The organism is Lujinxingia vulgaris (assembly GCF_007997015.1).
GTDB lineage: Bacteria > Myxococcota_A > Bradymonadia > Bradymonadales > Bradymonadaceae > Lujinxingia > Lujinxingia vulgaris.
The window spans coordinates 1-114,805 of sequence record NZ_VOSM01000001.1; the positions used below are offsets into that span (position 1 = coordinate 1).

The window sequence follows — 114,805 nt, forward strand, 5'->3', positions numbered from 1 at the left end:
CGTGTGAGGGCCGAGCTCTGTTTGGTGTCCGGCGCTCGGGCGTTGAAACCGGTCGCATATGCGCCGGTGAGGGGGGGGCGGCATACCTCGAGTGGTGAACTTGGGGCGTCGAATGTGCCTGTTTGGAGTTGAGGGTGGTGCCGGGCGAGTTTCCCCTTCCTTTTCCGACGAAAATCAATCGCAGATTGGCACGTTTGTGATGAACGTGTTCACGGGTGAACGTCTTGATCACCGCGTAGTTTGTGGCTTTTGAGCGACCGTCGGCCGTTGTGTAGGTGACCCACGGTCATCGTGCGGGTGACCGTGGGTCGGTCGATGTTTCGCGATGTTTCGGATGTTTCGGGTCGTTGTTTCGTTGGTTTACAAGCCTCACCGTTGCGCCATACTGATTCGAGAACGTTTCTACGTCGGGGGCGTTCAGGAAGAAGCGCTAACGTCCGCGTGCGTGCAGCTAGTCCATGGTCTCGGCCGCTGGCGCGTTCATATTTCAGTACGTAGGGTGCGACATTGCTACATGATCCTTCGTTGCGTGTCGTACGGCTTCAGGCTTCGACGGGAGGACCGTCACTACCGGGGGGATGTGATGCGACAGGTGCAATGGTTGGCCAGGGGCGGACTTATGTGCGCGACGTTGCTGGCGTCGATGGGGTGTGGAGATGAGCATGAGGAGATGGCCCGCCGCGTCTTTGAAAGCCGCGTCTCGCAGGTAGCGGTGCATGTGGAGCGCAACGAGGTTCATGTTTTTGGCTCCGATCAGACCCGGGGGGCGGTTATTGACCGATGGACGCAATCAGGCGACGCCTACCGCGAACTTGGAGAGGCGCAGGACGGCGAGCGCATCGATATCGTCGCGAGTTGTCAGCGCGCGGGTGAGTGTCGAGCTCGCTATGACCTGGCGCTTGCGAAGTCTACGCGGGTGGATGTGGCGATGCAGCAGGGCGATCTGGGACTATACCACCTGGGCTCAGAGGTGCGCGCTTCGGTGGAAGAGGGCTCGATTATCGGAAAGCACCTTACCGCCCGTCATGTGGAGTTAGAGCTTGGACGAGGCCGCGTTGACGTGATCATGGCGGATAGGCCCCAGCTGCTGGTCGTGAGAATCGACGAGGGTAACGTCAACCTTGTGATGCCACCGGGGCGCTACCGATGTGAGTTCGATCGTTTTGATGAAGCGATACGACTCAATGGGCTGGACTGTCACGGGCGTATGGCTCAGGGTATTCGCCTTGAGTTGGGCAAAGGCGCCCAGGTGACTTTTAAGCGCAATAATGATTACGTCGGACCGACGCCCTGATGGTCCGCTCGTTGAAGTCCTGTCGCCGAGCTATAGGCAGGCCCCAAGCGCGATATCTATGATTCGGGTTGGGTACGATCTAGCCAAAACCGGGCGGAGCAATCAACTCGAGGGGCGTTGAAGTCTGCCCCCTCGAAGTTTGACCCAGGGTCACTTTGCGAGCACGAAGACTGACCCAGGGTCGTTTCGCGCTCGACCGACGGTCGGTCGACGTTCTGAGATATTGCGGCGCGTCAATGCTCACCGAGTCGCAGAGCAGACGTGACAACGTGCGCAATCTGGCAATCCTTGCGGTGTGGGGCGATGGAATCTACCCTCGTGACTACCCCCTTTATGACCACGCTATCCGATGCTCTGCGCGCCGGGCTTGGAAGGGCTCGGCCGGCTGTGCTACCACCCACATGGTGATCATTGGATGATGGTGGCGGAGCTCCGCTGTGGTCGCGCTTTCTGCGCGCAGGAGATAGACGTGGCAAAGATCAAGCTCAGTGAGACGCTTCGTTTTCTGGGAACCCGACTCAACAAGATCACCGGCAGTGATCTGGAGTTCTTGCTTGAGGTGGAGGAGGCCCAGGTCCGTCCCGGAGAGGCCATTCACGCCGAGGCCCGTGTTCGCTCTCCGGAGTCAGGGGAGCGTGAACTCACGCATATCACCATCAGCTTACGCGGCCAGGTTCAGCGCGAAGGCAAGTGGCTCGACTATGACCAGCGTGCCGAGGTCGCCCACAATACCCACCTTCCTGGCGGCCATGAGTTTGTGGTGCCTATCGAGGTGCTCATCCCCGAAGACGCTGTGTTGAGCGAAGACGGGGCAACCTGGAGCCTCCGTGCGCAGGCGGTGGTCGACCGCAGCGTCGATCCACGAGCCGAAGCCAGCTTCGAGGTTGTCGGCGGCTGACTGCGGCGAATGCGCTGAGCTTTTGAAGGGGGAGGGGCGCTGCGCCCCGGCATGGTGCACGTCGTGAAAAGGCGGTGCCTAGCTAGAGAGTGGCGCGCGCGTGTTGCTCAACCCTCGTGGTGACTCCTGCGTCAACTTGCTATCGCCCATGCGCATGCCACTGGATGGCGAATCATCGCATGGTTACACGGTTTCGTGCGACCGTGGGTAGCTTTGAGACCGACTCACGGTCATTGTGAGACCGACCCACGGTCATTGTGAGACCGACCCACGGTCATTGTGAGACCGACCCACGGTCATTGTGAGACCGACCCACGGTCGACTTTGTGTACCGTGAAAACGACCGACGAACGACGTGAAAACCATCGCGTTCGACGCTGCTGAGACGACCCGAGCTCGAGCCCTTTTCGCTCTTACTTCTGTGAACTTCGCTGAAAGAGAGCGATCATCATCGCTGGCCGGGGAGTCTCCAGAGGCCAACTGCCGATTCACGGTGAAAAACGCACGTACTCGTATGAAAACGTGTCATTGAGAAATCGACCGTGGGTCAGCGAAAACGCGACCGTAGGTCACCGCAAACCCCACCCGCGGCCGTCCCTCCTCTCAACGATGGTTAACCCCGATCGTCTCCGTCTGCATCAACTCCAGACGCGGGCGGCTGGCATGCGCCAGCTCAAAAAATGTCAGCTCCGGCGCTGCCCCGATGCGCCAGGGCCAGGAGGCCGAGCCTAACCCGCGGTTGATATAGAGGTAGGCTCCGTCGAGATAATACGCCCCCACATGGTAGCGCGCCCCCAACTTCTGAGCGATGCGGTGGGTGACCCCGGGAATGTTGAACTGGTAGCCGTGGGTGTGCCCGCTCAAGATCAGGTGAGCGCCTCGCGCGGCCAGCGCCGGGGCCAGCGAGGGCACGTGGTTCAGCGTCAGACAGAAAGGCGACCCGTCGATGGCCGAGAAGGCCTGGTCGACGTCGGATCGTTGGGTGACGTGATCGTCGACGCCGACAAGTTCAATCGGCCCCATCGCGCTCTCGATGATGCGGTTCTCGTTGACGAGCAGCGGGATGTTGAAGCGCGAGAACGCCTCGTGGGCGGTGTCGGTGCAGGTCCAGTGGTCGTGGTTTCCCAGCACCGCGTAGGTGGGCGCGTCGAGTCCGGCCAGAGTCTCCACCGCCGGCATCAGATCGTGGCGGCTGTAGCCCACGTAGTCGCCGGTGAGCGCGACGAGGTGCGGCGCCTGGCGGTTCACATAGTCCACCACCTGCGCCATATGCCTTGGCTTGACCCAGCGCCCCAGGTGCACGTCGCTGATCTGCGCGATGCGATAGCCCTGCTGGGCGGGGGAAACCTTCGGGTGCCAGAGGCGGTAGCGGTTGATCTCGATCGACTTCAGCGGGTTGATCATCGCGTGAGGCTCATCAGGGGGGAGGTCATGTGCAAGCTCCGGGGGAATGCCGCCCGAGGTGGTTCCGTTCGTTTGGCGGTTGTGCTAAGGGCGCGGCGTGCCTAAGTTGCCCGCTGCACTCCGAGGGCGTTGCCATCTTTTACGGCCCTCAATAAGGCAACAACCCGGTGCTCCACCCGAAGATTTCGCTGCCCGCTCATCCGCTCTTTGCCCCGACGGTCTATGTCGTACGATCCGAATAATCCGCTCATCGTTCAATCCGACCGCACAGTCCTGCTGGAGACGGCGAACGATAAGTTCGAAGAGGCCCGCGACGCGCTCTCCATCTTCGCCGAGCTCGTCAAATCGCCGGAGCATATCCACACTTACCGCGTCTCGCCGCTCTCCCTGTGGAACGCCGCCGCGCTCGGCTATGAGCCCGAGGGTATCAAGGGCAAGCTCGCCGAGTACAGCAAGTACCCGCTGCCCTCGAACCTCCTGGCGGACATCGACGACTTTATGAGCCGCTACGGGCGTCTCAAGCTCGTCGGCGAAGATGATGAGCTCTTCCTGGAGAGCGAGGACGACGCGCTGCTCGAAGAGATCAGCCGCCAGCGCACCGTCAAACCCTACCTGCTCGGGCGCGTCAGCCCCACGCGTTTTCGGGTCGTCAAGGATCAGCGCGGCGTCATCAAGCACGCCCTCATCCGCGTGGGCTACCCGGTCGAAGACCTCGCCGGATACGTTGAGGGCGAGCCCCTGGATGTGGCGCTTCGCGATGTCACCGTCGGGGGTAAAGATTTTGGTCTTCGCGACTATCAGCGCGAGGCGGTTGGAGCCTTCTGGGCGGGCGGCACCGTCAAGGGCGGCAGCGGCGCCATCGTGCTCCCCTGCGGCGCCGGCAAGACCATCGTCGCCCTCGGCGCGATGGAGGCCGTCGGTGCGCAGACCTTGATCCTCACCACCAACATCACCGCGCTGCGCCAGTGGCGTGACGAGATCATCGACAAGACCGACATCGATCCCGAGCTTGTCGGCGAGTACTCCGGTGAGATCAAAGAGATCAAGCCGATCACGATCACGACCTATCAGATCCTGACCTACCGTAAGAATAAGAACAGCGATTTCGTGCACTTCGACGTCTTCAATCAGGCCAACTGGGGCCTGATCGTCTACGATGAGGTCCACCTTCTGCCGGCGCCGGTCTTCCGCGCGGTGGCCAACCTGCAGAGCCGCCGCCGCCTGGGTCTCACTGCGACGCTGGTGCGCGAGGACGGCAAAGAAGAAGAGGTCTTCAGCCTCATCGGCCCCAAGAAGTACGACGTGCCCTGGCGCGTGCTCGAGAAGAAGGGCTTCATCGCCACCGCCGAGTGCGCTGAAATCCGCGTAGAGTTCGAAGACGACGAGCTCCGCATGGCCTACGCGCTCGCTGAGCAGCGCCAGAAGTACAAGATCGCCGCCACCAACCCGGCCAAGCTCAAGGTCCTCGACACGCTCCTGGAGAAGCATAAGGGCGAGCAGACCCTGATTATCGGTCAGTACCTCGACCAGCTCGATCAGATCAGCGAGCGCCTCGACGCGCCCATCATTACCGGTCGCACGCCGCAGCCGCAGCGCGAGGAGCTTTACGATAAGTTCCGCACCGGCGAGGTGCCCGTGCTGGTGGTGAGCAAGGTGGCCAACTTCGCCGTCGATCTTCCTGATGCTTCGGTGGCCATCCAGGTCTCGGGCACTTTTGGAAGTCGCCAGGAAGAAGCCCAGCGCCTGGGCCGCGTGCTTCGGCCGAAAGAGGGCGTCAACGAGGCGCATTTCTACTCGGTGGTCACCCGCGATACCACGGAGCAGGAGTACGCCAACAAGCGTCAGCTCTTTTTGACCGAGCAGGGCTACCGCTACACCATCGAGACGGTGGGTGCCGGGAGCTGAGCCAGGGTCACCCGAAAATTGACCCAGGGTCAGCCAAAAGCCGACCAAAAATCACCCGAAAGCCGACCCAGGGTCACCCAAAAGCCGCGAGACGATGGGCGCCGGGAGCTGACCCAGGGTCACCCAAAAGTCGCGGAACAATGGGTGCCAAAAGCCGACCCAGGGTCACTCAAAAGTCGACCCAGGGTCACCTGGATAGCCGACCCAGGGTCACCCAAAAGTCGCGAGACGATGGGTGCCAAAAGCCGACCCAGGGTCACCCAAAAGCCGCGAGACGATGGGTGCCGAGAGCTAACCCAGGGTCACCCAAAAGCCGCGAGACGATGGGTGCCGAGAGCTAACCCAGGGTCACCCGAAAGCTGACCCAGGGTCACCCAAAAGTCGACCCAGGGTCACCCAAAAGTCGCGAGACGATGGGGGCCAAAAGGCCGACCCAGGGTCACTCAAAAGTCGACCCAGGGTCACTCAAAAGTCGACCCAGGGTCACTCAAAAGTCGACCGTAGGTCACCTCTCGGCGGTGACGAAGCGTTACAGGGGGGCATCTTGAATCTGCCTGAATAGTGGTGATGTTTGCATCACTTGAGCACGTCCGGCGGGGGGCCTGAAGAGGCGCGCGCTCGGGTTCACTTTAACGACGTAGAAGGAGGTCAAGATGGGTATTCTGCTCTCGTGGCTGGTGTTGACGATCGCGGTCTGGTTGACGGCCCTGATCCTGCCCGGCGTGCATATCAAGGGCTTCGGCAGCGCGATTCTCGTCGCGGCGCTCTTCGGTGTGCTTAACTTTTTGCTGGGCTGGCTCTTCTTTACGGTCTTCGCCATCGCCACACTGGGGCTGGCGGTACTTTTGGCCTTCATCACCCGGTGGATCATCAACGCCATTATTCTAAAACTCGTCGACGCGATGAGCGACTCCATCAAGATCGACGGATTCGGTTGGGCGCTGGTTGCCGCGCTGGTTATGTCGGCGGCGGGCTCCCTGGCCGAATGGGGCATTCGCGCGGTGGGGATCGGCTAACGCGCGATAACGAGTGACAGGCCGCAAAAAGACCGCCGGTTTACCAGCCGGCGGTCTTTTTGTGTGGGGTGATATTCGCAAAGGACGCGTGACCCAGGGTCATTTTTCGAGTGACCCAGGGTCATTTTTTGGGTGACCCAGGGTCATTTTTCGAGTGACCCAGGGTCATTTTTCGGCGCCCACTGTTTCGACAATATACCGGGGGCGGTTCACGACGCGCTCGCATGCGCCGGGAGTCGGCACCTGGTGACGCTTATTCGAAAAGATCGGGCTGGTAGCCAATCGTCAGGTGGGTGGGCCCCTGGCCGCCATCATCCCAGTTCGCAAAAAGTCGGTAGCGATCGGATGCCATCATCAGTGTGCCTCGCCGCGGAAGATCCTCTTCCAGGGGGCCTGCAACCTGCGCGAAGCGCGCTCGCACCAGGCCAGGGGAGAGGTTGCGCGACTTCAATTCCAGGGTGGATAGGCGGTTGTCATTAAAGGGCCAGAAGCCGCCCCGAATCACCGTCTGGCTGCCGTCTTCGTTTTCGAGTACGCAGCCGTGGAAGCTGGCGTCTTTATGGCGCCAGCCCCCCTCGTAGACCTCAAGTTTGCCGCAGATGCGCTCCAGTTCGGCCATGGCCTCGTCCTGCGCCATGCCCAGGTGCAGGGCCTCGAACTGGTCGAACCCCAGCGCGCCGCCGCGGGGCACGAAGACCTTGGGTTGACCCTCGGTGTACTCGGCGATCTCCTCGTCGGTCAGCGGCGGGGCCAGGCGTGCGTTTTTGCAGCCGACCGCGAGAAGAAGGACGGAGACGATCAGCAGCAGCGAGATGGCGTGGCTGCGAAGGTGGAGCGGGGTGCGAAGAGACATCGTAAACTCGATGGAAGGGTGGGGCGTAAGGCTTAGCTGGAGGTCAGCGCGGTGGTCGCGCGGATGATCTGGCGGGCGATGTCTTTGCCGGTCGCGCCCTCAATGCCTTCAAGGCCGGGCGATGCGTTGACCTCGAGAATCAGGGGGCCGTCGGCGCTCATCAGAAGATCGACGCCGGCGATGCCCAGGCCCAGCGTGTTGGTTGCGCCCAGGGCGATCTCGCGCAGCTCAGCGCTTAAGTCAACGGCGCGTGCCGAGCCGCCGCGATGCAGGTTCGCCCGAAACTCCCCCGGCGCCGCGTGGCGTTCCATCGCCCCCACCACCTCGCCGGCCACCACGAAGACGCGCAGATCTTTGCCTGCGCTCTCCCCGATGTAGCGCTGCAGGAGCACCTCCTCGTTGAGCGACCACAGCGTCTCCACCGTCGAGCGCAACGCTTCAATGGTGTCGCAGCGGATCACGCCCACCCCGTGGGAGCCCTTGATGAGCTTGATGATGATGGGAAGCCCGCCGAGCTGGTCGACGGTCTCTTCGAGTCGCTCGGCGTGGTAGAGGCTCACCGTCGGTGGCACGGGCAGGCCAGCGATCGCCAGATGTTGAATCGAGCGCAGCTTATCGCGGCAGCGCTCGATCGCCGCGCTCGTATTGAGTGTGACCACACCGCGGGCCTGAAGAAGATCGAGGAGCACAAGCCCGGCGCGGGTCTGCGAGGCCCCGAAACGCGGAATCGCCGCGTCAAATCCCTCCATGCGCAACCCTTCGGTGCTGATCAGCGTCCCTTTGAGGTCGACCCCGGTGGTGCATCGACGCGGGTGCAGAAAACGCACGTCGTGACCGGCCTTTCGGGCGGCTTCCCACAGGCGGCGAGTGGAGTAGAGGTTGCGATTGGTGGAGATCAACGCCAGCTTCACAGCGGGCCTCCCGAGCTCAGGGCGAAGAAGATCGCCAGGACAATCAGAAAGGTCAGCAGCGCCACCGAGATAAAGGTCATCGCGCCAAAACCCTGCGCGCGTGGGGTGTTGCTCGGCGGCGGTGTCAGCGCCGATGGCGGCTGATGCGCCCGGGGCGTCTCGGCACGCTGGCGACGCTCGGCCAGGGCGGCGTAGTCAATGTCCAGCGACTCCCACTGGTTGGTCTCGGCGATCTCCTCCGGGTCGAGCTCCGGCGGAAGGGGCGTGGCTTTGGGCAGGGGAGAGTCTCCCGGCTCGGCGCTCGTTGCCCGCGGAAAGGTCGCGCTGAGCGCGTCGTCCGAGAAGAGCGAGCGTGCCGGTGCCTCCAGAGAACGCGTGAGGGCATCGTCATTGGCCAGCTCCAGCGCGGGCTCCAGGGTGATCGATGCCTCATCAGGCAGGATCGTCTCAAGCGAACCAAAACTCTCGGCCAGCGCCTCCAACGCCTCCTCACAGCTCTGAAAACGTCGCGAGGGCGACTTCTCCAGCGCCTTCTCCAACCAGGGCCGCCAGATATCGGGCGCGGCCGAGAGGTCGAAAGGTCGCGGGAACACCAGCTCGTGCATCAACTCATTGCGCGTTGTGCCTTTGACCAGCCCCTTACCCGTGAGCGCCTCAAAAAGCACAAGCCCCACGCAGAAGATATCCGCGCTGGGCTCCAGCGGGTCGCCGACCACCATCTCCGGCGCGGCGTAGCGGGAGGTGCCCACGAAGCTGTTGACGCGCGTCTTCACCAGCGTGACCCCCTCGTCGGGCTCCGCGTTGAGGATGCTGGAGCCCTTGGCGATGCCGAAGTCCACCAGTTTCAGCTGATCTTCGCCGGCGGCGTCCTGACCAATGAGAATATTTTCGGGTTTGAGATCGCGATGCAGAATCCCCACGGTGTGGGAGGCATCGAGCGCACTCAAGAGCTGCGTGCCGATGCGCAACACCCGCTCCGAGGGCAGCGTCCCGTGCTCGGCGATGAGCTCGTGGAGCCCCTTGCCTTTCACGCGCTCCATGACCAGAAACTCCCCGTACTCCGGGTCGTGGCCAACCTCAAAGACCCGCACGATATGGGGATGGTCGATCGCGCGCAGAAACTCGGCCTCCTGACGCATGCGCACCACCGCGCGCGGGTCGTTGGCGGTGGCTTCGTGGTGCAGGATCTTCAGCGCAACCTGACGCGGGCCATGACTGTCGCGCGCGGCGTATACCTCGCCATAGCCGCCCGCGCCCAGGCGATCTTCAATGGCGAAGCGATCGGCAAGGACCGCGCCGGGACTCAGGGATTGAGGGGGTGTCATCGCGAACCGGGCGATAGAGCAGAAGAGAGGAAGGCGACGGCACCACAGGGGTCAGGACGCCCCCGGGCTCGCCAGCACTCTATGATGGCGCTCGCCGGCGGGCCTTTCAAGCTCGATTATGCGCTGCGTCAACCGACCGCGCCCCTTCAGCATGGCACCTGCCGGGCTGGCGAGGCCGGCCTGCTGGCCGCCTTGACCCCTCGCGCCGGCGCGTGTTAGCGATCGTGGCGGTAGATCCGCCCCCTGTACCGCAGGTCGTCAGCCTCGCGCAGGCCCCGATGTCGGGATGCCGGCGTCAAAAGAGATGTGGTCCACAGCTCTTTACTGGCGTCACCCTTATGACCGTAGTAAGAAAGAAGCTGGTCCGGGCGAAAGTCCGCGAGTTTTCAGCGTCCTGGAAGGAGATTGCATGAGCCAGACGGTCCTCGTCGCCGATGACAGCCGCACGATCCGTAAAGTGGTCCAGATGGCGCTTAAAGCTTCGACCTACGACGTCGTCGGTGTCGGGAGCGCGCGCGAAGCCGTGGAGGCGGCGCAGCAGCGTCCCTCGGTGATCTTGCTCGATTACTACATGCCCGACGGCAGCGGTTACGATGTCTGTCGCGCGCTTAAGAATAACGCGGCTACCAGCGCCATCCCGGTCATCATGCTCGGCGGTGGTTATAAGAGCTTCGACGCCCAGATGGCCCGCGACTGCGGTGCCTCCCAGGTGGTGATGAAGCCCTTTAAGACCGATGACCTGATCAAGGCCATCGATCAGGCGATCAGCCAGCCGGCCCCGGCCCCGCCGCAGGCACCCGTGCAACAGGCCGCGGTGCCTCAGGCGCCGGCGCGCACTTTTGCTCAGCCCGACGCCACGCCGATGCCTCCGGCCGCCCCGCAGCGTCAGCCGATGAGCGCCGGCAGCCAGCCGCGCATTCCCTCGGCCACCCCGCCGCGCACTCCCTCCGGCAGTCAGCCGCGCATTCCCTCCGGGAGCCAGCCGCGCATCGCCACCCCCGATGTCAACGCCTCCTCCCGCCAGCCCTCGCCGGCCTCCACGCCGATGCCCGGTGCAGCGTCCGGCTCGGGCGTGAGCGCGCTGCCGATGGGCCGCGCCGAGATCGAGAACTTCATCCGCGAAGAGGTCAAGAACGCGGTGCGCGATGAGCTCCCCGGACTTCTGCGTAACGTCATGGGCGAGGTTTTTCAGCAGAAGGTGCTCCCGAAGCTCCTTCAGCACAGCGACGACAAGATCCAGGAGACCCTCGACGCCCAGCTCTCCGAGCGGATCACCCGCCAGGTACGCATGGAGCTCGAGCGACTGCTCAGCGAGGAGTAAGGCAGGCGACTGCCGCTTCTGGCGACGCATTCGGCCCGAGGCTTGAGAGAGCCTCGGGCCTTTTTTTTGCGCCGCGCGCCGCCGAGCCCGATCGGCTCAGCGGCGCATCCCCGGCCAACTTCTCAGGCCTCGGCGCTTGCCGGGCGAAAGTCTCAGCGCTCTCCCTTGCTGGACGCCCGGGCTGCGACTAAGAAGAGAACGCCAAGAATTGACCACCGTTAATGTGAACGAATTTCCACAGCCAGTGAGTGCGCTTCATGAAAGTCGATGAGACCTACGACCCGACCCGGGTGGAATCCGACTGGTACGAGTTCTGGACCGAGAAGGGCTTCTTTAAGGCCGACGCTACGAGCGAAAAGCCGCCCTACACGATCATGATCCCGCCGCCCAACGTCACCGGCAGCCTGCACATGGGCCACGCCCTCTTTGTGACGCTGCAGGACCTGCTCATCCGCTGGAAGCGCATGCAGGGCTACGAGGCGCTCTGGCTTCCGGGAACCGACCACGCCGGCATCGCCACCCAGGTCATGGTCGAGCGCCAGCTGGCGAAAGAGGGCACCGATCGCCACGAGCTGGGTCGTGAGGCCTTTATCGAGCGGGTCTGGGATTGGAAGCGTGAGCACGGCGGCCGCATCATCGATCAGCTCAAGCATATGGGCGCCTCCTGCGACTGGGATCGCGAGCGTTTTACCCTCGATGAGGGCCTGAGCAAGGCGGTGCGTGAGGCCTTTGTGACCCTCTTTGAGCAGGGCCTTATCTACCGCGCCGAGCGCATGGTCGACTGGGATCCGGTGGGTCAGACGGTGCTCTCGGATCTGGAGGTCGATCGCGAAGAGGAGCCCGGCAAGTTCTGGTACATGCGCTACCCGCTGGCCGACGGCTCCGGTCATATCGTGGTCGGAACCACGCGCCCCGAGACGATGCTCGGCGACACCGCCGTGGCCGTGCACCCTGACGATGAGCGCTACGCCTCGATGATCGGCAAGATGATCGATCTTCCCATCGTCGGCCGTCAGATCCCCATCATCGCCGACACCGTGCTCCCCGACCCGGAGAAGGGCACCGGCGCCGTCAAAGTTACCCCGGCCCACGACCCCAACGACTTTGAGTGCGGCAAGCGCCACGATCTGGAGCTGATTCAGGTCATCGGCTTCGACGCGAAGATGATCTCGCCGGCTCCCGAAGACTTCGTGGGGCTGGACCGCTATGAGGTGCGCAAGCTCGTCATCCAGCGTTTTGAGGAGCTGGGACTGCTTGAGAAGATCGAAGATCGTCCCTTTGCGCCGGGCCGAAGCTCGCGCACCGGCGTGATTGTCGAGCCGCTCCCGATGTTGCAGTGGTTCGTCAAGGGCAAGCCCCTGGCCGACCCGGCGATCGAGGCCGTGGAGAGCGGTCAGACCGAGATCATCCCCGAGGTCTGGAAGAAGACCTATGACCACTTCATGTACAACATCCGCGACTGGTGCATCAGCCGCCAGCTGTGGTGGGGCCACCAGATCCCGGCCTGGTACTGCCAGGAGTGCGACGAGGTCATCGTCACTCGCCATGACCCGACCACCTGCACCGCCTGCGGCAGCTCGAACATCAAGCGCGACGAAGACGTGCTCGACACCTGGTTCTCCAGCGCGCTCTGGCCCTTCTCCACGCTGGGCTGGCCGGAGAAGACCCCGGAGCTCGAAAAATTCTATACGACTCAGGTGCTCGAAACCGGCTTCGATATTCTGTTTTTCTGGGTCGCCCGCATGATGATGATGGGCATTCACTTCATGGGTGAAGTTCCCTTCGAGAAGGTCTTTTTGCACGCGATGGTGCGCGATGCCGAAGGCCGCAAGATGTCGAAGACCAGCGGCAATGTCATCGACCCGCTGCATATGATCTACGGAGCGAAGGCCGAGGAGCTCGACCCGACGATTCACGCCGAGCTCCTGCGTCAGTACCCCGAGGGCGTCGATCCGCAGGGGGCCGACGCGCTGCGCTTCACCCTGGCGATCTATGCGGCTCAGGGCCGCGACGTGAAGCTCGACATCAAGCGCATCGAGGGCTACCGCGCCTTCCTCAACAAGTTGTGGAACGGGGCGCGTTTTGCGCTGATGAACCTCAAAGACTTCGAGCCCGCCGCCTACACCACCTTCGATGGGGACTGGCAAGATGGCGAGGCGCCTTTCGACCTCTCGGCCATCTCCACCGCTGATAAGTGGATCCTCGCGCGCCTCAACGACACGATTGAGACCGTGGAGAACGCGCTCGAGGGCTTCCGCTTCAACGAGGCTGCCCAGGAGCTTTACCACTTTGTGTGGGGCGCCTTCTGCGACTGGTACATCGAGCTCATCAAGCCCACCCTATATGAGGATGGCGAGGAGTTCGCCGCTCGCGGCAACGCCACCCGTGGGGTGCTGCTGTACACGCTGGATGTGATCCTGCGACTGATGCACCCGATCGCCCCCTACATCACCGAAGATATCTGGCAGTCGCTTCCGCGCGGTGAAGGTGGGCCCGAGAGCGTGATGGTGAGCACCTGGCCGAAGGTGCGGCCGGAGCTGGCCTTTGCTGATGAGCGCGCCTCGATGGAGACGCTCATCGAGCTTATCACCGCCATTCGCGCGATTCGTGGCGAGACCAATGTTAAGCCGGGTCAGACCATCGAAGACGTTTATTTCGTGACCGAAGACGCCGAGCAGGCCCGCCTCATCGAGGCCGGTGCGGCGTATATTCAGCGCCAGGCCCGCGTCGACGCGGTGCGTGTGGTGGGTCGCGAAGAAGGCAACGCGCTCAGCGCTGCGGCCACCGCGGTGGCTGCCGGCGTCGACATCCGCATTCCGCTGGCCGGCCTTATCGACATTGAGGAGGAGCGCGCGCGCATCTCCAAAGAGCTCGACCGGGTGCGCGACGACATCGCCTTTGTCTCCAAAAAACTCGGCAACGAGAAGTTCGTGGCCAAGGCGCCCGAGGCGATCGTCGCCAAAGAACGCGAGAAGTTGGCGGCATACCAGGAGGAGCTCGCGACGTTAGAGAAGAGCCTGGCCGAGATTGAGGCGCTGGCCGCCTCCAACCAGGCCTGAGTTCACTCCGGAGCAAGCGCGTGCGAGTCAGGGATGTCGCAGCAGAATCTATGGAAGGATAAAAATGGTGGTCGCCCCCGGCGCGGGCAGCTCGTCCTTGGCGAGCTGCCCGCCGGGCTGCACCTCTCGGTACCTGAGGCTCAGGCGCTGCATAAGGCGCTCGAAGCGCGCCTGGGCGCGGTGGTGCTCGTGCTCACCGATAACCGCCGCCGCATGGTCAGCGCGCGCCGCATGGGCACGCGCATTGAACTTCGCGCCCACCACATGTTTGTGGGCTGTGAGGCCGAGGTCATCGATGCGCTGGCCCGGTTGGCCCTGCGCGCCGAAGGCCTCAATGAGGCCCGCGCTACCATTCGCGACTACATCTCGCGCAACCGCGACACGATCCGCTTTGAGGTTGATGAAGATCAGCTTCAGGCACGCGGCCGCGTCCACGACCTGCAGGCAATGCTCGATCGCTGGCGCGCGCGCTTCCCGGTCGAAGAACTCGCCGACATCGTGATCACCTGGGGGCGCTACGGACGCGGGAGGAGGTCGATTCGATTCGGCAGTTTCGACTTCGATCGGCGCATGATCCGCATTCATCCGGTGCTCGATCAGGCCTGGGTGCCGGATTATTTTGTGGAGTTTGTGGTGTACCATGAGCTGCTCCACGCGCTCTTTCCGCCCCGGCAAACGGCGACCCGGCGCGTGGTGCACACCCCGCGCTTTCGCGAGATGGAGGCGCGTTTTCCGCGCTACGCCGAGGCCATGGCCTGGGAACAACATAACCTGCCCCGACTTCTGGACCGATGATGGTGACGATGGAACTTCCCGCCCGTTTTGCGCTCTGCGCGCTCCTCTCGACCACCGCGCTTCTGGGGGCCTGTGAGCGCGACACCCCTCCGGAAGATGGCTCGCAGAGCGGCGAGGAGGCCGAGGTCCCCGAGGAGGAGACCATCACCGAGCAGGAAGATCCGGTGGAGCTGATCGAGCCCTCCGCTCTGGGGCCGAAGGCCCCGGCGATTTACTTTACGACCGGGCTCAAAGGTTACACCGAGCCCTGCGGCTGCACCGCCGATGTGCTGCTCGGCGGCATCGATCGCATCACCGCTTTTGTGGAAGACTCCCGCGCCCTGCACCCCGACACCTTGATGATCGACGGCGGCGACTGGCTCTTTGAATACGCGAGCATCGAGCCGCATATGGAGCCCCAGGAGCGCGCCAAGGCCGATGTGCTGGCCGCAGCGCATAAGTCGATGGGCACGCTCTTCTCGGTGCCCGGCCCCCGCGATCTGGCGCTCGGTGTGGACTTTTATCTGGAGAAGATGAACCTGGCCGGCATGGTCCCGCTCTCCGCCAACCTCACATTGCATGAGACGACCCCGAAGGCGACCCACGTGGCCGAGCTCGGTGAGTGGACGGTGGGCTTTGTGGGGCTGACCCAGCCTGCGCTCGTCGAGGAGGTCTACCAGGTTGAAGCGCGCGATGAGGAGGCGGCGCTGCGTCAGGCGCTGAGCCAACTTCCCGAGGTTGACGCCACCGTGCTTGTCTACCAGGGATCGCCCGAGCGCGCCGATGAGCTTGCGGATTTGGCCGGCATCGATTTTGTGATCCAGGGGCACAACCCCGAAAAACGCGTCGACGCGGTGGCGCTCGACGAGGACACCTTCCTGCTCGAAGCCTACGACCAGGGGCGCTACGTGGGCCGGCTCAAACTCTACGGGCCGGATGCCGAGGGCGACTTTGTCGACGCGCGCTCCGCCAGCGCCGAGGAGCGCGAGGCGCTGCGCACCCAGATCGAACATGTGGAGGGAAACATCAGCCTGCTCGATGTGCGCACCGGCGGCGAGGAGACCCCGCTGCGTAAGCGACTCCAGGAGCGGGTCGACGGTCTCAAAGACGAGCTCGCGCGCCTGGAGCGCGAGGGCTTTGAGATCCCCGAGCAGGGGAGGGCGTTCCTCTTTGAGGCCGTCGATATGCAGCCGGGCTACCGCCTGGACGACGCCATTAAGAAAGCCCGTGAAGACTTCAACGCCGACCTCGCCAGGCTTAACGCCCAGGTGGAGCGCGAGGTGATTCCGGTCGAAGATGGCGAGCCCTTCTACATTGGCACCGCGCAGTGCGCGACCTGCCACGTGCAGGCCCACGACTTCTGGGAGGGCACCGACCACGCCTCAGCGGTGGCCACGCTGGGGGAGCGTAACAAGGCCTTCGACCAGAGCTGCATCGGTTGCCACGTGGTGGGCTGGGAGAAGCCCGGGGGCAGTGTGCTCGGAAAGATCACGTATGAGGCCGAGCTCGGCGGCACGACCTTCACCAAAGATCTGAACAACGTCGGCTGTGAGAGCTGCCACGGGCCGGGCTCCCAGCATCGCCTGCAGCCGCTCGACGCCAGCGGCACGCCCCAGCACATCCTGCGCAAGCCCACCGAGGAGGCCTGCGCCACCTGCCACGTCGAGGAGCACTCGCCACGCTTTGATTTTGATGTCTACGTGCGCCAGATCACCGGTGAGGGGCATAGCTACTCGGGCGCGCCCTGAGGGGCGGGAAAGCGCTTGCGACACCCCTGTGATTGTGGGACTTTTCGGGGGTGTGAATGAGGTCTACGTCGACCCCCGGCCGAGCCCGACATCCACCGGCGCTGCCCGCGTCGCCGGTGCGATCTGGGCCTGCCGGTGCACGTGATCTGAGAGCCCGGTACGCATCCCGCGGCTCAACCCCCGCCCGGGATGGGGACGGCTATGCTTAAGCAACTTTTCAAACGATTTCGGCACACCGGCGATCCCTCGCGGGACATCGATCATCCTCATTTACAGAAGATGGCCGAGCAGCCCGCCGGCCGCTCCTACCTGGAACTTCTCCTCGATGAAGTGCGCCCGGCGGTGATCGCTCGCCTGGAGCAGCACCCCGAGAGCGATCCGGTGCTCGAGATTGCGGCCGCAGCGCTGATGGCGATGTTCCCTGCGCGTTTTGAAGCGCTGGAAGGCCCGCTCAGCGACGCGTCGACCCCCCGTCATAACCCGCCCCCTCCGCCGGAGAGCGCGTTGCCGCCGATCCCGGTGGGCGGCCCGCCGGCCCCGCCGATCTCAGGGCCGGCCGAGCGCGACGAAGACTCGGAGGCCTTTGAGACGCTCGATGAGAACTCGGTGGTCGGCGAGGTTTACCTCGAGGATGAGGAAGACTCGGAGGTCTTTGAGACGCTCGACGAGAGCTCTGTGGTCGGCGAGGTCTACCTCGACGATGAGGAAGACTCGGAGGTCTTTGAGACGCTCGATGAGAGCTCTGTGGTTGGCGAGGTCTACCTCGAAGATGAGGAGACCAAAGCGATGGCCCTTGATGAGACCGGGGAAGTCGCCGTGGATGCGCCGGGCGGCGACGCGCCGGCGGGCTTTGTGAGCGCGCTCGACGACACCGCCGAGTTCGATGTGCCGCCGGTGCGGGCCCAGCAGGGCGTGAGCTGGCCGGTGCCTCTCGATGAGCCCGAGATGTTGCACGGGGCCCGGGTGCTCCTGGCGGTGCTCCTCGACAACGATCGCCTCCCATTCTCCAGCCAACTCGATGTGGCCGAGCTGCTGGTCGCCGCCGACCTCTGGACTCAGATCGTGGCTCAGGCCCGCGGGGTGGAGCAGCGCGTCGATCCGCTGGCGCGCCTGGTAGAGCAGAAGTTTGCCGCCGGAAGTTTCGGGCAGGTCAAGTTGCTCTTGCAGCTCTTCCCGGCCAACGCCGAGACGCGCATCTCCAACGACCGTCAGATCTTCTACGAAGATATGATCCTGCGCATGGGCATCCGTCGGCGTCAGCCGCTGAGCCGCGAGGTGGTCGAGGGGCTCAAAGCCGAGCTCGCCGCAGCGAAGCTCAACGACGATGCGCGCACGCCGCAGGTCTTCTCAGCGCTGCAGGAGCGCGCCGGTGTTGCGATGCACCTCTACACCCGCGAGCCCTCCGAGGTGGAGCCCTGGCGCGAGGTGGCGAAGAAGGTGAAGTCGACCCACGGTCGCGGCTATTTGATGGGCATGATCCCGCCCCGGCGCTGGCGAGCGGTGAGCGCGCGCGATGAGCGCCCGCTTTTGCGGCTGCTCAACGAGCACCTGGTCAAGCCGATGGCGCGCGACCACATCATCCAGCACCTCAAGGCCACCTACTTTGTGCTGCGCGCCGTCGGTGATACGGGCCTGGAGTCTTATCTGGATGATTTTTTCACCTTCTCCAGCGAGGTCTGCGGGGTCGACGCCGAGCGTTTTATGCCGGAGATTTACCGGCGTACGCTGGGCAGCGCGGAGAGCATCGGCGCGATCTTCCTGGATATCTACGCCCGCCATTATCGCGACGCGATCGAGGCGCGCATCGATGCGCTGGATGAGGCCGCGATCATGCGAGCCTACGACCAGGCGATGGGCACGCTGGCCGGCTGCGACTTCGCCGAGCTCGCCCCCGGGGAGTTCAACCTGGGCGGCTTCGTGCTCGACCAACATCTGGGGCTGAAGCTCTCCAACCCGGCGTTCGGGTTTAAGCTCTACCGCCTCGGATGAGTTGATAAAATCAGTAAAATCAACAGCTTACGCGTCAATTGCGTAGTCTTTGAGCTTGTAGAGCAGGGCGCGGTGGCTGATCTCCAGCAGGCGCGCCGCAGCGCTGCGGTTGCCCTCGGTGCGCTCGAGCGCGCGGGTGATCAGGATGCGCTCAAGCTCGGCGGAGAGCTTCTTGATGGAGAGCTCATCGCCGCTGAGCACGGCCTGCAGCGGGCTCTGCGCCTGGCGAAGCTGGGGGGGAAGATCGTCGAGGGTGATGTGCTCGGAGGCGCTCATCACGACCCCGCGCTCGATGGCGTTGTAGAGCTCGCGCACGTTGCCCGGCCAGGCGTAGCGGGTGAGCGCCTCCAGGGCCTGCGGGTCGACGCTGCGCACCGAGGTCCCCTGACGCTGGTTCTGCTCCTCGATGAAGTGACGCACCAGCAGCGGGATATCGACAGGGCGCTCGCGCAACGCCGGCAGCCGCAGCGCGATGACGTTGATGCGGTAGAAAAGATCCTCGCGAAAGAGCCCCTCCTCCACGCGCTTTGCCATATCGTGCAGCGAGGCGGCCACAATCCTCACATCCACCGGCACGCTTTTGGTGTCGCCCACCCGCCGCACCTCCCCCTCCTGGAGCACGCGCAGAAGTTTGACCTGCAGGGAGAGCGGCAGCTCGGCGATCTCATCGAGAAAGAGTGTGCCGCCGCTGGCCGCCTGAAAGAGCCCTTCGTGATCGCTGCTGGCGTCGGTGAACGCGCCGCGCACATGGCCGAAAAGTTCGCTCTCGAGCAGGGCCTCGGGGATGGCGCCGCAGTTGATGGCCACAAAAGGCCCCTTGCTGCGCGGGGAGAGCTCGTGAATAGCGCGCGCAGCGAGCTCTTTGCCCGTGCCCGACTCCCCGGTGAGGAGCACGGTGGACTTGAAGGTGGCCACGCGCTTGAGCGTGGCGAAGACCTGCTGCATCGGCTCCGACTGGCCAATGAGGCGACCCAGCCCCTTCTGATTGCTGACTCGGGCGCGCAGCTCCTCGTTTTCGCGGCCCAGGCGCAGCCGCTCGCTGGCTTTGGCCAGGGTGAGCACGATCTCGTCGCGGGTAAAAGGTTTGTCGATGTAGTCGTAAGCCCCGCGTTTGAGGGCGTCGATGGCGAGCTCGCGGTTTCCAAACGCGCTCATCACGATGACCATCGTCTCGATCTGGCGGTTGCGCAGCTCATCGAGCAGTTCCAGCCCGCCCATCTTCGGCATGCGCACATCGCATAAGACCACGTCGTAGGTGTTGGCGATGAGCTCTTTGAGGCCGTCTTCGCCGTTTTCGACCGCGCGCAGCGTGCAGCCTTCTTTGCGCAGCGTCATCGAGAGCATGTGACGGATGCTCTCTTCATCGTCGATGATTAAAACGCGCAGCTCATTCATGGATGGGGCTCGGCGTGCGAAAGGGGAGGCTGGCGAGGTTGGGGGAACGATAGGGCCGGCAGGGCAAGGTGGTCAATCTTCGGCCGGAAGCAGTCGAAGCTGGAAGTGGGCGCCACAGCTCTGACCGTCGAGCAGTCGCTGGCCCGGCGTGAGCGTGCCGCCGACGCGCTCGGCCAGGCGCAGCGCGATGGCCAGCCCCAGGCCGGTGCCCTCGCCGGGGTCGCGGGTGGAGAAGAAGGGCTCAAAGATGCGCTCGCGCAGCTCCGGCGGAATGCCCGGGCCGTTGTCGAGGATGTCGAGGATGAGCGCATCGCCCGTGTCCTGAAGTTCCACCAGCAGGTGCGGCTCGGCGGTGTCGGCCTGGCGCATCGCGTCGAGGGCGTTGAGCAGCAGGTTGACGATGATCTGGCTGAGCTCACCGGGCACCGCGCGGGCCGGGCGAAGCTCGTCAGGCGCGCGCAACGCCAGGGTGCAGTGGCGGCCGCCGCGGCTTAAGCGCGCAAGCTCCAGCGCTTCTTCGATGATCGGTCGGAGCGCCACGGCTTCGGGTTCGGCGTGTGGGTCGGGGCGGCTGTAGTCGAGGAGCTGGCGGATGATGCCGCGCATGCGCGAGAGCTGCGCCTGGGTGCGGGCCACAACTTCGGCGGCGCTCTCCTCATCGAGGTCGCGATCGCCCAGAAGATCCACATAGCCCATCACCGCGGCCAGCGGGTTTCCTATCTCGTGGGCCACACCCGCAGCCAGTTGGCCGATGCCGGCGAGTTTTTCGGAGCGGATGAGAGAGTCCTGAGCCTGTCGAAGTTCAAGGTGGGCGCGCTCCAGCGCGTCGACACGCTCCTGCAACTCGGCGCGCTGGGCGTCGAGGGTTTGCAGCATCTGATTAAAACTTCGCCCGACCTCCCCGAACTCATTGCGAGGCAGCACTTTGATAGGGCTTGCCAGATCGCCCCCGGCGGCCCGCCGCGTGGCCACGCCGATGGCCCGCAACGGTCGCATCACCACAAACGAGAAGAAGGCGTAGCCAACAAGGGTGGTGAAGAGCAGCGTGAGCCCCAGGTAGAGGAGGAGCGCACGCTGGCTGGCGTCGGCGCGGGCCTGTGCCTCGGTGGTATCGAGCACGACCCACACGCCCGCCACTTCGGCAAAGAGCGCCGGACGCCCGGCGTAACGCCCGAAGGTGGGTGTGGTGGCCGGGGCGTCATCGGGGGCGATTTCGCCAGCAAAGAGCACGTCGGGCTGGTCGCCGAGGGCCACAAGGGCGGGCGTACGCGCCGGTGGCGACATCTGCGAGAGGGTGCGGGCGTGGCGTGTGGCCTCGGCGATAAGCTGCTGGCGCGTCTCGGTGGTGTGCAGCTGGCCCACGCCCAGCGCGACCAGCGCCAGGGTCACAACCAGCACAGCAACGAGCCCGAGCGAGAGGCGCGCTCGAAGCCCCCCCCAAACCGGCGCTCCGCCGCGCCTCGACTGGTGGCGAGAATCGGGCAGCATCGTCTCAGAGCCCGTAGTAGAGGTAGCTCATCGAGAGGTACATCGGGATGAACTCCCCGAAGAAGAAAAACTCCAGCCCGGCAAGCACAATGAAGGGACCGAAGGGCACCGCAAGTCCGCCTCCCTCCTCGTCTTCTGCCTCGTCGGGCTCGGGAGCATCGGTGACGGGGGAGGGCGCCGAGGCCTCATCGGCCTGGCCGGCGTCGGCCGCTTCGCGGGCGCGTCGGGCAACCTCGCGGGGATCATCTTCGGCGAGGATCTCGCGGGAGTCTTTGACAAAACCCGCGCCGAAAAGGGTGCCCAGGCCCGCGGCGATAAGCCCCTGCACGCTGGCCGCAAAGAAGATGAAGATCAGCGCCGGCCACCCCAGCCAGGCGCCCATCAGGGCCATCAGCGTCAGGTCGCCCCCGCCGATGCCCTCCACCCCGCGCGCGGCGAAGTAGAGGTAGAAGATCGCCAGCACCACCACCGCGCCCACCACCGCGCCGATGAGGCTCATGGAGACGGTCACCGGCGGGAAAAAGCCCGTCATCGAGCCCGGGCTCATCACCTTCTCGCTGTTGAGCACAAAGGCCGCGACGATGCCGACGGCGATGGTCGGGAGCGTAAACTCATGCGGGATCAAATAATGATCCAGGTCCACAAACGTGATCACCACCAGCATCGCGATGAAGATGAAGTAGAGCCCGAACGCAACCCCCATCGCGCTCCAGGGGAGCTGCTCCAGGCTCGCCACAGGAGGCGGAAATCCGGCGCGCCAGGGCTCCCCGAGCATCTCAAAATGCCGCCACGACACTTTGAGCCAGAGCCCGGCGGAGAGCACGCCCATCAGGAGCTCCACCAGCGCGTAGCGCGCCGGGATGTGCGCCTTACAGCTGCGGCAGCGCGCCCTTAAGATGAGCCAGGAGAGGATCGGGACGTTGTCGTACCAGGCGATCGGCGTCTCGCAATGCGGGCATCGGCTGCCCGGTCGCACTACCGAGAGTCCCGCCGGGACGCGGTAGATCACCACGTTGAGAAAACTTCCCACCACCGCACCCAGCATAAAGGCGAAGGCGGTGAGCACGTAGAAGAAGGCGTCGACGGACATGCAGACTCAGCTCAGAAGAGGGGCAGGAAGTCAGCGCCGCGCCTGCGTCAGCGCGACGTCTCGACGCTATCACGCTCGCGTTTCTCTCGGTAGCCTCGCCCGAAGTAGAGAAGATGCGCCAGCAGGAGCGCAAGGCTCAGCGCGGTGGCCACAGCGGCCAGCCCCGGGAGCAGGAGCGCGCCTCGCTCCACCAGCACCCCGTCCACAGGCACGCGCATGGGAGCGGCGCGGGTGGCGCTCACCCAGATGAGCACGGCGCCGACCCACGCCGACATCGCCACGGCCAGAACCTTCATCAGGCGACGGCGGTAGCGGTAGGCCACCCCGTAGACCCAGTACCAGCAGAAGAGCACTCCCCAGCCCACAAAGGTCATCAGCGGGTGCCATTCGGCGCGCCGCCAGGCAAAGAGCGAGGCCAACCCCGCACCCACCCACACCAGCAGATAGCCCGGGTAGAGCACCCGCGAGGCCTCCACCCGGCCCGGCAGCAGGCGCACCACCGGGGCGGCCGCACCCCCGCGCTCACCGAGAACCACCGGGGCGGCTTCGGTCGAGCGCGCCGGCGAAGGCGCCTCTTGGGGCGAGGAGTCAGGTGCGCGCGAGCTCATCGAGGGTTCCGGGATGAAGATGTGTCGGCGTCGCGGTGGGCTTCAAGGGCGGCTCACTAGCACGCCGGATCGCTCTGAGGCAACGCCGCAGCTCGCCAGGGGCATTCCCCCGCGGGCGTGATGGGCTATGGCGAGTTTGACGCATAAAATAGCGCTGTGATAGCTCTTTGAAGTTCGCAAGATGGAGTCACAACCCAGGTCAAACACGATGGTGCGCGACGAAGTTCCCTCCGGGGAGATCAGGCCGGTTCGAGTGCTGGTGGTCGACGATGAGTCGACCATCCGCGACGTGCTCGTCGATTTTCTGGGGATGGAGGGCTACGACGTGCTCGCCGTGCCCACCGCCGAGCAGGCGCTGGTGGCGCTCAAAGAGCGCCCGGTCGACGTGGCGCTGATCGACCTGCAGATGCCCGGGATGAACGGCATTGAGCTCATGGAGCATGTCTGCCGCGATCACCCCTGGGCGGTGCCCCTGATGATGACCGGTTACGGCACCGTCGAGACGGCCATCGCCGCGATGAAGGTCGGCGCCTACGACTACCTGCTCAAGCCCTTTAAGGTCGATGAGGTCATCCGCGTGATTGAGCGCGGCCTGGAGAAGAAGCGTCTGGAGCGCGAGAACGTGCGCCTCAAGGAGCTTGTCGATCTTTACGACGTCACCGAGCAGCTCGGCAAAAGCCTGGCCGAGGCCCACGTTCATGATCTTCTGGTGGAGACGATCGGCGTGCAGGCCGAGGCCGACGTGGTGGGGCTGTGGCGGCCGAGCGCGCCGGGGAGCGAGGTGCTCGAAGAGGGCGCGCGCTGGCTCGATGCGTCCAACAGCGCGCCGGGGTTGGCGTTTCTGGCCGGCATCACTCCAAAGGTCATGGCCGGGGTATGCACCACGACGAGTGCGCGGGTGCTTCATAGCGAGGAGATCGCGCAGCTGGGTCTGACGACGCGCCCCTTGCCACGCTCGATCTTCTGCGCGCCGCTGTGCGCCAACGATCAACTTCTGGGTGTGCTGGTCGCCGCGCGTTTTGAGCCGCGGCCGGCCTTTAGGGAGAGCAAACGTAAGTTGCTCGCGATCATGGTCGGGCGCGCGGCCGCCGCGATGGACAATGCGCGCCTCTACGGCGACTTGCAGCAGACCTTTAAGCAGACCATCCAGGCGCTGGCCAACATCCTCGAAGATCGCGATCCCTACACCCGGGGCCACTCCGACCGGGTCAGCCGCTACGCGCGCCAGATCGCCGTGGGCATGGGGCTTAAACCGGAGGAGGTTGAGCGCATCGCCGACAGCGCCCTGATGCACGATATCGGAAAGCTGGGCATCCGCTTTGAAGAGCTCAACAAAGCCGACCCGCTCACCGAGTCGGAGTATGAGATGTTCAAGAGCCACACCACCCGTGGCAAATGGATCTTACAGCCGATTCGTTTTCTGCATCCGCTCATCCCCGGCGTCTACCACCACCATGAGCGCTGGGACGGGCGCGGCTACCCGGTGGGACTGAAGGGCGAGGAGATCCCGCTGATGGCGCGCATCCTGGCGGTGGCCGATACCTACGATGCGATGACCTCGCACCGAGCCTACCGCCGCGCCCTCCCGCACGAGGTCGCCATGCAGGAGATCGAGAGCTGCGCCGGATCGCAGTTCGACCCGGCGATCGTTGAGGTCTTTGTGCGTGAGATGAGCCGGCAGCGCCGCGATCAGAGCTCGAAGGCCGAGCGCTGGCGCGCGCTCCTCGACCCGGATGAGACGCCGGCCTCAGACGACCCCGGTCCCACGGCCGCCGGCTGATGTCGACGTTATCCGAAGCATAAAAAAACCTCCCGGGGGCATCCCGGGAGGTTTTTTTTGCGCGAGCCCGGCGTGGGGACGGGCCCGCTGGCGAGCGATGCGGCGGTCAGGAGGCAGCTTCCACCGCGTCGTCGTCGCGCTCTTCCTTGATGGCGTTGAGCTTCTCGCGCCGCACCGAGCGTCGGGTGCGGTTGGACTCTTCGTGAAGGAAGGGCTCCATGTCGCGGATGATGCCGCGCTCGTACGCCGTCTCCACCAGCAGCTCGCGCATCATCTTGCGTCCGCGGAAGAGCCGGCTCATCACCGTGCCCACCGGGCAGTCCAGGATGTGGGCGATCTCCTTGTAGGAGAAGTCGTTGAGGTCAGCGAGCACCACGACTGTGCGGAACTCATCGCTGAGCTGCTCCAGAGCATCCTGAAGCTCGTGGGTAAAACTCTTCTGCACCGACTCGCGCTCCGGGCTGTTGTAGAACTCGGTGCGCTCGCGATCGAAGAAGTTCTCTTCGATGGGGCGAAGGTCGTCGGCGTTGAGGATCTCACGCTCCTTCTTCTTGCGGCGGTACTTGTTGATGAAGGTGTTGGTGAGAATCGTAAAGAGCCAGGCCCGGCAGTTGGTACCCTGCTCAAAGCGGTGCCAGTTGGTGTAGGCCTTGATGAAGGTCTCCTGGACGAGGTCCTCGGCGTCTTTCTCGTTCTTGGTATAACGCAACGCCGTGGCGTAGAGCTCATCGAGGTGGGTGAGGGCCGTCTCCTCGAACCCCTCGTTTTTGGGGGAGTCGGAGTCGGAGCGATTGAATTCGTTGAGCTTGAGCATGGGGGGACTCCTTTCGTCTTTTATCGCAACTCGCCGCTCCGGCCCTTGCGAGGGGGGAGGGGAGAGAGGGATCACGCGGTGTTCGTAAGTAAGACGCAGCGGGGGGCGCTGAGGTTTCAAAAAAGTTTGCGCCGGATGTGAAAACTTCCGCTCACACTGAACTTCAGCCCGCGCGTCAGGCGTGCCGACACATCCGAGGATGTGCCTTATCCGCTAAGCTAAGCACGCCTTCGCAACAGACCACTGCCCGGTGGCGCCCACCGGCCTGCCTCCCTTGTGAGATCGCCCCCTCCTTGGTAGGGTTCCGCGGCTTTAGGCCCCCGCTGAGCGCTGGCTCAGCCCGGGAGGCACTCCAACGTATGAATCGACCCGCTTTGGTGAAGGGAACGCGATGACGGATTCGGTCAGCATCATTCCGATCAATATCGAAGAAGAGATCCGCCAGTCCTATATGGACTACGCCATGAGCGTGATCATCGGGCGAGCGCTGCCCGATGTTCGCGATGGGCTCAAACCGGTGCACCGGCGCATCCTTTTTGCGCAGCATGAGCTGGGCAACCGCTGGAACGCGGCCTACAAAAAGTCGGCGCGTATCGTCGGTGACGTCATCGGTAAGTACCACCCCCACGGCGACTCCTCGGTCTATGACGCGTTGGTGCGTCTGGCCCAGGACTTCAACATGCGCGTGCCGCTTGTCGATGGCCAGGGCAACTTCGGCTCGGTCGACGGCGACCCGGCCGCTGCCATGCGTTATACCGAAGTGCGTATGGCGCGGGTTGCTCAGGAGCTCTTGAGCGACATCGACAAAGAGACCGTCGAGTGGATCCCCAACTACGATGACACCATAGAAGAGCCGGCGGTCCTGCCCACGCGCATCCCGAACCTCCTGATCAACGGCTCCTCCGGCATCGCCGTCGGCATGAGCACAAACATCCCGCCGCATAACCTCGGCGAGGTGATCCGCGGCACGCTGGCGCTGATTGAGAACCCGGAGATCGATGTCGAAGGGTTGATGCAGCACATCCCCGGCCCCGACTTCCCCACCGCCGGCATCATGTACGGCGCACGAGGTCTGCGCGACGCCTACGCCGAGGGCCGCGGCATCATCAAGATGCGCGCCCGCGCGATCATCGAAGAGGATGAGAAGCGCGGCAAGAGCTCCATCGTCGTCACCGAGCTCCCCTACCAGGTCAACAAGGCGCGTCTCATCGAGAAGATCGCCGAGCTGGCCCGCGACAAACGCCTCGAAGGCATCACCGATCTGCGCGATGAGTCTGACCGCGACGGCATGCGCATCGTCATTGAGCTGCGCCGCGACATGATCCCGGCGGTCGTGCTCAACAACCTCTACAAGATGACGGCGATGCAGTCGTCCTTTGGCATCATCATGCTGGCGATCGTTCACGGTCAGCCCCGCATCATGAGCCTCAAAGAGGTGCTCAACCACTTCATCGACTTCCGCCGTGATGTGGTCACCCGCCGCACGATCTATGAGCTGCGCAAGGCCGAAGAGCGCGCCCATATTTTGGAAGGCCTCAAGATCGCGCTCGATCACCTCGATGAGGTCATCGCGCTGATTCGCGCCTCGGCCTCGCCAAACGAAGCGCGCGAGGGGCTGATGAGCCGCTTCGCGCTGAGCGAGCGACAGTCGCAGGCCATCCTGGATATGCGCCTGCAGAAGCTCACCGGTCTGGAGCGCGACAAGATCCTCGAAGAGTTGGCCGAGGTGCTCGCCGAGATCGACCGCCTGCGCGGCATCCTGGCCGACGAGAAGAAGTTGATGGCCGTGATCGTCGGGGAGCTCAACGAGGTGCTCGAAGCCTACGACGATGAGCGTCGCACCGAGATCCTGCACAACGTCACCGAGCTCTCCGATCTCGACCTGATCGCCGAAGAAGACATGGTGGTCACGCTCAGCCACGCCGGCTACATCAAGCGCACCCCGCTGAGCGAGTACCGCGCCCAGCATCGCGGCGGCCGTGGCAAGCGCGGCATGGACACCAAAGACGAAGACTTCGTTACCGACATGTTTGTGGCCTCGACCCACACCAACCTGCTGATCTTCACCTCGGTGGGTAAGGTCTACAAGCTGATGGTTCACGAGCTCCCGCAGGGCTCGCGCACCACGCGCGGCAAGGCCGTGATCAACCTTCTGCCCATCGAGCAGGACGAGAAGATCAAGGCGATCCTGCCCTTCGAGGAGTTTGAGGAGGGGCGCTACATCGTCACCGCCACCCGTCAGGGCGTGATCAAGAAGACCGATCTGATGGCCTACGCCAACGTGCACGCCGGGGGCATCATCGCGCTGGGCTTTAAAGACGATAACGACGAGCTCATCAGCGTGCGCGCCACCGGTGGCGACGATCGCATCTTCCTAGCCAGCAGCGACGGCCAGGCAATCTGCTTCCACGAAGAGGACGTGCGCCCGATGGGGCGCGTGGCCGCCGGCGTCTACGGGATGCGTTTCCGCGAGGGCGACACGCTCGTGGGCATGGACGTGGTCCCCGCAGGCGATGATCACTCCACGATCCTCACCATCACCGAGCGCGGCTATGGCAAGCGCACCGTGCTCGACGAGTACCCGCTGCAGCGTCGCGGGGGCAAAGGGGTGGTCACCATCAAGACCAACGATCGCAACGGCATGCTGGTGGGCATCCGGGTGGTGGACGACACCAATGAGCTGATGATGATCACCGACAAGGGGCAGGTTCTGCGCACCCGCGTCGAGCAGATCTCGACCTACGGACGCAACACTCAGGGCGTGCGCGTGATGAGCCTGGACGACGATGAGCTGGTCGTCTCCATCGCCGCGCTCGTCGCTGAGGATGAGGACGAGGCGCTCGAGGGTGAGGAGCTGGCCGAGGGGGCAGAAGGTGCCGAGATTCAGGGCGATGAGAGCCCCGAGCAGGCCGCCCCGACCGGCGACGATTCCGTGGACGAAGAGCCCGGTGAAGACAGTTAATCTGAGGCGGTTGACGCCCGTCAATTCCCTGTGTTACAGGGTGCGCGCCGCTGCTCGGGGAGGCGCTTGCAGACACGGTCTGCGGGCATTTTCCAGGGCAGGGCGCGAGGTGATTTAGATGGCCTCTCCACCAGAAGACGAATCGCGTAAGACCACCAAAAGCCCCTGGCTTGTGGCCGGCGCGATCGGAGCCCTGGGTTTTGAGTTTGTCGGTTTTGTACTCGGCGGCGCTTTCATCGGCACTCGCCTCGACGAACACTTCAACACCGCCCCGGTTTTGCTTCTGGTGACGATGGCGCTGGCAATGCTCGGCGCCGGGTGGCACGTCTGGAAGATCTCGCAACGGTTTTTGAAAACACAAGGTGAAGACTGATGGCCACGCTCGACCGTAGCTTCGTCGACGGGGTCTTCTGGCGCATGCTCGCGCTGGGAGCCCTCCTGGCGCTGATAACGGCCTGGGCAATCTCGCCACGCTTCGGCTACTCGATGGCCCTGGGAACGCTCACCAGCGCGCTCAGCCTGAGAGTGACCGCGTTTGTGGTGGCGAAAATGATCAAGGGCGCCATCGACGGCAACCCCGGCGCAGCAGGCTGGGCGGCTGTTCTGGCGTTTAAGCTGGCGATCTTGTTCTTCGCGATCTGGTTTTGCCTTTCGACCCTGAGTGCCCACGCCGTAGGTTTTATCCTCGGCTACAAAGTGTTGTTACCCGCGCTGGCCTGGCAGGCAGTTTTGACACGCCGCGATCGCCGCAGCACAGATGACGACGCCGACGACAACGAGAGCACGTAGTTCATGGCTGACTATACGTTTTTAGACCTCATCCCCGCCTTTGCTGAACAAGAGCACGGCGAGGGCTGGAACCACATCTTCGGCGACCCGCTGCTCAACCCCTCGGGGGTTGTGGGAGCCACCCACGTGGTGTTCACCGGCGTGCTCGTCGTGTTGATCACGGTGCTCGCTTTGATCGCCCGGCGTAAATACGCCAACCGCGATGAGGCTCTGGTGCCGGTGGGCAAGTTCTCGGTGAGCGGCTTCTTTGAGGTGCTCTTCGATGCCGTCATGGGCATGATGAGCGACCTGATGGGTGAGAAGGCGGCCAAGAAGTTCTTCCCGCTGATCGCCTCGCTGGCCGTCTACATCTACCTGGGTAACCTGATGGGGCTTGTGGTGGGCTTTTCGCCGCCGACCTCCAACCTCAACACCGGACTGGCCTGCGCGATTGTGGTCTTTCTGGTGTACAACGTCTCCGGCTTCATGGAGCAGGGGATGGGTTATATCAAACACTTTATGGGGCCGATTCTGCTTCTGGCTCCGCTGATTTTCATCATCGAATTGGTGGGACACGCCTTCCGCCCGGTCTCTCTCTCGGTGCGTCTGACCGGGAACATGACCGGTGACCACATGGTGTTGGGCGTGTTTGGAGATCTGGCCTCCGGGATGTTCAGCATTCCGATTCTTATCCCGGTGCCGTTCCTCTTCCTGGGGCTGCTGGTGTGCACGATTCAGGCGTTGGTCTTCTGCCTGTTGTCCAGCATCTACATCGCCCTTGCCATTGAGCACGAAGACCATTAAACGACTCGCCAGAAAGGTTGTTGGCCTAGACGGCTTTCATCAGGGCGTATCAACACATTGATACCCGTCACAATGGCGCACGCCGCAAAAGAGTTGGCGTTGCGCGAGCTAGGAGGACGCAGTCCATGCTGAAGAAATCCACGATCACGTTTTTGAGCACCTTCGCTATTGTCGCACTCTGGAGCACCTCGGCGTTCGCCCAGGGCACCGCTGCTGCGGCCGATAACGTCTTCACGACCTACGCCTGGTTGGGCGCTGCGGCGGCCTTCGGTGTCGGCCTGGCCGCGCTGGGTGGTTCGCTGGGTCAGGGCCGCGCGGCTGCGGCGGCTCTTGAAGGTATCGCGCGCAACCCGGGCGCGGCCGGCAAGCTCTTCACCCCGCTGATTCTGGGCCTTGCCCTTATCGAGTCGCTCGTGATTTACGCGTTCGTTATCTCGATTCTGATGGTCCTTAACATCGACATCACCGCGGCGCTCTAAGTCGCAGGTTGACGATGTGAAAAAGCCCGGCTTCGGCCGGGCTTTTTTTGTGCTCTGAGGAGCAAAAAAGCGCCAGGCCTCCTTCTTGCGTGGGGTGGGGGCGTGTGGTCTAATGCGGCCCATTGAGGAGGGCGGCTTTGCCTGCCCTCGGCTCTGATTTCAGGGCCTGTTCTCAAAGCCCCAGATGCCAGGGGCGCGCTCTGAAGACCGCGCTCCTCGCTTGATCCATCCCATCCGGAGCAGACCACGGAATGATCGTCCAGTGTCCCAGCTGTTCATCGCGATATCGCGTCAATGACGCCAACATTCCGCCCTCGGGGGGCAAGATCAAGTGTCCTTCCTGTGCGCACGCTTTTGTCGTGTACCCGGAAGCCCCGGCCGAGCCGGAGCATGAGGCGGATAAGACCTCGATCGCCGAGCGCCCCAACCTTCATGAACTCCTCAACGCGATGAATCAGAACAAGGCCGCCGCGCAGAACCCGGCGCCCGCGGTTGAGGATGAAGTCGCCAAGACCGAGGTGATGTCGGGCGCGGAGCTGCCCGACTTCTCCTCGATGTTCGGCGATGGCGGGGGCGACCAGACCATTGAGATGTCCAACCCGATGGCCAGCGGCGCGTTGCCCGGCCTGGGAGCTGCGGCCGAGGAGGATGACCTCCACACCCAGGAGCTCTCGCCGGACATCGTGCATAAGAGCCTGCAGCACCTGGGTGCGCGACCTGCCAGTGCGCCGCCCTCGATGCCCGATGAGGGTGGACCGGCTACTGAGATCGCGCCCCCACCGGTGGTGGAGCAGGCGATGCCGGCCCAGCGCCTCTCGGCGTCGGCGGAGCCCACCCCGCCGCCGGCCGGAGCGCCGGCGTTCGGGGCAAGCCCCGCTGCGCCTTCGGCGTCGGGATCGTCGCCCGGCATGGCTGCGCCTGCGGCCCCGGCAGGAGGCGTCGACGCCGCCCACGACGGCCCCTGGAAGCTGCAGACCAACTTCGGGCTGACCTACGAGTTTGCCGACAACAAGAGCCTGCGCAGCTGGCTTGCCAGCCGTGAGGACCTCAACGGCTATAAGCTCTCCTCGGGCGGAGAGTTTTTCCCGCTGAGCGAGTACCCGCAGTTTTCGCCGGGAGGCGGCGCGGCGACGCAGCGATCGGGGAACTTCTCGGTGGCCTCGTCGGGCGCACAGGCGCCGATGCCGGGCATGGGGCCTGCTCCGACCAGCCCCACCGGCTCGGGCGCCTCACCGGCGATGCCTTCGCAGTCGGGCTCCTCGCCGGCGATGACGCCGCCTGCGGCGGCGCCTTCGGTCCCCGGTGGCGCTCCCACCCCGGCGCCTCAGCCGGCCTCTCCCTTTATGACGGCCGGGATGCCTGCGGTCGGCCAGAACCCGCCTCCCAACCAGGGGCGCGAGAAGATCGATCCCAACGCCGGGTTCCGTCCTCCTTCGCGTGACAGCAACGCGCTCACCATGGTGCTCTGGGGCGTCTTCGGACTTCTGGGACTTGTGGCCATTGCGCTGGGCCTGCACCTGGGCGGCATCATCAACTTCCCCGCCCTCGGCGGTGGCGCAGGGGCTGAGAACGTCGCGCCTTCGCCGGCGCCCGCTCCTTCCGCCGCGCCAGCTGCGGCGCCTTCAGCGGAAGAGGCGGCCGCCCAGGAGGCTCCCGCCGCGCCCGATCCCGACCAGCGCGCGCAGGTGGATCGCATCCTGGAAGACGCCCGCGTCGACATTGAGTCCAATCGCCTCACCTCCGCGCTCGACCGCCTGGAGACCGCCCGCTTGCTCGACCCCGACCGCGTTCAGATCTACGACATGAGCGCCCAGGTGCACGAGAAGCTCGGCCAGCAAGATAAGGTCGAAGAGATGCGTGAGCAGGCCCGTAAGTTGCGCAGCCAGGGCGGCTCGCCACCTCCCACGATGGAGTAAGGAGGGCGGCCTGAGAGGCTCTCCTCCAACCTATGCCGATGGACGTCTCTTGCCCGCAGTGCCAGACGCTCTACGAGTTTGATGAGGCGCAGCTGCGCTCGGTGGGATCGGTCAACCTCAAGTGCAGCCAGTGCGATCACCTCTTTCGTCTTGAGGTGCCCGAGGAGCTGCGCGACGAGAGCCAGCGTCGCTGGATGGTGCGCAAAGCCTCCAGCGGCGATGTTCTTTATTTCTGGGGGTTCGACGAGCTTCATCGCTGGATCATGACTGGCGAGGTGGAGGCGCACGACGCCATCTCGCGCACTGGCGAGCGCTGGAGTGAGCTGGGAAGTCTCGGGGAGTTCGCGCCGGTCTTTCAGGCGGTGGCGTCCATCGCCGGGCTGGGGCGAGCGGAGCGACGTGATCCGATGGAGGATCGCGCCACGCAGAGTTTTGGGGCGGCGTCGACGCCCGCGCGCCCCCGGCAGTCGACCACGCCGCATCACGACGCGGCGCGTCCTCCCGCGAAGCCGGGTGCAGCCGCGCCCCCTCGTGAAGAGCAGCCCACACCGGCGCCGCTGCGCGAGGCGCGCGCCACCCCCCGCCAGCCTGTCGCCGAGGAGTCGGTCGCACCCGCGCCACGCTCGCCAGGGCTCAACCTTGACGCGGAGCGTTTCGGCCCGGCTTCTGCAGCCCCGGAGCCCGACGCCACGCGCCGGCGATCGCCCGGACGAGCACCCCATCTGACGCCGGTGGGGCCCGAGGACGATGATTGGTCGCTCGGCGATCTGAGTGTGACCCAGTCTGGCTCGCAGATGATCGTGGCTCCGGAGCGGCGTGTCCGTCGCTCGCGGGGCCCGGCGTTGGCGGTGCTGCTCGTGTTGCTCCTGGCAGGTGCCGGAGCCGGTGCCTGGTACGCCGGCTACCTCGATGCCTGGCTCAAGGGCGACGCGGGCACGGCTGACGCATCAGAGACGCAGGCACTCGCCGAGGATCAGGCGCCGGATTCAGACGCGCGTAGTACGCCTGTCGTCAGTGCGGCCGATCGGGTGGTTGAGGCGCGCCACGCTGCGCGTCGGGCGGCACATTTGCCGGTCTGGGTGGCGGCAGTTGCCGAGGCGGTGCAGAAGGTTGGCGCAGCGAGCGAGCGAAGCGAGCGCGTCGCGCAGAAGTCGCAACGCCCCGACATCGATGCGGTGCTGGCCTCGGCGCGGCGTGCCCTGCAGCGCGGTGACGCGCAGGCGGCGCGCGCCCGCTACCACCGCGCCACCGAGATCGATGAGAGCAACCCCGAGGCGATCACCGGCCTTGGGTGGGCGCTGCTGGAGCTGGGGTCTCTGGACTCGGCGGTCGCGCAGTTTCGTCGCGCCATCTACCGCGACGCGACCTACGGCGACGCCTACATCGGCCTGGGCCGCGCGGAGCGTGATCGCGGCAACATCGGCGCCGCGATTGAGGCGTACCAGACCTACCTTGCGCGTCTTCCGAATGGGCCGCAGGCCTCGATCGCGCGCTTTCAGAGCGAGCAGCTCCGGCGCTCCAGTGGTCTGGAGTAGCGCGGCGAGCGTTGCGGATTTGTGTCTGAAATCAAGGGTTTAGCTTAAGCGTGCTGCCCCAGCGCGAAGCGCTCCAGCACCTCATAGCGCGGACCGTCGTGGCGCAGGTGCGACTCATAGAGCACCAGATCTTTGATGTAGCTTTTGCCAAAGCTCAGCTCGTCGTAACGCCCGAAGATCTCACCGAGATCGGGGTTTGCGCGCGACTTCAGCCGCCCCAGAGTGATGTGCGGCAAAAACTCGCGGGGGTCGGCCGCCACACCGATCTCCTGGAGGTCGCGCTCCAGCGCTTGCTGCAAAAGTCCCAGCACCTCGGCGCTCTTGGCGTCGAGGCCGGCCCACAGGATGCGGGGCTGGTCGGGGCGGGGGAAGGCTCCAAAGCCGCGGCACTCCACCTCAAAGGGAAAAAGGGGCTCGGCCAGGCGGCTGACCGTGCTCTCAAGCATCGAGACGAGATCGCCGGGGGTATCACCCAGAAACTTCAGGGTGAGGTGGATGTTCTCGGCCTCGGTCCAGCGCACGCTGAGATCGTCGCCGAAGGCGCCTCGAAGACGGCCCTGGAGCTCATCCTGGAAAAGAACAAGGCGCTCAACGACGTTGATCGAGAGGTCTACAGCTATGAAGAGGCGTCGCATCATGGGGAACTTCAGGCGGAGAGAGAGGAGCGTAGCGCGGACGGGAGGTTATCAACCATCCCCGCAGCGCTGACAAGGTCGGGCTCAGGGAGCAGGGGGCACGCCGGCCTCCACACTGCTCGCATCAAAGGGGCCACGCACATCGTGTGCGTCCAGGCGACCTTCGAGGTGCCAGAGCAGCAGGGCCATCGCGGTGTAGACCGAGGCTGTGCGGATCTCATCGCGGGTGCGCCCCGGGTAATGCGCGCGTTTATGAAAGGTGCCCTGCGGGGTGTGCAGGCCGAAGTCGACGGTGCCCACCGGCTTCTCAGCGCTGCCGCCGGTGGGGCCGGCCACGCCGCTGATGGCCAATCCAAAGGTCGCGCCGGCGGCCCGTGCGGAGCCCAGGGCCATCTGGCAGGCCACCGCGGCGCTCACCGCGCCTTCACTGGCCAGGGTCGAGGCGTTGACGCCCACAAGATCGATCTTGGCCTGGTTGGCATAGGTCAGAAAGCCCCCCTCAAACCAGGCCGAGCTCCCCGGCGTCTTTGTGAGCGCCCCGCCCAGCAGCCCGCCGGTGCAGGACTCGGCGACGGCCACCGTCGCCTTATGCTCGATGAGGCGGCGACCCACCCGCGCGAAGAAGTCTTCGCCGCCCTCGGCAACGAGCCAGGCGCCGATGCGAGCCTCAATGAAGTCGACCAGCTGCGCCAGCGCCGCGTCCTCGGGCGCTTTGAGCGAGACCTCAATCACCGGGTAGCTCGCCCGATACCCCACCCGACCTCCGAGTTGATGCGCCAGGGGTTCGATGCCTTCGACCATCGTCTCGAGTTTCGATTCGCCCAGACCGTAGTAGCGTCGGCGAGCGCTGGCCCGGGGGGCGTCGTCATCGGGGCCGAGCTCGTGTAAGAGGTAGCGCTCCACAAACCATTGAAACTCCCGGGGGACGCCGGGGAAAAAAAACGCGGCGCAGCCGCGATGATCCACGCGAAACCCCGGCGCGGTGCCCACCTCGGTGGCCAGGATCGTGGCGCGGGAGGGGAACGTGCACTGGCGGCGGTTGTTGTCGGTCAGCGTGTAGTCGCGCTCCCGGGCGCGCTCCTCAAGCCGCTGCAGGCTGGGGGCGTCTTCGTGGAGCACATCCTGGCTCCAGGCTGCGGCCGCCTCGCGGGTGCGGTCGTCGGCGGTCGGCCCCAGCCCCCCGCTGACCACGATGACGTCGCAGGAGCTCAGCGCATCGAGCGCCTGAACGATGCGATCTTCGTCGTCGCGCACGATGCGAAGTTCGCGCACCTGAAAGAGACGATCTTCGCCCAGGCGCATCACATGCCGCCCGTTCTTGTCGCTGACACGGCCGTCGAGCAGTTCGTCGCCGATGCACAGAATGCCCACGTGCTTGATCATCTTAGACTCCCTTCATCATCGCGATGGTGCCTGCCGGGGGGGCGTGCTTGACGCTCTTCTCGCACCTCTTTTAGAGTTGGCACCGGATTGTCTCAAGTGGATTTGTTGGGTTGCCTGTTTGCGGGCTTCGAGGTCACTGATGCCCGAAGAGTTCGGGACGTACCAACTTCATCGCAAGATCGCTCAGGGGGGCATGGCCGAGGTCTTTGAGGCTCGCGCCTTAGGGGAGATCGGCGGGTTTAGCCGGCCGGTGGCGATCAAGCGCATGTTCCCGCATCTGGTCGATCGCGATGACATCATCACGATGTTCATCGATGAGGCGCGCATCGCCTCGAGGTTGCTGCATCCCAACATCGTGCAGATCTACGATCTGGGGGTGGTCGACGGTGCCTTTTACCTGGCGATGGAGCTTGTCGAAGGGCTCGATCTTCGTCGGGTCTGTGAACTCGGGGTCAAGCAGGACTTCTTTTTACCCCGGGAGCTGGCCGTGCGCATCATCGCCGATGTGGCCAGCGGGCTCCATTATGCGCACACACGCTGCGACGACCAGGGCCGACCGATGCGGGTGGTCCACCGCGATATCTCGCCGCAGAACGTGCTTTTGAGCGTTCAGGGGGGCGTCAAGATCTGCGATTTCGGCATCGCCAAGGCCGAGAGTCGGCTCACGCACACGCGCACCGGGGAGTTTAAGGGGAAGTTCTCCTACATGAGCCCGGAGCAGTTCGACGGCGGAGCGCTCGATCATCGCAGCGACATCTTTACGCTGGGCATCGTGCTCTACGAGATCACGACCGTCTCGCGTCTTTTTCGATCGCGCACCGAGTACGAGACGATGCGCAAGATCACCGAGGGCATTGTGACCCCGCCCACCGAGGTGCGCGCGGACTACCCCGAGGATCTTGAGGCGATTGTGCTGCGCGCTCTGGCCCGCGACCCTCAAGACCGCTATCAGAGCGCCGGGGAGCTGGCCGAGGCCCTGGAGGACTGGCTCTTTGAACGCCGTGTCCGGGTGGGGGCGCGCCAGCTCGCCGAGTACCTGCAGGAGCTGGAGCGTCGCGCCCAGATACCAGCCGACGTTATCGACGATGGCAGCGACGATGCCACGCGCCCGGTCACGATCTCCGAGCAGCATTTTGTGCTCGACGACGATGATCTCGAAGTGTTGGAAGACGTCGACGTGATTGAGGAGCGCACCCGCGCAAGCTCCATCGACGTAACCACCCTGGAGCTCGGCGAGGGCGCGCGTCGCGAAGACGTCGGGGAGCAGGGCGGGGTGCCGGTAGTGGAAGTGCGCCGGGTGGAGGCCCGCGGGCCTGGGGCTCACGTGTATGGCGAGGCGGGCGGCGCGTCGATCGACGAGACGCTGGTGGATGTGCGCGTCGACGAGAACATCAGCGACGTCGATGACGACGCGACCCTGGGTGTGGTGGCGAGGGTGGCGGAGCTTGCCGAGCGCGATGCGCACCGGGTTTCCGGTGATGTTTCGGCCAGCGCTCCCGGGGCTTCCGAGGAAGTTGCCCCGAGCAGTGTGGCGAAGGCACCAACGCCGGCGCCCGCATCGGCGACTTCATCGGCGTCGAGCGACGACTCGTTCTGGCGCAAGATCCCCGATCTGGACGTGGCATCGTCGAGCGGCCCGTCGCCCTGGGCGCCGCCGACGCCCTCGATCGCGGCGACCGCGGCGATGCCCACGATCGAGGCCAAGCGCGCCGGTGCGCCCCGGCGGATGCTGCTCTGGGCTGCGTTCGTCGCGGTCATTGTGGCGGTCGGTCTGGTCGCGCTCTTGTGGCCGGTTGGCGAGTCGAGTGAGGCGGTGGACGAGGCGCCGGCGTTGCAGGCCCAACCTCGCCAGATGGCAACCTTGAGCATCGTAACGGAGCCCCCGGGGGCGCGGGTGATCGCCAACGGTCTTCGGCTAGACGGAGCCACGCCGATGCAGGCGGAGCTCGAAGCGGGTCTCACTCACGACCTGTGGATCGTGGCCGAGGGCTTTCGCCCGGTGCGCCTTGAGGCCCCCGCCGGTTCGCCGCTTGAGCCGGTGGTGCTGGAGCGTTCGGTCGGCGGTGCGCGCGCGCCGCTGAGCTTTGAGAGCACCCCGCCCGGCGCGGCGATCTACCTCAATGGCGAGCGGGTGGGGATCACGCCGCTGCGCCTGGAAAATGTTGTGGCCGACGGCCTCAGCCACGTGCAATTTGAACATGCAGGCCACAGGCCTCATGTCGCCTGGGTGCAGCCCTCGCCAGAGGAGCATCTGCGGGTGGAAGGCATGCTCGCAAGTCAGCAGGCCACCCGGGCGATCGTGCGCGTGAGCACTCGCCCTCGCAGCAGCCGCGTGATGCTTGATGGTGGTTCGGTCGGCACCAGCCCGCTCGAAGAGGTCGTGCCGGCTACGGGCATCAAAACGCTGGAGGTCAGCGCCCATGAGCGGCGACCCCAGGCCTTTGCCCTGGACTTCAACGCGATGGGGAGCGTGCATATCGACACCGCGCTTGAACCTATTGCCACCGGAAAGGGCACGCTCAGCCTGAGCGTCTCGCCAGCCGCGGCCATCTATATTGAGGGGCGTTCCTATGGCGCCGGCCCGATCGAGGCGCTTGAGCTCGACGCCGGCCCTCACACCCTGGTCTTTGAGACTCTGGAGGGGCGCCGGCTGCGCGCCTCGATCGAGGTTGAGGCCGACGTGCATCTGGCGATCGACGCCACCCTGGCGGGCGAAACGGTCGATCTTCGCCCGCGCTGAACTCGCCAGAAGGGCGACTTTTCTGCACATCTTCAAAAAAAATAGGGGGTCAGACGCAAACTCTGTTCACGGGCTTCGATAATAGAACAAGCCCGGTAACCCGACGTGAACAGGAGCGTGCAGATGACCGACCCGATATCAGGCGCGATGGCCTCACAGGCCGCCCAGATGATGCAAGAGAGCGCCGCCACCGAAGGCGCGCAGCCCTCCGGTAAGAGTTTTGCCGAGGTGCTCCACCAGGGGCCTCCCCAGGTGGAGCAGACCCCGGACGTGACGCCGGTGGAGGCCACCGAGCAGGTCGCTGAGCCCGCCGCGCTGGACGCCTACATCGAGGGGATTCTTGGTGATGAGAGCCGCATCAGCGAGCTTCTGGAGTCGAGCATGCGCGGCGATGCGCTCGGGCCCGAGGAGATGCTGCAGATGCAGGCGTTGATCTACAGCTACAGCCAGAAGGTGGAGCTGACGACCAAGGTCGTCGAGAAGGCCACCGGCGGCATCAAACAGGTGATGAACACCCAGGTCTGAGGGAGGGCGTGCATGTTGGAGCGATGGCGGTATCTGCTTGTGGGATGTTTTGCGCTGTGGGCGCTGGCCTGTACCGAGCCTCTCTACCACGGGCTCGATGAGGCGCAGGCCAACGCGATGGTCGTTGAGCTCAGCCGTGCGGGCTTTGGCGCGACCAAGGTGCCCGACCCGGCCGACGCCACCCTGTGGGTGGTCCAGGTGCCCCGGGCCGAGCGTGTGGAGGCCTGGGAGCGTCTGCAGCAGGCCGGGCTTCCGCGGCCGGTGCAGTCCGGGTTTGGCGACTTTTATCCCGGCGCGGGGCTTATCCCCACCTCCCAGGAGGAGCGGGTGATCCTGCAGTACGCCACCGCCCAGGAGGTGCGCACAAGCCTTCTGAAGATCGACGGCGTGGTGGATGCGCACGTCCACCTGGTGCTCCCGCAGAAGGCGCGGGTGCAGCTGAGCAACGCCCCGAAGGCCGAGCCCCGCGCCAGCGTGCTGGTACGCTGGCGGGTGCTTGAGAGCGAGGAGCCGCCGCTGAGCGAGGAGGAGGTGCGCGCGCTGGTCGCCGGGGCGGTCGAGGAGCTCAAGCCGGAGGCGATCGAGGTGGTGATGACGCGCGCGACGATGGCTCCGGTGCAGGAGCGCGAGGCGGTCTTTGCGGCGGTCGGCCCTCTGGTGGTGGCGCCGCAGAGCGCCTCGATGGTCAAGGCGCTCATTGTGGGCATGGCCCTGATGATCATGGCGCTCTCTGCCGGCCTGGTGGTGCTGGTCGTGCGCCGTCGTCAGCAGGAGGGGCTGTGAGTGAGAAGGCCGCATTAACGCAGGCGGAGCAGGGGTTTGCCGCGGCCTGGGTGGCGCTGCGCTCCCGAGGGGGCGGAGGCGCCGACGATGCTGCCCGGGTCGATCCTTCCACCAGCGCCCCGCTCTCAGATCTCTTGCAGCGCTGGCTCACCACCTCTCTGCCAGAGAGCAGCGCGCTCACCGAGGCGTTTGCCGAGGATGGTCCTGCAGCTTCGTCAGAGCCTGTGGACTCCCGCGTGCTCATGGGACTTCGCGATGAGGCATCACTGCTGCAGGCCCTGACGCGAATCGGCGGTTTTCTCATCGCGTCGATGCGCCCGCAGGCGCCGCTTCGTCCTTTAATGGAGCTGACGCTGGGACTCGATCCCACGCTGGCGATGGAGCTCCGCGGGTGGTTGCTCAGCCCCCCGGCGCTCGGTGAAGGGTTGAGCCGCCGCGTGCGCGAGAGCTACGTGCGGTTGATCGGCCGCCAGCGTCGCCCCGATCAGGTCGCCGAGTTTGGTCTCTACTTTGTGATGCAGCCCGCGACCCTTCGTCATCCTTCGCTGGCCGCGCACCTGCGCGCACGATTAGGGGGAAGGCTGCGCGCGCGACTCAATGATTTCGGGGCGGCCGCGCTGCGCTCCAGCCAGGCCGAACTTCTCCCCTCGATTGAAGACGTGATCGCCTCGCTGGCCAGGCGTCCCGCGCCCGACGGGGAGACCGCCGAGATGAAGGAGGTTGATGATGCATGAGCTCGAGGATGTTCGTCCGCTTCTCAAGGCGGGCTCCGAGGTGGCCCGGGCGGTGAAGCCGGTCTTTGCCGGCGCGACGATCGTGCGAAAGCGCGTGATCGCTGATCTGGAGGCGCTGGAGGAGACGATCGCCGGGCTGCGTGCCGACGCCGCCCGCGAGGTGGACGAAGCACACGCTCAAGCCGAGCGCATTCGCGCCCGCGCGCTCGAAGAGGGCCAGCGTCAGGCGACCGAAGAGACGCTCGACGCGCTGGGAAAAGCGCGCGCCGAGTACGACCTGCTGCTCAAGCGCGCCGAGCCCGATATGGTGCGCCTGGCCTTTCAGATCGCCTCTCGTCTTATTGGCGAGTCGCTGGAGATGGCGCCGGAGCGGGTCGAGCAGATGGTGGCGCGCTCGCTGGAGCTTGTGCGCGGAAAACGCCAGGTGCTGCTGCGCGTGCATCCCGACGATCTTGCAACGTTGCGAGCGGCCGAGGCGCGTCTCTCGTATGTGGTCGGCGGCGCGCCGGTACACCTGCAGGCCGACGAGGAAGTTGCCCGCGGCGGCTGCCTCATTGAGACCGAGTCCGGCCAGATCGACGCCAGACTGCAGACCCAGCTCGATGTGCTGCAGGCGGCGCTCCTCGACGGAGGTTCATAATGCCCTTTGATGAGACGTCGATCCTCTCGCGCTATATGGATCGCCTGGACGCGGCCAGCCCGGTGCGTGTCACCGGTCGGGTGCAGGCGGTCACGGGCCTGGTGGTCAAAGCCAGCGTGCCGGACGCGGCGGTGGGTGACCTGGTGGAGATACGTCTGGGTGCCCGCGGCACTATGCCCGCCGAGGTTGTGGGTTTTGAGGGCGATCTGGCCGTGTTGATGCCGCTCGGCAGCGTGGAGGGCATCGGCCCGGGCGCCGAGGTGGAGTCGACGGGGCAACCCCTGAGCATCCACTGCGGTCCGGGGCTCCTGGGCCGGGTGCTCGACGGGCTGGGCCGCCCCATAGACGCCGGTCCGCCGCTGGGAGGCGCGGGCTTTGTGCGTTGGCCGATTTTGCGCGAGGCCCCGGATCCTTTTAAACGTCGGCGCATCACCGCGCCGCTCTCCATGGGGGTGCGCGCCATCGACGGTCTGCTCACCGTAGGCAAAGGCCAGCGCGTCGGGCTCTTTGCGGGCAGCGGCGTGGGTAAGTCGACCTTGATGGGGCAGATCGCCCGGGGGTGTGAGGCCGAGGTCATCGTGATTGCGCTCATTGGCGAGCGTGGCCGCGAGGTGCGCGACTTCCTCGAAGAGGTGCTCGGAGAAGAGGGCATGAAGAAGGCCGTGGTGGTCGTGGCCACCAGTGACGCGCCGAGCATGGTGCGCCTGAAGTCGGCTTTTGTGGCGACTGCCATCGCTGAATATTTTCGTGCCGAAGGCGCCGAGGTGCTCATGATGATGGACTCGGTCACACGATTTGCCCGCGCGCAACGCGAGGTGGGCCTGGCCGCCGGCGAGCCGCCCGCACGTCAGGGTTACCCCCCGAGTGTGTTCAGCATGCTGCCGCGCCTGCTCGAGCGCACCGGCAACGATGAGACCGGCTCCATCACGGCGCTCTACACCGTGCTTGTCGCCGGCGGTGATATGGAAGAGCCCATCGCCGACGAAGTCCGCGGCATCCTCGATGGGCACATCATCTTAAGTCGTAAGCTCGCCAGTCGCAGTCATTGGCCGGCCGTTGACGTATTGCCCTCGCTCTCGCGCGTGATGCGGGCGGTCACAACCCCGCAGCACGTGCAGGTCGCCGAGCGTTTTCGCCAGGTGCTGGCGACCTATGAGAGCCGGCGAGATCTTATCAGCCTGGGGGCGTACGAGTACGGGGCGGATGAGGAGGTCGATTTTGCCATCGACTGCATCGAGGAGATGGAGGCGCTGCTCAAGCAGGGGCTCGATGAGCACACAAGCCTCGATGAGACGATTGAGCGCATCAGTGATCTGTTTGCGTAAGGCCCGAAAAACCATGGGGCGCCGTATCCCCCGAAACTCACAGAGGGAGGATGGTCATGACCAGCGAGGCATATGAACTTCAGGTGCTCCTGGAGCTGCGCCAGGGGGAGAGAGAGCAGGCCGAGGCGTTGTTTGCCGAGGCCGTCGGTGAACTCGAGAAGGTGCGCCGGCGCGTGCGCGAGGCCCAGGGCCGGTGGGAACGCGTTGAGGCCCAACGCCGCCAGGGCACCCAGACCTTCGATGAGCGGGCCCGACAGAAGGGCATGGCGTTGGTCGAACTTCAGAACATCGACCGCTACCTCGAAGGGTTGCGCCAGCTCAGCGACGAGGCGCAGCAGGCGCTCACCCAGGTTCAGGAAGAGGAGCAGCGCGCCCAGCGTCAGGTGCACGCCGCCCAGCGTGCGATGCAGGGCGCCATCAGCGCGCTCAAAGCCGTGGAGGGCCATCACGAAGCCTGGCGGGATGAGCAGAAGACGCTCCACCGCCGCAAGGCCGAGGCCCAGATGGATGAGGTGGCCACGCGTCTGTGGCGGGAGCAGCAGCCATGAGCCGCATCGATCAGGGAAGCAACGCCGGCGCTGCCGCCTGGTCCCCCCGGGCCCATGAAGAGGTCGGCGGCCTGCGCCGGGCCATCACCGAGCATCTTCAGGAGACGCATCTCCCCGCCGAGGTCGCCCCGATGATGGGCGAGTTTCTGCAGAAGCCCGCGCTCTTCGGGGAGGTGCACAACGCCGGGTTGCAGCGGGTGCAACCTCCCCCCCACGCCCCACCTCCCGGGCAAATTCGCGACGCGTTGACCCACGCCCGCCACGCCTTGGCCTCCATCGACGCCGCCAGCCCCCAGGCCGGCGCGCTGCGCGAGGTCGTCGCCATCCTCGACGAGCACCTCTCGCTCAAAGCCGAGCTCATCAGCAGGTGCGCCTCCGACGCTGCGAAGGTAGGCTAGGGCCCCGAAGGCGCACCATCCTGGCGCGCCAGCACGCAGTTGAGGGCCCCGTGGCAGAATCGCAGTCGACGTCCAACCTCTGGCACTTTCGCCAGCTCATCACCGGGCCACAGGCCCGGGCCACCTTTGATCGTTTGCGCGAGCGCGGCCGCGTCGAGCGCTGGGGGCACGCCGCCCGCATTCACCTGGATCGCGAGCACGATGAGCGCGTCGTCGTCCTGGAGGGGCAGGTCATCCTGGGAAGTGAGACCACGCTGGCGCGAGGTGACGCCTTCGCGCCGCCGTCCGACGAGGTTGCCCCGGACTTTGAAGCACTTGCCCACCAGGAGACGACCATTGTGATCATGGAGCAGGAGGCGTTGCGCGAGAGCGTCGAGTTGCTGCTGCCCGAACGCATGGTGCAGGGCGGCTCGATTTTTCAGCGCCGCGAGCTCAGCGTGCCCCTGGCACCGCTTTTGCGCACGTCGACCGGCGCGCGCCAGGCTCAGACCATCCTGGAGCTTGCCGAGCGCTACGGGGAGCCCGGGCCCGGCAACCAGCGCGTGGCGCCGCCTCTCTCCTCAGCCCAGCTCGCTTCGCTCGCCGGCCTCGATCGCGAGCGCGCCCGCCAGGCGCTGGCGCTTTTGGAGCGCGCCGGGCTTATTCGCCGCGACCGCCGCGCGCTGCGCATCCTCGACCTCGACGGGCTGCGGCGATTTGCCCTGGGCTGACCGGCGATCCTTGCCCCGGCGATCCCCCCTCGTTATAACCCCGGCAACCTGAGTGGTGATCGGGGCAGCGCGCCGCGCTGCCGCGTAACGTCTGACGAGATGCGGCCCGCAGGGTCGTCGAGGAGTAAGCTGATGTTCGATGTTCTGGTGGCGATTCATAACGTGCTTCGCTGGGTGGTCCTCATCGCAGCCTTTGCTGCGATCGGTACGGCATGGCAGGGCGTGCTCTCCAAACGCGCCTACACCCGCGGCGACCGCCTGCGCTCGGTGGCGCTCGTCGCCTCGATGCACACCCAGCTCCTGCTGGGGCTTGCGCTCTACGGCTTAAGCCCCCTTGTGCGCACCGGCCTTACCGACATGGCCAACGCGATGAGCACCCGTGGCATCCGCTTCTTTGTGGTCGAACACATCTTCTTAATGCTCCTGGCCGTCTTCGTCATTCAGGCCGGCTCGATCGCGGCCAAAAAAGCCGACGACGACGCTAAGAAGCATAAGCGCGGCGCGATCTTCTACACCATCGGGCTTCTGCTCGTGCTCGGCGGCATCCCCTGGTTCCGCCCCCTCTTCCCCGGGCTTTAAGTCTGCTATACTGCTGCATAAACCCGACACCCAGGAGACGATGCGATGGCGATCGATCGAGATAAACTAAGCGCGCTAAGCCGCTCAAAGATGCCCGGCGTCATCGCCCTGGGGATCTTCTTTATGGTGGTGGTCGGCAGCTCCATGTTTCAGGTCGACGCCAACAGCGTCGGCGTGGTGCTGCGCCTGGGCAAACTCTCGCGCTCGGTGGGGCCGGGCCTGCACTTTAAGGCGCCCCTGGGCATCGAGAAGGTCTACAAGGTGCCGGTCGAAGAGCAGCGCAAAGAGGAGTTCGGCTTTCGCACCGCGGCGGTCGGCGACACCACCCGCTACAGCAGCGAGGGCTATGAGCATGAGTCCTTGATGCTCACCGGCGACCTCAACGTGGTGGAGGTGGAGTGGACGGTGCAGTACCGCATCAGCGATCCCTACCTCTACCTCTTCCGGGTGCGCGATGTGGAACACACCCTGCGCTACATGTCTCAGGCTTTGATGCGGGAGTTTGTGGGCGATCGCACCGTCAACGAGGTGCTCACCGCCGGTCGCACCGAGCTTGCCTCCTCGGTGCAGGCGCGCCTCCAGGAGCTCTGCAACCACTACGAGATGGGCATCACCATCGGCCAGGTCATCCTCCAGGATGTGACGCCTCCCGATCCGGTCAAACCTTCGTTTAACCAGGTCAACCAGGCCCAGCAGGAGATGGAGCGCATGATCAATGAGGCGCGTCGCGACTACAACGCGGTCATCCCCCGCGCCGAGGGCCGCGCTGAACAACAGATCCAGCAGGCCGAGGGCTACCTCATCGATCGTACCAACCGCGCCCGCGGTGAGGTCGCACGCTTTGCCAGCCTCTATGAGGAGTTCGCCAAGGCGCCCGAGATCACCCGCCAGCGCATCTACCTGGAGACGCTTGGCGAGGTTCTGCCGAAGATCAAAAACAAGGTCATTATCGATTCCGAGGCCACCAACATGATGCCGGTGATGCAGCTCGGTGGCGGCAGCACGATTCCTGCTGCGCCCCTGTCGACCCTGGGAGGTGATAAATGAGCTGGAAATCGTCGCTTTTGATCGCCGGCGCCATCATCGCGCTGATCCTGCTCAGCAGCGCCACCGTCGTGGTCGATGAGAATGAGCAGGTCGTCATCACCCAGTTTGGCAAACCCGTTGGCGAGGCGCTCACCGAGCCGGGGCTCTACTATAAGACGCCCTTTATCCAGAGTGAGCATCGCTTCGAGAAGCGTTTTCTGGAGTGGAACGGCAACCGCAATCAGATCCCCACCCGCGATAAGCGCTTTGTGTGGGTGGACACCTACGCGCGCTGGCGCATCGTCGACCCTTTACGTTTTTACCAGCGCGTGCGCGATGAGCGCGGCGCGAAGTCGCGACTCGACGACATCATCGACGGAGCGACCCGCGACGCGGTGGCCAACCACGACCTGATCGAGCTTGTGCGCTCGACCAACCGGGTGCCTCTGGTCGATGAGGATCTTCAGCAAGACGACGGCGAAGATCTGGCCGTGGGCCTTGCTCCCATCGTCCACGGTCGCAGCAAGATCATGAAGGACATCCTGGAGCAGTCCGCCGAGCTCGCCGCAGACCTGGGCGTGGAGGTGCTCGACGTGCGTTTTAAGCGCATCAACTACAACGAAGATGTGCAAAACCGCGTCTACGAACGCATGATCGCCGAGCGTTTTCGCATCGCCGAAAAATACCGCTCCCAGGGGCAGGGTGAGGCCGCCAGCATCAGCGGGGAGCGCGACCGCGAGCTCAAACGCATCGAGTCCGAGGCCTTCCGCAAGGCCGAAGAGATCCGCGGACGAGCGGATGCCGAGGCTGCTGCCATCTACGCGGATGCCTACGCCGTCGACCCGGAGTTCTACCGCTTCCTGCGCACGATGGAGAGCTACGAAGACGTTATCGGCAGTGACTCGGTGCTCATGCTCACCACCGAGAGTGAGTTTCTGGAGTACCTGAAGACGTCGCAGTAATCCTCATGAGGCAGCCCCGATACATGCAGATGCGCGCTGGCCGGCGACGATGAAGCACCTCCCCGTAGACGATGTGATTGGCGAGGTGGTGGGCGCGTTGCAAAAGCACGCCGGCGTGGTGATTGAGGCGCCGCCCGGCGCCGGCAAGAGCACGCGCGTGCCCCCGGCGCTTCTCGACGCCGGGCTGGCCGGCGGTCGCCAGATCGTGATGCTGGAGCCGCGCCGGGTGGCCGCGCGCGCCACCGCGCGCCGCATCGCTCAGGAGCGGGGCGCGACCCTCGGTGGCGAGGTCGGCTACCAGGTGCGTTTCGACCGCCGCGCCGGCCCTGACACCCGACTGCTCGTGATCACCGAGGGGATCCTCACCCGCTGGCTGCAGCGCGACCCGCTGCTCGATGAGGTGGGCGTGGTGATCCTGGATGAGTTTCATGAACGCAGCGTGCACAGCGATCTGGCCATCGCCTTTCTGCGAGAAGTTCAGCAGGTGCGCGAGGATCTGAAGATCGTGGTGATGTCGGCCACCATCGACACCGCTCCCATCGCCGACTTCTTAAGCGTTCCGGTGGTCAAGAGTCGGGGGCGCACCTTCCCGGTGCAGATCGACTACCTGGACCATCCCCCCGAAGATCGCGTGGAGTTTGAGGCCGCGCGCGCCGCGCGCCGTCATGTGGGAAGTGAGGCTGATGATGGCGGCGATATTCTGATCTTTTTGCCCGGCCAGGCCGAGATTCACCGCTGCCTCTCGGCCCTGGAGCGCTGGGCGCCCGATGAGGGCATTCGCTGCTTTCCGCTCTATTCGGCGCTGCCCAACCGCGAGCAGGACCGCGCCCTTGAACCGGGCGGCCCCCGGCGCATCATCTGTTCGACGAACATCGCCGAGACCTCGCTGACGATCGAGGCCGTCACGCTCGTGATCGACTCGGGCAAGGTGCGCACCATGCGCAGCTCCCCGGCCAGCGGGCTCGACGAGCTGATGCTGGAGCATGTCAGCCTGGCCTCGGCCAATCAGCGCGCCGGCCGGGCGGGGCGAGTGCGCCCGGGGAGGGCGTTGCGGCTGTGGACACGGGCATTTGAGCATCGCATGGCGCCTTACGATGACGCCGAGCTGCAGCGCGTGGAACTCTCCCCGGTGGTGCAGGAAGTTGTGGCCTGGAGCGGCGCCGACCCACGTGAATTCAACTGGTTTGAGCCACCTCCCGAGGTCGCGCTTGGCCAGGCGATCGATCTTCTCCGCCAGCTCGGCGCGATGGAGCCCGATGACTTTCGCTTAAGCGATCTGGGCCGGCGCCTCCTCGATCTTCCGCTGCACCCGCGCCTCGGCCGGATGCTCATCGAGGGGGAGCGGCGCGGGACTTCGGCAAAGGCCTGCGCGATGGCGGCGATCTTATCGGAGCGCGACTTCGTCACCTCGGTCGCCCCCGACGCGCCGGCCGCAGCGAGCGATGTGCTGCTGCGCGCGGAGCTTTTAGAAGACGCCGCCCGTGGCAGCGGAGCGGCCGCGCGGCGCGTTGGCGTGCGTGTGCATCAGGGCGGGGCGCGGCGAGTGGCCGAGGTGCGCGACCAACTTCTGAAGGCCGCCGGCGTGGATCCTCGAAAAGACTCCGGCGATGAGGAAGACGCGCTGCGCACCCTGCTCAGCGCCTACCCCGACCGCATCGCCTTTCGGCGCGAAGAGGGCGCGGGGCGCTTTGTGATGGTGGGCGGCGAAGCCCTGGCGCTGGCGCGTGAGAGCGTGGTGCGAGAGGCCCCGGTGGTGGTCGCCGCCTCCATCGGGGGCCGCACCCGGGCGCGCGATGCCGTCGGCGGGGTGCAGAGCCGCGGGTTGATTCGGATGGCCTCGACCGTGGAGATGGCGTGGCTCGAAGACGCCTTCCCCGAGCGCTTTGAGGAGCGGGTGGTGGTCGACTTTGATGGCGAGCGCCAGCGCGTGATGGCCGAGCGTCAGCGCCTCTTCGACGGTATTGCGCTCGAGCGTCAGGTGGCCTCGGTGGCCGAACACGCCGACCCTTCGGAGGTTACGGCCTGTCTGCTCGAGCATGCGCTCGACGATGTGGTGGCGGCCTTTGGCCTCAACACCGATGAGGCGCAATTTCTGCTACGCTGGGAGTGCGCACGCCTGTGGTTTCCCGAGGCCGACTTCCCTCAGCTGATGCTCGACGCGCGCCGCGGCGATTCCGAGCAGCCCATCTGGCAGCAGGTCTGCTGGGGCAAACGCACCTTTGGCCAGCTGCGTGGCATCGGCCTCTGCGGTCAGCTCGGCGCCTACCTTAACCGCGAGCAGCGTCGCCTGCTCGATGAGGAGTTGCCGCCGCGGCTGGAGGTCCCCTCCGGCAGCCACATTCGCCTCGACTACAGCCTGGACGCCCCCCCGGTGCTCGCTGTGCGCATTCAGGAGGTCTTTGGCTGGCGCGACTCCCCGCGCATCGCCCGCGGGCAGGTCGCCGTGCTCCTTCATCTACTCGCCCCGAACTACCGGCCGCAGCAGGTCACCGATGATCTGGCCGGATTCTGGGAGCGCACCTACCCGGAGGTGCGAAAGGAGCTGCGCGCGCGCTACGCCAAACACCCCTGGCCCGAAGATCCGCTGAGCGCGCGCGCCATCCGAAAGTAGCACTTACTCCTCGTCTACAACCTCAATGGGGCCGTGGTTATCGCAGTGGTCACCGTGGGGGTGATGCAGATGCCCGTCGACCAGGTAGTCGATGTGATCGCCGTGAGGCACTGGCTCATGCCCGCAGCTTGGCCCGTGCACGTGATCGGGAGGGTGGGCGCCACAGCGGTGGTAGGGCGTGCAGCGGTGCGGGTTGACGTCGGTCACCTCGATGCGGTGCTCCTCCACCATATCGCCACCCTCCGGGTGGTGGAGGTGGCCGTCGTGCAGGTAGTCGACGTGATCCTCATGCTCAATGGCAATATGCCCGCAACCCGGGCCGTGTTTGTGACCATCGTCATGATGGTGTTCATGCAGGTGTGTCATGCGTGCCTCCACGGCAGCTATGAGACTGAAGCGTGGGCGAACACCCTTAAATCTGGCCACCTGCGCCCCCTTCCCAAACCTTTGCTCGGGTGACCGTGGGTCGTTTTGAAGGTGACAGTGGGTCGCCCAAAAATGTCCGGTTTGCGGTGACCGTGGGTCGCGCCAAAGACGACCGTGGGTCGATTGAAAAGTGACCGTGGGTCACCCAAAAGTGTCCGATTTACAGCGACCGTGGGTCGGCAAAAAGCTAACCGTGGGTCGATTGAAAGGTGACCGTGGGTCGCCCCAGAATGTCTGATTTACAGTGACCGTGGGTCACCCAAAAGTGTCCGATTTACAGCGACCGTGGGTCACCCAAAAGCTGACCGTGGGTCGCCCAAACGTGGTCGATTTGCGGTGACCGTGGGTCGCCCAAAAGACGACCCTGGGTCACCCTCAACCCAGGTTCAGCGGCTCGGTGCAGTGACGCGCATCCCCGAAGACGCGCGTCTCAATCCCCATCGCTCCCAGGCACGCGGTGTAAAGATCGTTGACCGCACGGGAGCGCCCGTCACTCACGCGGTGATGGTAGCCGGTGCGCGCGGCAAAGGGGCCGCCGGCCACCAGATAAAACATCTCGTCGTGATTGTGCGTGGAGGGGTTGGAGATCTCGGTGCCGGCCAGCAGCAGGGAGTTACCCAGAATCGTCTCCCCGTTGGCCTCGCTAAATTCCGGGGCGTCCAGGCGCTCCAGGAGCTCGGCGAGCATGGTCATCTGGAAGAGGGTGTAGGTGGAGAAGTCGTTGTCGGGCCGGGCGTTGTAGCGGTGTCCCAGCTCGTGGTGGGCGGCCTGGGTGCCGGCCAGAAAGAAGTCTTCGCCACCGGCGCCCAGCGTAAAGCTCACAAAGCGCGTCAGGTCGCAGCGCAGCGCCGTGGCCAGGAGGTCGGCCTGCAGGCGAAAGACCTCGGCGTACTCCGAGTAGCGCGTCTCGGCATACGATGCGGGCTGGTCGGGCTGCAGGCATTGGGCGCGCATCGCGTGGTCGTGGCGCTGCGCCCGTCGCTCCAGCTGACGGAGCTGATCGAGATGGTCCGAGATCTGCGCCCGGCTCAAGGGATCGAGCCCGTAGCGATCGCTGATGACGCGGTGGTACTCCGGCAGCACCGTATCGAGAATGCTCTGTTGACGCGCGCGCTGCGGGTCGCCGGGGGCTGCGTTGGGGTCGTGGCCGAAGAGGCGATGAAAGGTGTCCAACGGGTTTAAGAGCGGCGGGTTGGGCTGGTTGATGCCCCGCCAGGATTTCACATGGTAGGTGCGCGTTTTGGGCGCGCCGCGCATCACCCCGAGCTCCAGCGAGGGCAAGGTGGTCTCGGGGCGAAGATGTTGCAGCGCGACCTGCTCCAGCGAGGGGCCGCCGGCGGAGTTCGCATAGCGTTTGCCGTAGTGATCGACGACGTCGTGATCCTGAAAAGGATTGGATGCCCCCACCGCAAACGCGCCGCTGCCGCGGCTATGATCATCGCCGGAGCCTTCTTTGCCGGCCGGGTCGCTCAAGCCCGAGACGAGCGCCAGGCGGTGGCGCACCCGCTCCAATGGCGAGAGCACGCCTGTGAGCTCGCCAAGCGGCCCGGCGTTCTGCGGAAGCCAGAGCTCGGGGGGGCATCCGTTGGCAAAGAAGAAGGTGATCAGCCGGCGTGGGGCCTGCGCCGACGCCTCACTCGCCCGCAACATCCGATGTCCCAGCAGCGCGTCGCCTCCCAGCGCTGCAATAAATGGAAGCCCAATAGCCAGGGTGCCCGCCCCGCGCAGAAACGCTCGCCGCGTCATCTTCCTGTCGTTGCTCATGGCGTGCCTCCAAAATAGCGATGCTGGCGAACGTGGCGAAACGCATCGCTCGATACGATGGCCACGATGATGTCGGTGTAGGAGCGTCCCTGGCTGCGCGCCTCATCAATGATGGCGTTGAGGGTGCAGCGGTCGATTTCGGCCGAGGGTCGGCCCAGGGCATACTGGTACATCTGCTCGACCATGCAGCGCTCGGCGTCTTCGCTCTGCGCGAGAAGTTCGCCCAGCTGGCGGGCGCCCTCAAAGTGCAGTGTGTCGCGCTCGTAGGGGCTCTGGGTGATGGCGCCGCGCACATCGAGCGGGTGCCCGGTGTCATCGACGCTGCGGTAGCGACCGGTGGCGTCAAAGGCCTCCAGCCCAAAGCCGATGGGGTCGGCGGCGCGGTGGCAGAAGTTGCAGGAGGGATCATCGCTGTGGCGCTGCAACCTCTCGCGCGTGCTCATCCCCTCGGTGTCCGGCGCGGCCTGCATCACGGCGTTTGACGCCGGCGAGGGCACCGACTGGCATAGGAATCGCTCGCGCACGAAGATGCCGCGTTTCACAGGTGAAGTCGTATCGTTGCTGGTGCTGGCCGTGAGCAGCGCCCCCTGAGTGAGCAGGCCGCCGCGGGGACTTTCGTCGCTAAAATACGTCGGCTGGTCGGGGGCGGCCGGCGCCTCAATCCCGTAATAGCCGGCCAGGCGCGGGGTCAGGTAACTAAAGCGCGCCTCGAAGATGGAGAGCCAGTCGGCCTGATCGTCAAAAGCGATGGCCTGCGAGAAGTTCTCGATCTCCAGGCGCATATCGTCGATGAGCGCGTCGGAGAAGTCGGGGAAACGCTCCGGGCTGCGCTCCACGGTGGCCAGCGTGTCGAGGTGCAGCCACTCGGCCAGGTAGCTCTTAAAGGCGCGGCGAGCACGTGGGTCGCCGAGCATCGTCCTGGCCCACCGCGCGACGCCTTCGGCCTCATTGAGCTCACCGCGCTCCGCCGCATCGAGCAGCGCGCGGTCCGGCGCGGAGTGCCAGATGAAGTAGGAGAGGCGGCTGGCCATCTCAAACCCGCTCAGTGGGCGCACGTCATAGGTGGGATCGTCGCCGGAGCCGACCCCGGAGGTCAGCGGGCCGAGCACCTCCACGTGGATCACCCGGGGTGCAACCGGAGCGCCGGTGATTCGGCCCTCGGGCTCGGCGACCAGGCGCAATGCGCTTGTTTCAGAGGTGGTGGGTTCAAGCTGCAAGCCGAGTCGCGTGGTGCGAAAGGGAGCCACGCGAACCTCGCGATGAGCATCGCCCACCCCGAGGCTGACAACGATAGGGTAGGGCGCATCGTTGGCCAGCGCGACGCTCACCCGGTAGGTGCCAGACTTTAAGTTCAGCGGGGCGCTGATGCCCTCGCTGGCGAGCGGGCCTTTGAGGGCGTCGGGATCTTTGAGCGCGGCGGCGCCGAGCGCGCCATCGTAGCGGTCACTCTCCAGGCGATAGAGAAATTGCGGGGCTTGCAGCATCGCCTCAACGACCAGCCGGGCGCCTTCCCGGGGCGTCGACTCCTGTGAGAAGAGCGCCGCGAAGCGGCGCACCTCATCATCGCTCAAGGGCCGGCGGAAAAGTTCCAGGCCGGCCTCCTCCACAAAGGTGCGGGCGCAGCGCTCCTGGGTCTCTTCGCAGACGCTCAGGTGGCGTAACCACCGGTGGTCGCTCGAGAGCGCGGCGGTGGCCACTTGAGCCAGGTGCGCGTACACCTCCACATGCCTGCCCGAGACGATCAGCCCCCAGGCGGTGTTCTTAAAACCGTCGACATACGACTCCCGCGGCAGGCTCTCGCGCCAGGCGCTCAAGTCCACGCCCAGAATATCGTGGATGCTCCAGATGTACTCCTGATGGGTCAGGCGCCGGGCGTAGCCCGGGCCCGGATCCAGGTCGGCGGCCTCGCAGATGGCGCTCGTATCCTGCCCGGCGGGGCGCTCCTCAAGAGGCGCGGGGCAGGCGCTGAGCAGCGCCGCTAAACTGAGAAGCGCTGCGCCGGTGAGTGTTCGCAAGCGTGGCATCAAAGCGGGATCTTCGTGGATGAGGGGCTCAACGCCCTTGAATGGAGCGAACATCGTGGAGGTCGGGAGGATTTTTGCTCCCGGGCATGCTTCATCTTAGGATGGGCACCGGGCCTCTTCCAGCGCCCATATCACGGGCGCCCTTCGCGGGCGTAAGCAGCAGGCAGATACCCTATGGTCGGACCCTCCTCCTTTGTCGATTATTCAGTGCGCCACCTGGCGCAGGCGCTCATGGCCCAGGGGCTGCTCAACCAGGAGCAGGCCCGGCGCGCTGTGGAGCAGGAGGCGGTGGTGCGCCACGGGCTGCTCAAGGCCAAAGCCGATCAGGCCGGGCGCCGGCGCGCGAGCTATAAGGTTACGCCGGCCGAGGTCATCGCCCAGCTGGAGTTTCGCCAGCCCTCCGGCGATCTTCTCGACGAAGACGCCATCATGTCCGCGCTGGCCCGCGATGCCGGGCTCCCCTTTGAGAAGCCCGACCCGCTGGAGCTCGACATGGAGCTCATCGCCCGCACCATGAGCCAGCCCTTCGCGCGCCGCCACAGCTGTGTGGCGCTGCGCCGCGAGGAGGGGCGCACGGTGATCGCGCTCGATAACCCCTACGATCGCCAGTTGCTCCACGAACTGCACACGCTGATCCCCGGTGAACTCAGCGTTGTGGTCAGCCCCAAGAGCGACATTCTGCGCATTGTGACCGAGGTCTACGGGCTGCGATCTTCGATCTCCGCCGCGCAGGAAGAACTCTCCATCGGCATCGACATCGGCAACCTCGAGCAGCTCATTCGCCTTAAAGATGTGGGCGATATCGAGGCCACCGACCGCCCGATTGTCAACGCGGTGGAGTACCTGCTGCATTATGCCTTCGACCAGCGCGCCAGCGACATTCACCTGGAGCCCAAACGCGATCGCACCGTGGTGCGCCTGCGCATCGACGGGGTCTTGCACGGCGTCTACGAGTTTCCGCGCGCCATTCACGCCGCGCTGATCAGCCGCGTGAAGATGCTCGCCAGGATGGACATCGCCGAGAAACGCCGCCCCCAGGACGGCCGCATCAAGACCGAACGCGCCGGCCGCGAGGTGGAGCTTCGCGTCTCCACGCTGCCGGTGGCTTTTGGCGAAAAAGCCGTCATTCGCGTCTTCGACCCGCAGGCCTTGATTCAGAACCTCGACCACATCGGCTTTTATAAAGATGATCTGACCCGCTGGCGAAACTTCATCAACCGCCCCCACGGGCTGATCCTTGTGACCGGCCCCACCGGCAGCGGTAAGACCACCACGCTCTACTCCACGCTGCGTGAGCTTGCCGGCCCCGACGTCAACATCACCACCGTCGAAGACCCCATCGAGATGGTCTACGAGGAGTTCAACCAGGTGCTGGTGCAGCGCCGCATCGATGTGGACTTTAGCACCGCGCTGCGCACCATCCTGCGACAGGATCCCGACATCATCATGGTCGGTGAGATCCGCGATGGAGAGACCGCCGCGATGGCCACCCAGGCCGCACTCACCGGCCACCTGGTCTTCTCGACCCTGCACACCAACGACACCCCCTCGGCGATCAGCCGGCTCATCGATATGGAAGTCGAGCCCTTCCTGATGGCCTCGACCATGGTCGGGGTGATGGCCCAGCGCCTGCTGCGCACGATCTGCCCGCGCTGCAAGGTCCAGGGCACGCTGAGCGCCGAGCAGGTGGAACTCTTGCAGATCAAGCTCCCGCCCCGAAGCTCGCAGAGCCTGCCGATGTGGTATGGTGAGGGGTGCGTCAAATGCCGGGGCACCGGCTATTTCGGGAGGACCGCGATCTTCGAGCTCTTACCGGTCGATGAGACGGTACGTCAGCTCATCGCAAAGCGCGCCAGCGCCCCGGAGATTCGCAAAGCCGCCCGCGCCAACGGCATGATGTCGCTGCGCGAATGCGCCATCAAAAAACTCGCTCAAGGCCTCACGACCTTTGAAGAAGTGATGACGGTCGTATCGGATGTGACATGAAACGAAAACTCTTTATCGCCGCCGGCTCCCTGGCCGGTCTTCTGGTGCTCTTGATGCTCGTCAGCGCCTGTATGTGGCCGATGATCAACGTGGTGGAGACCGGCAAAACCCCGGAGTACCCCGAGGTGCAGCCGGGCTACTATTCGACTGAGCCCGAGCGCATCCTGCGCGAGTCGGCCGCAAGCGTCGAAGCCCTGGAACGCTGGACGCTCGTCGAGCAAGACGAGGCCCGTCGTCAGCTCGCCGCCGAGCGCCGCACTCGCCTGGGTTTTGTCGATGACATCACCATCCGCGTGGAGCCGGTTACCGAGTTTGTCAGCCAGGTCAACGTGCGCAGCGCCTCGCGGGTGGGGAAGGGCGACTTCGGCCAGAACGCCCGCAACATCGAGGAGTTTTTCGTGGAGTTGGACTCGCGCCTGGGCTCGGTGAAGTTCGATCCGAGCGCCGAAGCCGAAGACGAAGGTGAAGCGTCCGGCGACGAGGAATCCGGCCCGGAGGAGGGCGCATCGCAGGAGAGCCCGCAGCCCTGATTACGCCGCCGCACGGGCCTGCCGATCCTGGTTAAAGTCTACTCCGCATCGTCTGGCAGATGCCTCACTCACCGCGCTGTGCAAGGCGTAACGTTGCCGGAATGCCGCCGTGGCACAACATTTGAAAGAGGTTGTGGGTGGGAGCGCCTCCGGGCGCATAAGGCTGGACGCGGTGAGACGAGGGCAGTGGCATGGGCAGACGACGAGTATCGGGAGCGGGGCGTCGCAACCTTCTTAGAACAGCTACGTTTGTGGCGATGACGGCCCTGGCCTCGCCAGCCTGGGCGTCGGGAGGGCTCGGCGCGACCAGCGCCCTGGTGGTGCACTACACCCTGATCGCTCTCGGTGCCGCGGTGCTTCTGGGCCTGGCCGCAAAACTCGCTCTGGAGAGCGCGCGTCTTGTAGGCTGGATCAGTCACGACCGCGCGATGCGCCTTCGCCGCGGGCTTCGCGTGAGTTTTGGCGCGAACTTCCTGCTGGCCGCCATCACACCCTATCTCGCGCTGAACTTCGCGCTGGGCTCGGTGCTCACCTTCCTCTCATTGGCCGCGCTGATGGTGGCCGCCTGGGCCTTCGGCGCCAGCCGCCAGCCGGAGGTCGAGCACGCCGGCGGGGTTTGACCCTCAGCGTCGCCCTGCGTATCTTCGAGGCTCGCGCACCCCGCGCGGCGCGCCCACCTTCTGGCAACGCCAGCGTCTGGCTGCCAGTCGCGCCTCCCGCGCCCGGCATCGTCCAAGTTGCGAGTCTCCCTTCATGCGCATCCTCTCGTTTCGCTCCTTTCGGCGAGCGCTGCTCGTCGGCGCGTTGCTGATCTTTTGCGTCAGCCTGGCCGCCTGCCCCTCGTGCTCGCAGCAGGTCGATGAAGGCGACGCCTTCGTGGTGATCCTCGACGCATCGCCCAAAGGCCTCGACCCGCGCTTTGCTACCAGCGACTCCAGCGCCAAGATCGTGGGCCTTTTGCACGCCGGGCTCGTCTCACTGGACACCGCCAACGGCGACCGCGAGCTGCGACTGGCGCACACCATCGAACAGACCTCTCCGGTGCGTTACGAGGTGGAGCTGCGCGACGACATCTTCTTTCATGACGGCACCCCGGTGACCTCGGCCGACGTCGAGTACACCTACATGGAGCTCGACAGCGAGCTTGTGCGCTCTCCCTTTGCCGGCCTCACCCGCCGCATTGAGACCTTTGAGGTGATCGATGAACGTCGCTTTGTCATCACACTAAAAGAGCCTCACGCCCCCTTTATGAGCGACATGGCCCTGGGGATTGTGCCGCGCCATCAATGCGCCGGATTTGAAGAATGCCCGGGCGCCCCGCTGGGCGCCGGGCCCTTTGCCTTTGTGTCGCAGCAGGGCGATATGCGCGTGGAACTGCGCGCCTTCGACGACTATTTTGAGGGGCGCCCCGCTATTGAGCGGCTCGTCTTTAAGGTGGTGCGCGACGACAACGCGCGCCTGCTCGCGCTGCTCGGAAACACCGCCGACCTTGTGCAGAACGCCGTCGCCCCGCTGATGCTCCCCGTCGTCGAAGACTCCGAGCGCCTGGAGACGATGAGCACGCCCTCGTTCAAATACACCTACCTGGCCTTCAACCTGGAACACGAGATCTTAAAAGATCAGCGCGTTCGGGAGGCCATTGCGCATGCTATTGATCGTGAGGCGATCATTAAACACAAGTTTCGCGGGGCCGCGCGCCTCTCCACCGGCATGCTCGCCCCGGAGCACTGGGCCTACGAGCCGGACGTGAAACGCTTTGACTTCGACCCGGAGCGCGCTCGCCAGATCCTCGATGAGGCAGGCTACGCACCGGGCGCAGACGGGGTGCGTTTTGAGCTGGATTTTAAGATCTCCGCCAGCAAGTTTCGTCGCTCGATTGCCGAGCTCATCGCCCAGCAGCTTGGCGAAGTCGGGATTGCTGTGCGGGTGCGCTCCTATGAGTGGGGCACCTTTTTTCATGACGTGCGCAGCCGCAACTTCGCCATGACCACCCTGCAGTGGCCCTCGGTGCTTGAGCCCAGCCTCTACCGCTGGATCTTTCACTCCGAGAACATCCCCTCGCCAGACAACCGCGCCGCCGGCGCCAACCGCGGCGCCTACCGCAACGCGCGCGTCGACGAGCTGCTGGAAGCCGGCGACCGCGAGACCAACCCGGATAAGCGCCGCGCCATCTACAGCGAGGTGCAGCAGATTCTGGCGCGCGAGCTCCCCTACGTCTCGTTATGGCACGAAGACAACATCGCCGTGCTGCGCAAAGGCACCGAGCGTTATTACACCACGCCCAACGCGCGTTTTGACGCGCTCAAGCAGGTGATTCCCGCGCATAAGGCCAACATCCAGCCGACTGTCGAGGTTCAGCCATGAGTGAGCCCATGTCTCAAGAGTCTCAGGCGCCGCCGGGCTCCGAGGCGACGCCTGCAGGTGCGCCGCCCATCGACAAAAAGAACATGGCCCTCTCCACGCTCATTGGCCTTGTGGTCGGAGTGCTGCTGGTGGTCAACGCCTGGAACCTCTGGGGCCCCAGCGCCGGACTTCGCCCCGGCCAGCCCGCCCCGGAGCTCTCCCTGCCGATGCTGGGCAGCGATGAGGTTGTGGATCTTCAGGACTACCGCGGTCAGGTGGTGCTCATCGACTTCTGGGCCACCTGGTGCCCGCCCTGCCGCGAGCAGATGCCCACGCTTCAGCGCCTGGCCGATGATCCGGAGTTTGAGGCGGCGGTGCTCTCGGTGAACACCGACGATCCGACCGACGATCGCGAGGCGCTGGTGGCGACCTACCTCGACTACAACGGCCTGACGCTTCCCACGCTTCTCGATGAGGGGCCGGCCCGGGCCAGCTTTAAGGTGCGCGCGGTGCCCACGCTTGTGGTCGTGGATGGGGAGGGCCGCGTGGTCAAGTCGAGCTCGGGCCTGCACTCGGAGGCCGACCTGCGGAAGTTCGCCGAAGAGGCCGCCGCGCGCTGAAGGTTGGCGCAGCGCGTCATTTTTTCACCCGTTCGGGGGGTAAGAAGGGCGATTTTGCCCATATTTCGCGCCTTTGCGGGCGATATCGCCTTTATCCAGGGGAAGGTGTGGGCTAGTGTGGTTGTTACCAGATCACAAACGCAGACCCCCCGTGGAGTTCGTCGCAATGGGTGAACACGACGTCAAAGGCATGGTCGGTGGAGATCAACTCCGCCACTTCATGCGCCGCTTGCTGGGCGATGTTCGAGCGCTGGAGAAGATGCTCGATGAGGGCATGATCGAGAGCGGCATCCGCCGCATCGGCGCCGAGCAGGAGCTCTTTTTGCTCGACAGCTCGTATCGTCCCGCACCGCTGGCGATGCGCGCGCTGGAGCGACTCAACGATAAGCGCTTTACCACTGAGCTCGCGCAGTTCAACCTGGAGTTCAACCTCGAGCCCCGCGTCTTCGGCGACGATTGTCTCGGTAAGATGGAAGACGACATCGTTGAGCTCGTCGACAAGGTCCGCGAGGTGCTGGCCGAGGATAAGGGCCACGTGGCCCTGGCCGGCATCCTGCCCACCCTGCAGAAGAGCGACCTGGGGCTGGACTCGATGACGCCCAACCCGCGCTACCGCATCCTCAACGATGCGCTCAGCCGCCTGCGCGGCGGCGATTATGAGTTTTATATCAAGGGTCAGGACGAGTTCATCGTCAAACACGACTCGGTGATGCTCGAGGCCTGTAACACCTCCTTTCAGGTGCACTTTCAGGTGGGGCCCGAGGAGTTCGCCAAGCTCTACAATGTGGCGCAGGTCGTGTCCGCGCCGGTCACGGCGCTGGCGGCCAACAGCCCGCTGCTCTTTGGAAAACGCCTCTGGCATGAGACGCGCATCGCGCTCTTAGAGCAGTCGATCGACACGCGGCCGACCCGCCATCATATGCGCGACTTAAACCCGCGGGTGACCTTTGGCACCAAGTGGATCGACGACTCCGTGCTGGAGATCTTCCGCGAAGACATCGCCCGCTTCCGCCTGCTTTTTGCCACCGAGCTTGACGAAGATCCCTTTGAGGCGCTGGCCGCAGGCCGCGTGCCCGGGCTCAAGGCACTGTGTCTGCACAACGGCACGGTCTACCGCTGGAACCGCCCCTGCTACGGCATCAGCGAGGGGCGCCCGCACCTGCGCATTGAGAACCGCGTGCTCCCGGCCGGCCCGACTCCGGCCGATGAAGTGGCCAACGCGGCCTTCTGGTTCGGGATGATGGCCGGCGTCGTCGACGCGTATGGGGATATGCGCGAGAAGATGAACTTCGACGACGCGCGCCACAACTTCTTTGCCGCAGCGCGCCACGGCCTCGACGCCCCGATGACCTGGCTCGATGGCAAGTCCGGCACGGTGCGCGAGATCATCGAGTCGACGCTCTTACCGCTTTCCCGCGAGGCGCTCACTCGCCATGGCATCCGCCCGCAGGACGTCGATCGTTACATGGGCATCATTGAGGATCGCGTCGCCACCCGCCGCACCGGCGCGAGCTGGCTTCTCCAGTCGTACTCCGAGCTGGGAAGCAGCCTGACGGCGGGCGAAAAACTCAGCGCGCTGACCGCCGCCACCGTGCGCCGTCAGGAGGCCAACGAACCGGTGCACACCTGGCCGCTGGCCTCGGTGCAGGAGCGCACCACCTGGCGCGACAACTACCTGAAAGTCTCTCAGTACATGACCACCGATCTGATCACGGTGAATGACGGGGAGCTCATCGACCTTGTGGCCAGCGTGATGGACTGGCAGCACCTGCGCCATGTGCCCGTCGAAGATAACGAGCATCGCCTGGTGGGGCTTGTGACGCGTCGCACGATGATGCGCCTGCTGGGAAGCGGCGCGCTGCGCGATGAGGAGCCGGTGCCGGTGAGCCAGATCATGGAGCGCGATGTGATCACGGTCACCCCCGACACCCTCACCCTGGATGCGATCCGACTCATGGGCGAAAAACGCATCTCGTGTTTGCCGGTGGTCGATGGGGAGAAGCTCGTGGGGATCATCACCGAGCGCGACTTTATGGACATCGCCCGCGATCTTCTGGCCGACAAGCTCCGCGGTGAGGAGCCGCCGGCCGAGGCGCAGGCCGCCGAGTAGGCGCGTGGGGTAACAAAGGCAAAAGGTCTGTCGGAGCGCGATGTGGGCGCTCATGGAGGCGGTCGAGCGGAGCTCGGTCGCCTCTTTTTTTTGCGACGTGGCGAAGATCGCCGGCGGGCCGCCGAAGATGCCGGTCGCGTTCCCCGGGGGCGAATTTCGATGCTGACGCGATCGTTTCCCTTAAGGCTTCGGGAAGAGTCCCACCGGGTCCTTTACGCCCCTTAAGCCCGGGGAGTATCATCCGCGCCGATGCCGAGAGGCGGCGCACTCCGATGAGCTTTCCGTGTTTTTTGCCAGGTTTTGCCGATGTCTGACTTCGTTCACCTGCACGTCCACACCCAGTACAGCCTCCTCGACGGGGCGATCCGCATCCCGAAGTTGATGAGCCGCGTCTCCGAGCTGGGCATGGGCGCGGTGGCCATGACCGACCACGGCAACATGTACGGGGCGGTGGACTTTCAGAAGGCGGCGAAGAAGGCCGGGCTCAAGTCGATCATCGGCGTTGAGATGTACATGACATCTCACCCCTACGAAGAGTCCAAGGAGCCGAAGAGCTACCACCTGACGCTGCTCGCGCAGAACCTCACCGGCTACAAAAACCTGATGTACCTCAACTCGATGGGCTGGCTAAACGGCCAGCACGCGCGCACCGGGCTGCCGCGCATCGACTTTGAGCTGCTGGCCGAGCGCAACGAGGGCATCATCTGCCTCTCCGGTGACCTGGGCGGGGAGGTTAATCAGCACATCCTTCGCGGCGATCTCGACGCCGCCCGTGAGGTCGCCGCCCGCTACCGCGAGGTCTTTGGTAAAGATCGCTACTACCTGGAAGTCATGGACAATGCGCTGCCCGAGCAGCGCAAATGCACCCAGGCGATGGTCGAGATCGGCCGGGAGCTCGACATCGAGCTCGTCGCCACCAACGACTGCCACTACCTGGCCCGCGAAGATGCCCGCGCCCACGCCGTGCTCATGTGCATTCAGCTGGGTAAGACCGTCGACATCGATCGCATCATGGAGCACGGCGTCGACCAGCTCTACGTGCGCAGCGCCGAGGAGATGTACGAGGCTTTTGCCGACATCCCGCGCGCCTGTGAGAACACCGTGCGCATCGCCGAGATGTGCGACCTGGAGATCCCGCTCGGTGAGGTCTTCCTGCCGCAGTACGACGTGCCGCAGTCCTTCCGCAACGAGCACGAGGGGGCAGACACCAAGACGATCATCCACGAGTATTTTCGCCACGTGGCCCGCGCCGGGCTTGAGGAGCGTTTTGCGGAGTTCGACGCCCTGGGCGTGAGCTACGACCGCCAGGAGTATGAGGAGCGCCTGGAAGTCGAGATCGGCATCATCTGCCAGATGGACTTTCCGGGCTACTTTCTGATCGTGTGGGACTTCATCGCCTGGTCGCACGAGCACGACATCCCGGTCGGCCCGGGCCGCGGCTCCGGTGCCGGTAGTCTCGTGGCCTACGCGATGCGCATCACCGACATCGACCCGATGCCTTACGATCTTCTCTTCGAGCGCTTCCTCAACCCGGAGCGCGTCTCGATGCCGGACTTCGACATCGACTTCTGCATGAACCGTCGCGGGGAGGTCATCGACTATGTGACCGAGAAGTACGGCTACCATAACGTGGGTCAGATCGTGACCTACGGTCAGCTTAAAGCCCGCGCGGCGATTAAGGATGTGGGACGAGCGCTGAACTTCAGCTACGGGGAGACCGACCGCCTGGCCAAGCTTGTACCGGATGTGCTGGGCATCTCGCTGCAGGAGTCGCTGGATCAGGAAAAACGCCTGCGCGACCTCTGCGAAGAAGACGAGCGGGTCGACACCCTCTTCGACATCGCGCTCTCGCTGGAGAACCTCAACCGCCAGGCGGGCATGCACGCCGCCGGCATCGTGATCTCCGAGACCCCGCTCTGGGACTTCGTGCCGATCTGCCGCGGCGCCAACGGCGAACTGGTGACCCAGTACGCCAAAAACGAGGTCGAAGAGGCCGGCCTTGTGAAGTTCGACTTCCTGGGGCTCAAGACGCTCACGGTGCTGCAGGACGCCATCAAGCTCATCAACCAGCAGCGTGAGGCCCGCGGCGAAGAGCGTTTCGATCTCAACGCCATCCCGCTTGATGATCCGGAGGTCTTTAAGCTGATCTCCGCCGGCAACACCACCGGTGTCTTCCAGCTGGAATCCTCGGGCTTTCAGGAGCTTTTGAAAAAGCTCAAGCCCAACTGTTTTGAAGATATCATCGCCGCGGTGGCCCTCTACCGCCCGGGCCCCCTGGGAAGCGGCATGGTCGATGACTTCATCGACCGCAAGCACGGCAGAAAGCAGGTCGAGTACCCGCACCCCTGGCTCGAAGATGTGCTCAAGCCCACCTACGGGGTCATGGTCTACCAGGAGCAGGTCATGAAGACCGCCCAGGTGATGGCGGGCTACTCGCTGGGCGGCGCCGACCTGCTGCGCCGCGCCATGGGCAAGAAGAAGCCCGAGGTCATGGCCCAGCAGAAAGAGATCTTCGTGGCGGGCGCGCTCGAAAAAGAGGTCGACGAGCAGAAGGCCTCCGACATCTTCGATCTGATGGCCTATTTCGCGGGTTACGGCTTCAACAAGTCGCACTCGGCGGCCTACGGCCTGATCACCTACCAGACGGCGTATCTGAAGACGCACTTCCAGGTGGAGTTTATGGCGGCGCTGATGACCAGCGACCGCGACAACACCGACAAGATCGTGCGTTTTATCAACGAGGCCAAGGGCTTAGGCATCGAGGTGATGCCCCCCGACGTCAACGAGTCTCTGCTCGACTTCAGCGTTGTCGATCAGAAGATCCGCTTCGGGCTCGCGGCCATTAAGGGCGTGGGCGCAGGCGTCATTGAGGTGATCCTGGAGGAGCGCGCGGCCAACGGCCCCTTTGAGAATCTTTATGACTTCTGCAGCCGCGTAGACCTCAAGAAGATCAACAAACGCACCATTGAGGCGCTGGTCAAAAGCGGGGCGTTCGACTCTATCGGACCGGCGATCACCGAGCAGTACATCGGGGAGATCTGCGCGACCCGCGCCTCGATCTTCGCGGCAATCGACACCGCAGTGGAGCGCGGCCAGAAGGCTCAGCACGATAAAGCCGTGGGTCAGTCCAGCCTCTTTGGCATGATGGCCCAGGAGGTGCGCGAAGAGGTGCTCGACGACAGTTATCCGGAGTGCGCCGCCTGGAACGACCGCGAGCTTCTGGAGAACGAGAAGACGCTTCTGGGCTTCTACGTCACCGGCCACCCGCTCGACCGCTTTGAGAGCGAGCTGGGGCTCTACGGGGCCTCCACGACTCATGAGTTGATGACGAACGGCTCGCTGCGAAACCGCGCCAACGTGGCCGTGGCCGGCGTGGTCAGCGCGATGCGCGAGGTGCCGTTGAAGAGCGGTGACGGGCGCATGGGCTTTATCACCATTGAAGATAAGACCGGTGAGATTGAGGCGATCGCGTTTAGCTCGGTCTACGCCGAGGCCGAAGAGGTGATTAAGAGCGGTGAACCCCTCCTCATCAAGGGCCAGATCCAGGAGGAGGGCGACCCGGAAAACCGCACTCGCCGCATTCGCCTGGAGTCGGCGTCGACGCTGGAGTCGGAGCGCGAGTCGAAGGTGCGCCAGGTCATCGTGGAGATCGGCGTGGAGCAGGTCACCAACGGCCAGCTCAAAGAGCTGCAAAAGGTGCTCGCTGCGAACTCCGGGCATTGCCGCACGACGCTCGTCTTTAAGAAACAGACCGCCCAGGGCGTCGGGGAGGCGCAGGTGGTGCTTCCGGTCGACTTTGCGACCCGCCCCACCGACGGGTTGCTGATGTCGATCGAGCGGCTCTTTGGCAGAAAATCAGTGCGATTGAGCTAAAATTCGCATTTGCCGCGTGCGCAGAAATCCCGCGTGGTTCAAGCTCGAAGTCGCCATCGGAGAGCGCGCCTGAAAAGGCGCGCTCATTTTTTTTTCATCATTCAGGAAAGATCCGGGCGCGGCGAACGATAATAAACGTGCGGCCGGGAGGGTGTTTGGATGTATTTATGATCGTATCGCGAGCCGTTAAGACCTGTTGACGGGGGGCGTCGGGGTGACTATACACGTGTTTAGTGTTCGGGTGTGCAGGGGAGCCCGACCTCGTCAACGGACCGATTCAGACTTCGCTCGCCAGCCATGGAGGTTGGGGGGCCACTCTTTGGAGATAGCGATATGTCGACCGATAAGAGCAACAAAGACAAGGCGTTGGACCTGACGGTTAAGGCGATCGAGAAGCAGTTCGGCAAGGGCTCGATCATGCGCCTGGGCACCGACGATGCGCTGGTGCGCGTGGAGAACCCGATCTCCACCGGCTCCATCTCGCTGGACATCGCGCTCGGGGTTGGCGGCTACCCGCGCGGCCGCGTCATCGAGATTTATGGGCCGGAGTCCTCTGGTAAGACGACGCTGACCCTGCACGCGCTGGCTGCGGCGCAGCGCGCCGGCGGTGTGGCGGCGTTCATCGACGCGGAGCACGCCCTCGACGTCAAATACGCCCAGGCGCTGGGCGTGAACATCGAAGAGCTGCTGGTGAGCCAGCCCGATACCGGTGAGCAGGCGCTTGAGATCGTGGACATGCTGGTGCGCTCCAACGCCATCGACCTGCTGGTCGTCGACTCGGTCGCCGCGCTTACCCCGCGCGCCGAGATCGAAGGTGAGATGGGCGACTCGCACATGGGTCTGCAGGCGCGTCTGATGAGCCAGGCGCTGCGTAAGCTTACCGGCACGATCGCCAAGTCGCGCACCTGCGTGATCTTCATTAACCAGATCCGTATGAAGATCGGCGTGATGTTCGGCAACCCCGAGACCACCACCGGTGGTAACGCGCTCAAATTCTACTCCTCGGTGCGTATGGACATCCGCCGCATCGGCGCCATCAAAGATGGCACCGACCTGACCGGTAACCGCACCCGCGTGAAGGTTGTCAAAAACAAGGTCGCGCCGCCCTTTAAAGAGGCCGAGTTCGACATCATGTACGGCCAGGGCATCAGCCGTCAGGGCGACCTGGTGGACCTGGGCTCGGAGATCGGCGTGATCGATAAGGCCGGCTCCTGGTACAGCTACGGCGACGATCGCCTGGGGCAGGGCCGCGAGAACGCCAAGCAGTTTTTGATCGACAACCCTGAGATTGAGGCCGAGATCGAGGCCAAGATCCGCGAGCATTACGGTATGGCGCCGCCGAAGGTTGCTGAAGAGGCCGCCGAGGCCTGAACAGCACCCGCGACTGTGTGCAAGAAGACCGGCGAGTAGCGCGCCGGTGAGAAGCGGCCTGCCCGATGAGGGGAGGTCGCTTTTTTGTGGCTCCGAGGGGAGGCTGGCTTGCCAGATGGCGGGTTGAGTTTAGCAGGCTGGCATGCCACAATCGCGCCAGTTTCCCCGCACTTCACGACGCCATGAGGAGAAGTTGATGTCGCTGGATGCGAGATCGAGAGTGACGCGGACAAGGCGCAAAACGCAGGCGATGCTCTGGCATCGTCGAGGCCTTGCAACGCCGGCCGCAATGCTCTCGATGCAGCAGACGCGGCGTCAACACGAGCTCAGGGCGTAATTAAGCGTCGGCCGCGCCATGCGGCCTGAGCGAGCGCGCCGGGCGCCAGTGAGCTTCTCAGGGGAGTCACCACGCCGCCGGACGCAGCACCAGGATTAAGGCGATGAGCAGCAATCAGGACCTCAACAAGATCTTGCAGATCGCCGTTAAAGGCGGGGCCAGCGACATTCATATCAAGGCGGGGCTGCCGCCGATCTTCCGGATCGACGGGGCACTTTTGCCGCTGCGCGAAGCGCGGCGCTTAAGCCCCGAAGAGATCGGGAAGATGGCCTCTGACATCATGGCGCGTTTTCAGCGCGAGCAGTTCCAGGAGACCCTGGATATCGACCTCTCCTACGGGGTGCCCGGGGTGGGGCGTTTTCGCGTCAACGTCTTTCAGCAGCGCGGCTCGATCGGGATGGTCTTCCGGGTCATTCCCTTTAAGGTCGCCTCGATCGAAGAGCTCTTGCTTCCCGACGCGGTGCGCACCCTGGCCGATGAGCGCCGCGGGTTGATCCTTGTGACCGGCGCCACCGGCAGCGGCAAATCCACGACGCTGGCCTCGATGGTTGATTACATCAACCAGACGCGCACCTCGCATATCATCACGATTGAAGATCCCATTGAGTTTTTGATCCGCGATAAGCGCAGCATCATCAACCAGCGCGAGATCGGCAACGATACCAACACCTTTGCCCGCGCGCTCAAGGCCGCGCTTCGCCAGGATCCGGACGTCATCATGATGGGGGAGATGCGCGACCTGGAGACGATCGAGATCGCGATGACCGCCGCCGAGACCGGCCACCTGGTCATGTCGACCCTGCACACGGTGGACGCCGCCGAGGCCGTCACCCGTATCGTGACCGCCTTCCCGCCGCATATGCGCGACCAGGCCCGTTACCAGTTTGCCAACCTCTTCCGCGGGGTGGTCGCTCAGCGTCTTGTGCCTCGCGCCGACGGAAAGGGCCGGGTGCCCGCGGTTGAAGTCATGCTCTCCACCGCGCGCCTGCGCGAGATGATCCTGGAGGAAGCCACCGCGCGCTCGCTCACCGAGCAGATCGCCAAGGGCTTTGATAACTACGGGATGCAGAGCTTTGACCAGTCGCTGATGTGGCTTTTGCAAAACGGCTACATCACCTACGAAGAGGCGTTGATTCAGTCGAGCAACCCCGATGACTTTGCGCTGCGCGTCAGCGGCATCGGCTCGACCAGCGGCGATGGGCAGTGGCAGGGCTTTGAGGGCCGCGAGAAGGCCAGCCCGGTTGAGGATGACTTCGATCTGGATGAGTTTGAGATCGATCGATTTTAAGAGCTGCGCCCCTCGCCGAGAGACTGGCGGTGGGGCGCGATGGTGTTGAATCCAACATGGCGGCTCGTCGATGGCGAGCGCGCGTGATGAACCACGGTGACGGGGTCGAGACGTGAAGATTGAGCAGCGCAAGAAGACATCCTGGCAGACGCTCGCGGCGATTCTGGCCTGGGCGGCGGTAATGTTGCTGGCCAGCGTGGCCACCGCCCAGGGGCGAGGCGACGATGAGGAGGCCACCCGCGTGACCCTGACCGAGGTTCCGGGCGGGGGCACCGCGCGTCTGATCATGGAGCTGCGCGACATCAGCGGGATCGATGTGCGCGACGCCGATTGGTTTGCCAATCAGGTGCGCGGCCGCGCGTTTCGCATCGAAGGCATCACCGATCGCTCCTCCGATATGATGTGGGTGATGCGCGGCGGCAGCATCGCGGTGGTCATCCACCTGGTGGAGTACGACGCCCAGGAGTACCGGGTGCAGTTCATCACCGCCGAGAGCGGCACCCCGGCGCATCAGTTTCCCATCGATCGCAGCGAGGAGGGGCTCAATCGCACCGGCGCGCGTATGATCCGCGCGGAGCTTGAGCGTTTTCTGGGCATCGGCGGCGCGCCGGTGGCCCAGCCGGCGCCTCAAGAGACGCAGCAGCCCTCGGAGCCGGCTGCGCAGCCGGCTGAAACACAGCCGGGCGAGCGCGCTCAGACCCCGCCCACCGAGAGCGCCCCGGCCCAGGCGGAAGTTGCGCCGATCGAAGACGATCTCGATCCTAGCGACCCGGAGGCGATGCGCCGCCGGGCCGCAGCCGAGGAGCAGGCGCTGCTTGACGCGCTCTCGCGCAACTGGTTGTGGGTCCGCGGCTACGGCCGGATGTTCCGCAAAGACTTCATGGTCGCCGGTGAGAGCGCCATCTTCAGCTACAAGTCGGCCAGCTTCCCCGGCTTTGAGCTCGACGTGGAGGCCTTTCCCTTCGGTCGCACCAACCCGGAGATGGTCGCCGCCGGTATCTACGTCAACTACAGCCACGGCTTCGACGGGCTGAACATCGTCACCGAAGATGAGACCGGGGTCAGCGAGCAGGCCGTCAGCCTGCAGTCGATGGTCATTGAGGGTGGCGCGATCTACCGCCTGGACTCTCCGCTGGATAACTCCAACCGCCAACTTCGCTTTAAGCTCGGCGCGCGCTACGACGGCTTCAGCGCCACCGAGAACCCGATTTTGCCCTCGACCAGTGTGATCTCGCTGGTGGTGGGGACGCGCCTTGTGCTGCCGGTGATCGTCGAGGAGTTCGCCGTGACCGCCGGCGTGGACGTGGCGCCGGTGTCGGTCTTTAGCAAGGGCGGGGAGGTCTTCGGAACAGACTCCTTTAGCTACGGGTTTGGCACAGAGCTCGGGTTTGTGTACGAGTTTATGGACAACCTGTTCATGTCAGCGTCTTATGGGTTCCGCATCACGCGCAGCGACTTCACCGGTCAGGGGGAGAGTGAGTTCGCGGAGTCGGATGCGTTCGATATGAACCAGGGCCTGAAGGTAGGCGTCGTCTACCAGTATTGAGGTCGCACCCCTGGTCGTGTGCGCCTCGCCAGTCACGGTGAGGCGCCTGGCCTTTCTTGCAGGTAAGAGGCAGTTCGGTGAGCGATAGCAACTTCTCCGCGATTCGTGCGCGGCTAAAATTTCCGTCGATTGAAGCCTTCAAAGAGGGCTACGGCCGCTACATCTCTGCAGGTGGGATGTTCGTGCCGATGTCGCCCCAGAAGCTCAAGCCGGTGGGCACGACGGTGCGTTTTCAGTTCTTGCTGGCCGACGGCACCTCCGCGTTGCTTGGCGAGGGGGTGGTGCGCCAGATCCGCGGGGTCGACGGCGGGGAGTCCGGGCCGGTGGGCATGCTGGTGAAGTTCACCAAGCTCAGCCCGGAGTCCAAGACGCTGGTCGACCAGGTGGTGCGCGCCAAGACGGAAGGCTCCGGGGCTCATCAGGTCGAGGAATCGGAGTCCGAGGACGCTGCCCCGGCCGAAGAGGTCGCTGCCGCCGCGAAGGCGAGCGTCGAGCAGCCGCCCTCCCAGGATGAGCAGCACACCGCCGAGGCGGAGATCCCCGACGATCTTTTCGGCACCCCCGACGACGACGCCCGGGAGGGCGCGGCGGCCTCCGGTGATGAGATCTTCGGCAGCGCGTCTGAGCCGGAGATTCCGATGCCCGGCGGGCTCGATGATCCTTCCGAGGTGGTGGCCGCGGCGCTGGCCCAGGGCTCCGAGCCACAGCTTGTGGAGCCTCCGGTGCAGCCCGAAGTGCCGCTCGCTCCCCCGGAGACGACCTCGGATGAGGCGGAGTTGGACTCGCTCGACGATCTTTTCGGGGCGCCGGAAGACGAGAGTGAAGAAGATATCTTTGCGCCCGTCGAAGAGGAGGCGCAGGCGCTCGTTGAGCCCGAGCCCGAGCCCGAGCCGCAGGCTGCGCCGGCTGCGCCTGCCGATGAGGATCGCGCGGTCAAACGCACCGAGGGCGGCCTCAAGGTCATGGCCTTCGACGGCGACGAGCTCGCCGAAGAAGCCGCCCGCGAGTTTGAGATGTTCGCGGCGGCCGGTGACGACGATGAGATCGACGAGATGTTCGACAACATCTTCGGCGGAGGCGGCGACGATGACTTCTTCGGCGGAGGCGGTGGCGATGACGCCGGCGATTTCTTCGGCGGGAGCGTCGAAGCTGAGGCTCCTCAGCCTCCGGTCGCGCCCGCACCCCCGGCCTTCGCGCTCGATGAGGGTGACGATGCCCCAATGGCCGATGATGACGACGAGGTCTTTGAGCTTGAGAGCCCCGTGGACGCGTCGGATTCTGAGGAGCTTCTGCTCGACGAGGTCTCCGACTCCCAGGAGCTTGAGCTTGATGAGGCCTCCGACTCCGAGGAGCTTTTGCTCGATGAGGTCTCCGACTCCGAGGAGCTGGAGCTGGGCCAGGAGCCCTCCGACGCCGGTCCCAACGAGGAGATCCTCTCGTTGCTCTCGATGGAGGAAGAGTCGGAAGCCGAGGGAGAGCTCAACCTGAGCCTGGGCGCCGGTCTGGCGGAGAGCTCGGTCTCGAGCGCTGACGATGACGAGCCCGACAGCTTCGAGGCGCTTCTGGCCAGCGCCAAACGCGAGCTCGACAGCAAGAAGGAGCCCGAGGAGGAGAAGAAAGGCGACATCCTCGACGAGCTTCTGGGCGATGATGATCTTCCCCCGGCTCCGGCGGCCGCGCCGACCTTTGCGGTGCCGCAGCCTGGCGAGAAGAAGAAGAAAGGCGGGTTTATGTCCAAGCTCTTCGGTAAGGACTGAACGCGAGCATCGAGTCAGGTTGTGGCTCGTGCATGAACATCGGCGGCCGCTCACATATGTGGGCGGCCGTTGTCGATCAGGGGCCACGCTGACGCCTCGCCGCGCTGACCTGGCTGGGACGTGTGGCGTGAAGGGGTAAGAGTGGCCTGGCGTCGATTCTGGTGCGTCTGAGAGGCATGTAGGGAGTTGGTTTGAACAAACCCGAGTTTCATCTGGCGTATCTGCACGGTTTCGCGTCGAGCGCGCGCTCGGTGATGGGGGCGTGGCTTGCGCGTGAGCTGGAGGCGGTGGGCTACGAGCTGCACCTCCCCGAGCTCAACGTGCCCTCGTTTTATGAACTGACGTTCAGCGAGGCGCTGCGGGTGATGGACCGGCTCGATGCCGATGTGGCGCGCACCGGCAGGCCCTGGCGGCTCGTCGGTTCGAGCATGGGAGGGTATCTGGCGGCGCGCTGGGCGCAGCTGAACCCGGGCCGGGTGGACAGGCTCTTGCTGCTGGCGCCGGGCTTTGACCTGCCGGCGCGCTGGCCGCATCTGGTGGGCCAAAAACGCATGGAGCGCTGGGAGGCGCAGGGGGAGCTGAAGCTGCCCGGCCCCGATGAGCGTATGCAGCCGGTGAGCTGGAACTTTATTGAGGATGCGCGCACCCACGAGCCCTGGCCGCAGGTGGAGTGCCCGGTGGTGATTGTGCACGGCAGGCGCGACCCGACGGTGCCGGTGGCCTCGTCGCGGCGTTATGTAGAGATGTACCCGGAGGTGCGTCTGGTGGAGGTCGAGGACCGTCATCAGCTCAAGGACTCGCGCGATACGATATGGTCGGAGATGGTGCAACTCTTTGAAATTAAAGGGCAAATGGATCGAATGTGATCGTTAGACGATCGATCAATGAAGAATTTTCGGTGAAGCAGCTTGACACTGATCGATCCCCCTCTTAGGCTCGGTTCCAGATCGAGTTAAGGCCTTGAGATCATTGATCCATCCGGCGTTATCAGGGGTATAAAAACGTCGAAAAAGCGATCAAGATCAAGCACTTACGAAGGCTTTGCGATCTCTGCCGGACGCCGGCGCGAGATCGCCACAGAGCTGGGTATGCGTTCGCTCCGGGACAGCATACCTCGGCCGGAACCATGGATGCGTTTCGCTAATGGCCACGGATGGCCCACCCCCAGACCAGGGACATGGTCGATGAGGGGTGTCAGACGACAGGGAAGTCGATGCAAGCACGTGCGCAAGAACGGGCGGCGGTACTCTCTCCTTATTACGAACATGAGCGCGGGGTGACCCTCTATAAGGGCGACTCGCTCGAGCTGCTGGAGGCGATGGAGCCGGAGCAGTTCGACATGATCTTTGCCGATCCTCCTTACTTCCTGTCGAACGACGGGGTGACCTGCAAATCGGGGCGGATGGTCTCGGTGAATAAGGGGAGATGGGACCGCTCGCAGGGCGTGGAGGAGAATCACGCCTTCAATCTGCGCTGGCTTGAGGCGTGTCAGCGCCTGCTCAAGCCCAACGGGTCGATGTGGGTCAGTGGGACGCACCACGTGATCTTCTCGATCGGGTTTGCGATGCAGTCGCTGGGGTTCAAGATCCTTAATGACATCGCCTGGTTTAAGGTCAATCCGCCGCCGAACCTCTCGTGCCGCTACTTCACCCACGGCACCGAGACGGTGATCTGGGCCGGGCGCGACCATGACACCCGCCACACCTTCAACTACAAGGTGATGAAGGAGATGAACGGCGGCAAGCAGATGAAGAATCTGTGGAATATCATGGCGCCGCGCAAAGCGGAGAAGGCCCACGGCAAGCACCCCACGCAGAAGCCGATTGCGCTTCTGGACCGCATCGTGTTGGCCTCGACCAACGAGGGTGAGCGCATCCTCGATCCTTTCTGCGGCTCGTCGACCACCGGTGTGGCCGCGGTGCAGAATGGTCGCCACTACGTGGGGCTGGATCAGAGCGAGGAGTACCTCGACCTGTCGATTCGCCGCATCGAAGAGCACCTCTAAGGCGTAAGCTCGCTTGAGGGGGGCGTCATCGGGGGCGATGGGACAGGCCACCTCAGGAGAGTGATATGGAGTACCGCGGGCTGAAGCTCGATGGGTTTCAACGCCAGGCCATTGAGGCCATTGAGAGCGGGCACAGCGTGCTTGTGGCCGCGCCGACCGGCACCGGCAAGACGCTGATCGCCGACTACCTCATTGAGCATGTGCTCGAGGATGGTGGCGAGGTCATCTACACCGCGCCGGTCAAAGCGCTCTCCAATCAGAAGTACCGGCAGTACTGCGCGCTTTTCGGGCGAGAGAAGGTGGGGCTTGTGACCGGCGACCTGGTGATCAACCGGGATGCGCCGGTGCGCATTATGACCACCGAGATTTTGCGCAACATGCTCCTGGAGGGGCATCGGGTGGAGGAGGGCGCAGCGCCGGCCGGCAAGGCCTCACAAGGTGATGACGGGGCCGAGACGTCGCTTGATGTCGAGCTCTTCTCGCCATCGGATGTGGCGCTTCCCGATCTGAAAAAGCTCAAGGCGGTGATCATCGATGAGATTCATTTTCTCGATGATCCGGAGCGGGGAACGGTCTGGGAAGAGCTCTTGATTTACCTTCCCTCCGAGGTTCGCATTCTGGGGTTGTCGGCGACGCTCTCCAACCTGGAGGAGTTTGCGCACTGGCTCACTCAGATTCGCCAGGCCGAGGTCAAGGTGGTGCTGGAGACCGAACGCACCGTGCCTTTGCAGATTCGGCTGGCCAACACCGAGAGCGGCCCCTGCGAGGTGGGGGCGTTTGAGAAGGCCTTTGCGCGCTGGAAAAAGGAGCAGAAGAAGGCCGGCGACAAGGGCGATGAGGGAGGAGGGCGGCGTCGAAGCCGGGGAGGCCGGCGGGGCAAAAGTCGTGGGGGAAGGCGAGGAGGTCGGGGGCGTCGCGACGACTTCGCGGGCACGAAGCCGACGACGCATCTGGACATGATGGAGATGCTCGGACGGGGCGACTTCCCGGTGCTCTACTTCATTTACAGCCGCAAGATGGTCGAGATTTTTGCGGCGAAGCTGGCCCACTCCAGAGTGGGACGGCAGCTGGGCGACGGGCACAACACCCGCCAGATCGACGAGCGCCTGGAGCGTTTTGAGGCCGACCACCCCGAGGTGCTCACGCGGAAGTTGCGGGGGATGTACCGCCAGGGCATTGCGTTTCACCACGCCGGGTTGCACGTGGCGCTCAAGGCGCTGGTGGAGGAGCTCTATGAGGCGCGCCTCTTGAAGGTGCTCTACAGCACCTCGACCTTTGCGCTGGGCATCAATATGCCGGCGCGCACGGTGATGTTTGATAGCCTGACGCGCTACAACGGCACGGAGTTTGTGCCGCTGACGATCCGCGAGTTCATGCAGATGGCCGGGCGGGCGGGGCGGCGCGGGATTGACCCGGTGGGCAACGTCTTGATTCGCCAGGATTTTGGCGGTTACGGGGAGGTGCGGGGGCTTTTAAAGCGCCTGCTCAGCGGGGAGAGTGAGCCTGTGCGCTCGGCTTTTAATCTCTCGTTTCATTCGGTGGTCAACCTCGTCGATCGTTTCGATGAGGAGAGCATTCGCTTTATGCTCGAGCAGAGTTTTAAGGCCTATCAGGACGGGCGCTCGGCGACGGCGTTGCGCACGAAGATCGAAGATCTGGAGGGGGAGGAGGGCGAGGAGAGCTTTACGCGGCGCAAGCGCCGCGACCTTGCCGGGCTGCGCCGCGAGCTTGTGACGGTGGAGCGTCCGCGGCTCTGGGAGGCCTTTGCGCGCAAGGTGGCGTTTTTGAAGACGCACGGCTACCTGGGGGCGGATAATGAGCTCTACACGCCGGCGAAGATCCTGCGCCATATCAAGATTGAGGAGCTTTTTGTGACCGAGCTCATCCTCAACGGGGTGTTGGAGTCGTTGAGCCCGGCGCAGCTCTTCGGGGTGATGTGCGGGCTGGTGCAGACCCTGCCGCGCTCGGCCAAAGTTCATGCGCCCGATGATGATCGTTGGTGGGAGATTTTTGAGGCGATCAACGCGGTCTATGAGTCGGATGTGGTGGCCGACGGCGATGAGCTGGTGGGGCAGGAGTCGGTCTTTACCCCGGAGCTGATGCCGCTTGGCGAGCGCTGGGCGAGGGGGGAGTCGTTGAGCGCGCTCTTGATGGACATTCGCAACCCCACCGATATGTCGGGAGACCTTGTGGGGGCGTTTCGGCGGGCCAAAGATCTTGTGAGTCAGGTGCGCCAGGTGCATCGCGAGGACGAGGATCGCTGGCGGGAGCTTAGCGAGCTTCTGCGAGCGGTGACGCGCGATGAGGTTGAGGTCCTCGACTAAAGAAAACGCCCCCCGAGCATCGGGAGCATCGGGGGGCGACGTGCAAAAGGTTCAAGCAGGGGGCGGGTCAGGAGGCCGTTTTGAGTCGCACAGCGACGAAGAGGGGCTGTCCGCCGCGGCGCAGAAGGATGCGGATGGGGCGGCCGGCGGGCTGCTCCTGGAGCACGCGGGGGACCTCATCGGGGGCGCTGATGTCGGTGCCGGCGATGTTGAGGATCACATCTCCGGGGCGCAGGATGCCGGAGGCCGGGGAGCCGGCTTCGACGCGCTCGACGAGCACGCCCTGGCCGGGGGGACCGCCGGCGCGCGAGGCGTTTCGGGAGGTGACAGCGCTCAAGAACACCCCCAGGCGGCCCTCGAAGGGGCGAGGCTCGATGCCGCGGGCGCGCTCGACCTGGGCGCGGGTGGGGTCGGGGCGCTCGGCAACGGTGAGGCGGGTCTGGGCGCGGCGTCCTTCGCGAAGGTAGGTCAACTCGATGGCGGAGCCGGGGCGCACGCGGCCGACGATTTTTAGAAGTCCGGAGGGATCGCTGACCTTCTCGTTGCCGACGGCGGTGATGATGTCGCCGGGTTCAAGCCCGGCGCGAGAGGCGGGGCTGTTGGACTCCACCGAGCGGACCAGGGCGCCGGCGTCCGCGTCGACGTCGAAGGTTGTGGCGAGCGCGTCGGAGAGCTCCTGGATGCCCGCGCCGATGAAGCCGCGGGAGACGTAGCCCGGGTCGCGCAGCTGGTCGAGGATCTCGGTCACAACGTCGATGGGCACCGCAAAACCAATGCCCTGACCGTTGCGAATGATGGCGGTATTGACCCCGATGACCTCGCCGTCGAGGTTGAAGAGGGGGCCGCCGGAGTTGCCCGGGTTGATGGAGGCGTCGGTCTGCAAAAAGTTGTCGAAGGGGCCCATGCCCAGGGAGCGGCCCGTGGCGCTGAGCACGCCTACGGTCACGGAGTGTTCCAGGCCAAAGGGGCTGCCGATGGCGACGACCCACTGGCCGGGGCGGATGTCTTCGGAGGTGCCCAGGGTGACCGCAGAGAGGTTGACCGGGGCGCTGACCTGCAAGAGCGCGATGTCGGTGGCCGGGTCGGCGCCGACCAGGCGGGCGGAGAGGACGTCGCCTGCGGCCAGGGCCACCTGGATGGTCTGGGCGCCGTTGACGACGTGCCAGTTGGTGATGACCAGCCCGCTCTCATCGACGATAAACCCGGAGCCCTGCCCGCGGGAGGGCTCGCCGGGGGAGGGATTAAAGAAGGGGTTGATGGTGCCGGGAGGCGCGGCCATCTCGGTCTGGACGGATACGACCTGATTGCGGCTCTGCTCAAAGAGTCGCGCGACCTGCGGGAGGGTGTCGGGGGCGGGGCGCTGAGCCTGGGCTGTGAGGGGAGCTGCGCTGAAGAGGGTCAGCGACGCCAGGATTGCCACCGTGACACGAGTGAGGGAAGCCATGACCGTCCTTTGGGGTGTGCTCGCCATGATGATGATGATGAGGTGAGGAGCTGCGCGAAGTCAGGATTCAAGTTGTAGAAAGGGATCTTCGGCGGTGAGCTTGTCCTGGTCGTTGCTTAAGCCGTGGAAGACGTAGACGAGCGCGCCGGCGTCGGAGACCCAGGTGTCGGCGCTGCCGCGCACCACCAGGCGATCAAGGAGCTGGCGGGCCTGCTCCACCGAGAGGTGGCAGCCCAGGGCGGCTTCCTCGACGGTGAGGCGCCCCTGGTTGTGTTGGGCGAAGCGCAGGATGCGGTTCTCTTCTTGAGAGAGCTCGTCGATGGCGGCGTTTTCGCGGCTGACGCGCATGTTGCGCACCGCGAGCACCGCGCAGACCAGTGTGAGCGCGCCGAAGATCAGGGCGCCGACGGTGCCGGCGAGTCGCTGGTCGGGAACGAGAAGCCCCAGCGCGATCATGGCCAGGGTCACCAGCCCGAAGAGCGGGGTGCCGAGCAGCGCGCCGATGGTGGTACATCCTCGGGGCATGCGATCTCCTGCGCAGCAAACATCATGGAATCAGCCCGGCCTCCTCGCCACACCTCGTAAGGAGGGAGCGAGGAGGCCGGGAGGCATGTGATGCATTAGAACACGCTGGCGCGATTATTCGTAGGAGTGCTCACGCCAGAAGTTGGGGCCCGGGAGGTTCTGGCTTTTCTTTTTGTTGAGGTAGGCCCTGGCGCCGACGACCATATCGGGGAGGGTGCTGCGGGTGGCCCAGCGGACCAGGAAGTCGGGGAGCCAGCCGCCGATGTCGACGTTGAGGACGTGTCGCATCAGGGTGTGCTCATTGTTGGGGCCGTAGGGCTGGAGGACCCAGTAGCCGAACATGTCCCCCAGGTTTCCGGAGCCTTCGATGTAGGAGAAGGTGGAGACGAAGCTCTCCACGCCGCCCAGCTCGCGGGTGTGGTTATGGACGTTGAAGTGGCCGTCGCGGTCGCGGGCCGGGAAGGGGACCTTGGCGGTGCCGGCGCAGACGACGCGCTCGTCGCTGGAGCGGCTGACAAGGGAGGTGTCTTTGATGTTGTCGCGCCAGTCGCCGTACTTCCAGCATTCTTCGACGAGCGGGACGACGTCACTCATCGGCGCCTGAATGATGCCGGTGGCCACGCCCCGGTTGACGTCGTCGTTTTGCTGCAGGGTGACCAGGACTTCGCCGCGCTCAATGCGGGCGCGCTGGCTGTCGCTGAGGTTTATGGGGCGCACAGGCTCGCTGGAGCCGGCAAAGGCTACGGAGGCGCCGGTCAGGAGCAGGGCAAAGGTGAGAAGGGCGAAGAGCCCCTGACGAGCGGTGCGTTTGAGCGAGATGTTCAACATCGGAATCCTCGGACGAAAGCGTTGGTGCCCACACTATTACGCCGTGAGCTATCGTTGACGCCGTACCTGCTGCGTTGAGAGCACCTCGGGCTGCGTTGCAAAGCCTCGATGATGCGAAAGCATCGGCTGCGTTTTGCGCCTTGTCCGAGAAGCTCTCAGCTTCGCAGCCATCGACGTCAACTTCTGCTCACAGCGTAGTACGGCAGCGAGTTTAAACGCGACCACACAGATGTCGATCCCCGAAGTGGCCTCGTGCTGGAAGTCTGACGCAGCGGGCGCCCGAATATTCGAAGCGCGAGGTGTCGGGGCAGGTGTTGGTAGCTTTTGTGGCGAGCAGATGCAAACGCTGCACCCTGATCGCAGGATGCGATGGTGCGTGAGGGGATGTCGCGTTGAAGATCAGGTCGTGGACGCCGGCGATGGATGGTGACGCAGAAGGAGCCGACGCAGGGCGTCGGGCTCAAAGGGCTTGTCCAGGCAGGGGATGTCGCGGCGTTCCATAAAGCGGCGTTCGGACTGGCCCGGGGCGCCACCGGTCATAAAGATCAGGCGGCTGAGGTGATCGGGGTGGTAGGCCTCAAGTTCGCGGGCAAACTCAATGCCGGTCATCTGAGGCATCATCAGGTCGCAGAGGATCGCGTCGCAGGCCGGTGTTTCATCGAGGTGGGCAAGAGCGTCGTTGGCGCGTTCAAAATGGATGACCTCGAAGGTGTCGTCGAGCATCCGCCGCAGTGCGCGTGCCACCGGGACCTGGTCCTCGATGATGAGCAGGAGCGGGCGATGTTGAGGGTCGATGTCCAGGACTTCTGCCGGGTCGGTGGTAAACTCCAGGGAGTCTTCTTCGCACTGGCGTGGAAGCCACAGGGTGAAGGTGGCGCCCTGGCCGGGGGCGCTTAAGACTTCGATGCGGCCGCCCATTCCGCCGACGATGTGCTGGCAGATGGAGAGGCCCAGGCCGCTGCCCTCGTCGGGGGCTTTGGTGGTGAAGAAGGGGGAGAAGATCTCTTTTTGGTCTTCTTCGGAGATGCCCTTTCCGGTGTCGGAGACGCGCACCAGCACCCAGCGATCGCGCAGCTCGGTGGAGACGGTGATCAGGTTGTCGAGCGCGCGGCCCTCCGGGATGGCGTGGGCGGCGTTGACCAGCAGGTTCAAGAAGACCTGGCCCAGACGTGACTCCGAGCCGCGCACCAGCGCCTCGCCACAGTAGTCGCGCTGGACGCGGGCGCGGTGGCGGAGCTGGTTGGCGGCGATGCGCAGGGTGGTGTCGAGGACCTGCTCGGCGTCGGCGGTGTCTTCGCGGCTGATCTTCTCCCAGGTGGCGTAATGTTTGAGGTCGCCCACGATCTCACGCACGCGATCGGCGCCCTGGCGCGCCTCGGTGATGGCTTCAATCGCCGGGGCATGCGCGGGGTCGGGGGAGGCGGAGAGGTGTTCGCGTACAAAGTCCAGGTTGGCGGCGATGTAGGCCAGAGGGTTGTTGATCTCGTGGCCTACGCCGCTGGCCAGGAGGCCTACGGCGGCCATGCGATCGACCTCGGTGAGGTGGGCCTGAAGTCGGCGCTCCTCGCTCAGATCGCGGCCGATGAGCACGATCCATTGGAGCTGGCCATCGCGCAGAATCTGCGAGGCGCTCAGCTCCACGGCCTTGAGCTCGCCGCCGCAGGTGCGCCAGAGGTGCTCGCGGATGGCGTTGGGGCCGGAGTCGAAGTCGGCCAGGAGCGCGGCGGCGTCGTCGAACTCCGAGGTGTCAAAGTGCTCCAGAGTCAGGGTTTCCAGATCGTCGGGGCGGTAGTCCAGGAGTGCGCAGAAGGCCGGGTTGGCGTGGTGCACGTGCAGGTTGTCGGGCTCCAGCACGCAGACGGCCTCGTGGGAGTTTTCGATGATGGCGTTGTAGATGGCGCGGTTGTCGTGAAGTGCGGCTTTGACCCGGGAGGTCTCCGCGTCTCGGCGGCGGACGTAGGCGAGTAAGCGATGGGCTAGTCCCGCGGTCAGCCCGAAGTAGACCAGGAAGTTGGTGAGCAGAAAGAGGTTGCGGGCCTCATCGCTGAGCTCATTGAAATGGAGGTGAAGCTGATGCTGAAGCTCGAAGAGGGCGTCGAGATGAGCGCGCGCCTCCATAGCGAGTTCGCGACGTTCGCTGTGGGTGGGCAGGGGCTCTTGTTGCCAGCGTTGCTGGCTCTGCACAAAGATCGCTTCGAGGGCGTCGACATGCGGGGCCATCTCGTCCCAGATGACCATGATGTCGCGCAGGCGCGGGAGCGTGCGGCTCAAGCGAAGCTGCGTGGCCGAGGAGGTGCTGAGCAGGGGGGCGTGGCGGTGGGTGTAGAGGTGCTGCTGGACCTGCTCCCAGTCCACATCCGGGGCGCGGAGCATGGCGTTGAGCTCACGGTGCGGGGCCAGGGTAGCGAAATGGGCCTCAATGGCGGCGCCGTCGTCGGGATCGCCGGCGAGGAGGTAGCGGGTGAGGTGATCGCTGATGAGGTGGAGTTGCCGGAAGGATCCCGTCTCGGCCTCCCGCGCTTCGCTGAGCTGGGAGAGGGCCTGCATGGTCACATAGTTCGTCGTCAGGGTGACGAGGGTCAGGACCACCGCGGCGATGAGGAGGGAGCGTTTGAGCATGTCGTGCGTACCGAAGGAGGGGTACGGGCGGGCATCGCCAGAGTAGCGATGTTTACGAAGCGTTACAAATGCTAAGGCGGTTCGTCGTGGAGAGAAGGGGGAGGTCCGGAAGATGGGGAAGGAATGAACGCATGCAACGAGCTCGCGGGTATAAAAAAGCCCTCGCCGAATGGCGAGGGCTTTTGGGGGCTTAAGCGAGGTCGAGGTGATTATTCGACGATGCGAACCTCGGTGGTGTAGTCGAGCTCGGGGAACTCAGCCTTGAGGTAGGCGTTGCCCTGGGCCTGGAGGCGGCCCTGGTCGGGGCCACGGCCGCGGGGGGCGCCTTCGCCGTAGCCTTTGTAGAGGCTGTCGACGATGTCCATGCCTTCGACGACGCGGCCGACCGGGGCGAAGCCCATGCTGTCGAGCTGGGCGTTATTGCCGAAGTTGATAAAGAGCTGGGTGGTGCGCGTGTTGGGGCCGGCGGTGGCGAAGCTGACATAGCCGCGCTCGTTGGACTGCTTGACCTCGTCGTCGCTGATGCGGGCATCGCGCCAGATCTGGTTGACGCGGGGATCGCCGTGGATGCCGAACTGGGCCATGAAGCCGTCGATGACGCGGAAGAAGGCGATGTTGTCGTAGTAGCCGATCTTGACCAGGTTGTAGAGACGGTCGGCGCCGCGGGGGGCCCATTCGCGGGTAACTTCCACAACGAAGTCACCTTTGGTGGTACCGAAGTTGATCTTGAAGGTCTCGGGAGCCTCTTCGTTGGCGGCGTCGGGGTGAAGGAGGGCGGCGTTGTTGGCAGCGAGGTCGCCGCTGGCGCCGGCCTGCGCGTTGGTGTCGGCAGCGGGCTGGTCGTCGCTGGCCTCGGTGGCTTCTTCAGTGGCTTCTTCGGCGGTCTCTTCGGCGGCTTCTTCGGCCGAGGCGGCTTCGGATTCGGCCGGGGTGGAGTCGACGCGAGGCTCGGGGGGACTGTCGCAGCCCACTGCCAGGTTCAAAGCGATCAGGAGGGCGAGGAGTGTGCGGATCATCATCATACGCTCAATGAAAGGGGTTGATGGTGGGTTTGCGCGCCCGGAGCGGACTTCGAGCGCGCCACAGAAAATGCGGGCCTGGCGGTTACGCTAGTCAAGCGTGTGCAGACGTCAAGGTTGCGCGCGGGCGCAGGCGCGGGCGTCACCGAGCTCGCAGGCGCGCTCAAGGGCGTCTTGAGCGCCGGCGGCGTCGACAGGGCCGCCCTGACCGGCGGAGCGCATCTGGGCGGCGAAGGTGCAGGCCTGGAGGTGTCCGAGCTCGCAGCCGCGGCTTAAGAGCTCGCGGCCGCGGGCGAAGTCGGGGTTGGGCTGACGGGTGTTGTAGAAGATCGCCAGGTTGTAGCAGGCCACCGGCACGTTGAGGGCGCAGGCGCGCTCAAAGCCGAAGATCATCTCGGGGGAGGTCTCCTGGCCCGACGCCGTCTCCAGAAAAGAGCGGGCGTGGTGGAAGCAGCTGTAGCCATGCCAGCGCTCGCAGCCTTCTTGCCAGAGGGTGCGGGCGGCGGCCAGGTCGCCGCTCTTTGCCAGGCCTACGGCGTGTTCGGAGCAGCCGTTGACGTCGTCGAGTTCGCAGGCCCGGGCGTAGAGGGCGTCGACGCGGGGCTGTTCGGCGCCGGCGTCTTTGAGGCGGTCGGCCAGGGCGGTGCAGGCCGGGCCGAAGTCGGCGGTGCAGGCCTTCTCGATGCGTGCTTGAACTTCGGCAGCGGGGCGGCCGAGCTCTTCGTGAAGTTCGGCCAGGCGCAGGCAACCCTCGGCGCCGTCGAGCTCGCAGGCGCGCATCAAGAGCTCTTCGGCACGGGTGGGGTCGGCGGCGTCTTCATTGAGCAGGAGCGCGATGCCCAGGTCCAGGCAGGCCTGTGGGTCGCCCTCATCGCAGCTCTGCTGCCATTGCGGGGCGTAGTCAGCGAGTGTGGTGCCGGCGCCGATGTTGCGGGCGTCGGTGCAGCTCTGCTCCTGGCCAAGCTCGCAGGCGCGCTCCAGGAGCTGGCGGGCCTGCTCGGGGTCTTTGGGCACGCCGACGCCCTGGCTGTAGACCAGGCCCAGGTCGTGGCAGGCCTGGCCGCGTTCGAGCTCACAGGCGCGGGTGAGAAGTTCAATGGAGATGGGCAGATCTTCGGGGCGCTCGGCATCAAAGGCCAGGCTTGTGGCCAGCTCGTGGCAGGCCTCGGCGTCTCCCGCTTCGCATTGTGCGGCGCGCGGGTCGTCGAGATCGGCGTAGGCCGGGGTTGTGGGAGGGGTGGCGAGCTCTGGCGCGCGCTCCTCCTCGGGAGGCGCTTTTGACTCGGAGACGTCCGGGGCGGGGGTGTTTCGGCCGATGAAAAAGACCGAGGCGCCCAGCGCCAGAATCGCTACGATGAGGATGCTGACTGTTTTGCCGCGATTGCCATTGCTCTTTTTTTGCATGTGGACCTCAGCTGGCGTGGCTTTAAATCCCGCAGGGGGCGTGATAATCGCAGAACACTCAGATGAGGTCGAGACGCGTTGTGGCGAGTGAGGAAGGGATGAAGTTCGGTGGTCGAGGGTTCAAGGTCGGAGTCGGGGCGGCGGCAGTGCTGCTGTGGGTCGGGGCGGGATGCGATCGCGACGCCGAGCCTGAAGCGGTGGTCGATCCGGTGGCGCCGGCTCAGCCGGAGGAGGAGGCGGTGGAGGTTGAGCCCACCGAGCCCGACGCCGAAGAGGCGGAGCCGCCCGGACCGCCGTCGGGGCCGCTGAGTTTTGCGAGCTGGCCGGGGCGCGAGGAACTGCACACCTTCGATCTGATGTGGCTGGGCGGGGAGCGGGAGGTTGCGCTCTATGAGGCTCCGGACGCCACGTCGGCGAGCGTGGGGCGGGCCAGCTGGATGGACACCGAGGAGATCGTCTGGGAGGACTCGCGGGTGCGTGTCACCGAGCCGACCTTTTACGAGGTGAGCCAGGCGCTGGAGGTGGTGGGGCTGGCCTACGATGAGAGCTTTGAGGAGCTGGACGCCGAGGAGCTTCACCTGGAGTTGGAAGAAGGGGAGCTGCTGGCGCTTTATCAATACGGTGGCGAGGGCACCTGTTTTGTGGGCGCCCGGGGCCAGGTGCTGCTGGGGGCGTGTCCGGATGAAGCGGCGGGTCTGCGTGAAGTGGAGGCGCCCTCCGAGGCGCCTTCGCAGCGCGAAGGTGCGGCCGCCGGCGAGGGCGCGCACGCGGAAGTTAAAGAGCGCTGGCGCCCGCGTCAGCAGGAGTGGTGGGTCAAGGTTCGCCATGATGCTGAGAGCGGCTGGATGCGGGTCGACGACGCCCCGATTGAGGTTCATGTCCGCCTGATCGAAGGGTACGACTGAGGCGACCACGCGCCACGTATCAACATAACCCGAGCACGAGAGCAGAAGATGTCGGGACTTCCCCTGAAGTGGGCCATCGCGGGCGATGGAACCTCGGTGGCCTATCGCGACAGCGGCGGCGCCGGGGTGCCGGTGGTGTTTACCAATGGCTACGCCACCTCGACCTATTATTGGGACGGGCTTGTCGAGGCGCTGGGCGCTGAGGTGCGCGCGATCACCTGGGATTTGCGGGGTCACGGGCGCTCGAAGGCCGCGCGCGATCCGCAGAGCCTGACGGTGGCGGGCTGCGCCGATGATCTTCGTCGGGTGATGGACGCCGCCGGGGTGGAGCGGGCGGTGCTGGTGGCGTTTTCGTTCGGGTGTCAGATCGTGCTGGAGGCCTGGCGGCTGATGCCCGAGCGGGTGATGGGGCTGGTGCCGATTCTGGGGCCTTTTGAGCGGCCCTTCGACACGTTGATCAGCCCGAAAGTCGGGCCGCAGCTCTATGAGGTGTTTCGGAGGGTGCGGCCGCAGTGGGCCGGGGCGATGCTCAAGGCAGGCGCGTGGAGCGGGCGTATGCCGGGGGTGCACTTTGCCGCGCGGCTTACGGGCGTGGTGGGGCGAGGGGTGCGTGCTGAGGCGATGCGCCCCTTTTATGAGACGTTGGGCGGGATCGATGCGCCGAGCTGGCACGCGCTGGGCCTGGCGGCCCAGGATCACTCCGCGCGCGATCTTCTCGAAACGATCGATGTGCCCACCCTGGTGATCGCCGGCGGTCGCGACGTCTTCTCGCCGGGGGAGCTCGGGCGGGAGATGGCGGCGATGATCCCCGGGGCGCGGCTGATGTGGCTGGAGGAGGCGACCCACACCGGGTTGCTGGGCCATCCGGAGCCTATCGCCGCGGCGGTGCGCACGTATCTGAAGGCGTTTCATACGCCGCCCGCTCCAGCGGTGTCGCGGGAGCGGGCAGACGTGGTCGGGGCCTGAGGTCGAGCCCCGGGGCGATCAGTCTTCAGGAAGTTCGAGTTCCAGCTCATCGAACTGCACCTGCAGCTCGTCGACCTCGCGTTGAATGTCCTGCTCCAGTTCGGTGAGCACCTCGACGGCGTTCTCGGAGGTGATCGTCTCCAGGGCCTGCTCCTGATACTCCATCTGACGTTTGGAGAGGGGGGTGGCGATGGAGGATTTGATCGTTTTCTTCTCTTCCTGGAGCTCAGACTCCTCAACGCGAATCGGCTCTTCGGGCTCCGATTTGTTGCAGGCAGCTGTGATGAGGAGGAGCGCGGCGAATAAGGTGTGGAGTAGATAGCGGGTCATCATCACTCTCCGGTGGTGTCGGTCTGGGGGATGATACCGGTCAATTCACTGGTGGTGGCGCGGTGGTAGGTGCGCCACATGAAGTAGCGCCGCAGCTCCAGGTCGCGGGCGGCCAGCGCGCGATCGATCAGCGCTTGATCCTGATTTTGCTCGCCGATTTGCTTGATGCGGTCGAGCCTGGCCAGGCGCTCCATGTGGGTGCGGCGCGCCTCGATGCCCGCGCGGATCGCGGGGTGGTTAACGTTGTTGCGGAGCATCTCGCGGTGGGCATCGCGCTCGGCGCGTTGCTGTTGAATCATGACGCGGCGCTCATGTCGCATCGCCTTAAGATGCTCCGCATCGAAGATGGCATTGCCGCGCGGGTGCTTCGCTTCGGCCGCAGTGGCGTCGTCGTCGGTGGCGCTGGATTGCTGCGCGACGGCCAGCTGCGCCGAGAAGACGCCAGCGGCGATGATCGCTGCCAGTATCGCCGCGCGCAGGCTTCGGAAAAGGGGAATGGGAGTAGGCACGAAGATCACCTGGGCTGAAAGGGGGCGTTGATGAAGGGTGTGGCTGCCCTTCCGGAAGTTTCTGTGTCGTGCTTAGTGTTAGACCCCAAGGTGGGGTGTATGCAAGTAGTGGACGCAAAGGGAAGCGCCAGCGCTATGAGAAGGGTCGACATCCAGGAGCGACAATGAGTGACGAACGTGAGCCAAAAGCGAAGTTTGAGATTGAGCGCAGCGAAGAAGAGTGGCGTGAGATTCTGGGTGATGAGGCCTACCGGGTGACTCGCCAGTGCGGCACCGAGCCGCCTTTTAGCGGGAAGTATTACAACCATAAGGGCGACGGCGTGTACGCGTGCGTGGCCTGCGGCGCGGCGCTCTTTGACTCAAACACCAAGTACGACTCGGGCAGCGGCTGGCCGAGTTTTTATGACGCGATCGACGCGCAGCGGGTGATGACACGCCAGGATCGCTCGCACGGGATGGTCCGCACCGAGATATTATGCGCGAGCTGTGGGGCGCACCTGGGCCACGTCTTCCCCGATGGGCCGGCGCCGACGGGCATGCGTTTTTGTGTGAACTCGGCGGCGCTCAACTTTGAGCCGCGAGAGGAGGGCTGATGGAGGCGCCGCTGATGCGGGGGCAGTCGCGCGCGGATCGTCGGGCGCGCTACCGGGAGGTCGCCGAGCGCCTGCACGCGCTGCTCGACGGGGAGCGCGATGAGGTTGCGATGCTGGCCACGGTGGTCTGTGAGCTGCACCACGCCTTTGAGGACTTTGATTGGACAGGGTTTTACCGGGTGACCTCGCCAGGTTTACTCAAGGTTGGGCCTTACCAGGGGGGGCACGGCTGTCTGACGATTCCCTTTGAGCGCGGGGTGTGCGGGAGGGCGGCGCGCACCGCGCAGGTGCAGCTGGTGGAGGATGTGCTGGCCGATGAGGCGCATATTGCGTGTTCGGCCACGACGCGCTCGGAGATCGTGGTGCCGGTGTGCCTGGCCGATGGCGAGGTGGTGGCGGTGCTCGATGTGGATTCGGACCGGCCGGCGGCTTTTGATGAGGTCGATGCGGCGGAGCTCGGCGCGATCTGCGCGATGCTCGGCGCTCGCCTGGGTGGATCATGCGCGGTGCGAGCGCCCGGGAGCTAAGGTTGCCGGAGGGCATTGAGGGGCGTCGCGTGGGAGCATCGGGTGCGCTAGAGTGGGGGCATTGTCTGGCTTAACGATGCGAGGTGAGTTTTGGGGATTCTGGATCTGCACGTCGACTCGATCATTCAGCAGCGCCTTTTCGGCTACGATCTGCGAAAGAAGCATCGCCGGGGCATTGGCGGTCAGCCCCTGTTCTGGCATGCGGACATCCCGCGGATGATCGAGGCCGGCTACAGCGGGGCGTGTCTGGGGGTGCATTACTGGCCGGTGGAGCGTGAGGGGGGCTGGCGCGAGTTAAAGAAACAAATCGCCTACCTCGACGCGCTCAGTGAGGCCGATGAGCGGGTGGAGCGGGTGTGGGGAGCCGGAGGATGGGCCGCCACTGAGGAGGGGGCGGGGCGTCTGGGGCTTGGGCCGGGCGTAGAGGGGGCTCACATGCTCAACGGGAAGATCGAGCGTGTGAGGGAGCTCGCTGAGTATGGCGTGGGGTATCTGACTCTGACCCACTTTTCAGCCAACTCGGCGGCGACGCCCTCGATGGGGCGAGGGGCCAATGAGCGCGACGGGCTCACCGCCTTTGGTCGCAGGCTGGTGGAGGAGCTTAATCGCTACGGGGTGGTTGTGGATCTGGCGCACGTGAACAACCCCTGCGTGCTCGACGCGTGTGCGGTGAGCCAGGCGCCGGTGATGTGCACGCATACCGGCGCGAAGGGGGTGTTTGAACATCCGCGCAACATCAGCGACCGGGCCATCGATGCGATCGCCAAGACCGGCGGGGTGATGGGAGTGATCTTTGCGCCGCGCTATTTGAGCGGGCGCTGGCGGGCGACAAGCGAGGTGGCGCTCGACCACCTCGACTACTTTGTAAAACGGGTCGGGGTGGAGCATGTCGCGCTGGGATCGGATTACGACGGATGGCTGCCCACGATCCTGGCCGATCACCATGACTGCCGCGACATTCAGACGATGATCGAGGGGATGCGCCAGCGCGGGTACAGCGATGAGGCGATCGCGAAGATCAGCGAGGGCAACGCCCGGAGGGTCTTTGGTGAAGTCGCCCGGCGGGCCAGTGAGGCGCCGGTCCGTGAGATGTCGGCCAGTGAGGCGCCGGGGGGCTGAGCGTGCCGCCCCGGCCGGACGTTGGAAAGCGCCTCAGCGCAGGCGCGCGGCGGCGTCTTCGATGCGCTGGCGGGCGATGGGGTTGGGTTCTTGCTCAATGGCGATGTCGAGGATCTTGAAGGCCTCGTCGCTGTTGAGGCGCCCGAGCGCGGCGGCCGCGCTGATGCGCACCTGCACGTTTTCATGCTCCAGCACAAAAGGCGTGAGCGGGCCGACGGCGCGCTCGCCAAAGCTGTTGGCCAGCAGCGGAAGCAGCGTGTGGAGCAGGCTCTCATCGGTCTGCGGGTCGTTGAGCAGGCCTGTGAGGTACTCAAAGGTGGCGTCGTCTGCCCAGTAGCCCAGCGCGATGAGCGCGCGCTCGCGGTGGAAGGCAAACGCGCTCTCGTCGCGGGCGATACGCTCGACAAACACGCGGGCGCGCGGAGTCAGGCCCAGAAGTTGTTTGAGCGTGGGAGCGCGGTGATGCTGGGAGAGGAGCATCACGACTGCCTCCTCGATGTGGGCGTCGCTGTCGGCTTTGGCGTCGTCGCTGACGCCGGGGGCGGTGGTGTTGGAGGGCTGCGCTGCGGGCTCAGCGCTGGCGCCGGTGGCCAGAAGGCTGAGCAGGGTCAGTGCGATCAGAAAGAGTTTCATGGTGCCTCATTAAGTGCGGATGCGTCGGCGAAAGCAGGACATGCTGGTACGGGTGAGGATGCTTATTTGACCAGCGGGTTGACGCCGATGGCGTGGGCCTGGTCCGGGGTGACGCCGAAGTTGCCCGGGTTGGCCACGGGGAACATCAGGTTGCCCCAGTCAGGGCAGCCCTCGGGAAAGTCTTGGTCAGTACAGCGCGGGGTGTCGTCGAGAGGATCGAAGTGACGCATCGTTGTCTCGGTGGTGTGAAAGAGCCCCAGGAAGTGGCCGAGCTCGTGGGCGACGATGTTGGCGGTGAAGGCGTTGCCGTCAAAGCGGCTTCCACCGCGGCCGATGTATTCGCCGGTGAGCGCCACGCCGCTGATACCGGAGCCGTGGAGGGCCGGCGCGCCCGGGATGCCCATGGAGATGCCCAGGGTGCCGGCGGAGTCGGTGAAGCTGAATTTTTGCACCAGGATCAGGTTGGCACTGAGCATGCTGTCGGCGTCGGTGCCCGGCGCCTCGGTGAGCATCGCCAGGCGAGCCACGTCGGACTCGCTGCGCACGACGCTGTAGGCTTCTTCGGCCTCCTCCGAGACCGAGAAGAAGCGCACCTGCCCCAGGGAGACGTCGGCCTGGTTGTAGATGGACTCCACGGTGGCCAGGATCTCCTGCATGTCGTCGTGGTTGGCGGCGGTGTTGGCGTTGAGGCCCAGGTAGCTCAAGCCGACCAGGTAGATGTTCAGGTCGATCTCGGTGCCGCGGGTGGGGCGCTCAAGCAGGTAGTGGCAGACCTCAGCGTCGTCGGTGCTCAGGCGGTAGGTGTGGGCGCCCTCGCGGATCTTTCCAATGTCGTCGGGGACGGCCGGGAAGATGGTGGGGTTGATAAACCCGAAGAGCTGGGAGCCGGTGGCCTGGAAGCCGTTTTCCTGACGAAGGTTAAAGGAAGTGCCATCGAGATCGGAGGTGACTGAGCTGGGGTAGAGGCGGCGTCCCGAGGAGACGAAGGGCACCACCGTGTAGGAGTGCAGATCGTCGGAGACGTCAAACGCCAGGTCGGCCCGGCCTTCCGGCGCGGGGGTGCAGGTGACGTCGAAGGGGAAGTCCTCGCCGGTGCCCTCAAAGGGAGGCGCGGGGTTGGGTGCGCAGTAGCCTTCCGTCTGGGAGTGGCCCTGGCAGACGTAACCGTCGCGGCATTCGTCGTTGGAGGTGCAGAGGCGCACGCAGAAGTTGGAGCCGCGGCCGGGGTGCAGACAGGCGTTGTTTTCGCCGTCGCCCTCGCAATCGACGCGTGTCTCGCAATTAAGCGTGGTGCAGTAGCCACCGGGCCAGTCGGGATCGGGGGCGCAGAACCCGCTGCGGCAGTTGGCGTCGCTTTCGCAGGCTTCGCCGTCGACGCTGCCCGTCTCGGTGATGACCTCATCGGCGTCGTTATCGCCGGCGTCGGAGTCCGGATTGGAGGTGTCCGGGACGGGATCCTCAATGATGATGATCGGCTGCTCCGGGGTCGGCTCGGTCGATTGAGAACAGGCGGCCGAGAGGGCCACAAGGCCAGGGGCCAGGAGAAGCACGAGGGGAGAGAGACGCATCAAGAACTCACAGCAGGAAGGTACAGGGCCCTCCTGATGAGGGCCTATGAGTCGGACAATGTAGGGAAAGCGGGGGTAAATTCCAAGAAGGGGGCAAGTAACGGTTGGTGCGAGGTGGTCGTGGCGCGCCGATTTCAGTGGGGCTGAGAGGTGATGTCGATACCCACCGCAGCGGCGCAGGCCGGCGGGGCTTCGGGTGAAGGAGAGACCTCGTAATGCACGCGCCAGGCCTCATCGCTGCGAAGTCCGAGGTGATCGAGCCAGGGGAAGATCTCCTGATCGACGGTGTGGTAGTAGATCGCCGCGAGCTGGGAGGGCTGCAGGGTGCCCAGGTTTCCGGCCTCGGTGTCGACGCTGATCTCCTGTCCGGCGAGTCGGTCGAGGGTCTGGGGACCGGCATCAAAGAGGCGCTCGTAGGCAAAAAGAAGGGAGGGGGTGCGGGCGCGGGCCTGGCGGGCGACCTTTGGCTGGTGGGAGGCGATCATCCAGTCAAGGAGGGTGCGCGAGGCGGCGATAACTTCAGTGAGGCTGCGCTCGATGGTCTCGCACAGGCTGATGATGGCCTTGTCGGAGCTGACGGCGCTCAGTCCCAGGTAGGTGGCGCGGGAGAGGGTGAGGTTGAAGGCGAAGAGCTCGACGCCGGTGTCGAAGATCGCCTCGGGCGTTGGCGAGACGGCCGTGGAGTGGTCCTGGGCCTCGGCCGGGGAGGCCCCCAGGGACTCGCAGATATGCAGGGTGAGGTAGAGGTGGCGGTTGAGCTCATCGAGGCAGAAGATCGCCGGACTGAGCGCGGCGGCCGGAGCATCACTGAGGCTGATGGCGGCCAGCCATCCGATGATCTGCTCGACGCTCTGGCGGGTGGCGGCGGCGCGCCGGGTCCATTGCTGCCTGGCGAGCACGCGTTGTTCGGGCCGCACCAGCGGGTGATCGGGGCGCGGGGTGGGCCACTCATGGTCGTCTTCGAGGAGCGCGCGGTGAAGTTGAAAGAGGGCGTCGGAGGTGGCGTGGCGCCTGGTCATGCCTGTGCTCTCGGTATGGGGTGCGATCAGAAGAGGCGGTCGTTGACGAGGGCCATCGCGCCATGCCAGCGTGGCGCGCAGCAGGGCCGCAGCAGTCGGCCGCACATAAGCGCTGGCGTGCGTTCCGGAGAAGTTGCTCACCGGGCGCAGCAGGGCAAGCCATGGCGAGCGGGTGATGGGCACCGAGATCGAGCGAAAATTTCTGGTGGGCGATGAGAGCTGGCGCGCGCATATTCGGCGCAGCCAACCGATGGCGCAGGGCTATCTGGCGTCGTCGCCGGAGACGACGGTGCGGGTGCGGGTGGCCGGCGATGCGGCGTTTTTGACGTTGAAGGGCCCGGTCAAAGACCTGGCGCGTGCGGAGTTTGAGTATGAAGTCCCGGTGGAAGAAGCCCGCGAGATGCTCGCGCTCTTCTGTGAGGGGCATCGGCTGGAGAAGGTCCGCCATGAGGTTGAGGTTGGCGCGCATCTCTGGGAGATCGATGAGTTCACCGGTGAGAACCAGGGGCTGATCGTGGCCGAAGTTGAGCTGCAGATCGCCGATGAGGCCTTTGAGCGGCCGGTGTGGCTGGGGGCTGAGGTCTCCGGGATGCCGCGTTATTATAACTCGCAGCTGGTCGTGCGCCCTTTTGCGCGCTGGAGTGAGGCCGAGCAGCGCGGTGAGCGTTAGTTTCGAGAGTCAGCAAGGCAGGTTCAGGCCGCTATGGCGAGCTGAGCCTGGTGAGAATGGATAAGGTAACAGGCAGCGATCCTCGATCGCGGAGGTAGTGATGGCAGTAGTGGGACGAGTGGGGGCGACGCCGCCCGATCTGACGCGGGTGCGGCCCTACGGAGACACGCTGGACGATGGCCAGGTGCAGACGAGCTTTACGCTGCCGGTGCCGTGCGGGGAGGAGGCGCGGGAAGCCGCCCGGATGGTCGCGCGTAAGATGGGGCTCGAAGATCCGCAGGTCTACCACATGCAGGATCTCGGCGAGGGCTACACCTACTTTCTGGTGTACGGGCGATTTACCGAGGCGATCGACTTTACGCAGATTCAGGTGGCGAAGGTCGAGAGTGAGCGCATGGATTTTTATGCGATCAACGCCTTCATCAAAGAGCAGATCGGTCGGAAGGTGACGGTGCTGGGCGCCTGCACCGGCACCGACGCGCATTCGGTGGGCATTGACGCGATCATGAATATGAAGGGCTACAACGGGGAGTATGGCCTGGAGCGCTACCCGATGATCAACGCGTACAACCTGGGGATGCAGGTCCGAAACGAAGATCTGATCGCGCACGCCGTCGAGAAGCAGGCCGATGCGCTGCTGGTCAGCCAGGTCGTCACCCAGAAGGACGTGCACATCAAGAACCTGGCCGAGCTCATCGATATGCTGGAGGCCGAGGGATTGCGCCAGAAGATGGTCGTGGTCTGCGGCGGGCCGCGCATCTCCCATGAGCTTGCGCTGGAGCTGGGCTACGACGCGGGCTTCGGGGCAGGGACGACCGCGCCGGATGTGGCGAGTTATTTTGTGCAGGAGATCGTGGCGCGCGGGCTGGCCTGAGGGTCGTTGGCGAGTGCGAGACAAAAAAAGAGCCGCCCCGGGCATGCCGGGGCGGCTCTTTTTTTAAGGTGCGTGAGGCTTAGAGGGCCTTGCGCCGCCCGCTCTTCTCGAGGAAGCCCTCGGGGAGCTCGGTGCCGCGCAGCGCCACCTCGACGTAGTAGCAGTTTTTGGCGTCGACGTCGGTGATCGTGGTGGCGTCGACGATGAGCTCACGCAGGGTGACGTGCGACCAGTCGCCGCCGTCGATGGAGACGTTCTGCCAGCGGCCGCCTTTGAAGGTGACGCGCTCCATCATCCAGCCCTGGGCGGCCAGGCCTTCGAGTTCACATTCGTTGAGGCGGCAGTCGGTCCACTCGTTGTCGCCGATGACGACCTGGTCGAAGGAGCAGCGGCTCAAGGTGCTGGCGTCGAGCGCCCAGCCCTCGTAGCTGCCGCCTTCGAAGTGGCAGTGCAGCAGGGTGACGCCATCGAAGAAGGCGCCGTCTAAGATGGCGTCTTTGAAGCGCACCTCGCTGAGCGTGCAGTTCTCAAAGGCGCAGTTGGTCAGGTCGAGCTCCGAGAAGTCGAAGCCGGTGAGCGTGAGCTCGCGGAAGGTCTGGCCTTCGAGGGAGATAGTCGAAGATGCGTCGCGCTCCTGACGGGAGCGCAGCTCGCTGTGGAAGGCCTGGGGGTTTGCTCTTCGGATCAGGGACGCCAGGTTATCGGACATAAAAGGGGCCTCAAGCGGGGGAGACTGCCGAGTCGAGAAAGGACACAGGGACGGGAGGTTTGTGGGCGTCGCGAAGACGGGCGGCAACTTAGGCACAAGCGCGGTGGGGCGCAAGCCCCGTGTGTGAGGTTCGTCGCCAGCAGCGGCCGGGGTGCCATCATGGTCGATGAGGCGGTCGGTCTTTTGGGGCTGCGTTGGACTCTGTGCTAAGGTGCGCGCCGAAACCCGGTGGTAAAGTACTGCGAGAGTGGCAGGAGGATCGATGCGCGGTAGTCGAGTGTGGGTTGGCGGGGTGGTCGGGGGGCTGATGCTCGTCTGGAGCATGCAGGCCTGGGGGCAGCAGGATGCCAGCGCCGGCGTCTATTATGGCGATGGGCTCCGCAACCTGGCCGAGGGGCGCTACGCGGAGGCGCTTGTGGATCTGCACCGGGCCTATGGCATCGCCGGTGAGCCGGAGATGTTGGAGGCGATTGTGGGCGCCTACGATACGATCGGGTTATGCGATGCGGCCATGCGTCAACGCGACTTCTACGGGATACGTCACGGGCAGGCGTCGGCCCCTGAATTGAAGCGTTGTCTGCGGGTTGGTCAGGTCGAACCGATCTGTGAAGGTGAGGGAGGGCGCGTGGTGGTCGACGCGACGTTTGAAGTGGCGTGCGGCCAGCGCGTGATCCTGGCCGAGGGTCGCTACCGGCTGGAGCACCCCGATGGTGGGGAGAGGGTTGAGGTGGAGGTTGAGGCGGGGAGCGTGCAGCGGGTGGAGCTTGAGGAGCCGCTCCCGGTCAAAGGGGCGGTGGCCCGGCTGCGCGGCCCGGGGCTTTTTGGCACCGATGTGCAGCGCTTGCAGCCCGGCGCGCCGGCCTACACGGTGTATCAGTCAGCCGACGGGCTTTATCAGATCTGGGTGCGACCGGCCGCCGCGGCGCGGCGGTATGAGGCGGTGCCGCGGGTGGAGATCGTCTGCCCCGATGATGCTGGTGAGGAGGTGGATGCGGGGTGCGTCTGGCTGAGAGAGCTGCGCCGGCGCTCCGGGTACACCGACAACCCCACCCGTCTTGAGGTTGTGGTGCCCCGGGTGCACTAGCGCGACGGGCCGATCAGCGCTGCGTTATTGGGCGGGACGAGGTTCGCTCAAATCGAACTTCGGCCATGGAGGGCTCATCGGCCGAGAGCAGCTCAGTCAGGGCGAAGTCGCGCGGGCCCAGATCACCGTGGGTCGGAGCGCCGGCGCCGTCGAGGTGGACCAGGCGAACCTGCAGGCGCTCATTGCGGCGCAGGCTCTCGGCGCGCGCGAAGTAGCGGATGGCCGAGGCGACCACCGCCGGGGTGCCCGGCCCCAGGCCTACAGCGAGCAGGTTGAGGGGATCGTTGATGGTCATGGCCAGCAGGGCGTTGAACTCATCGAGGGCGGGGCGAGTGGCGTCCCAGCGGAGCACATCGTCGGGACGGCGGGCGGGGAAGGGCTCGGCGACGATGGCGGCGATGGGGCCGTGGTCAGCGCGCAGAGCATCGAGAAAGTCCATGGTGGGGAAGAGGCGCTCCAGGTCGTAGTCGGCGCTGCGCAGGGCGACCCCGCGCTCGGCCATACGCCTGGCGAGCTGGGTGGAGACGCCGGGGCGGTTGAGCACGGCCACGGGTAGCTCATGGGCGATCGCCAGGCGTTCGACGGCCGTGGCGAGCACGGCACCGGGGCCGGGCACGTAGATCAGGGGGGCGCCGGTATCGTCGAGCCAGGGGGCCGGGGTGGCGCGGTTGGCAAAAGGCTCCCAGCGCACCTCGCGGCGCCCCGCGGGGCCGAGCGCCACCGGGGAGCGCTCGCCGCCCTCGAAGAGCTCACTGGCGAGATGTTGAGCGATGGTGCGGGTATCAAGCCCCTCGGCGTTGAGATCGATGACCTTGATGTTGGCCGCGCGGTGGCGGTGTCGCAGCGCGCGGGCCAGGCCTACGGTCGCGCCATAGGGGGCGACGACCGGATCGAAGGGCTCCAGGCCGAAGGCGCCGGCGGAGTCGAGCACGGCCACAAAGCCCGCGCCCGGCTGCATCAGCCGGGTGGTGAAACGCTCGGCGGTGATCAGGGCATCTTCGACCACGCTCATCGCATCGTCGAGATGGGCCGGGGCGCGCAGGCTTCCCAGAAAGATGACGACGTCAGTGGGCCCGTTGAGCTCGGGGCGGCGGCCCTCGACGCGGGCGCGCACGCCGCGGGCGTTGAGCAGCTCGGCCAGAATGGGGGCCACGCCGAAGCCATCGTTGGTGATCAGGGCGCGCTGGCCGCGCTTGAGCGCGGGCAGCGCCTGGCCGGGGGCTTCGACTGGCGAGAGCGTCGGGGAGGTGATGTGGCGCGCCACCGACGTGCCCGCGGTTGGAGCGGGCGCCGTGGGCAAGGGCGGGATCGAGGTGCGGGCCGGGAGCTCGGCGTCGGAGAGCTCGCCGCTGGTGGGGCGTACTGCGACGCGCGGGGAATGCGCCGCCGGAGCGACGACTTCTGAGGAGGCCTCCTCTGCCGGAGGTTCGGGTTCGGCGCTCGCCACAGCGGTCTGCTGCGGAGCGTCGGGCGTTTGCGCGCTGGCGAACTGGCGGATGGTATCCACCAGCTCGGCGTGCGATTTGAGCACCTCGCTCAGCGCGCGCTGGCTGGCCGCGGCCGCCTCCAGGTAATCGGTGTGGGCCGCCTCCAGACGCTCTTGCGAACGCTCCAGACGCTCAACGAGTCGGGGCCAGGGGAGCTGGTCTTTGGAACGGGGGTCACTCATAGGTCTCGTCGCTTGCGTTCGGTTCGTCGCTACGGTATGAACTCTCGGCTTTCCGGGCCGCAAAATCTTCGCGCACATGCGCTGCGTGGTCAGGCCCCGCAGACAAGTAAAGATCGAACGCGAAAAAATCCAACCTCTCTCGGTTTGAAACTATCATGCAAACCTTATTGCTCGTCATCCACGTTATTGTCAGCTTCGTTATTGTCGTCACGATCTTGCTCCAGTCGGGCAAGGGCGGCGGCATGGGTTCCGGTTTTGGAGGTGCCGCGGCGGTCGGCCAGCAGATCTTCGGCGGGCGAGGCGCGGCGACCTTTCTGGGCAAGCTAACCGTGGCGCTGGGCGCGACCTTCTTTGTGACGAGTATGGCGCTGGCCTGGTACTCCAGCCGTCCGCAGTCGGCGCTGGACCTGAGCCAGACCGCCGGTGAGACGCCGCAGTCGCAGGTCGAGCAGATCATCGAAGAAGGCGGCAGCGGTTCGGCGCCGGCTCCTGCTCCGGCCAATGAGGCTCCGGTGGAGCTCAACGTGGAGTCGCCCGAAGAGGCGGCCCCGGCTCCGGCCGAAGAGGCTCCCGCCGAGGAAGCTCCGGCCCCGGCCGAGATCGCGCCGACCCCGGCAGAAGAAGCTCCGTAAGCATCAGGCGATCGCGATCGCCATGAGGCATCGACTCGAGGCCACAGCCGACGACGCGAACGCGCCGCTGCGGCTGTGGCCTCGATGTGTTTTGGCGCTTAGCTTTTTGCGCCCGACTCCACCCGACCTGTGAGGAAACCTGTGAAGCGTCCCGAACTTCTCAACGCGATTGATGCTCATTTTGAACGCCCGGCCGATGCGCTCGGCCAGGAGGCCCGTGCCGACTTTGAGGCCTTTCTCAAACTTCTCGAAGAGGGCAGCGTGCGCGCGGCCTACCCGTCGGAGGCGGGCTGGGTGGTGGAGCCTTCGGTGAAGCGCGGCATTCTGCTGGGGTTTCGGCTGGGGCAGAATGTGGAGATGGGCGGGACCGATCTTCAGTTCAGCGATAAAGACACCTATCCGGCCCAACACCTGCCGGTGGTGGAGCGGGGCATTCGCGTGGTGCCGGGCGGAAGTTCGGTGCGGCGGGGAGCCTATATTGGCGAGCGCGTCACGATGATGCCGCCGGCCTTTGTGAACGTGGGGGCCTATGTGGGGGCGCAGTCGATGGTGGACAGCCACGCGCTGGTGGGGAGCTGCGCGCAGATTGGCCAGCGGGTGCACCTCTCGGCCGGCGCGCAGGTAGGCGGGGTGCTCGAGCCCATCGGTCAGACGCCGGTGATCATCGAAGACGACGCGCTGATCGGTGGCAACACCGGCCTCTATGAGGGGGTGCAGGTGGGCAAGGGGGCTGTGATCGGGGCGGGATGCGTGATCACAGCGAGCACGCCGGTCTTTGACCTTGTGCGCGAGGAGGTCTACCGGGCCACGGCCGATGCGCCCCTGAAGATCCCGGCCGGCGCGGTGGTGATCCCGGGCAGCCGCCCGGCGCGTGGCGAGTTTGCGAAGACGCACGGACTGCATATGGCCACACTGTTGATCATCAAGTACCGCGACGATCGCACCGACGCGAGTGTTGCGCTTGAGGAGCTCTTGCGATGAGCGAGCGCCGGCCGCTGAGTCCTTCGGCGCGGGCGGGGGCGATTGAGCCCACGCTGATCCGCGCGCTGCGCGCCGGGATGGGGCCGGAGACGATCGACTTCGGGCTGGGGCAGACCGATCTTTCGGTGAGCGAGGCGGCCGCGCGCGGAGCTTCGGCTGCGCTGACGCAGGGCGCGCGCGCGCCCTATACGCCCAACGCCGGGTTGAGCGAGGCGCGCGCGGCGGTGGCCGCGCATGTGGGCTGTGCGCCGGCCGAGGTGATGCTCACCTGCGGGGTGCAGGAGGCCCTGGCGGTGAGCCTTCTGGGGCTTGTGGAGCCGGGCGACGAGGTGCTGGTGCCGGACCCCGGGTTTCCGGCCTACGCCAATCTTGTGCGCGCCTGCGGCGCGACCCCTGTGGCCTACCCGCTGAGCCCTCCTGCGGCATCTGGAGAGCCCTGGGCCCTTGATCTGGAGGCGATCGCCGAGCGCATCGGACCCTCAAGCCGGCTCATCCTCCTTAACAACCCCTCCAACCCTACCGGGACGCTGCACTCCGCCGACGAGTTGCGCGGGCTGGCCGAGCTCATTGTGCGCCACGACCTGGCGTGGCTCGAAGACGCCATCTACGAAGACTACCACTGGTCGGGAGTGTTCGAGACGCTCGGCTCGTTGGAGTCGATGCAGGCCCGCGGTGTGCGCGTGAGCGGTCTCTCCAAAAGCCATCACCTGATGGGGTGGCGGATAGGCTGGATGGTCGCTCCGGCGGATCTCATCGTCGCGCTCACGCCTCTGCACCAGCATCTGGTGACGTGTGCGCCACTGCCCGCGCAGCTGGCGCTGATCGAGGCCCTCAAAACCCATGATGAGGCGATGGCGCAGGCCCGCGCGGTCTTTGCCGAGCGTCGCGAGACGGTGCAGCGCCTCCTGGGCCCGGTCGAGGGGCTGGGGCTGAGCGCGATGCAGGGCGCGTTTTACGCCTTTGTGAATGTGCGCCCCTGGCTGTCGTGTTTTGGGAGCACGCGGGAGCTGGCCGAGGCGCTGCTCAGGGAGCAGGATGTGCTGGTGATCCCGGGTGAGGGTTTTGGTCAGGGCGGCGCGGGCTTTTTACGCATCGCCTACACCTGTGGCGAGCCTCAGCTCAGCGAGGGGCTGACTCGTCTGGTGAGGTTTTTAGAGACGCATCGGTCCTGAGCGGCGCACGTTGCCCCGGGCCATGAACATAGCGAGCAATCAGGAGCAGAGACCATGAGTGAAGAGACGCCACAGCCGAGCATCGACACCACCGAAGGGGCACGCGCCACGTTGTGGGAGGAGCGTTTTGAGGCGCAGATCAACACCTTCTTTGATGAGGCCATCGCCCGGGTGCCGGGCTTTGTCGATCGCAACCTCAAGAGTTTTCGGCGAGTGATGGGGCGCAGCCTGGGGCCACGCACGGGCATGGCTGATCTCTTCATCTCGGCGCGCAACATGGTCGCCGGAGTCTCGAAGACGGTCGGTGGGCCGGACTTCTCGACGTCGACCTTTACCGACGATCAGCTCAGCGAGGCGTTTGAGCGTGAGGTCGTCAGCTCGGCGGAGCTGGAGAGCCTGCTGGGGCGTCTCTTCTCGGAGTTTGAAGAGGAGCAGTGGCGGCGTTTTCGCAAGGGGCATGGCGAGGGTAAGGCCAGCGCCGAAGAGATCCAGGAGCTGCGCGGGCGTCTCGGTGAGATGATGGAGCATGAGATCGCCCACGACCCGCTGCTGGCGCAGGCGATTCGCTCCGGCGTGCGCCTGGGACTTCCGGCGACGCTGGGATATGTGCTCTTCGGCCGCACGACCTTTTTGATGGGCGTCGGCGAGGTGGGCGAAGGCTACTCGGGTCACCTCGATGTGTACCGGCGCGCGCTGGGTAAGCTCGGCGGCATGGAACTCCCGGGCTGGATGGGTGCGGTGGGTGTGGCCGGCGGCCTGATGGGCACGCTCGCCATTGGCGGGCTTGTGGAGTACGCCATCAATAGCGTGCGCGACATCAAGGGCTACTACATCCGCCAGATCAACGCGGCGCGCTACGTGTTGCTCTACGGCGAAGATCCGGAGCAGCCTGAAGGCCAGGGCCTTCTGCATGTGGTGCGCGGGCTGGAGCGTCAGTTTGAGCGTCTGCCTCAGCTCACCCACGAGATGCTCGATCGCGCCGAAAAGACCGTCGCGGCGCTGACTTCCGGGGGCGCTCCCGAGGCGATGGTGGGCTCAGACGGGGCGGCCTCCGCGCTGCCCCCGGCCGGCGAATCGGGGCAGGAGCCGGGTTGATGAAAAATGTCGCTCAAGCGGCTTGACGCCTCTGTGGGATTGGGTTAGTTAACCCTCCAGCGGGGCCGTAGCTCAGCTGGGAGAGCGCTAGAATCGCACTCTAGAGGTCGTGGGTTCGATCCCCATCGGCTCCACTCGCTAAAGACCCGCGTCACTTCAAGGTGACGCGGGTTTTTTTTTATGTTTTTTGGCCGGGGCTAAAACGGCACATCGTCTCGCAGAGCTCGCAGCAGGTCTCACCTGGCTCAATGTTGGAGTGCGTGTCGGGGATCTGGCCGGGGAGACGGTAATCATTCGGTGGGCTCGGGTTTTGCGATGCGCTGCGGCGCGGGCTGATCCGCGCCGCGGACGCCCTCAAGAAGCCAGGGGTCGAGGGTGGCGTCGGGCTGCGAGCTGGCGATCACCGAGACATCGCCGGTGGTCTCCAGCACCACCGCTTTGACCTGCGCCAGATCCAGGACACCGGCGGAGCGTAACTTCGAGCGCAGATCGTCGAGGGTGAGCAGTGAGGTGCGCATGTTCTCGTGGAGCACCTCCCCGTTGTGGACCAGGATGATGGGCTCGTTGTCGATCAGTGGCGAGAGGTTAAAGCGGCGGCGAAGCCCGGCGGTCAGCGTCTGCAGCACGAAGATGCTGGCCATGCCGACGAGCGCCTGCATCACCGGCGGATCTTTGGTGACCAGTGAGCTGCTGATGAGCGAGCCGATGGCCACGGTCAGCGCGAAGTCGAAGGCCGAGAGCTTTGAAAAGCTGCGCAACCCCCCCCAGCGTGTAAAGATGATCACGGCGATAAAGAGCGCGGTCGCCGAGATCGGTACCATGGCGATGTCGGAGAGCGGCGCGACGATCCAGTCGACTTGCATGTCCTGCCCCCTGCGGTGGTCGGTGGGATGATGAGTTGGGTTGAGGCTGACGCTGTGCGAACTTCACGCCCCTGAGCGGGCGCGTGTGTGCCCGGTCGGGACGAAGGTGTCAGGGTCGTGTAGAGAGCTTAAGGGCGCGCTGTGGTAGTCAACATCGAGGAGGTTGATGACGGCTGCCATCGAGAGAGTTACGGAGCTGAAACGAGGTCGCTTTGAGTGACGACAGCTATGCGGTCGACCCGGAGGCCGCCAATATTCGCGAGCGGCGATTTGAGGTGGACTCGAACTTCGAGGGGTGGCGGCTGGACCAGTTTCTGGCCAACCGCATCCCGCGCATCTCGCGCTCGTTTGCGAGCAAAATTATTCGGGACGGGGACCTGACGATCATGCCGCCCAGGCGTGCCAAAGCGTCGATGCGGCTGCTGCTGGGCGATGTGGTGGTCCTGCGTGAGCATCTGGAGCCGGAGGAGGTTCAGGATGAGGAGGCTGGCATCCTCTATGAGGACGAGGTGATGCTCGTGCTCAATAAGCCGGCCGGGATGCTCGTGCATGAGAGCGCCAGCGTGCGCCTGAACACGATGACGCATTACCTGCAGCGCCAGGGGTATGTGGACGCCGAGCCGGTGCACAGGCTGGACCGGGAGACGAGCGGGGCGCTGGTGTGCGCGCGGGAGCATCGGTGGGTGGCGCCGCTGCGTGGCGTGTTTGCCACGGATCATCCCGAGAAGATCTATCGAGTGCTCGTCGAAGATCCGCGCGGGATGTGGACGCCGGGGCGAGTGCAGACGCTTGATACGCCGCTGGGGCCCTGCCCGTTGAGCCGGCTGTCCATCAAGGTGGGGGAGGGGGATCTGCGGGCGGTGACGCATGTGCGCGCGCTAAGCCGGCATGTGTATCGAGGTTACGCACTCAGCGACCTTGAGGTGCGTATTGAGACGGGACGCCAGCATCAGATTCGCGCGCATCTGGCGATGGACGGCACCCCGGTGGCCGGTGACAAACTCTACAGCCGCGATGACGCCTTCTTTATGGCGATCTGCGATGCGCCCGATGATGTCTCGTTGTTGGCGCAGCTTCCCTTTGAGCGGCAGGCGTTGCACGCCTGGAAGATCGCACTCAAGAACCCGAAAACCGGCGCGCTCCTGAAGGTGGAGGCGCCGGTTCCGAAGATGTGGTTCGAGGTGGCGTAAGTCGCCTGGGGCCGAACTTAAAGAGGTCGGGGGCCCTCTTCGATGGAGACGACGGTCGTGCCGCCGGTCTCATCGTGCTGCACAATCAGCGAGACGTGGTGGCCGTCGCGCTCGAAGTTGAGCAGTTCCCCGCTCATCGAAGCGAGTTGGGGGACATGTCGGGCGTACTCGTCGAGAAGTTCCGTGGACTTGGAGAGCTTCCACCCACGGTTGACCATCGCGGAGCGATAGAACCGCTCCACCGAGGTCGGCGCGCCGTTGGTTCTGTAGAGGTTGACGACGTAGGGCTCGCCGGGGTCATTGCCGGCGAGACGGCTGACGCGCTCACAACCGGCACAGGCAGGCACACTCAGGTCGGGGCGAGCACCGGGAGCGTCGGGATCGCGAATCAGGCGAGGGTCAAAGCCGTCAGCAGCCCAGGATGCGGTGACCGTAGAGCCGCCCGTGTCGAGGTTACGGCGCGCTTCGATCATGCGGTAGGAACGCATGTTGTCTTCGATGTCGAGGCCGCCTTTGGGGGAGAGGGGCCAGGTGTCGATCATATCGACGACATCATCGGATTCAGAGCGAGGGACGATCGAGCCCATGGTCACCATCTCGTCGGAGACATGAAGCGGAACAACCTCGCCGTTGAGCATGGCGTGGTTCTGCTCGGCATAGTCCGACTCTTGCAGCGCGTCGACGTAGGTGTTGGGGTTGCTATCCATATCCAGCCGCATCAGCGGTTCGGTGTAGACTTTGGAGTTGACGCCGACGGCGTGGAAGCGCTCCTGGTAGTACTCTAGGAGCTCGGTGGGGCTGAGCTCGGAGTCGCCCGCGGCAAAGAAAACTTCGTTGCCGTTGTAGTCGTAGGAGCGAGGCTTAAGCCCGGACTCGGCGATGACGCGCTCGAAGTTACGCTGTTCAGCTCTGGGACCGCTCAAAAAGTCGGTGAGGTCGGCCTCGGCCTCTTTCACCTCGCCGGGGGAGGATGAGACGAGCACCGTGGCGCCGATGGCCGCGATCGCCGCTCCGCTGACTCCGAGTTTAAGCAGCACGCGTAGTGTGGATGGGATCTTCATAGGTTGCTCCTCAAGAGAGGTCATCGCGCGTTTAGCCGCAGTTAGCCGAGTCGCCGCCGGGGGGATCTTTGAGGCATTCGAGCATGTCCTTGCCGTCTTGCTCGGCAGCTGCACCACCACAGTCGGGCTTGTCTTTGGTACAGAAAACGCCCCACTTGTCGCGACATTCGGCCCACTCGCGGGCCTCCTGGGCGCATTCCTCGCCCTGCTCCTGCAGCTCATCTCCGGACTGGACAGAGCCTGCGCTGGCAAACTTCGGAACCATCGTAAAGGGCATAAGGGCCTCTTGAAGAGGCTCTTCGGTGCCCATCTCCAGGCGAGTCAGCGCGACGGCCATCAGGCGCTCCTCCGGCATGGGCGGTGCTGCTGCGGTGTAGGCGGCTTCGGCCTGGCCGCTGAGCCAGGGGCTCGAGGGGAAATCTTTGCGTACGACCGAAGAGCCGATGCCGTAACGAATACCGGCTGCCAGCGCGGGGCGTGCTCCCGACTTGGTGAGCAGCGTGCTGGCAATTTCGGAGAAGCCTTCCATATCCATCTGGCCGGCGAGGATGCGATCGTTCATCAGGTTAAAGGCGTGGCTGTTGTTGTTGCCGACGATGCCATCAAGGCTCATGTACACCTCGTCGACGCCGACGTCCTCAACGATTGCAGCCAGGGAGACCTTCGCACCGCTATCGGAGTACATGCCGCCGAGGGCCTCGCCGATGTCCTTGGCAGCAGCAAAGCTCCACTGCCCGGTGTTGTTGTAGTGCAAGCCGGCGTCGATGGCGCCGGCGACCGGGTGCATGTGCTGTGCTTTGTAGCTGGTCTGGATGGGGCGGACATCCTTCCAGAGCTCGGCTGAGGCCAGCGCGTGGGTGCGCAGCGCGGTCTCGTGAGCGTCGTAGAGCGAGAGGATGCCGCCGAAGGCCACCAGAAAGATGGGCAGGATGATCACGAACTCGGTAAGCGCGGTGGCGCGTTCCTCATCGCGGAGCTGGCGAGCGACAGATTGGATCGTCTCAGAGATGTTCATTTTTGAATCCCTTGAAGTCGGTCGGCGCTCATCGAGGCATTAACAGCGTAGAGGTACATCAGGTCTTTGACCGCTCCGGAGAGCGAGAAGTTCGAGTCGAGCAGGCCCACCAGCGAGGTCAGAGCCAGGTAGGGGACCATGTCCATGTAAACAGCTTTCATGCCCACGGGGTTGCCTTGATAGGAGGTGCCCAGGCTCTCGCCGGGAAGGTGTACCGGGCGAAGGCGGGCGGTCCAGCTGGGTGACCACATATGGGGGCGGCCCATCAGGTTGGTGACAATGCCGTTGAAGATATTAAAGGTGTCAAAGACTCCGCCCAGCGAACTTGAAAGGGTGGTCTGGCCGAAGACGATCTCGGAGCGAGCCATCGACCAGTAGCCCTCGGCGGCGTAGAAGGGCTTGGAGTTGTGGTCTCCACCGATGATGTTGAAACGGTCGCGCTGGATGCCTGAGCGCTTGCCTCCGGCCTGGTAGGCGAAGGTCAGGTTCGACGTTGACTGCATCCAGGCGTTGGGCGAGACGCCACTGAAAATACTGCCGAATACGCCGTTATCGACGCGAAAGTCGAGAACGTCATCGCCATACATCGCGTAGGCGATCCCGCAACTGATGATGGGCGCGATGTTGAGGCCAACGAAGATGGCCATGGTCTGCCCTTCTTTGGAGATGCCTTTGGGAAAGGAGTCGCTGCGGAAATAATGTTCGAACATCGCCATGAGATGCTCGGGCGTACCGACCATCTCCAAACAGTATTCTCCTGCGTCGATCATACCGCTGGATTTTTTGAGGGGGAGTTTGTCGACCTTATCGGTATGTTCGGGGATGTAGTCTTCAACGATGGTGGAGCCTAAAATCCCGTCGATGAAACTCAAGGCAGAGGTGACCTGGTCAGGGATTTGTACGAGGTCGCCGGGAGGGGGCGGCCAGGCTGCGGTGACGGTGGCTCCGTTGGAGATGCCGCGCATCATGTTCTCGACATAGCCCCACCAGGGGGTCACGTCGCGCATGTACACCTGGTATCTGTTGAGACTTCTAACTTCAGTTCTGGCGCGTCCCGTCATGTAGCGCAGGTTTGTTGCAGCGAGCTCAATGCTTTCCATTGTTAGCTGTATTGCACCGATGGCCATGCGTATACAGGATGGGATGTGAGGAAAGATCTTAAGGCATCGACCCGTGTAGATGGCCAGGCTGGTTATCAACGCCTGGTAGGCGTTGAAGTAGACCACCGTGTAGGCGTAAAAGACGCGTTTTGAGGTGTTGGCGTACGAGATCATGTTCATCGAGCGCGCTTTAACGACGGACTGCGAGAAGGCAGCGGTGTCGGCGCTGTTCTGAAGCATGATCTTGTCGCGCGCCGCATCGCCGGCGTCGTGCATCATCATCGCGCTGATAAAGACGATGAGAATGCCGGCGAGCATCAGCAGGAAGACGGCGCCTTCCTGAGCTCGGTCGAGCTCATCGAGGCGTGCGCGCAGAAAGGTGTGAATCGCATTCAACATAGGGGCCTCCAGGACCGTGGTTTCACCAGCCCGGTGAATTGGTGAGCGGAGGAATCTGCAGAGTGGTCGTAAACTCCCGTTCGATCGTGGAGTAGAAGGCTGCGCGCCCGGCGACCGTTTCAAAGTTGCCGAAGATCAGCTCGACCATCGGCATGGCGTTCTGGTGCTTGTATTCCACCCGGGCGGTGACTTCGCTGCCGGAGGTGGTGTAGCTGACGGTGGTGGCGCAGTAGGCGAAGTTGAGCTTTCGCTGGCCGCGCGACAAAAAGGAGCTCTGGTCGAAGGCGCCCGAGACCGTGAGGTGCTCGCGGTTGCCGTGAGCCTTGACGTGCATCGACATGTCGGTGATGTGGCCGCCCATGGTCATCGATTCGATCTTGGGGCCGAGCGTGGCCTGGCTGGCGTTGTTGCAGTTGCCGGCGGTGTAGACGAAGTCGGAGGGGGCCACCGGGGTGACGGCCACGGCTGCGGCCACGCGAGCTTTGTCGGTGGCCAGGGCCTGGCTGACGCCGTTGCGACCCACCTCGGCTTCGGGATGCCAGACCGCCAGGGTGCGCCCGGCGTTAAAGGCGGCCAGGGTGGTGAGGATGCCGGCGGTGTTGTTCACTGTGAGCTGAAGCAGCCCCATCGTGACCAGCAGGAAGAGCGGGAAGACGATGAGGGTCTCCAGAATCACGGTGCCGCGGGCTTTGACCAGGCGCGGGGTGCGCTGGCGAGCGGAGCGGATGGCGTGGAAGGCCATCACGCCGAGTGCCCAGGTGCAGGCGCTCAGGCCGGCCTGAAGCCAGATTTCCACTTTGATCTGGGAGAGCAGCCCGTGGCTGAGCGCCTCGACCGTAAGATCGCGGGTCTCTGGCGAGGTCAGCAACATCCAGGAGAGGGCAAAGACGGTCGCCGTACCGACCAGGTGTCCGACGCCTGTGGTCAGAAGACCGGCAGCGCGCGCAACGAGCGCGGAGCCGGGCTGGCGGTCGTCGGGCGCCTGGGGAGGCTTGATGGCAGGAGCATCAGACATAAGGTCACCGGGGTGGTTAGAGCGCCTGTGGAGTCATTCTCTGCATAGTATACAGGCAAATTGTATGCCATTGAGGCCCAATCCTCCAGCCCCGGTGAGTAATGAGGCCTCGCGCCTGGGACATAAGATCGAGATCAAGCCTCTCACAGGAGAGATATGCCCCCTAAAATGTTGATATTTCGTTGAAAATAACCGGGCTTCGGTGGCCAGATGTCGCGCTCGGCTCGCGAAATGCGGGAAGCTATCTGGCCTTGAGCGTCTCGCCGGAGTCGGGAGAGCGAAGAGGATTGGAGGGCGATGACACCAAAGGTGCGACAGATTGGCACGCTTTGCGTCAACGATGCCTGATCATGGGGGATCGAGGCCGCAACCGATCGGTCAGTCCGCCTCGGAGGGCGGGATGGGGATGACCTTCCAGTCGCCCGGGGCACTGCAGTCGGAAGCTTCTGTGCTCAGAAGTCCGGTGTAGACGCGATCGTCGTCGAAGGGGTTATCGGTGCGGATGGGGCTGGTGCTTGCGCCGTCGATGCAGGTCGTAATCAGCGCGTGATCTTGCTCCTGACCGCTGGAGAGTGCGTAGATACGCATCGGGGCGGGGGGCGTCGCGCTCAGGTGCACCTGAATTTGTCCAGACGCGCGGAGGCGCTCAAGGCGGATGCCGGGGAGCCCTTCGGCGCGAAGATGCGTCTCGGTCCGGGCCAGGTGACTGGTGAGAAGATGGGCCAGCGCCTGCCAGGTGGCCGGGCCAGGGTGGGCGAGGGTGAACCGCTCGAAGTCGAGGATCGCGTCTTTTTCAATGGAGCGGGCGCGGCTCGGGTTGGTCTCTGCGATGCGCTCCGCCAGGGCCATACGCGTGGAGGTGGCGCGCCAGGCCAGGTAGGGCTCATCGGCCAGGGCGATGCCGCGCTGGCTCAGGTCGAGGAGGATGCCCTGGAGGCGGTCGTCGGTGATGTCGCCCTGTTCCTGCCAGCGGGCGGCGAGATCGATGGCGATGGCGGCGTCGGAGGGCTCGTCGATGCGTTCGAGAAGATCGAGGGCGATGCGCAGCTCGTCGTCGGGATGATCGCCGCTGCCGTAATGGATGGCAAAGAACGCCGCGAGCGTGAAGGCTGCTACGAGCACCGCCGCGCTGACGTTGGTCAGGGTGTTGCCGGGGGTGGGTGGGGCGAAGTGCGTGCGGCCTTTCAGCAGCAAAAAGCCCAGCGCGATCCCGGCGAAGAGGCCGCCAAAATGGCCCCAGGCGTCGATGACCGGGATGAAGAGTGAGGCGGCGACGTTGAGACCCAGGATCGTGATCCACCAGCGGCGCGTCTGGCGGTAGGGCGGCGGGAGCTCTTTTTCAAAACGGATATGCAGGGTCAGGTAGGCGCCCAGAAGGCCGAAGAGGGCGGTGGAGATCCCCACCGAAAAGAGCGCGTCGGAGCCGTAGAGTGAGGCGACGGCACCCGCAAGCGCGGTGGCCAGCGTGAGCACAATGGTGGGGGCGATGCCCACCAGGCGCTCCAGGTAGGTTCCCAGAAAGAGCAGACCCATGGCGTTGATGCCAAAGTGCATCAGACCGCCGTGGAGGAGGTTCGCGGTGAAGACGCGCCAGATCTGCGCGTGCTCAAGCACCATCACCCGGGAGTTGGCGCCGGCGTAGAGGTGTTCGAGGACCTCGAAGGACGGGGTCAGAAAGGTCTGAGCGGCAAAGGCGATGGCCAGCACGATGAGAAAGCGCGGCGTGAACCAGGGGCGCTCCCCGGTGATCTCCTGGCTGAGCTCAGCGAGCTGGCGCATGCGCATCAGGTGCGCGTTGCCTTCGGGGCGGGCGCGTACCCTCTCGAGCATCTCCGCCCAGACCAGGCGCCAGGTTTCGGGATGTTGAAAGTCGGAGGCCGTGTAGACGTAGGTGCGCGCCAGGGTGTCGATGACCAGCGCCGGCTCGCGACGCACTACCAGGGGAACGGCGGTGCGCAGGTCCTCATAGCGCAGCGTGTCGCTGCGGCGGGAGGTGCGGCTTCGGGGCAGCGTGAGGCTTTCTTCGCCAAAGAGGATCGACTGCGGCTGCGAGGGGAGCCAGAGCTTACGAAGGGCGATGGCCAGCAGCGCGACGCCCAGCGGTGCCAGGGAGGCGATCGCGGGAAGATCGCCCCCGAGCCAGGCCTCGGCTTCGCCCATCAGCAACCACACGCCAAAACACAGGCCCCCCAGGAGCATGGCGAAGGAGCGCGTGATCAGCGCCGGCGCCACCATGAGAATGGTCGCATCGGTGGGCGTTTCGCCCTCCGGTCCAGAGCTAATCGGCTCGTCGTTCATCAAGATGTGGCCTCGCCGGTCCAGCTTTTTTCGACGGCCTGGAGATCTTCGACGGTGTCGATCTCGCGCCAGCCGCCGTCGATGGGGGCTGTGCCGATGGTGATGCCGCGCTGGATCATGAACTCAAAAAGGTCGCAGAGGTAGGCCTTTTGGAAGGTGCGGCCGTTCTGGAAGATGTCGCTCAGCGCAAACTGCTGGCGGGCGGCGGCGAAGGCCTCGCGCAGCTCGCGTGCGCCGCGCTCGCTGAAGTAGGCCAGACCAATGAACTCGCCAAGCGCGCCTTCGGTTCCGACGTGTTTTCCGACGCGGCGCACCTGGCCCCCTTCGACCAGGGTGAGCTCAGCCTGCTCCACAGGGTGATCGGTGCGGCCCTCGTAGGAGGTGTGCCACTGGCGGTCGACGACCAGCGCGATGTCGTGCTCGGTGTTCAGCGCGGCCTTGACGACCTTTGGCGTGAAGACGATGTCGGAGTAGGAGACGAGCATCGGGCCGCTCAGGGCCTCTTCGGCGCAGAAGAGCGACTGGAGGATGTTGTTGTCGGGCCAGTCGGGGTTGGCGTGGTAGGTGGCCCCGTCGACCACCAGGCGATCGGCCAGGTAGCCGCGAATGATGTGCAGATCCTCGACGCCGTGGGTGCGGTAGGCTTCGAGCTGGTAGTCGAGGATGGATCGGCCGCCGACGCGCACCATGCATTTGGGGCGCTCGTCGGTGTGATGTTCGAGGCGGCTTCCGCGGCCGGCGGCGATGATGACAGCTTTCATGATCGGTAGAATCCCGGGTGAGCGAGCTTGAGGAGGATCGCCAGCGTGGTGCGGGCCAGGTAGACCATGTACACGCCGAGATAAAGCACCAGAAAGACGATCGCTGCGTCAAAGGGAAGGACGAACGCCGCGAGGGCCACCCACATGATCCAGGAGGGGTAATGCACGAAGTAGCGGGCGACGGCTTCAGCCAGCCAGACCACTTTGCCGATCAGCGAGGCGGGCATGGCGCGTTTGCGGGCGGAGTCGCCGGGTTTGATCTCCTGGCCGGCGTATTCGGGGCGGCGCACGAAGTTGGTCAGCGACGTGGCCGCACCGACCAGAAAGACCCCGGCGGTGGCGACGATGAGCCAGTAGGGCTGGGCGTCGAGCATCCACAGGCGAACGCCCAGGGCGCCGGCAAGCGTCATGGCTTTGAGCTCGTCCATGAGAAAGTCGAGGTGGGAGCCCACCTCGGAGGTCATGGATTTGAGCCTGGCGAGCTGCCCGTCGGCGCAGTCAAAGAGGTAGGAGAGTTGCACGAGCAGCGCGCCCACCAGAAATCCCCAGGCGCCGGGCAGGGCGATGAAGGCCGCGGCGGCGACAAAAAAGATCGCCACCCCCAGAAAGGTCACCTGGTTGGGGGTGAGCGGGGTGGGGCGCAGCAGCGCCACTAAGATGGCGGCGATGGGGCGAGCGACGTAGATGTTCCAGGCGATGTCCTCCTTTTTTTTGGAGGCCAGGTAGACGTCGCGGATCGATTGAATGAGGGAGGCCATCGTGTCAGGAGGTCCAGGAGGTCATGGTCTCTTCGACCAGTGAGAGTTCGGTGCCGTTCCAGCGCCACAGGTGCTGGGCGCCGCGGCCGGCGCCGTCGGCCAGAGCGAAACCCTCTTCGTGCAGCCAGTATTCGGTGCCGGGCTCAAGCTCGGGCACATCCCAGGTCTCGGGGATGTTGCGATGCCACACACTCCAGAACTGGTAGTGATGGATGTAGGTCTCGTCGTCTTCGAAGACGGGATCTTCGATGGCCTCGCGCCACTCTTCTTTAAGGACGCAGGTGGCCTGGGGGGTGGAGAGGTCCATCAGCTCGGTGGCGGCGCAGTAGCCGGCCTCGTCGGTGACAAATACAAAGACGCGCTCGGGCAGCGGGTGCTCGGCCAGCTGGGGGTAGAGCTCTTCGGAGGCGGTCTTTTCGAGAAAGTCGAAGAACTGCAAAAGCACCCCGCCGGTGACGCGGCGCTGGGCGTTCTGGCGCGGATCCAGGGCGTCTTTGTCGGGCAGGGGCGCGGGGCGCTGGGCGTCGATGAAGCGGTCGAGGGCTTCGCGCCAGGTGCGGGCGTCTTCGCGAAGGGGGGAGTCGGACATGGGGCCTTCTCGTGGAGCAAAGGGGTTGGGGTCAGGCCGCGTCGATCGAAAGGATCAGGGGGGCGCGGCACTCCCTGTGGTTTATGGTGGGTTGGCCGCGGGGCGTCAAGGATAGGGGAAAGGTCCGGGCCCGGCGCCTGAGTGGGCGTTCCGGGTGTCGAGAAGTGGAGGTAAGGGGGCTGAGTGGGCGATCTGGGTGTCGAGAAGCGGAGGTAAGGGGGCTGAGTGGCCGGACTCAGGTGTCGAGAAGTGGAGGTAAGGGGGCTGAGTTAGCGATCTGGGTGTCGAGAAGCGTAGGTCAGAGGTCTGAGTGGCCGGACTCAGGCGTCGAGAAGCGGAGGTAAGGGGGCTGAGTGGGCGATCTGGGTGTCGAGAAGTGGAGGTAAGGGGTCTGAGTAGCCGGACTCAGGTGTCGAGAAGCGGAGGTAAGGGGTCTGAGTGGCCGGACTCAGGTGTCGAGAAGCGGAGGTAAGGGGTCTGAGTAGCCGGACTCAGGTGTCGAGAAGTGGTGCTCAGAGGTCCGAGTTGGCGCTCTGGGTGCCGAGAGGAAGCGAAAGAAGTCAGGCGTCAGCGGTCGCCAGCGGCAGGGTAAACCAGAAAATCGAGCCATGGGGTTGATTGGGCTCATAGCCCACCTCACCGCCCTGGGCGCTCACCAGGTGTTTGACGATGGAGAGGCCCAGGCCGGTGCCACCCATATGGGCGGCGCGCCCTTTGTCGACGCGGTAAAAACGCTCAAAGAGGCGGTGATGGTGGCGGGGCTCGATGCCGGGGCCCTGATCGATGACCTCGAAGCGGGCCATGGTGGCCTCGGCATCGCGGCTGGCGCGCACGATGATGGGGCCGGGCTCGGGGAGGTATTTCAGGGCGTTGTCGAGCAGGTTGATCAGGATCTGATCGAGGGCGCGAGGGTCAGCCAGGACCTGGAGGTCGGCGGCGATCTCCAGGGTGATCGCGGCGTCGTCGGGGGCGTGGAGGGCCTCGATGGCGTCGGCGGCGGCCTGGCGAGCCGGGAGATGCCGGGGCTCGAGATGGGCCTGATCGGCCTCCAGGCGTGCGATGTCGAGCAGGTCGGCGATCAGGTGCGTGAGGCGCTCGGCGTTGCGGTAGATGCCGCGGGTGAAGTTCCGGGCGGCCTTCGGATCGTCGAGCGCGCCGCTGAGCAGCGTCTCGCTGTTGGCCTGGATCACCGCCACAGGGGTGCGAAGCTCGTGAGAGACGTTGGCGACGAAGTCGCGGCGGACGGTCTCCAGGCGGCGCAGCTCGGTGACGTCGTGGAGCACCAGGATGAGCCCGGGGCCGTGTTTGGGCCAGGCCGCCCGTGCCAGGATGGTGCGGGTGAGCGGGGCGGTGAGCTGAAACTCGGCGGAGGCGCCGCGGGCGCTGTGCGCGCCACCGATGAGCTGCTCCAGGGGGGCGGCGGGCAGAAGATCGGCCAGGTCGCGGCCCTGCGGGTTGCCCTCGAGTCCCAGGAGGGCGCGGGCGGCGCGGTTGACCAGGGTGACGGTGAGGTGGGCGTCGGTGGCCACCACGCCCTCGGCCATGCCGTCGAGCACCGCGCTGAAGCGGTCGCGCTCCCGGGCCAGGGAGCCCACGCTGCGCTCAAGCGCCTCGGTGAGCTGGCGGACCGAGCGGGAGCTTGTGGGCTCGCGTACGCCGGGCTCGGCACCGGGCAGCTGGGTGTCGTCGGGGAGATCGGTGGCTTCGCGGGCGTGAATCAGCAGGTTCTGCAGCGTGCTCGACATCAGGCGAGTGGCGATGCCGCTTAAGAAGATGGCGATCGCCAATGCGACCAGTGCGCCGATGAGCGCCAGGGTGCGCAGGCGGTTGAGGACCTCGTCGACCTCCGAGAGGGGCACCGAGAGGCGCACCACGGCGGCACCTTCGGTCGCCGAGGCGGGGATCGCGCCGTAGAGAAGATCGGCGTCGATGGAGCTGCTATGGCGTCTCGCCAGGCCCACCCCCTGCGTGAGCGCGGCCTGGACCTCGGGGCGATCGCCGTGATCGTCGAGCGCTTCGGGCTGGTCGACGTGGGAGTCGGCCAGGACCTCGCCGTCGGCGGCGATCAGCGTGATCCGGGTCTGGGAGGCTTCGCTCAAGCGCAGCACCTGGGCGCTGAGATCGCCCTCGGGATCGAGCGAGGCGTCGATCAGGCGCGCGCGCTGCAGCAGATCGGATTCGATGCGGCTCTGTGTCCAGCCGCGCAGCGTGTGGTGGGCGGCCAGGGTCGCGATGAGCACAAAGAGCCCGATCAGGGCGATGGCGATCGCGAAGATTTTACTGCGGAAGGAGAGAAACACCCTGAGCCCTTATCGACCGCGCGTGCGCGCCCTTAGAGGTCGGGGGGCGTGGCGCAGAAGCGGTAACCGATGCCGCGCAAGGTCTCGATGTAGGCGCCGCAGGGGCCGAGCTTCTCGCGCAGGCGTTTGATGTGCGTGTCGACCGTGCGGGTCATCACGTCGGCCTGTATATCCCAGACGTCGCTTAAGAGCACTTCGCGCGATTGAGCGCGTCCGCGGCGGGAGAAGAGGGTCTCGAGCAGGCGAAACTCAAGGGCGGTCAGGACGATGGGCTCCTCATCGACCCAGACGCGCACCGCCGGGAAGTCCACGCGCAGCCTGCCGAAGCTGACCTGGCCCGGGGCGGGGTCCTCCTCGGGGCCCTCGCTGCGTCGCAGCACTGCGCGCACCCGCAGCATCAGCTCGCGCACGTTGAAGGGTTTGACCACGTAGTCATCGGCGCCGGCCTCAAAGCCCTGGACGCGCTCGTGATCTTCACCCCGGGCGGTGAGCATCAAAATCGGAATGTGGCGGGTGGTCTCGT

General features: G+C 64.9%; 95 protein-coding genes, 1 tRNA gene and 1 pseudogene (1 of these 97 cut by a window edge). 59 read left to right on the plus strand and 38 right to left on the minus strand.

Features of this window, described 5'->3' with window-relative positions; translation table 11 throughout:
• Window positions 1–583 precede the first annotated feature (583 nt).
• Window positions 584–1,294 carry a hypothetical protein gene (locus FRC98_RS00005; RefSeq protein WP_146979262.1) on the plus strand — a complete coding sequence of 237 codons (711 nt, stop codon included), beginning with the start codon at window positions 584–586 and terminating at the stop codon, window positions 1,292–1,294.
• Window positions 1,295–1,763: 469 nt separating this feature from the next.
• Window positions 1,764–2,192: a sporulation protein gene (locus FRC98_RS00010; RefSeq protein ID WP_230467110.1), complete on the plus strand. Its 429-nt coding sequence runs from the start codon at window positions 1,764–1,766 to the stop codon at window positions 2,190–2,192.
• 603 nt (window positions 2,193–2,795) lie between these two features.
• On the opposite strand, the gene FRC98_RS00015 is transcribed toward FRC98_RS00010, so the two are convergent.
• Window positions 2,796–3,596 (minus strand): metallophosphoesterase, encoded by an 801-nt coding sequence (locus FRC98_RS00015; protein WP_146979264.1) that lies wholly within the window; start codon window positions 3,594–3,596, stop codon window positions 2,796–2,798.
• Window positions 3,597–3,818: 222 nt separating this feature from the next.
• Between FRC98_RS00015 and FRC98_RS00020 the strand changes: the two genes are divergently transcribed.
• The gene (locus FRC98_RS00020) at window positions 3,819–5,501 is read left to right on the plus strand and encodes a DNA repair helicase XPB (protein ID WP_146979265.1); all 1,683 of its coding nucleotides are present in this window, start codon (window positions 3,819–3,821) and stop codon (window positions 5,499–5,501) included.
• A gap of 653 nt (window positions 5,502–6,154) precedes the next feature.
• Window positions 6,155–6,517, plus strand: a complete 363-nt coding sequence (locus tag FRC98_RS00025; protein ID WP_146979266.1) for a phage holin family protein — start codon at window positions 6,155–6,157, stop codon at window positions 6,515–6,517.
• A gap of 253 nt (window positions 6,518–6,770) precedes the next feature.
• Here the strand turns inward: FRC98_RS00025 and FRC98_RS00030 are convergent, their stop codons facing one another.
• From FRC98_RS00030 to FRC98_RS00040, 3 genes are read right to left on the minus strand one after another with little or no spacing between them, the layout of a single operon-like run.
• On the minus strand, window positions 6,771–7,370 hold the full coding sequence (locus tag FRC98_RS00030; protein WP_146979267.1) for a hypothetical protein: 600 nt from the start codon (window positions 7,368–7,370) through the stop codon (window positions 6,771–6,773).
• Between the two features lie 32 nt (window positions 7,371–7,402).
• A complete protein-coding gene (locus FRC98_RS00035) occupies window positions 7,403–8,281 on the minus strand; it encodes an ATP-grasp domain-containing protein (protein WP_230467111.1) in 879 nt (292 codons plus the stop codon).
• Window positions 8,278–9,606, minus strand: coding sequence for a serine/threonine-protein kinase (locus FRC98_RS00040; RefSeq protein ID WP_146979269.1), 1,329 nt, complete (start codon window positions 9,604–9,606; stop codon window positions 8,278–8,280). The genes FRC98_RS00035 and FRC98_RS00040 overlap by 4 nt, the downstream gene beginning before the upstream one ends.
• Before the next feature lie 409 nt (window positions 9,607–10,015).
• Between FRC98_RS00040 and FRC98_RS00045 the strand changes: the two genes are divergently transcribed.
• The 5 genes from FRC98_RS00045 to FRC98_RS00065 all read left to right on the plus strand — a co-directional run bounded on the left by FRC98_RS00045 (window position 10,016) and on the right by FRC98_RS00065 (window position 18,497).
• On the plus strand, window positions 10,016–10,927 hold the full coding sequence (locus FRC98_RS00045; protein ID WP_230467112.1) for a response regulator: 912 nt from the start codon (window positions 10,016–10,018) through the stop codon (window positions 10,925–10,927).
• Between the two features lie 257 nt (window positions 10,928–11,184).
• Window positions 11,185–13,986 (plus strand): valine--tRNA ligase, encoded by a 2,802-nt coding sequence (locus FRC98_RS00050; RefSeq protein ID WP_230467113.1) that lies wholly within the window; start codon window positions 11,185–11,187, stop codon window positions 13,984–13,986.
• A 33-nt stretch (window positions 13,987–14,019) separates the two neighbouring features.
• Entirely contained in the window at window positions 14,020–14,781 is a 762-nt protein-coding gene (locus FRC98_RS00055; RefSeq protein ID WP_146979272.1) for a M48 family metallopeptidase, read from the plus strand.
• A gap of 8 nt (window positions 14,782–14,789) precedes the next feature.
• On the plus strand, window positions 14,790–16,508 hold the full coding sequence (locus FRC98_RS00060) for a multiheme c-type cytochrome (RefSeq protein ID WP_146979273.1): 1,719 nt from the start codon (window positions 14,790–14,792) through the stop codon (window positions 16,506–16,508).
• A 201-nt stretch (window positions 16,509–16,709) separates the two neighbouring features.
• Window positions 16,710–18,497, plus strand: a complete 1,788-nt coding sequence (locus FRC98_RS00065) for a hypothetical protein (protein ID WP_146979274.1) — start codon at window positions 16,710–16,712, stop codon at window positions 18,495–18,497.
• Window positions 18,498–18,524: 27 nt separating this feature from the next.
• Here FRC98_RS00065 and FRC98_RS00070 read toward each other — a convergent pair whose 3' ends face one another.
• The 4 genes from FRC98_RS00070 to FRC98_RS00085 form a co-directional block, all read right to left on the minus strand.
• Window positions 18,525–19,892, minus strand: a complete 1,368-nt coding sequence (locus tag FRC98_RS00070; RefSeq protein ID WP_146979275.1) for a sigma-54-dependent transcriptional regulator — start codon at window positions 19,890–19,892, stop codon at window positions 18,525–18,527.
• Between the two features lie 72 nt (window positions 19,893–19,964).
• Window positions 19,965–21,290: a sensor histidine kinase gene (locus tag FRC98_RS00075; RefSeq protein WP_230467114.1), complete on the minus strand. Its 1,326-nt coding sequence runs from the start codon at window positions 21,288–21,290 to the stop codon at window positions 19,965–19,967.
• 94 nt (window positions 21,291–21,384) lie between these two features.
• On the minus strand, window positions 21,385–22,470 hold the full coding sequence (locus tag FRC98_RS00080; protein ID WP_146979277.1) for a prepilin peptidase: 1,086 nt from the start codon (window positions 22,468–22,470) through the stop codon (window positions 21,385–21,387).
• A 47-nt stretch (window positions 22,471–22,517) separates the two neighbouring features.
• Window positions 22,518–23,078 carry a hypothetical protein gene (locus tag FRC98_RS00085; RefSeq protein ID WP_146979278.1) on the minus strand — a complete coding sequence of 187 codons (561 nt, stop codon included), beginning with the start codon at window positions 23,076–23,078 and terminating at the stop codon, window positions 22,518–22,520.
• A gap of 208 nt (window positions 23,079–23,286) precedes the next feature.
• On the opposite strand from FRC98_RS00085, the gene FRC98_RS00090 reads away from it, so the two are divergent.
• Window positions 23,287–24,858, plus strand: a complete 1,572-nt coding sequence (locus tag FRC98_RS00090; protein ID WP_230467115.1) for an HD domain-containing phosphohydrolase — start codon at window positions 23,287–23,289, stop codon at window positions 24,856–24,858.
• Between the two features lie 106 nt (window positions 24,859–24,964).
• On the opposite strand, the gene FRC98_RS00095 is transcribed toward FRC98_RS00090, so the two are convergent.
• On the minus strand, window positions 24,965–25,672 hold the full coding sequence (locus tag FRC98_RS00095; protein ID WP_146972311.1) for a sigma-70 family RNA polymerase sigma factor: 708 nt from the start codon (window positions 25,670–25,672) through the stop codon (window positions 24,965–24,967).
• Window positions 25,673–26,063: 391 nt separating this feature from the next.
• Between FRC98_RS00095 and gyrA the strand changes: the two genes are divergently transcribed.
• From gyrA to FRC98_RS00130, 8 genes and pseudogenes are all read left to right on the plus strand, one after another.
• Window positions 26,064–28,634, plus strand: a complete 2,571-nt coding sequence (gyrA, locus tag FRC98_RS00100; RefSeq protein ID WP_146979280.1) for a DNA gyrase subunit A — start codon at window positions 26,064–26,066, stop codon at window positions 28,632–28,634.
• A gap of 118 nt (window positions 28,635–28,752) precedes the next feature.
• Window positions 28,753–29,007, plus strand: coding sequence for an AtpZ/AtpI family protein (locus tag FRC98_RS00105; RefSeq protein WP_146979281.1), 255 nt, complete (start codon window positions 28,753–28,755; stop codon window positions 29,005–29,007).
• The gene (locus FRC98_RS00110) at window positions 29,007–29,423 is read left to right on the plus strand and encodes an ATP synthase subunit I (protein WP_146979282.1); all 417 of its coding nucleotides are present in this window, start codon (window positions 29,007–29,009) and stop codon (window positions 29,421–29,423) included. Before FRC98_RS00105 ends, FRC98_RS00110 begins: the two co-directional genes overlap by 1 nt.
• 3 nt (window positions 29,424–29,426) lie before the next feature.
• Window positions 29,427–30,206: a F0F1 ATP synthase subunit A gene (atpB, locus tag FRC98_RS00115; protein WP_146979283.1), complete on the plus strand. Its 780-nt coding sequence runs from the start codon at window positions 29,427–29,429 to the stop codon at window positions 30,204–30,206.
• Window positions 30,207–30,331: 125 nt separating this feature from the next.
• Window positions 30,332–30,685, plus strand: coding sequence for an ATP synthase F0 subunit C (locus FRC98_RS00120; protein ID WP_230467116.1), 354 nt, complete (start codon window positions 30,332–30,334; stop codon window positions 30,683–30,685).
• Window positions 30,686–30,936: 251 nt separating this feature from the next.
• Window positions 30,937–31,035, plus strand: a pseudogene (locus tag FRC98_RS22220) (zinc-ribbon domain-containing protein); the annotation flags it as partial.
• Window positions 31,036–31,044: 9 nt separating this feature from the next.
• Window positions 31,045–32,601: a hypothetical protein gene (locus FRC98_RS00125; protein WP_230467117.1), complete on the plus strand. Its 1,557-nt coding sequence runs from the start codon at window positions 31,045–31,047 to the stop codon at window positions 32,599–32,601.
• Window positions 32,602–32,633: 32 nt separating this feature from the next.
• A complete protein-coding gene (locus FRC98_RS00130; RefSeq protein ID WP_146979285.1) occupies window positions 32,634–34,136 on the plus strand; it encodes a tetratricopeptide repeat protein in 1,503 nt (500 codons plus the stop codon).
• 44 nt (window positions 34,137–34,180) lie between these two features.
• Here FRC98_RS00130 and thpR read toward each other — a convergent pair whose 3' ends face one another.
• Window positions 34,181–34,774 carry an RNA 2',3'-cyclic phosphodiesterase gene (thpR, locus tag FRC98_RS00135; RefSeq protein ID WP_146979286.1) on the minus strand — a complete coding sequence of 198 codons (594 nt, stop codon included), beginning with the start codon at window positions 34,772–34,774 and terminating at the stop codon, window positions 34,181–34,183.
• A gap of 81 nt (window positions 34,775–34,855) precedes the next feature.
• Window positions 34,856–36,154, minus strand: a complete 1,299-nt coding sequence (locus FRC98_RS00140) for a CinA family nicotinamide mononucleotide deamidase-related protein (RefSeq protein ID WP_146979287.1) — start codon at window positions 36,152–36,154, stop codon at window positions 34,856–34,858.
• 139 nt (window positions 36,155–36,293) lie between these two features.
• Between FRC98_RS00140 and FRC98_RS00145 the strand changes: the two genes are divergently transcribed.
• The 13 genes from FRC98_RS00145 (at window position 36,294) to hrpB (ending at window position 49,735) form a co-directional block, all read left to right on the plus strand.
• Entirely contained in the window at window positions 36,294–38,894 is a 2,601-nt protein-coding gene (locus FRC98_RS00145; RefSeq protein WP_230467118.1) for a serine/threonine-protein kinase, read from the plus strand.
• Between the two features lie 123 nt (window positions 38,895–39,017).
• A complete protein-coding gene (locus tag FRC98_RS00150) occupies window positions 39,018–39,419 on the plus strand; it encodes an EscF/YscF/HrpA family type III secretion system needle major subunit (RefSeq protein WP_146979289.1) in 402 nt (133 codons plus the stop codon).
• 12 nt (window positions 39,420–39,431) lie between these two features.
• Window positions 39,432–40,202 carry a hypothetical protein gene (locus tag FRC98_RS00155; protein ID WP_146979290.1) on the plus strand — a complete coding sequence of 257 codons (771 nt, stop codon included), beginning with the start codon at window positions 39,432–39,434 and terminating at the stop codon, window positions 40,200–40,202.
• Window positions 40,199–40,936, plus strand: a complete 738-nt coding sequence (locus FRC98_RS00160) for a hypothetical protein (RefSeq protein ID WP_146979291.1) — start codon at window positions 40,199–40,201, stop codon at window positions 40,934–40,936. The genes FRC98_RS00155 and FRC98_RS00160 overlap by 4 nt, the downstream gene beginning before the upstream one ends.
• Window positions 40,929–41,576 carry a FliH/SctL family protein gene (locus tag FRC98_RS00165; RefSeq protein WP_230467119.1) on the plus strand — a complete coding sequence of 216 codons (648 nt, stop codon included), beginning with the start codon at window positions 40,929–40,931 and terminating at the stop codon, window positions 41,574–41,576. Before FRC98_RS00160 ends, FRC98_RS00165 begins: the two co-directional genes overlap by 8 nt.
• Window positions 41,576–42,901 (plus strand): type III secretion system ATPase SctN, encoded by a 1,326-nt coding sequence (gene sctN, locus FRC98_RS00170; RefSeq protein ID WP_146979293.1) that lies wholly within the window; start codon window positions 41,576–41,578, stop codon window positions 42,899–42,901. Before FRC98_RS00165 ends, sctN begins: the two co-directional genes overlap by 1 nt.
• 56 nt (window positions 42,902–42,957) lie before the next feature.
• Complete coding sequence (locus tag FRC98_RS00175; protein WP_230467120.1) at window positions 42,958–43,449, plus strand: flagellar FliJ family protein; 492 nt, start codon at window positions 42,958–42,960, stop codon at window positions 43,447–43,449.
• On the plus strand, window positions 43,446–43,847 hold the full coding sequence (locus FRC98_RS00180; protein ID WP_146979295.1) for a hypothetical protein: 402 nt from the start codon (window positions 43,446–43,448) through the stop codon (window positions 43,845–43,847). Before FRC98_RS00175 ends, FRC98_RS00180 begins: the two co-directional genes overlap by 4 nt.
• 50 nt (window positions 43,848–43,897) lie before the next feature.
• Window positions 43,898–44,557: a Crp/Fnr family transcriptional regulator gene (locus FRC98_RS00185; protein WP_146979296.1), complete on the plus strand. Its 660-nt coding sequence runs from the start codon at window positions 43,898–43,900 to the stop codon at window positions 44,555–44,557.
• Window positions 44,558–44,689: 132 nt separating this feature from the next.
• Window positions 44,690–45,136 (plus strand): hypothetical protein, encoded by a 447-nt coding sequence (locus tag FRC98_RS00190; RefSeq protein WP_146979297.1) that lies wholly within the window; start codon window positions 44,690–44,692, stop codon window positions 45,134–45,136.
• A gap of 45 nt (window positions 45,137–45,181) precedes the next feature.
• The gene (gene hflK, locus FRC98_RS00195) at window positions 45,182–46,183 is read left to right on the plus strand and encodes an FtsH protease activity modulator HflK (RefSeq protein WP_146979298.1); all 1,002 of its coding nucleotides are present in this window, start codon (window positions 45,182–45,184) and stop codon (window positions 46,181–46,183) included.
• Window positions 46,180–47,124, plus strand: coding sequence for a protease modulator HflC (gene hflC / locus FRC98_RS00200; RefSeq protein ID WP_146979299.1), 945 nt, complete (start codon window positions 46,180–46,182; stop codon window positions 47,122–47,124). The genes hflK and hflC overlap by 4 nt, the downstream gene beginning before the upstream one ends.
• Before the next feature lie 49 nt (window positions 47,125–47,173).
• Window positions 47,174–49,735 carry an ATP-dependent helicase HrpB gene (hrpB, locus tag FRC98_RS00205; RefSeq protein WP_146979300.1) on the plus strand — a complete coding sequence of 854 codons (2,562 nt, stop codon included), beginning with the start codon at window positions 47,174–47,176 and terminating at the stop codon, window positions 49,733–49,735.
• Window positions 49,736–49,738: 3 nt separating this feature from the next.
• On the opposite strand, the gene FRC98_RS00210 is transcribed toward hrpB, so the two are convergent.
• The 3 genes from FRC98_RS00210 to FRC98_RS00220 all read right to left on the minus strand — a co-directional run bounded on the left by FRC98_RS00210 (window position 49,739) and on the right by FRC98_RS00220 (window position 53,949).
• On the minus strand, window positions 49,739–50,101 hold the full coding sequence (locus FRC98_RS00210; protein WP_146979301.1) for a hypothetical protein: 363 nt from the start codon (window positions 50,099–50,101) through the stop codon (window positions 49,739–49,741).
• A gap of 435 nt (window positions 50,102–50,536) precedes the next feature.
• Window positions 50,537–51,925, minus strand: coding sequence for a DUF1552 domain-containing protein (locus FRC98_RS00215; protein ID WP_146979302.1), 1,389 nt, complete (start codon window positions 51,923–51,925; stop codon window positions 50,537–50,539).
• Entirely contained in the window at window positions 51,922–53,949 is a 2,028-nt protein-coding gene (locus tag FRC98_RS00220) for a DUF1592 domain-containing protein (protein ID WP_230467121.1), read from the minus strand. Before FRC98_RS00220 ends, FRC98_RS00215 begins: the two co-directional genes overlap by 4 nt.
• 174 nt (window positions 53,950–54,123) lie before the next feature.
• Between FRC98_RS00220 and FRC98_RS00225 the strand changes: the two genes are divergently transcribed.
• From FRC98_RS00225 to FRC98_RS00290, 14 genes are all read left to right on the plus strand, one after another.
• A complete protein-coding gene (locus FRC98_RS00225) occupies window positions 54,124–55,935 on the plus strand; it encodes a GspE/PulE family protein (RefSeq protein WP_146979304.1) in 1,812 nt (603 codons plus the stop codon).
• Window positions 55,932–56,465 carry a DUF1499 domain-containing protein gene (locus tag FRC98_RS00230; RefSeq protein ID WP_146979305.1) on the plus strand — a complete coding sequence of 178 codons (534 nt, stop codon included), beginning with the start codon at window positions 55,932–55,934 and terminating at the stop codon, window positions 56,463–56,465. The genes FRC98_RS00225 and FRC98_RS00230 overlap by 4 nt, the downstream gene beginning before the upstream one ends.
• Window positions 56,466–56,716: 251 nt before the next feature.
• Window positions 56,717–57,085 (plus strand): hypothetical protein, encoded by a 369-nt coding sequence (locus FRC98_RS00235; protein ID WP_146979306.1) that lies wholly within the window; start codon window positions 56,717–56,719, stop codon window positions 57,083–57,085.
• Between the two features lie 133 nt (window positions 57,086–57,218).
• Window positions 57,219–58,829, plus strand: a complete 1,611-nt coding sequence (locus FRC98_RS00240) for an ABC transporter substrate-binding protein (protein WP_146979307.1) — start codon at window positions 57,219–57,221, stop codon at window positions 58,827–58,829.
• 8 nt (window positions 58,830–58,837) lie between these two features.
• Window positions 58,838–59,428, plus strand: coding sequence for a TlpA family protein disulfide reductase (locus tag FRC98_RS00245; RefSeq protein WP_230467122.1), 591 nt, complete (start codon window positions 58,838–58,840; stop codon window positions 59,426–59,428).
• Between the two features lie 166 nt (window positions 59,429–59,594).
• On the plus strand, window positions 59,595–61,538 hold the full coding sequence (locus FRC98_RS00250; RefSeq protein ID WP_146979309.1) for a CBS domain-containing protein: 1,944 nt from the start codon (window positions 59,595–59,597) through the stop codon (window positions 61,536–61,538).
• Between the two features lie 306 nt (window positions 61,539–61,844).
• On the plus strand, window positions 61,845–65,411 hold the full coding sequence (dnaE, locus tag FRC98_RS00255; protein WP_146979310.1) for a DNA polymerase III subunit alpha: 3,567 nt from the start codon (window positions 61,845–61,847) through the stop codon (window positions 65,409–65,411).
• A 333-nt stretch (window positions 65,412–65,744) separates the two neighbouring features.
• Window positions 65,745–66,782, plus strand: a complete 1,038-nt coding sequence (recA, locus tag FRC98_RS00260) for a recombinase RecA (protein ID WP_146979311.1) — start codon at window positions 65,745–65,747, stop codon at window positions 66,780–66,782.
• Between the two features lie 440 nt (window positions 66,783–67,222).
• The gene (locus FRC98_RS00265) at window positions 67,223–68,407 is read left to right on the plus strand and encodes a type IV pilus twitching motility protein PilT (RefSeq protein ID WP_146979312.1); all 1,185 of its coding nucleotides are present in this window, start codon (window positions 67,223–67,225) and stop codon (window positions 68,405–68,407) included.
• Between the two features lie 112 nt (window positions 68,408–68,519).
• Window positions 68,520–69,953 (plus strand): hypothetical protein, encoded by a 1,434-nt coding sequence (locus tag FRC98_RS00270; RefSeq protein ID WP_146979313.1) that lies wholly within the window; start codon window positions 68,520–68,522, stop codon window positions 69,951–69,953.
• Between the two features lie 77 nt (window positions 69,954–70,030).
• Window positions 70,031–71,710: a PilZ domain-containing protein gene (locus tag FRC98_RS00275; protein ID WP_146979314.1), complete on the plus strand. Its 1,680-nt coding sequence runs from the start codon at window positions 70,031–70,033 to the stop codon at window positions 71,708–71,710.
• Window positions 71,711–71,901: 191 nt separating this feature from the next.
• A complete protein-coding gene (locus FRC98_RS00280) occupies window positions 71,902–72,576 on the plus strand; it encodes an alpha/beta hydrolase (protein ID WP_146979315.1) in 675 nt (224 codons plus the stop codon).
• A 347-nt stretch (window positions 72,577–72,923) separates the two neighbouring features.
• Entirely contained in the window at window positions 72,924–73,715 is a 792-nt protein-coding gene (locus FRC98_RS00285; protein WP_146977250.1) for a DNA-methyltransferase, read from the plus strand.
• A 65-nt stretch (window positions 73,716–73,780) separates the two neighbouring features.
• Window positions 73,781–76,039, plus strand: coding sequence for a DEAD/DEAH box helicase (locus tag FRC98_RS00290; RefSeq protein ID WP_146979316.1), 2,259 nt, complete (start codon window positions 73,781–73,783; stop codon window positions 76,037–76,039).
• A 67-nt stretch (window positions 76,040–76,106) separates the two neighbouring features.
• Here the strand turns inward: FRC98_RS00290 and FRC98_RS00295 are convergent, their stop codons facing one another.
• From FRC98_RS00295 to FRC98_RS00320, 6 genes are all read right to left on the minus strand, one after another.
• Window positions 76,107–77,483 carry a trypsin-like peptidase domain-containing protein gene (locus FRC98_RS00295; RefSeq protein ID WP_230467123.1) on the minus strand — a complete coding sequence of 459 codons (1,377 nt, stop codon included), beginning with the start codon at window positions 77,481–77,483 and terminating at the stop codon, window positions 76,107–76,109.
• Window positions 77,484–77,543: 60 nt separating this feature from the next.
• Window positions 77,544–78,008: a hypothetical protein gene (locus FRC98_RS00300; RefSeq protein WP_146979318.1), complete on the minus strand. Its 465-nt coding sequence runs from the start codon at window positions 78,006–78,008 to the stop codon at window positions 77,544–77,546.
• Window positions 78,009–78,122: 114 nt separating this feature from the next.
• The gene (locus tag FRC98_RS00305) at window positions 78,123–78,836 is read right to left on the minus strand and encodes an SRPBCC family protein (protein ID WP_146979319.1); all 714 of its coding nucleotides are present in this window, start codon (window positions 78,834–78,836) and stop codon (window positions 78,123–78,125) included.
• Window positions 78,837–79,235: 399 nt separating this feature from the next.
• Window positions 79,236–81,455 (minus strand): hybrid sensor histidine kinase/response regulator, encoded by a 2,220-nt coding sequence (locus FRC98_RS00310; protein WP_146979320.1) that lies wholly within the window; start codon window positions 81,453–81,455, stop codon window positions 79,236–79,238.
• A gap of 209 nt (window positions 81,456–81,664) precedes the next feature.
• Complete coding sequence (locus FRC98_RS00315; protein ID WP_230467124.1) at window positions 81,665–82,474, minus strand: peptidylprolyl isomerase; 810 nt, start codon at window positions 82,472–82,474, stop codon at window positions 81,665–81,667.
• A gap of 111 nt (window positions 82,475–82,585) precedes the next feature.
• The gene (locus FRC98_RS00320) at window positions 82,586–83,878 is read right to left on the minus strand and encodes a tetratricopeptide repeat protein (protein WP_146979321.1); all 1,293 of its coding nucleotides are present in this window, start codon (window positions 83,876–83,878) and stop codon (window positions 82,586–82,588) included.
• Between the two features lie 98 nt (window positions 83,879–83,976).
• On the opposite strand from FRC98_RS00320, the gene FRC98_RS00325 reads away from it, so the two are divergent.
• Window positions 83,977–84,783: a hypothetical protein gene (locus FRC98_RS00325; RefSeq protein ID WP_146979322.1), complete on the plus strand. Its 807-nt coding sequence runs from the start codon at window positions 83,977–83,979 to the stop codon at window positions 84,781–84,783.
• A gap of 48 nt (window positions 84,784–84,831) precedes the next feature.
• Window positions 84,832–85,749 (plus strand): alpha/beta fold hydrolase, encoded by a 918-nt coding sequence (locus FRC98_RS00330; protein ID WP_146979323.1) that lies wholly within the window; start codon window positions 84,832–84,834, stop codon window positions 85,747–85,749.
• An 18-nt stretch (window positions 85,750–85,767) separates the two neighbouring features.
• On the opposite strand, the gene FRC98_RS00335 is transcribed toward FRC98_RS00330, so the two are convergent.
• Together FRC98_RS00335 and FRC98_RS00340 are read right to left on the minus strand one after the other, a co-directional pair.
• Window positions 85,768–86,079, minus strand: coding sequence for a hypothetical protein (locus FRC98_RS00335; protein ID WP_146979324.1), 312 nt, complete (start codon window positions 86,077–86,079; stop codon window positions 85,768–85,770).
• 2 nt (window positions 86,080–86,081) lie between these two features.
• Window positions 86,082–86,588 carry a hypothetical protein gene (locus FRC98_RS00340; RefSeq protein ID WP_146979325.1) on the minus strand — a complete coding sequence of 169 codons (507 nt, stop codon included), beginning with the start codon at window positions 86,586–86,588 and terminating at the stop codon, window positions 86,082–86,084.
• A 164-nt stretch (window positions 86,589–86,752) separates the two neighbouring features.
• Between FRC98_RS00340 and msrB the strand changes: the two genes are divergently transcribed.
• The 3 genes from msrB (at window position 86,753) to FRC98_RS00355 (ending at window position 88,827) form a co-directional block, all read left to right on the plus strand.
• Complete coding sequence (gene msrB / locus FRC98_RS00345; RefSeq protein WP_146979326.1) at window positions 86,753–87,181, plus strand: peptide-methionine (R)-S-oxide reductase MsrB; 429 nt, start codon at window positions 86,753–86,755, stop codon at window positions 87,179–87,181.
• Window positions 87,181–87,708 carry a free L-methionine (R)-S-oxide reductase MsrC gene (gene msrC / locus FRC98_RS00350; RefSeq protein WP_230467125.1) on the plus strand — a complete coding sequence of 176 codons (528 nt, stop codon included), beginning with the start codon at window positions 87,181–87,183 and terminating at the stop codon, window positions 87,706–87,708. Before msrB ends, msrC begins: the two co-directional genes overlap by 1 nt.
• Before the next feature lie 90 nt (window positions 87,709–87,798).
• On the plus strand, window positions 87,799–88,827 hold the full coding sequence (locus FRC98_RS00355) for a dipeptidase (RefSeq protein WP_146979327.1): 1,029 nt from the start codon (window positions 87,799–87,801) through the stop codon (window positions 88,825–88,827).
• Between the two features lie 33 nt (window positions 88,828–88,860).
• Here FRC98_RS00355 and FRC98_RS00360 read toward each other — a convergent pair whose 3' ends face one another.
• The 3 genes from FRC98_RS00360 to FRC98_RS00370 all read right to left on the minus strand — a co-directional run bounded on the left by FRC98_RS00360 (window position 88,861) and on the right by FRC98_RS00370 (window position 92,047).
• Window positions 88,861–89,460 carry a HEAT repeat domain-containing protein gene (locus FRC98_RS00360; RefSeq protein ID WP_146979328.1) on the minus strand — a complete coding sequence of 200 codons (600 nt, stop codon included), beginning with the start codon at window positions 89,458–89,460 and terminating at the stop codon, window positions 88,861–88,863.
• A gap of 62 nt (window positions 89,461–89,522) precedes the next feature.
• Complete coding sequence (locus FRC98_RS00365; protein WP_146979329.1) at window positions 89,523–91,028, minus strand: hypothetical protein; 1,506 nt, start codon at window positions 91,026–91,028, stop codon at window positions 89,523–89,525.
• Window positions 91,029–91,162: 134 nt separating this feature from the next.
• The gene (locus tag FRC98_RS00370) at window positions 91,163–92,047 is read right to left on the minus strand and encodes a hypothetical protein (protein ID WP_146979330.1); all 885 of its coding nucleotides are present in this window, start codon (window positions 92,045–92,047) and stop codon (window positions 91,163–91,165) included.
• 175 nt (window positions 92,048–92,222) lie between these two features.
• Between FRC98_RS00370 and FRC98_RS00375 the strand changes: the two genes are divergently transcribed.
• Together FRC98_RS00375 and kamE are read left to right on the plus strand one after the other, a co-directional pair.
• Complete coding sequence (locus tag FRC98_RS00375; RefSeq protein WP_146979331.1) at window positions 92,223–92,717, plus strand: CYTH domain-containing protein; 495 nt, start codon at window positions 92,223–92,225, stop codon at window positions 92,715–92,717.
• 100 nt (window positions 92,718–92,817) lie between these two features.
• The gene (gene kamE / locus FRC98_RS00380; RefSeq protein ID WP_146979332.1) at window positions 92,818–93,591 is read left to right on the plus strand and encodes a lysine 5,6-aminomutase subunit beta; all 774 of its coding nucleotides are present in this window, start codon (window positions 92,818–92,820) and stop codon (window positions 93,589–93,591) included.
• A gap of 79 nt (window positions 93,592–93,670) precedes the next feature.
• Here kamE and FRC98_RS00385 read toward each other — a convergent pair whose 3' ends face one another.
• Window positions 93,671–94,300, minus strand: coding sequence for a pentapeptide repeat-containing protein (locus FRC98_RS00385; RefSeq protein WP_230467126.1), 630 nt, complete (start codon window positions 94,298–94,300; stop codon window positions 93,671–93,673).
• A 262-nt stretch (window positions 94,301–94,562) separates the two neighbouring features.
• On the opposite strand from FRC98_RS00385, the gene FRC98_RS00390 reads away from it, so the two are divergent.
• Window positions 94,563–95,384, plus strand: a complete 822-nt coding sequence (locus FRC98_RS00390) for a hypothetical protein (protein WP_146979334.1) — start codon at window positions 94,563–94,565, stop codon at window positions 95,382–95,384.
• Window positions 95,385–95,397: 13 nt separating this feature from the next.
• On the opposite strand, the gene FRC98_RS00395 is transcribed toward FRC98_RS00390, so the two are convergent.
• Entirely contained in the window at window positions 95,398–97,053 is a 1,656-nt protein-coding gene (locus FRC98_RS00395; RefSeq protein WP_146979335.1) for a hypothetical protein, read from the minus strand.
• A gap of 155 nt (window positions 97,054–97,208) precedes the next feature.
• Between FRC98_RS00395 and secG the strand changes: the two genes are divergently transcribed.
• The 5 genes from secG (at window position 97,209) to FRC98_RS00420 (ending at window position 101,067) form a co-directional block, all read left to right on the plus strand.
• Complete coding sequence (secG, locus tag FRC98_RS00400) at window positions 97,209–97,685, plus strand: preprotein translocase subunit SecG (RefSeq protein WP_146979336.1); 477 nt, start codon at window positions 97,209–97,211, stop codon at window positions 97,683–97,685.
• 141 nt (window positions 97,686–97,826) lie between these two features.
• Window positions 97,827–98,666, plus strand: a complete 840-nt coding sequence (locus FRC98_RS00405) for a 2,3,4,5-tetrahydropyridine-2,6-dicarboxylate N-succinyltransferase (RefSeq protein ID WP_146979337.1) — start codon at window positions 97,827–97,829, stop codon at window positions 98,664–98,666.
• A complete protein-coding gene (locus FRC98_RS00410; RefSeq protein ID WP_146979338.1) occupies window positions 98,663–99,838 on the plus strand; it encodes a pyridoxal phosphate-dependent aminotransferase in 1,176 nt (391 codons plus the stop codon). The genes FRC98_RS00405 and FRC98_RS00410 overlap by 4 nt, the downstream gene beginning before the upstream one ends.
• 54 nt (window positions 99,839–99,892) lie before the next feature.
• Entirely contained in the window at window positions 99,893–100,933 is a 1,041-nt protein-coding gene (locus tag FRC98_RS00415; protein ID WP_146979339.1) for a hypothetical protein, read from the plus strand.
• A gap of 61 nt (window positions 100,934–100,994) precedes the next feature.
• Window positions 100,995–101,067 (plus strand) — tRNA-Ala (locus tag FRC98_RS00420).
• Window positions 101,068–101,223: 156 nt separating this feature from the next.
• Here FRC98_RS00420 and FRC98_RS00425 read toward each other — a convergent pair.
• A complete protein-coding gene (locus FRC98_RS00425) occupies window positions 101,224–101,796 on the minus strand; it encodes a DUF421 domain-containing protein (protein WP_230467127.1) in 573 nt (190 codons plus the stop codon).
• Window positions 101,797–102,008: 212 nt separating this feature from the next.
• Between FRC98_RS00425 and FRC98_RS00430 the strand changes: the two genes are divergently transcribed.
• Entirely contained in the window at window positions 102,009–102,986 is a 978-nt protein-coding gene (locus FRC98_RS00430) for a pseudouridine synthase (RefSeq protein ID WP_146979340.1), read from the plus strand.
• Between the two features lie 17 nt (window positions 102,987–103,003).
• On the opposite strand, the gene FRC98_RS00435 is transcribed toward FRC98_RS00430, so the two are convergent.
• From FRC98_RS00435 to FRC98_RS00480, 10 genes are all read right to left on the minus strand, one after another.
• Window positions 103,004–104,047, minus strand: coding sequence for a hypothetical protein (locus FRC98_RS00435; RefSeq protein ID WP_146979341.1), 1,044 nt, complete (start codon window positions 104,045–104,047; stop codon window positions 103,004–103,006).
• A gap of 31 nt (window positions 104,048–104,078) precedes the next feature.
• On the minus strand, window positions 104,079–105,062 hold the full coding sequence (locus FRC98_RS00440; protein ID WP_146979342.1) for a TadE/TadG family type IV pilus assembly protein: 984 nt from the start codon (window positions 105,060–105,062) through the stop codon (window positions 104,079–104,081).
• Window positions 105,059–106,561 carry a hypothetical protein gene (locus FRC98_RS00445; RefSeq protein ID WP_146979343.1) on the minus strand — a complete coding sequence of 501 codons (1,503 nt, stop codon included), beginning with the start codon at window positions 106,559–106,561 and terminating at the stop codon, window positions 105,059–105,061. The genes FRC98_RS00440 and FRC98_RS00445 overlap by 4 nt, the downstream gene beginning before the upstream one ends.
• A 22-nt stretch (window positions 106,562–106,583) precedes the next feature.
• On the minus strand, window positions 106,584–107,576 hold the full coding sequence (locus FRC98_RS00450) for a hypothetical protein (RefSeq protein ID WP_146979344.1): 993 nt from the start codon (window positions 107,574–107,576) through the stop codon (window positions 106,584–106,586).
• Between the two features lie 378 nt (window positions 107,577–107,954).
• Complete coding sequence (locus tag FRC98_RS00455) at window positions 107,955–109,874, minus strand: rhomboid family intramembrane serine protease (RefSeq protein ID WP_230467235.1); 1,920 nt, start codon at window positions 109,872–109,874, stop codon at window positions 107,955–107,957.
• Window positions 109,874–110,635: a phosphocholine cytidylyltransferase family protein gene (locus FRC98_RS00460; RefSeq protein ID WP_146979346.1), complete on the minus strand. Its 762-nt coding sequence runs from the start codon at window positions 110,633–110,635 to the stop codon at window positions 109,874–109,876. The genes FRC98_RS00455 and FRC98_RS00460 overlap by 1 nt, the downstream gene beginning before the upstream one ends.
• Window positions 110,632–111,393 carry a CDP-alcohol phosphatidyltransferase family protein gene (locus FRC98_RS00465; RefSeq protein ID WP_146979347.1) on the minus strand — a complete coding sequence of 254 codons (762 nt, stop codon included), beginning with the start codon at window positions 111,391–111,393 and terminating at the stop codon, window positions 110,632–110,634. Before FRC98_RS00465 ends, FRC98_RS00460 begins: the two co-directional genes overlap by 4 nt.
• 4 nt (window positions 111,394–111,397) lie before the next feature.
• On the minus strand, window positions 111,398–111,982 hold the full coding sequence (locus FRC98_RS00470; protein ID WP_146979348.1) for a hypothetical protein: 585 nt from the start codon (window positions 111,980–111,982) through the stop codon (window positions 111,398–111,400).
• Window positions 111,983–112,542: 560 nt separating this feature from the next.
• Entirely contained in the window at window positions 112,543–114,282 is a 1,740-nt protein-coding gene (locus FRC98_RS00475) for a sensor histidine kinase (RefSeq protein WP_146979349.1), read from the minus strand.
• A gap of 32 nt (window positions 114,283–114,314) precedes the next feature.
• Window positions 114,315–114,805, minus strand: the 3' portion of a protein-coding gene (locus tag FRC98_RS00480; RefSeq protein ID WP_146979350.1) for a response regulator. It continues 214 nt past the right edge of the window; only the last 491 of its 705 coding nucleotides appear in the window; the start codon falls outside the window, past its right edge — the gene reads right to left on this strand; the stop codon is at window positions 114,315–114,317.

Excerpts from the sequence above, each read along its gene's own strand:
- FRC98_RS00005 (WP_146979262.1), top strand. The coding sequence starts at position 584 with ATGCGACAGGTGCAATGGTTGGCCAGGGGCGGACTTATGTGCGCGACG.
- FRC98_RS00015 (WP_146979264.1), bottom strand. The coding sequence starts at position 3,596 with ATGATCAACCCGCTGAAGTCGATCGAGATCAACCGCTACCGCCTCTGG.
- FRC98_RS00020 (WP_146979265.1), top strand. The coding sequence starts at position 3,819 with ATGTCGTACGATCCGAATAATCCGCTCATCGTTCAATCCGACCGCACA.
- FRC98_RS00025 (WP_146979266.1), top strand. The coding sequence starts at position 6,155 with ATGGGTATTCTGCTCTCGTGGCTGGTGTTGACGATCGCGGTCTGGTTG.
- FRC98_RS00030 (WP_146979267.1), bottom strand. The coding sequence starts at position 7,370 with ATGTCTCTTCGCACCCCGCTCCACCTTCGCAGCCACGCCATCTCGCTG.
- FRC98_RS00040 (WP_146979269.1), bottom strand. The coding sequence starts at position 9,606 with ATGACACCCCCTCAATCCCTGAGTCCCGGCGCGGTCCTTGCCGATCGC.
- FRC98_RS00045 (WP_230467112.1), top strand. The coding sequence starts at position 10,016 with ATGAGCCAGACGGTCCTCGTCGCCGATGACAGCCGCACGATCCGTAAA.
- FRC98_RS00050 (WP_230467113.1), top strand. The coding sequence starts at position 11,185 with ATGAAAGTCGATGAGACCTACGACCCGACCCGGGTGGAATCCGACTGG.
- FRC98_RS00055 (WP_146979272.1), top strand. The coding sequence starts at position 14,020 with ATGTCGCAGCAGAATCTATGGAAGGATAAAAATGGTGGTCGCCCCCGG.
- FRC98_RS00060 (WP_146979273.1), top strand. The coding sequence starts at position 14,790 with ATGGAACTTCCCGCCCGTTTTGCGCTCTGCGCGCTCCTCTCGACCACC.
- FRC98_RS00065 (WP_146979274.1), top strand. The coding sequence starts at position 16,710 with ATGCTTAAGCAACTTTTCAAACGATTTCGGCACACCGGCGATCCCTCG.
- FRC98_RS00070 (WP_146979275.1), bottom strand. The coding sequence starts at position 19,892 with ATGAATGAGCTGCGCGTTTTAATCATCGACGATGAAGAGAGCATCCGT.
- FRC98_RS00080 (WP_146979277.1), bottom strand. The coding sequence starts at position 22,470 with ATGTCCGTCGACGCCTTCTTCTACGTGCTCACCGCCTTCGCCTTTATG.
- FRC98_RS00085 (WP_146979278.1), bottom strand. The coding sequence starts at position 23,078 with ATGAGCTCGCGCGCACCTGACTCCTCGCCCCAAGAGGCGCCTTCGCCG.
- FRC98_RS00090 (WP_230467115.1), top strand. The coding sequence starts at position 23,287 with ATGGTGCGCGACGAAGTTCCCTCCGGGGAGATCAGGCCGGTTCGAGTG.
- FRC98_RS00095 (WP_146972311.1), bottom strand. The coding sequence starts at position 25,672 with ATGCTCAAGCTCAACGAATTCAATCGCTCCGACTCCGACTCCCCCAAA.
- gyrA (WP_146979280.1), top strand. The coding sequence starts at position 26,064 with ATGACGGATTCGGTCAGCATCATTCCGATCAATATCGAAGAAGAGATC.
- FRC98_RS00105 (WP_146979281.1), top strand. The coding sequence starts at position 28,753 with ATGGCCTCTCCACCAGAAGACGAATCGCGTAAGACCACCAAAAGCCCC.
- FRC98_RS00110 (WP_146979282.1), top strand. The coding sequence starts at position 29,007 with ATGGCCACGCTCGACCGTAGCTTCGTCGACGGGGTCTTCTGGCGCATG.
- atpB (WP_146979283.1), top strand. The coding sequence starts at position 29,427 with ATGGCTGACTATACGTTTTTAGACCTCATCCCCGCCTTTGCTGAACAA.
- FRC98_RS00120 (WP_230467116.1), top strand. The coding sequence starts at position 30,332 with ATGCTGAAGAAATCCACGATCACGTTTTTGAGCACCTTCGCTATTGTC.
- FRC98_RS00130 (WP_146979285.1), top strand. The coding sequence starts at position 32,634 with ATGCCGATGGACGTCTCTTGCCCGCAGTGCCAGACGCTCTACGAGTTT.
- thpR (WP_146979286.1), bottom strand. The coding sequence starts at position 34,774 with ATGATGCGACGCCTCTTCATAGCTGTAGACCTCTCGATCAACGTCGTT.
- FRC98_RS00140 (WP_146979287.1), bottom strand. The coding sequence starts at position 36,154 with ATGATCAAGCACGTGGGCATTCTGTGCATCGGCGACGAACTGCTCGAC.
- FRC98_RS00145 (WP_230467118.1), top strand. The coding sequence starts at position 36,294 with ATGCCCGAAGAGTTCGGGACGTACCAACTTCATCGCAAGATCGCTCAG.
- FRC98_RS00150 (WP_146979289.1), top strand. The coding sequence starts at position 39,018 with ATGACCGACCCGATATCAGGCGCGATGGCCTCACAGGCCGCCCAGATG.
- FRC98_RS00155 (WP_146979290.1), top strand. The coding sequence starts at position 39,432 with ATGTTGGAGCGATGGCGGTATCTGCTTGTGGGATGTTTTGCGCTGTGG.
- FRC98_RS00165 (WP_230467119.1), top strand. The coding sequence starts at position 40,929 with ATGCATGAGCTCGAGGATGTTCGTCCGCTTCTCAAGGCGGGCTCCGAG.
- sctN (WP_146979293.1), top strand. The coding sequence starts at position 41,576 with ATGCCCTTTGATGAGACGTCGATCCTCTCGCGCTATATGGATCGCCTG.
- FRC98_RS00175 (WP_230467120.1), top strand. The coding sequence starts at position 42,958 with ATGACCAGCGAGGCATATGAACTTCAGGTGCTCCTGGAGCTGCGCCAG.
- FRC98_RS00180 (WP_146979295.1), top strand. The coding sequence starts at position 43,446 with ATGAGCCGCATCGATCAGGGAAGCAACGCCGGCGCTGCCGCCTGGTCC.
- FRC98_RS00190 (WP_146979297.1), top strand. The coding sequence starts at position 44,690 with ATGTTCGATGTTCTGGTGGCGATTCATAACGTGCTTCGCTGGGTGGTC.
- hflK (WP_146979298.1), top strand. The coding sequence starts at position 45,182 with ATGGCGATCGATCGAGATAAACTAAGCGCGCTAAGCCGCTCAAAGATG.
- hflC (WP_146979299.1), top strand. The coding sequence starts at position 46,180 with ATGAGCTGGAAATCGTCGCTTTTGATCGCCGGCGCCATCATCGCGCTG.
- hrpB (WP_146979300.1), top strand. The coding sequence starts at position 47,174 with ATGAAGCACCTCCCCGTAGACGATGTGATTGGCGAGGTGGTGGGCGCG.
- FRC98_RS00210 (WP_146979301.1), bottom strand. The coding sequence starts at position 50,101 with ATGACACACCTGCATGAACACCATCATGACGATGGTCACAAACACGGC.
- FRC98_RS00215 (WP_146979302.1), bottom strand. The coding sequence starts at position 51,925 with ATGAGCAACGACAGGAAGATGACGCGGCGAGCGTTTCTGCGCGGGGCG.
- FRC98_RS00220 (WP_230467121.1), bottom strand. The coding sequence starts at position 53,949 with ATGCCACGCTTGCGAACACTCACCGGCGCAGCGCTTCTCAGTTTAGCG.
- FRC98_RS00225 (WP_146979304.1), top strand. The coding sequence starts at position 54,124 with ATGGTCGGACCCTCCTCCTTTGTCGATTATTCAGTGCGCCACCTGGCG.
- FRC98_RS00230 (WP_146979305.1), top strand. The coding sequence starts at position 55,932 with ATGAAACGAAAACTCTTTATCGCCGCCGGCTCCCTGGCCGGTCTTCTG.
- FRC98_RS00240 (WP_146979307.1), top strand. The coding sequence starts at position 57,219 with ATGCGCATCCTCTCGTTTCGCTCCTTTCGGCGAGCGCTGCTCGTCGGC.
- FRC98_RS00245 (WP_230467122.1), top strand. The coding sequence starts at position 58,838 with ATGTCTCAAGAGTCTCAGGCGCCGCCGGGCTCCGAGGCGACGCCTGCA.
- FRC98_RS00250 (WP_146979309.1), top strand. The coding sequence starts at position 59,595 with ATGGGTGAACACGACGTCAAAGGCATGGTCGGTGGAGATCAACTCCGC.
- dnaE (WP_146979310.1), top strand. The coding sequence starts at position 61,845 with ATGTCTGACTTCGTTCACCTGCACGTCCACACCCAGTACAGCCTCCTC.
- recA (WP_146979311.1), top strand. The coding sequence starts at position 65,745 with ATGTCGACCGATAAGAGCAACAAAGACAAGGCGTTGGACCTGACGGTT.
- FRC98_RS00265 (WP_146979312.1), top strand. The coding sequence starts at position 67,223 with ATGAGCAGCAATCAGGACCTCAACAAGATCTTGCAGATCGCCGTTAAA.
- FRC98_RS00285 (WP_146977250.1), top strand. The coding sequence starts at position 72,924 with ATGCAAGCACGTGCGCAAGAACGGGCGGCGGTACTCTCTCCTTATTAC.
- FRC98_RS00290 (WP_146979316.1), top strand. The coding sequence starts at position 73,781 with ATGGAGTACCGCGGGCTGAAGCTCGATGGGTTTCAACGCCAGGCCATT.
- FRC98_RS00295 (WP_230467123.1), bottom strand. The coding sequence starts at position 77,483 with ATGGCTTCCCTCACTCGTGTCACGGTGGCAATCCTGGCGTCGCTGACC.
- FRC98_RS00300 (WP_146979318.1), bottom strand. The coding sequence starts at position 78,008 with ATGCCCCGAGGATGTACCACCATCGGCGCGCTGCTCGGCACCCCGCTC.
- FRC98_RS00305 (WP_146979319.1), bottom strand. The coding sequence starts at position 78,836 with ATGTTGAACATCTCGCTCAAACGCACCGCTCGTCAGGGGCTCTTCGCC.
- FRC98_RS00310 (WP_146979320.1), bottom strand. The coding sequence starts at position 81,455 with ATGCTCAAACGCTCCCTCCTCATCGCCGCGGTGGTCCTGACCCTCGTC.
- FRC98_RS00315 (WP_230467124.1), bottom strand. The coding sequence starts at position 82,474 with ATGATGATCCGCACACTCCTCGCCCTCCTGATCGCTTTGAACCTGGCA.
- FRC98_RS00320 (WP_146979321.1), bottom strand. The coding sequence starts at position 83,878 with ATGCAAAAAAAGAGCAATGGCAATCGCGGCAAAACAGTCAGCATCCTC.
- FRC98_RS00325 (WP_146979322.1), top strand. The coding sequence starts at position 83,977 with ATGAAGTTCGGTGGTCGAGGGTTCAAGGTCGGAGTCGGGGCGGCGGCA.
- FRC98_RS00330 (WP_146979323.1), top strand. The coding sequence starts at position 84,832 with ATGTCGGGACTTCCCCTGAAGTGGGCCATCGCGGGCGATGGAACCTCG.
- FRC98_RS00335 (WP_146979324.1), bottom strand. The coding sequence starts at position 86,079 with ATGACCCGCTATCTACTCCACACCTTATTCGCCGCGCTCCTCCTCATC.
- msrB (WP_146979326.1), top strand. The coding sequence starts at position 86,753 with ATGAGTGACGAACGTGAGCCAAAAGCGAAGTTTGAGATTGAGCGCAGC.
- msrC (WP_230467125.1), top strand. The coding sequence starts at position 87,181 with ATGGAGGCGCCGCTGATGCGGGGGCAGTCGCGCGCGGATCGTCGGGCG.
- FRC98_RS00360 (WP_146979328.1), bottom strand. The coding sequence starts at position 89,460 with ATGAAACTCTTTCTGATCGCACTGACCCTGCTCAGCCTTCTGGCCACC.
- FRC98_RS00365 (WP_146979329.1), bottom strand. The coding sequence starts at position 91,028 with ATGCGTCTCTCTCCCCTCGTGCTTCTCCTGGCCCCTGGCCTTGTGGCC.
- FRC98_RS00370 (WP_146979330.1), bottom strand. The coding sequence starts at position 92,047 with ATGACCAGGCGCCACGCCACCTCCGACGCCCTCTTTCAACTTCACCGC.
- FRC98_RS00375 (WP_146979331.1), top strand. The coding sequence starts at position 92,223 with ATGGGCACCGAGATCGAGCGAAAATTTCTGGTGGGCGATGAGAGCTGG.
- kamE (WP_146979332.1), top strand. The coding sequence starts at position 92,818 with ATGGCAGTAGTGGGACGAGTGGGGGCGACGCCGCCCGATCTGACGCGG.
- FRC98_RS00385 (WP_230467126.1), bottom strand. The coding sequence starts at position 94,300 with ATGTCCGATAACCTGGCGTCCCTGATCCGAAGAGCAAACCCCCAGGCC.
- FRC98_RS00390 (WP_146979334.1), top strand. The coding sequence starts at position 94,563 with ATGCGCGGTAGTCGAGTGTGGGTTGGCGGGGTGGTCGGGGGGCTGATG.
- FRC98_RS00395 (WP_146979335.1), bottom strand. The coding sequence starts at position 97,053 with ATGAGTGACCCCCGTTCCAAAGACCAGCTCCCCTGGCCCCGACTCGTT.
- secG (WP_146979336.1), top strand. The coding sequence starts at position 97,209 with ATGCAAACCTTATTGCTCGTCATCCACGTTATTGTCAGCTTCGTTATT.
- FRC98_RS00410 (WP_146979338.1), top strand. The coding sequence starts at position 98,663 with ATGAGCGAGCGCCGGCCGCTGAGTCCTTCGGCGCGGGCGGGGGCGATT.
- FRC98_RS00415 (WP_146979339.1), top strand. The coding sequence starts at position 99,893 with ATGAGTGAAGAGACGCCACAGCCGAGCATCGACACCACCGAAGGGGCA.
- FRC98_RS00425 (WP_230467127.1), bottom strand. The coding sequence starts at position 101,796 with ATGCAAGTCGACTGGATCGTCGCGCCGCTCTCCGACATCGCCATGGTA.
- FRC98_RS00435 (WP_146979341.1), bottom strand. The coding sequence starts at position 104,047 with ATGAAGATCCCATCCACACTACGCGTGCTGCTTAAACTCGGAGTCAGC.
- FRC98_RS00440 (WP_146979342.1), bottom strand. The coding sequence starts at position 105,062 with ATGAACATCTCTGAGACGATCCAATCTGTCGCTCGCCAGCTCCGCGAT.
- FRC98_RS00445 (WP_146979343.1), bottom strand. The coding sequence starts at position 106,561 with ATGTTGAATGCGATTCACACCTTTCTGCGCGCACGCCTCGATGAGCTC.
- FRC98_RS00450 (WP_146979344.1), bottom strand. The coding sequence starts at position 107,576 with ATGTCTGATGCTCCTGCCATCAAGCCTCCCCAGGCGCCCGACGACCGC.
- FRC98_RS00455 (WP_230467235.1), bottom strand. The coding sequence starts at position 109,874 with ATGAACGACGAGCCGATTAGCTCTGGACCGGAGGGCGAAACGCCCACC.
- FRC98_RS00460 (WP_146979346.1), bottom strand. The coding sequence starts at position 110,635 with ATGAAAGCTGTCATCATCGCCGCCGGCCGCGGAAGCCGCCTCGAACAT.
- FRC98_RS00465 (WP_146979347.1), bottom strand. The coding sequence starts at position 111,393 with ATGGCCTCCCTCATTCAATCGATCCGCGACGTCTACCTGGCCTCCAAA.
- FRC98_RS00470 (WP_146979348.1), bottom strand. The coding sequence starts at position 111,982 with ATGTCCGACTCCCCCCTTCGCGAAGACGCCCGCACCTGGCGCGAAGCC.